We start from the raw sequence: 113,074 nt of genomic DNA, 5'->3' as shown, positions 1-113,074 counted from the left end.
TCATCTGGCAAACGCCAGCCATCGTCTTGCTTCAGCATGCCCATGATAGTTCTCCTGATCATGGGCTTAGACTCAAAAATGCGTCAGATGTCCCTCTGGATGAGCTCTACTGGGATACGCTCTTAGTCGATCTCGCGCAATATTCTTTTTCTACAAACATGAGGGACGCTCAACATGAGGAAATGCGGCATCGCCGTCACCGTATTCGCTGCTGTCATTGCAATATTAACCCTGCCCGCGCGGGCAGTGAACATTCCCGCTGGCATAGATTGCTCGGAGATTCCGGGTACAAGCGATTATTTGCACGGTCACCGGATTGTGATGTTTGGCGAAGGTCACGGCACCAAGGAGTCACCGGCCACTTTTTTGCGCATCGTGTGTGCAGCCCTCAAACAAGGCGCCAGCGTTGCGGTCGGCCTGGAAATGCCCGTCGACCTGAACGAGCCTCTCGCGACTTATCTGCAATCAAATGGTGACCCCGCCGCCCGTACCGCGCTGTTGCGCACTGATTTTTGGGCGCAAGGCCAAGATGGCAGGGCCAGCGTGGCGATGGCCGATATGATCGACGGTTTGCGTCGCTTGCGTCAGGCCGGCTATCCTCTGGCGGTGTTTGCCATGCAAGGCGCAGGCAGCGAGTGGCACGTTCGCAATGACGAGAAGATGGCAACACGGATACGCGAGGAGTTTAATGCCGGCCCGACTTCGCTCATTTTGACGTTGACCGGTAATGTTCACAGTATGAAAACCAGGCCTGAATGGCTCCCTGCTCAAGTGCCTTCGCCGATACCCTCTTACCTGAAGGACCTTGACCCAGTCACGTCCAACTTGACCTCGACTGGTGGAAGCGCCTGGAACTGCCGGCAGGATTGCGGTCCTCATTCCGAACCCGCTCGCTCCGGCCCTGACCGATTTGTCGTCACCGCATCGGGAATGGGTGACGCCTATACTGGCCAGATTAACATTGGCACAACAACAGCATCGCCGCCCGCCGCAGATGCTGAACGTCTTCATTGACAGTCGACTTCCCAGCGCCGTTGCGTGAGTGCGAGAAAACGGGCGCTACAGTCTCCCCGACCTGGGCAGCAATGTCTCAACGCGACAAAACCAATGCTGCCGGCCTTCAGGTCAGCCCTGAATCTGCTGATCGCGGAGGAATTTGGCAGGGGTGCTCCCATAGCGGCGCTGGAAGGCTTTTGCCAATTGCTGGGGATTCGGGTAGCCGCAGGTGTTGGCGATGATCTTTGCAGACAGCCCTGACGACAAAAGCCCGTGCGCGTGTTGCAGGCGCAAGGTTTCGACGAAACGCGCTGGTGGTTCGCCGAGGCAGGCATTGAACTTTCTTTGGAAATTCCGCGGCGACATCATCGCGCGCGCCGCGAGGGATTCGACGCTTATCGGCTGCGACAGGTGTGCCTTGATCCAGCTGATCAGCTCGGAGAAATCGTTATCCGCTTTTTTGAGAGCGGCAACCACGCCGCTGACCTGAGGCTGATAGCCGGGCCGCCGCGTCTCCAGCACGAGACGCCTTGCGATTTCATTGGCGACGCTCTCGCCGAGGTCGCGAGCGACCATCTGCAGGGTCATATCGATGCCGGCGCTGACGCCGGCGGAAGTCCAGAGTCGTCCATGCTCGATATAGATCGCATCGGCGACGACGCTGATGCTTGGTATGTCGTGGGCCAGGCTGGCGCATGCCGCCCAATGGGCGGTGACACGTGCCCCGGCCAGTACACCGAGCCGGCCCAAAGCAAGGGTTGCCGGCCCACTGCTCGATCCAAAACGCCGGCAGGCAGCGATCGCGCGGAGCGCCCAATTGCGCATGGCGTCTTGTTCAAGGGCGTCCGCTGCATCGCGCTCCCCGCTGCCCGTAAATAACACCGTGTCAACGCTGTCCGGGTCGAGGGTGGAAATCGACTCGGTTGAAATGGTAATTGCCGACATGCTCTTTATCGGCCCACCCTTCGGTGAAAGGATATGGATGTCGTAGACCGGGTCCCCTGCGACGTTGTTCGCCGCGGCAAACACTGCGGCGGAACCGGTTATGTTGAGTATCTGGGCGCCCTCGAAAACCAACAGGGCGATTGTTCTGGGTGACTGCTTGGATCGATTTGCTTGTTCCGGTGACATGGCGCAATTTGACCAGAATTTGTCGTATTTGACTATCGCAAATGAAGGTTAGACTTCAACGCTCAATAATTTCACGAAGCATGATGAAATCCATCGGCATTGCTCTAACCATTCTCGGTACGGCACTTTTCGTTGGCGCACCGGTAGGCGCAGCGGAGAGCTACGTCCTGCAGGAACCATTTGCCGTCTACGGTAATACCTATTACGTCAACCCGGGCGACCCACATGCGACAGTGGACGTTGAGGGAGCCAGCGCCGCGGTCGCGTCCCTCAAGTGTGGCGTACTCGCATCCGCCCAACCGGACCTTAGCGGTTTATGGGAGCGAAAGGCAAAACCGCCAGCGCTCGGCAGCGTCGCCTTTATCGATAACGACGCTTGCCGCAGCTACGCCGGCAGGGCCCGGGCCTGGCTTCCACAAACGCGCGCCGATGATGCCGCTGCTACGAAAACCAACGAGGTTGCACAGTGAAAGGCATGCGCGGCGAAGCGCCAGGGGCGGATCTGTCGGCGATAGCAGACTACATCATGCCTGACATTCCCGAGCAAAAAGCGGACCTTGGCTTTGTGTTCGGCACCCGTCAGGGAGTCGAGGAATTCTGTTTGACGGCACATTCGCTCTGGCAGCGGGAGATGTTCGACAGATTACTGATATCGGGCGGTGCGACGCGTGGACAAAGTGAAACCGAGGCCGAAGTGATCTCCGAGCGGCTGCTTCAGATGGGCGTTCCGCGGGACGTGATGATCCTGGAGAAGTCCGCGACGAATACCGGGGAGAACGTTACGTTCTCGCGCAAGAAGCTTGCCGAGACCATGGCTCTGGAAGACATCAAAAGCGTTCTCGTGATCGGCAAGATTTGTTCGCTACGGCGTTACCTGATGACCCTGGAACGCCATTGGCCTGGCCTTGTCCTGTCTGCCGCACCTGTTAATTTTTTTGGCGTCGGCAAAAAACAATGGCACACGCATCCAGACTTTCGTGCGCGGGTACTTGCCGAATTCGAAAAAATACCCGATTACCTGCGACGCGATTTCTTGCGCGAACTTGCATAACCTTTCGCGGGCCATCGGGGAGCATGGACCCCTGAGCAATGCGAGCATTTACTTTGAAAAGACACAATGAAAACTTTTGTATCGCGATTCCTCACCGGCTTGATCGCGGCTGTCTTGCTTGCGGCTTGCACCAGCGGTCCACATATCGACCGTTCGCTATCTACGCCCGACCAGCGCAGCCGTGTGAAATACCTGGTCCTGCATTACACCGTCACCGACACGCCGCAATCGATACGCATTTTTACCCACCAGGCCGGGGTGGAAGCCAGCATCCATTACCTGCTCAGCAACGATCCGGAGCCCGTCATTTATGGCATCGTGGATGAACGCCGGGCCGCCTACCACGCAGGATCGGACTCGGGATGGAAGCAAGACCGTAACCTGAACAATATTTCTATCGGCATCGAAATCGTGAACGCGGGCTGGGTTGACGGACCCACTGGGAGAACCTGGGCGCCTTTTCCGGAAAAACAGATCGAGACCCTGATTCCGCTCATTAAAGATATCATGTCGCGCCACCACATTGCACCGGAAAACGTTGTTGGACATGCTGACGTAGCGCCACAGCGCAAGCAGGATCCAGGAGCACTTTTCCCGTGGAAGCGTCTGGCGGCCGAAGGTATCGTGCCCTGGCCAGACGAGACCGTCGTCGCGGTGAAGCGCATCGAGTACCAGACTTCCTTGCCAGACATCGCCTGGTTCCAGCGCAAATTGTCTGACATAGGCTATGTCGTGCCACGAGACGGTAAGGTCAGTCAGGAGACGCGCAACGTGTTAATTGCCTTCCAGACCCGCTACCGGCCTTCGAAGATCGACGGCGAACCGGATGCCGAGACTGCTGCGCTGCTCGATAGCCCCATGCGTTTGGTCGTGCCGATGAAGAAAAACTGATCCATGTAGGGCAATCATTGAAATCGTCGTCGCCGCGCCCCGCGCTGCGGTCTGGAATACCACAGCGAGATCGCGTTCGAGCTGGCGGACGCGGACGGCGGCTGGTCGTGGAGCGGTGCGCGACGGAGACGATCTTGCGCCACCTCGACCTCGACTGGCGCGGCACCCAGTACGTGTTGAAGGCGTCCGTCGAACGGTCGAACCCGTTTCTGCCGCACGTGGGACCTATAATTCACCCATGAACGATAATCTGTGGGAACTGTTGCCGGCGCGCCGGCACGTCGGATTGCGCCGGCTGCTGGCGCCGGGCCCGGACGATGCCGCCCTCGACCGCATCCTGCGGGCGGCCGCGCAGGCGCCCGATCACGGCCTGCTGCGCCCGTGGCGCTTCGTGCTGGTGCCCCAGGACAGGCGCGCCGACCTGGGCGCCGCCTTCGAGGAAGCGCTGCTCGGGCGCGATCCCGGCGCCGACGACGCGGCCCGGGCCGCAGCCCGCGGCAAGGCCGGGCACGCGCCTTGCCTGCTGGTGGCCATCCTCGTCGACATGCCCGCCACGCCCATCCCGACGGCGGAAAAGCTGGTCTCCCTCGGCTGCGCCATCCAGAACATGTTGTTGGCCGCGCAAGCGCTGGATTTCGCCAGCGGCCTCGCGAGCGGCGGGGCGCTGGATGCGCCGGCCGTGCGGCGGCTGCTGCGCCTGGAAGGGCACGAACAGGCCGTTTGCTTCATCGGCCTGGGAACGGCCGCCGGCGCGAAACCGCCGCGCCAACGTCCGGCGCCGGAGCAGTTCTTTTCGAGCCTGTGAGTGCATGTTGTCATTCATGTGACATGCCCTCGGTCCTGAATACCGACAAAAAGTGTCTTCGTTACGACACTTCGCACCAAATTAAAGAACATTCCATACGGCAATGTTTTATAGTCTTGGGTGTACAGCTTGATTTCCATTAAGCGTTCGTCAAGTATTTTGGACAACCGCCATGACTGCAGCCAAATCTCAACACCCTGTGCTCTTGAGCCACGGTAGCGCATGCCGGCCGATCCGAGCCGGCGCGGCCGCCGTGCCGCCGTGTCCCGAGGACTATGTCGCGCTGGAGTGGCTCGAGCACGCGCCCGGCTTCGTTGCCTGCCTCGTGGGCCCCGATCTCGTGTTCGCCCATGCGAACGACGCGTACAAGCGCCTGGTCGGGCGCGAGGAACTCATCGGCCTGCCGCTCGAGGCCGCGCTGCCGGAGGTTGCCGACCAGGGCGTGTTGCCGCTGTTGCGGTCGGCGATGGCGACGGGCGAGCGGGTGGTGCAGTGCGCCCGGCCGGTGCGGCTGGTCGGGCCCGACGGCGCGCTGCAGCTGCGCTATGTCGACTTCGTCGCCCAGCCGATCCCGCACAGCGACGGCGTGGGCGGCGGCCTCCTGATCCTGGGCAGCGACGTGACGATGGAAACGGTATCCCAGCGCGATCTGCAGTTCAGCCTGACGCACGACGTGCTCACGGGCTTGCCGAACCATGCGCTGTTGCGCGACCGGCTCGAACGCGCGCTGCGCCGCGCCACGCGGGCCCAGAGTCCGTTGCAGGTGGCGGCCCTGCACCTCGACCTGTTCAAGCGGGTCTACGCGCTGGTCGGCCACGAGGGCGGCGAGCGGATCCTGTGCGAGATCGCCGGCCGCATCGAACGGGCGGCCGGGCCGGACGTGACGGTGGCCCGCGACAGCGGCGACAAATTCCTGTTGCTGATGGAAGGCGAGCAGCAACCGAACGCGGCGGCCCGGATCGCGGATATCGTGAAGGCCGTGGCGGCACCGTTCGAGCATGAGGGACACGCCGTCTACGTGACCTGCTGCGTGGGCGCGGCCGCGTTCCCCCTGAGTGGACAGACGGCGGACGGCCTGCTGCTGGCGGCCGACCGCGCCCTGGCGCGCGCGCAGGAGGCGGGCGCCGGGATGCAGCGCTGGGACGACACGGCGCCCGACGACGCCGGACTGGCCCGCCTTCAGCTGGGTTTCGCGCTGCGCGAGGCGCTGGCCGGCGAGGGCCTGTCCGTGTATTACCAGGCCCGCGTCGACCTCGTCACGGGCGAGATCTGCGCCGTGGAGGCGTCGGTGCGCCTGGACAAGCAAGGCGACGCGGTATCGCCCGCCACGCTGAACGGCGTCGCGGAAGAATGCGGCCTCGCCGCGCAACTGGGCGAATGGGTGCTGCGCGCCGCCGCCGCCCAGGCCGCGCACTGGCGGGCGCAGGGTTTCACGGGGCTGCGCGTGGCCGTCAACCTGTCGGCGCGCCAGTTCGCGATGTGCGACCTGGAGGGCGCCATCGTGCGTGCGCTGGCGGATGCGGGCATGCCGGCGACCTGCCTCGATCTCGGGCTGACCGAGAACCTGGTGGCGGAAGACATCGACCGTGTCGTCGAATCCCTCGTCGCGTTGCGCAATCTCGGCATCCGGCTGTGCCTCGACGATTTCGGCACGGGCGCCTCCAGCCTCGTCAACCTGCAGCGCCTGCCGGTCGACCTGCTCAAGATCGACGGCGCGTTCCTGCAGCGCGTGCCCGACGAGGACGGCGCCGCGGCGATCGTCGACGCGATCGTCACGATGGGGCACAGCCTGGGCATGCGCGTCGTCGCCGACGGCGTCGAGCGCGAGGGCCAGTGCGAATTCCTGGCGCGCCACATGTGCGACGAAGTGCAGGGCGCGTTCGTGTCGAAGCCGCTGCCGTCCGACGCCATGACCGGCCTGCTGCAGACCGGCCCCGGCCTCGCGCCGCGCCTGTTGCGCTTCAACCGCACGCAACCCACCTTGCTGCTGGTGGACGACGAGCCGAGCATCGTGTCGTCGCTCAAGCGCCTGCTGCGGGGCGACGGCTACCGCATCCTGACCGCCAACAGCGGCAGCGCGGGCCTGCAGATCCTCGCCGAGCACACCGTCGACGTGATCGTGTCCGACCAGCGCATGCCGGAGATGACGGGCGTCGAATTCCTGCGCACCGTGCGGCAGCTGTATCCGGACACCGTGCGCATCGTGCTGTCCGGCTTCACCGAGCTGCAGACGGTGACGGATGCCGTGAACGCCGGCGCGATCTACAAATTCCTGACCAAGCCCTGGGACGACGAACAGCTGCGCGTCCACATCCAGGAAGCTGTCGCCTACGGCGCGATGGCCAACGAAAACCGCCTGCTCACGCTGGAAGTGCGCACGGCCAACCAGAAGCTCGCCGCGGTGAACCGCCAGCTCGAGTCGGTGCTGGCGCGCCAGCAGAGCGAGATCGAGCGGGGCGAGATCAGCCTGGACATCGTGCACGAGGCCCTCGACAACGTGCCCGTGCCCGTGCTGGCGAGCGACGACCTGGACATGATCGTGCTGGCCAACCGGGCCGCGTCCGAGCTGTTCGCGGGGCGCGGGCAGGTGCTCGGTTGCGATCTGCGCCAGCTGTTCCCAGGCCTGCCGGACCCGGTGCCCGCCGGCCGGGTGTGCACGTTCGACTACGATGCGGGCGGCAAGCATTTTTCGGCCGAGCTGCGGCCGATGGGGAACGGCAGCCAGTCGCGCGGCTGGCTGATCGCCATCCATGGGGCGGAAACCGATTGACCACATGACAGAGAGCGTCACCCTCATGAAACGTATCCGTGAAGTTCCCAACGACGACATCCGCGCGGGCAACGACAAGACGGCGCAGGACGCGCAGTGCGCCGAGCGCCGCCGCGTGCAGGATCGGATCGCCTGGTTGTGCCGCCACGCGGGCGACGGCCCCGCGAACGGCTTGTTGCGCAGCGTCGTCGAGCAGTACCGGATGGCGGGATTGTCATGACGGCGGTGAACCTGGCGCCGGTGGTCCAGAGCCTGCGCGAGCTGCCGGCCCTGCCGTCCGTCGTCCTCGACCTGATCCATTCGCTCGGCCGCGAGGACGTCGACGTGACGGCGCTGGCGGAAAAGATGTCGCGCGACCAGGCCCTGGCCGCGAAGATCCTGCGCCTGGCGAATTCGTCGTTCTACGGCCTGGCGGGCAAGGTCAAGACCGTCAAGCAGGCGATCGTCGTGCTCGGGTTCGACAGCGCGCGGGCGCTGGCCGTGGCGAGCAACATGATCGGCAGCATCCAGGGCGCCGCCCGGCAGGTCGACGTGGCCGACTTCTGGCGCCATTCGATCGCGACGGCGCTGTGCGCGAAAAACCTCGCGCGCCTGGCCGGCATCGACCAGGAGGCCGCCTTCATCGCCGGCCTGCTGCACGACATCGGCCGGCTCGTGCTCGCGACCCGTTTTCCGGACGATTACGCGCGGGTGCTCCAGGATTGCGAGCGCAACGACACGCCCGTGGGCGTGGCCGAGGTGCGCGTGTTCGGCCTGGACCACCAGCGCGCGGGCGAGATGCTGGCCGAGGCGTGGAAGTTCCCGCCGCTGATCCAGCGCGCGATCGGCCAGCATCATGCGCCGGCCGGCGCCGACCTGGCCGACCTCCCGGGCGTGGTCCACGCGGCCAACGCGATGGTGCATGCGCTGGACCTGGGCGGCGGCCGCCATGGCGCCGTGCCGCGCCTGCTGGACGCGGCCTGGGACAGCCTGGGCCTTACGCCGGACCATCTGTTGGCCGTTTGCCGCGAGACCGAAGGGCAGTTCGAGGAAGCGTGCCGGCTTTTAATGTAGGACCTGATCATGAACGATAACGTCGACAAGGTGGCGCCGACTCGCGAATCGGTCGAGGCGGAACTGCTGCGCCGCAACCAGGAGCTCACGGAGCTGAACGAAAAGCTGTCGCTGGCGCAGGCGCAGCTGTTGCAATCGGAAAAGCTCGCGTCGATCGGACAGCTCGCGGCCGGCGTGGCGCACGAGATCAACAACCCGATCAGTTTCGTGTTTTCCAATTTCGGCACCCTGCAAACCTATGTCGACAGCCTGCTGCGCGTGCTGGTCCGCTACGAGGAGGCCGAGCGCTTCATCGCCGACCCGGACGTGCTGCGCAGCATCGCCGACCTGCGCGAACAGGTGGATCTCGCGTTCCTGCAGGACGACGTGCAGGTCCTGATGGCCGAGTCGCGCGAGGGCATCGAGCGCGTGCGCAGGATCGTCCAGGACCTGAAGGATTTTTCGCGCGTGGACGCGCACCAGGAATGGCAATGGGCCGATCTCCATCAAGGCATCGACTCGACGCTCAATATCGTCAATAATGAAGTCAAGTACAAGGCCGACATCGTCAGGGAATACGGGGACATTCCCGAAGTCGAGTGCCTGCCGTCCCAGATCAACCAGGTCATCATGAATATCGTCGTCAACGGCGCCCAGGCCATCTCCGGTCCGCGCGGGCGCATCACGGTCCGCACCGGCACCCGGGAAGACCACGTGTGGATCGAGATCGCCGACACCGGCTGCGGCATCCCGCCGGCGATCCGCTCGCGCATCTTCGACCCGTTCTTCACGACCAAGCCCGTCGGCACCGGCACGGGCCTCGGTCTCTCGCTGTCGTACGGCATCATCCAGAAGCACCGCGGCAGCATCGCCGTGCAAAGCGAGGAGGGCGCCGGCACCACGTTCCGGATCGAACTGCCCATCCGCCGCGCCGACGCGGACGATGCGCTGGAGACGCTGTCATGAACATGCTCGCCACCGAGCGTTCGGAGACGCCCGCGGGCACGATCCTGTGCGTCGACGACGAACCGAACATCCTGGCGTCGCTGCGGCGCCTGTTCCGCCGGGAAAACTACAAGGTCTTGTGCGCGGGCAGCGCCCAGGCCGGGTGGGCCGTGCTGGAAGACGAGCACGTCGACATCGTCATTTCCGACATGCAAATGCCGGAAGTGAACGGCACGGAATTCCTCGAGCGCGTGCGCCAGCGCTGGCCGCATACGCTGCGCCTGCTGCTGACGGGCCACGCCGACCACGAGGCCACGATCGGCGCCATCAATCGCGGCGAAGTGTACCGCTACATCACCAAGCCGTGGAACGAGGACGCGATGCTGCTCGTCGTGCGCGACGCGCTGGAACGCCAGGCGCTGCAGCGCGAAAAGGCCAGGCTGGAAGAGCTGACCCGGCAGCAGAACGACCAACTGCGCGAACTGAACGCGACGCTCGAGCAGCGCGTGCGCGACCGCACGGCGGAACTCGTGTCGGCCCAGAAATCGCTGCAGGCGTCGCACGAGCGCCTCAAGACGAACTTCCTCACCCTGATCAAGGTGCTGTCGGGCATGGTCGAGACCCGCGCGGGCGCCGTGGCCGGACACGGCCGCCGCGTCGCCGACCTCGGGCGCCGCATCGCCTTGCGCATGGGCCTGTCCGCGCGCGAGGCGCAGGACGTGTTCGTGGCCGGCCTGCTGCACGAGATCGGCAAGACGGGCTTCCCCGACACCCTGATCGGCATTCCGGAGTCCGTGCTGAAAGGGGACAACCTGGGGCTGTACCGCAAATATCCCCACCTCGGCGAGCAATTGCTCATGCCGCTCGAGGAATTGCGCGAAGCGGCGCGCATCATCCGCGACCACCGCGAACGGTTCGACGGCGCCGGCTTCCCGGAAGGCGTGGCCGGTTTCGACATTCCGCTCGGCGCCCGCATCCTGGCCGTGGCGCACGATTTCGAAGGGCTGCAGCACGGCCTGCTCGTACAGCGCCGCACGGATGCCGCGCAGGCGACGGAACTGGTGGCGGAAAGCCGCGGCAAGCGGTACGACCCGGCCGTCGTCGAAGCCTTCTACGACATCCGCACGGGCCGCAGCGTGGCCGAGGAAATCGCCGACGTCGCCATGGGCGTGGCGCAGCTCAAGCCGGGCATGGTGCTCAGCCGCGACCTGCTGTCCGCTGACGGCGCGCTGCTGCTGTCGGCCGACCATACCCTCTCGGACCGGCTGCTGAAGCAGCTCGTCGAATACGAGCGCCGTTCCGGCGGTCAATTGCAACTTTTCGTGAAATCAGGAACCGCCGATGCGCCGCATTCTCATTCTTGACGACGAACCGTCCGTGCTGAGCGCCCTGCGCCGCACGCTGCGTTCGGCGTTTCCGCAGGCTGACGTCGTGATCGAAGCCTTCGACGAGCCGGAAGCGGCCGTGTTGCGCGCCGGCGAGCAGGACTTCGACGTCGTCATCTCCGATTACCGCATGCCCGGCCTCAACGGGGCCGACGTGTTGCAGCTGGTCAAGGGCCTGCAGCCGGACGCGATCCGCATCGTCGTCAGCGCCACGACGGAAATGGTCGACATCCTCGCCGCCGTCAACCGGGCCGAGGTGTTCCGTTACCTGGCCAAGCCGTGGCAGCAGGACGAGCTGATCGCGACGGTCCAGGAAGCGTTCGCGCGCCGGGACGTGCTGCTCGGGGCCAGGCAGGCGAAACCCGCCGTGCCGCCGGCGGCCGGCGACCCCGACGACGTGCTGCGCCAGCTCGAGCAGGACGAGCCGGGCATCACCCGCGTCGATTGGGATGAGCACGGGAACATCCGCCTGTTCTGAGTTTCTATAGAGGAAATATTTCCTAGAGGCATTGGCGTAAGAATGTTTCAAGGGTAAGATTGGTTCTATCAATAATTTTCATGAACGCGGCGGAGACATCTCATGGGTTTCTTTTCTAAATTGGTGGGCTCGGATAGCGGCGCCAAGCAGGCCGCCGCGGCGGCGGCCACGGCCCAGGAGCAGGAACGGCAGGACGAGCGCATCAGCCGTGACATCGACGCCGCCTACTACCACTGGCTGACGGGTTCGTCCGGCTTCGACGCGCCCGCCGAGGTGGAGGCCGCCATCCTCGACCAGGTCCGCGCGCTGACCGCCCGTCCCGGCGACGCGGCCGGTCTGGTGCCGCGCGTGCCGGAAGTGATCCCCAGGCTGCTGCAAAGCCTGGCCGAGGAAGACGTGTCCACGTCGGAACTGTCGCGCCTGGTCGTGCAGGACGTCGTGCTCGTGGCGGAGGTGATCCGCGAAGCGAACAGCGCCTATTACCGCCCGATGACGCAGGTGAAAACCGTCGAGGCCGCGATCATGATGCTGGGGCAGAACGGCCTGCGCATGTTATTGGCCCGCATCGCGTTCCGGCCCGTCATCAAGATGGACGGCGAGGGCTTCTCGAAAAAGGTCGCGCCGCACGTGTGGGGCCAGTCCGAGCGCTGCGCGCTGGCCGCCAGCCTCGTCGCGCCCGGCCTCACCGCCGGCGTGTTCGAAGCCTATCTGGCCGGCCTGATGCAGAACGTCGGCCTGATCGTCGCGTTCCGGCTGGCCGACCGCCTGTGCCAGAACGGCAGCGTGCCGAAGTCGGCCGACTTCGGCATCGAACTGCTGGCCTGCGGCCGCCGCATGTCGGCCGGGATCGCGCGTCACTGGGACTTCCCGCAAGAGGTCACGGAGGCGATCGAACAGGCGGGCGACCCGGACGGCTCCCACCTGGCGCAGGCGCTGGAGCAGGGCGATCGCATCGCCAAGCTGCGCCTGCTGATCGACGCCGCCAAGATCGCCGAGGACGATGCTCTCGTCGTGGACGGCCTGGACAGCTTCCAGCGCCGCTGCCTGGGCAAGCTGACCCACGTGGAAGCTTGAGCCCATCCCAGCGCAAAGCACATCCGCAACCGGCAATGTCAACTTTGCGCAACGTTTTATCGATAACGCCTGTCGTTTAATTTACGACACGGACAGGGGTGGTCGAGACTTGTTCATGTTTCCATTTGCGATGTAAAGCTGGAAACTTCGTGAATTCAATGCATTAAGCGTCCGGGCGCAGCCAAGGGGGGACGACAGAGGGCGCGCACGCACCACGGCCCCGCTGTGACGGCGACGCCAAGGTGGGCTACGATCAGACTCATGTGACAAATGCCAGCGGTCGCCTGGTATCACATGGACAGGAGTGCACCATGATTTCCTCCGCTTTTGCGCCCGAAGCGGCGTTGCCGTCGCGACAACAGGATGTCGCCGCCGTGGACACGGCCGACGCATCCCCGGCAGGTTTGCAGGTCCTCGAATTCCTCTGCGGCGGACAGCGCTTCGCCGTGCCGCTGGCGTCCGTGCGGCGGGCCGTGCTCAGTGCCCGGCCGGTGCCGTTGCCCGGGGCGTCGGACATCGTCCTCGGTGTGCTCGACGTGGGCGGCGAGACGGTGACCGTCCTCGATTTCGCCCGCCGCGCCTGCGGCCGTCCGACGGCCATCACGCCCTCCCAGCAATTCCTCATCGTCGAATCGAACGGTTTCCCGTGCGCGCTCGTCGTCGACAGCATCGTCGGCCCGGGCATCGCGCCGCCCGCCGCCGCCTGGCCGGAGGAGGCGGGCGGGGCCGGATTCGTCGACGGCGCGCTGCACCTGCCCGACGGCTTGTGCCTCGTGGTCGAGCCGGCGCGCTTCCTGTTCGACCATGAACGGGAGCAATTGGCGCAGGCGCAGGCGGGAGTCGCGGGTGACCGCCACTGACCTCGCCGCACTCGCGCCGGACGTGCTGGACCTCGCGGCCCGGCGGGTCGAGGCCGAGACGGGGCTGACCTTCGCCGGCGCCCGGCGCAGGCGCTTCGACGCCGCCCTGGGCAAGATGGCCGACACGCTGGGCCTGCCCGGCGCGGCGGCGTGCGCGTCGTGGCTGCTGGCCGGCCCGTGGGACGCCGCCCGCAGCGCCCTGTGCGCGCGCTTCCTGACCGTCGGCGAAACGTATTTCTTCCGCGAGCCGCGCGCCCTCGACCTCGCGTGCGACGTGGCGCGGGCACACGCGGCGCGCGGCGCGAACCGGCTGCTGCGCATCTGGAGCGCCGGCTGCTGCACGGGCGAGGAACCGTATTCGATCGCGCTGAGCTTGCGCCGCCGCGTGCCCCAGTTGCCGCCCGACGGCGTGACGATCCTCGCCACGGACCTGAACGACGCCTTCCTCGACTTCGCCCGCGCCGGCATCTACCGGCGCTGGTCGTTCCGGCGCGCCGACCCGGCCGATCTCGACGACTTCTTCCGGCCGCTCGGCGACGGCCGCTTCGAGATCGATCCGCGGCTGCGCGCGCAGATCCGCTTCGCCAGCCTGAACCTCGCATCCGCCACGTATCCGTCCGCCGCGACGGGCACCGTGGCCATGGACATCATCTTCTGCCGCAACGTGCTCATGTATTTCGCGCCGGAGCAGGTCGGGCGCGTGATCGCCCGCCTGCGCGACTGCCTCGCGCCCGGCGGCTGGCTCGTGGTCAACGCGAGCGAAGCGTCGCCGCCGCTGTTCGCGGGCTTTACGCCCGTGTACCACGAGGATGCCGTGTTTTTCCGCAAGAGCGCGCCGGCGGACACGGTCGCGGTCCCCCAGGAGGCCACCGCCGTCGCGCCGCCCGCGCCTGCCCCGGCCAAGGCACCCGCGCCGGCTCCGGCACGGGCGGCCGCAGCCGCACTCGCACCGGCCCCCGCGCCGCCGGTGCCGCAGCCCGACGGCGCGATGGCGCGCGTGCACGCCCTGGCGGCCGCGGGCCGGCGCGAGGAAGCGCTGCAATGCCTGCGGCGCGCCGTCGAGGCCGACGTGTTGTCGGCCCCGCTGCAGCAGGACGCCGCGCTGTTCGCGCTCGAACACGGCGACCGTGCGCTGGCGCGCCACTGCGTCCGGCGCCTGCTGTACCTGGAACCCGACAGCGCGCTCGGGCATTACCTGTCCGCCCTGATCGAGGACGCCAGCGGCCGGCGGCCGCGCGCGCGCAGCCTGCTGCGCGAATTCGGCCGGCTCGCGGCCGGCGCCGACGCCGAGCTGCGCAGCGCGCTCAAGCAGTGGATGGAGCGTGCACCATGACGGCCTTCGACTGGGAAGCCTTGTCGCGCCGGCTCGAGGCCGCGGGCGCCGCGCTGGCCGCGCTCGACCGCGCCGATCCGGCCGCCCAGGAACGCCTGCTCGCCGAGCGCGCGGCCGCGCTGGCGGCCCGCGCCGCCGCGCCGGCCGACCGGCTGCCCGACGGCATGGAAGTGCTGGCGTTCCGCTGCGGGGGCGAGCGCTACGCGTTCGACAACGCCTGGGTGACGCGCGTGCTGCCGCTGCTGCCGCTGACGGTGCTACCGGGCGTACCGGCGCACGTGGCCGGCATCGCGATGTGGGAGGGCGAAGTGCTGGCCATCGTCGACCTGCGCGTGCTGCTCGCCCTGCCGCTGTCCGAACTGGCCGAACCCGGCGCGCTGATCGTGCTCGCGGGCGAGGACAACCGATTCGCCGTCCTGGCCGACGCCATCGACGGCACCCGCCGCTTCGCGGCCGCCGACATGGGGCACAGCCTGCCGATGCTGGCCGATCCCGACGCCAGCTACCTGCTGGGCGTCGCCCCGGACCGCACCGCGCTGCTCGACGCGCGGCGCCTGCTTGCCGACACCACGCTCGTCGTGAATGCGGACCACTGATAACGACAGGAGACTTCCATGCGCATCCTTGCCGACCTATCCACCCGCGGGAAACTGATGTTCGGTTTCGGCGTGATCGTCGTGGCGATGGTGCTGACCAGCCTCGCGTCGTGGGAGGGCCTCGCGCGCCAGCGGGCCTTGCAGGAAGAGCTGTACAACGACGACCTGGTGATCGTGTTCAAGATGCTGGAACTGCGCAATGCGATCAACCGCGAGCGGGTGGCCCTGTTGTCGTCGCTGGTCGCCGGCAGCGCCACGCAGGCGACCTTCGACCGCAACCTGACCGCCGAGGAAGCGACGATCCGCGGGCTGCTCGGCGACCTGGCCGCGCACAAACAGGCCGACGCGAGCTTCGCCGCCGATTATGCGCGGGTGGCGGGCGCCTACCAGGAATACAGCGCGGTGCGCGACAACGAGGTGCTCGCGTCGGCCCGGGCGGGCCAGCGCGCGAGCGCCGGCGATGCGGCGACCGGACGGCTGCAGAACAGCTACGAGCGGCTCAGGACCATCGCCGAGGAGATCGGCGCCAAGCAGCTCGCGGAGGCGCGCGCGCGCATGCGCGACGGCACGGCCCTCGTGGAGAGCGCCGGCGCGACGCTGATCCTGGTGAACCTGTTGGCCATCCTGCTGGCATGCGTGAAGACCTACTGGCTCAACCGCGCGATCGCCAGGCCGCTGCGCGAGGCGACGCTCGTCGCCGACCGCATCGCGAAGGGCGACCTGCGCGCCGACGTCGTGGCCGGCACGAGCCGCGACGAGGTCGGGCAACTGCTGCGGGCCCTGGACAGCATGGTGCAGTCGTGGCGCGTGCTGGCCACCGAGACCACGCGCGGCGTCGCCACGCTGACCGGCGCCGCCAGCGAAATCCTGTCCAGCAGCTCGCAGGCGGCGGCCAGCACGGCCGAGACGGCGGCCGCCGTCAGCGAGACGACGGCCACGGTCGAGGAAGTCAAGCAGACGTCGGTGCTGGCGTCGGAAAAGTCGCGCGCCGTGTCCGACGCGGCCCAGCAGGCCGCGCGCACCGCCGCCGACGGCCGCCGCGCGCTGGAAGAGAGCGTGAAGGGCATGGAGTCGATCCAGGAAAAGATGGAGGCGATCGCCAGCACGGTCGTGCGTCTGTCGGAACGCAGCCACGCGATCGGCGAAATCACCGCGACCGTCGCGAGCCTCGCCGAGCAGTCGAACCTGCTGGCCGTGAACGCGGCGATCGAGGCGGCCAAGGCGGGCGAACACGGCAAGGGCTTCGGCGTCGTGGCGCAGGAAGTCAAGAGCCTCGCGGAGCAGTCGCGCCAGGCCACGCGCCAGGTGCGCGAAATCCTCGGCGAGATCCAGAAGGGCGTCGGCGCGGCCGTGATGATCACGGAGCAGGGCGCGAAGACGGTGGCGCAGGGCGTCGAGCAGACGACCCAGGCCGGCCAGGCGATCAGCGCCCTCGCGGACACCATGACGGAGGCGGCGCAGGCGGCCGTGCAGATCGCCGTGTCGAGCCAGCAGCAGCTGGCCGGCATGGACCAGGTGGCGCTGGCGATGGAGAACATCCAGCAGGCCAGCACGGAGAACGCGGCCGGCTCGCGCCAGGCGGAGGCGTCGGCCCGCAACCTGCACGCGCTGGGGCAGTCGCTGCGCCAGACCATGGAACGGTTCCAGCTCTGACGGCCCAAGGTCCGCGATGACCGACGAGCAATTCCAGCAGAAGTTGCGCGGCATCTTCACGGAAGAGGCGCGCGAGCACCTGGCGCAGATCGACGTCGGCCTCGTCGCGCTCGAACAGGCGGGCGAGGCGCAGCGCGGCGCGCTGCTCGAACGTGTGCTGAAGGTGCTGCACACGCTCAAGGGCGCGGCGCGCACCGTCGACGAGCTCGAACTGGAGCGCCTGTGCCACGCGCTGGAAGGCGTGCTGGCCGCGGTGCGCGACACGGGCGTGCACGCGACGGCCGAACAATTCGACCTGCTGCACAAGGCCGCCGCCGGCGCGCGCCAGGTCGTGGACAGCCCGGGACCGCGCAGCCGCAAGGTGGCGGGCATGCTGGCCGCGCAGGCCGACGCCGTCGCGCGCGCGCTGCCCGCGCAGGCGGACGCGGCGCCCGCCGCGCCGGACTTTACGCCGGATGTCGCGCCGGATGTAGGGCCGGACCCTGAGCCGGCCGACTCCGACGGCGTGACCGGCGACGGCGGCGGCGAACGGATCCGCGTCGACCGCCGCTGCATCGATTCGATCCGCGCCCACGCGGAGGCGCTGCTGCCGGTCGAACTCAAGCTGCGCCACCACGTCGACGAGTTGCGCGCGCTGGCGGGGGTGATCGCGGCGCGCCGGCGCGAGGGACCGGCCGAGGGCGCGGACGACGGCGCCCGGATCGAGCTGGCCTGCACCCGGCTGGCCGCGTCGCTCGAACACACGGGCAAGGAGCTGCACGGCGTGCGCGGACGGCTGTTCGACGCCGCGCTGGAAACGGCGCTGGTGCCGTCCGCCGCCGCGCTGAACGAATTGCCGGCGCTCGTGCGCAACCTGGCGCGGGGCCACGGCAAGGAAGTCCGGCTCGACATGCGCGGCGTCGACGTGGACATCGACCGCCGCGTGTTGGGCATCGTGCGCGAAGCGCTGATCCATCTCGTCACCAATGCCGTCGACCATGGCATCGAGACGCCGGCGCAGCGCAGCGCGGCCGGCAAGGATCCCGTCGGACGCATCGCGATCGCGGTGACGCAGCGCGATGCGCGCATGGTGTCGGTGCGGGTCGACGACGACGGCGCGGGCATCGACACGGAGGCCGTCGCGCGCGCGGCCGCCGGCCACGCCGGCCTGACGGACGCCGACGTGGCGCAGATGAGCGAGCAGCAGCGCCTGCAGCTGGCGCTGCGCGCCGGCGTGTCGACCCGCGCCGAGGTCACGCCCGTGTCCGGACGGGGCATGGGCCTGTCCATCGTGGCCGACAAGGTGGAGGCCAGCGGCGGCCAGATCGTGGTCGCCACGACGCCGGGGGCGGGCAGCTCGTTCGAACTGCTGCTGCCGGTGGGCGTGGCGAGCCTGCGCGCGCTCGTCGTGGAAGTGGCCGGCGCGCGCTACGCCGTCCCGCTGGCGGGCCTGGAAGCCGTGCGCAGCGAAACGCAGGCCGACATCCGGACCGTCGAGGGCCGCGAAACCGTGCTGGCCGGCGCGCGCGTGCTGCCGCTCGTGCGCCTGGCCGCGTTGTTCGGCACCGCGCAACCCGGCCAGGAACAAGGGAGCGGCGTGGTGATCGTCGCGCAGGCGGCCGGCCAGGCGTTCGGCATGCTGGTCGACGCCATCGTCGCCGAGCAGGACCTGCTGCCCAAGAGCTTCGGCCCGCTGCTGCGCCGCGTGCGTTGGTTCAGCGGCGCGGCGCAGCTGGGCGACGGCACGCTGGCGCCCGTGCTGGCGCTGGAGGACGTGGCCGCGCGCGGCCTCGCGGGCGGGGCCGCCGCGCCCGAGGCCCCGGCGCCGGCGGCGGGGCCGCGGCGCGTGCTCGTCGTCGAGGATTCGGTCACGTCGCGCCTGCTCCTCAAGCACATCCTGGAAGGGGCCGGGTGCAGCGTCGACACGGCCGTCGACGGCCTGGATGCCCTGTCGCGGCTGCGCGCCGGCCGCTACGACGCGGTCGTCAGCGACGTCGAGATGCCGAACATGGACGGCCTCGCGCTCACCGCCGGCATCCGCGCGAATCCGGCCACGGCGGAGCTGCCGGTGATCCTGGTGACGTCGCTGCAGACGCCGGAACAGCGCGAGGCGGGACTGCGCGCCGGCGCCGACGCCTATTTCACCAAGGGCAGCTTCGACCAGGACCGCCTGCTGGCGACGGTGCGCCGCGTCGCCGGGATGGAGGCGCCATGATCCGGGTCCTCGTGGTGGACGACTCGAATTCGGTGCGCCAGCTGCTCGTGCACATCCTCGGCACGGCGCCGGGCCTGGAGGTCGTGGGCTGCGCCGCCGACGGCGAGGAAGCCCTGCGCCTCGCGCACGAGCTGCAGCCGGACGTGATCACGATGGACCTGCAGATGCCGCGCATGGACGGCTACGAGGCGATCCGCCGCATCATGCGGGCCTGCCCCACGCGCATCGTCGTCGTGTCCGGCTGCGAGGACCGGGCCGAGGTCGACGCGAGCTTCCGCGCGATCGAGGCGGGCGCGCTGGTGCTCGTGCGCCGCCCGTACGGCATCGGCAATCCGGCCCATGCGGAGAGCGCGCGCGACCTCGTGCGCACCGTGAAGGCGATGGCCGAGGTGCGCGTCGTGCGCCGCTGGAGCGATGCGCGGCGCGCGGCCCGTCCGCTGCAGGGGGCGCCGCGGCGCCTGATCGCGGTCGGCGCGTCGACGGGCGGACCGACCGTCCTGCGCGACATCCTGGCCGAGCTGCCGGCCGGCTTTCCGCTGCCGATGGTGATCGTCCAGCACCTCGCGCCCGGCTTCATGGACGGCCTGGCCGCGTGGCTGGCCGACGCCGGCGGCTACCCGGTCGAGGTCCTGCGCGACGGCGCGACGCTGACCGGGGGGCGGGCGTATCTCGTGCCGGAAGGCTGGCAGCCGGCGCTGGGTCCGGGGCTGACGGCCCGGCTGGCGCAGGCGCCGCCGGAGCACGGCATGTGCCCGTCCGTATCGTACCTGTTCCGCGCCATCGATCCCGAACTGCGCGCGGCCACGGCGGCCGTCCTCCTGACCGGCATGGGCAAGGACGGCGCCGCCGAACTGAAGCTGTTGCGCGAGCACGGCGCGCTGACGATCGCGCAGGACCGCGCCAGCGCCGTCGTGTACGGCATGCCGGGCGAAGCCCTGCGGCTCGACGCCGCGATGCTGGTGCTCGAGCCGGCGGAAATCGGCAAGGTGCTGGCGCGCCTGCCATCCGAGCCGTTCCCGTCCACCGTCTTTCCAACGAATGGAGACCTTCCATGACCATGTCTCCCCGCAACGAACACGAGAACGAGATCGAGATCCTGGTGGTGGAGGACAGCGCCACCCAGGCCCGCCAGCTGGCGCAACTCTTGGCCCAGGCGGGCTACGGCGTGCGCATCGCCGCCGACGGGCGCGCGGGCCTGGACGAGGCGCGCCAGCGCCCGCCGACCCTGATCGTCACCGACATCAACATGCCGCGCATGGACGGCTTCGAGATGTGCAAGGCGATCAAGCAGGACGAGCGGCTGCGCGACGTGCCGGTGATCCTGCTCACGTCCCTCTCCAGCCTGTACGACGTGATCAAGGGCCTCGACTGCGGCGCCGACAATTTCATCCGCAAGCCGTTCGAGGCCGACTACCTGCTCGGCCGCATCCGCTTCATCCTCGCCAACCGCGCGCTGCGCTCGAACGAGCGGGTGCAACTGGGGATGAAGATCAGCCTGGGCGGGCAGACCCATTTCATCACGGCCGAGCGCCAGCAGATCTTCGACCTCCTGATCTCGACGTACGAGGAAGCGATCCACATGACGGAGCAGCTGCGCGCCCAGCAGGAGCGCATCGCCCACTCGTACCAGTCGCTCGAAGGCCTGTACCGTGTCGCCGAGGCGATCAATCCCGTGCTGTCGGAGCAGGACGTGGCCGAGCGCGCGCTCGACCGCGTGCTGGACCTGCCGGGCGTGACCGGCGCGACGATCCGGCTCGTGGGCATCGACGGCAGGCCGGCGTTCGCCGTCGCGCGCGACGCCACCGGCGCCGACGTCGAGGCGTGCGACTGCGCCGTGGCGCCGGGGCAGCAGCCGGCCGTGTCGCAGGCCACGTGCCGCGGCCTGCCCAGCCTGCGCGTGCCGCTGACGACCGGCGTGCGCAGCCGCGGCATGATGTGCCTGACGATCGGCGACGGCCCGCTGGCCGACGACGACCGCCAGGTGCTCGAGACGGTCGGCAGCCAGATCGCCGTCGCCATCGAGCGCGCCCACCTGTACGGGAACATGGAGCGGCTGGTGGACGAACGCACGGCGGCGCTGGAGTCGGAGCGCGCGCTGCTGGCCGCCGTCGTCAACCTGTCCGGCGCGCTGGTCTGCGTGTTCGACGGCGAGGGCGATATCCGCCTGTTCAATCCGGCCTGCGAACAAAGCTCGGGCTGGCGCGCGGAGGAGGTGCTGGGCCGCCCGTTCCGCGACCTGTTCCGCCGCGCCGACAACGCGCCCGTGGAATTCAACGCGTCGCCGGCCGGCGAAGTCCCCGTGCAGCAGCGCGGCGAATGGCTTGCCCGCGACGGCAGCGTGCGTTCCGTGATCTGGTCGTCGACGATGCTGCGCCGCACCGACGGCAGCGTGCAATACGTGGTCACGACCGGGATGGACGTGACGGAGCTGCGCCGCGCCGAGGAACGGCTGCGCTACCTGTCCAACTTCGACCGCGAGACCGGCCTGCCGAACGAGTTGCTGCTGCGCGACCGCGTGCGCCAGATGCAGGCGCGGGTCGTCGACGGCAAGCCGCTGCTCGGCTACATGCTGCTGCGGATGACGCGCCTTCAGGTGATCCGGGCCAGCCTCGGGCTGGAGGCCGAACAGGCGCTGCTGCGCCAGGCGGCGTCGCGCCTGTCGGAACTGGGCGACGCCGACCTCACGGTCGCGCGCACCGGCGAGCGCACGTTCGCGCTCGTGGCGCTGCGCGCCAACGAGGCCGAGCTGGCCGCGCTGGCGCGCGACGTGCTGGAACGGATGGACCAGATCTACGCCTACGGGGACGAAGAGGTCCACCTGGACCCGTGCGTCGGCATTGCGCTGTTCCCGAACGACGCCGACGACTACGACGGCCTCACGCAGGATGCCGAGGCCGCGCTGCAGCGCGCGCTGGCCAGCAAGGACGAGCGCTACGCCTTCTACCGTCCGGAATTGAACGACGGCGTGTACGAACGCTTCCGCTTCGAGAACGCGTTGCGGCGCGCGCTCGAACGCGACGAGCTGACCGTCTACTACCAGCCGCAGGCCAGCGTCAAGACGGGGCAGATCATCGGCTTCGAGGCGCTGCTGCGCTGGCAGCACCCGGAGCAGGGCCTGATCCCGCCGGGCCGCTTCATCGCGCTGGCGGAAGAGACGGGCCTGATCCTGGCCATCGGCGAACAGGTGCTGCGGCGCGCGTGCGAGCAATCGTGCGCGTGGCAGCGCGAGGGCCTGCGCGGCGTGCCGGTGTCGGTCAACCTGTCGGCGCGCCAGTTCTCGGAACGGGTCGTGGACACGGTCGGCCGCATCCTGGCCGAGACGGGGCTCGACCCGAAGCTGCTGGAACTGGAGCTGACCGAAAGCGCGTCGATGGAAGATCCGCAGAAGACCGTCGACATCCTGTGCGAGCTGAAGGAGATGGGCGTGCGCCTCGCCATCGACGATTTCGGCACCGGCTACTCGAACCTGAACTACCTGAAGCGCTTTCCGGTCGACCGGCTCAAGCTCGACCAGTCGTTCGTGCGCGACCTGACGTCCGACCCGGACGACCTGGCGATCGCGCGCGCCGTCGTCGCGATGGGGCATGGCCTCAGGCTCGAGGTGATCGCGGAAGGCGTGGAGACGGAAGGGCAGCTGGCGCTGCTGGCGCAGAACGGCTGCGACGAGATCCAGGGCTATCTGTTCGGCCGTCCGGCGACGGCGGAGGACTGCGCGCGCATGCTGCGCGAGGAAAAAACGCTGGCCCTCGACAAGCTGCGGCCGCAGCCCTACCACCGCACGCTGCTGTACGTGGACGACGAAGTGAACCTGCTGGCGGCGATCCGGCGCGCCATGCGCCAGAGCGGCTACCGCGTGCTGGTGGCGTCCAGCGCGCGCGAGGCGTTCGAGATCCTCGCCACGACCGACGTCGGCGTCATCGTCTGCGACCAGCGCATGCGCGGGATGAGCGGCACGGAATTCCTCGCGCGCGTGAAGCAGATGTACCCGGCCGCGGTGCGCATGGTGCTGTCGGGGTACACGGACCTGCAGTCGGTGACGGACGCGGTGAACCGCGGCGCGATCTTCAAGTTCCTGACCAAGCCCTGGATCGACGAGGAGCTGGACGAGGCGGTGCGCGAGGCCTTCGCCGAGTTCGAGGCGAAAACGGGGATCGCGGTGCCCTGACGGCGGGCCAGCTATTGCGCTTTTGGATACCCGCCCGGCCAATTCGTATAGCTGGGTGCCGGAGGGCTGGCCCATACTTGAGGTTTCCGTTTCGATATCCCCGTGACCATGACGCTTCTTCCCCGTTCCCTCTCCACCATCGCGCTCGGCGTCGCCCTGCTGTGCGGCGCCGCCCATGCGGCCGACATGCCGGTCCGCGAACGCCTCTCGTTCGACGCCGGCTGGCGCTTCGCGAAGGGCGATCCCGCCGGCAGCGGCAAGATCGACGACGCCGCGCTCAAGAACCCGGCGACGGCCATCCCGGCCGCGCAACCGGGCTTCGACGACGGGGCGTGGCGCAAGCTCGACCTGCCGCACGACTGGGGTATCGAGGGACCGTTCAACCAGGCGTATCCGGGCGAGACGGGCAAGCTGCCGTGGTGGGGCGTGGGCTGGTACCGCAAGCACTTCACCCTGCCGGCGGCCGACGCGGGCCGGCGCGTCTACCTGGACATCGACGGCGCCATGTCGCACGCCGTCGTCTGGGTCAACGGGCATTATGTTGGGGGCTGGCCGTACGGCTACGCGTCGTGGCGCGTGGACCTGACGCCGTACGCGAAGCCGGGCGGCGACAACGTCGTGGCGATCCGGCTCGACAACCCGCCGGATTCGTCGCGCTGGTATCCGGGCGGCGGCATCTACCGCAACGTCTGGCTCGTCAAGACGGCGCCCGTGCACGTGGCCCAGTACGGCACGTTCGTGACGACGCCGCAGGTGTCGAAGGAGTCCGCGCTGGTCTCGGTGCAGACGACGGTGGAGGCCGACGGCCGCGACGCCCAGGTGCAGGTCGCGACCGAGATCTACCTGCTGGACGCGGCCGGCAAGCGCGGCGCGGCCCCGGTCGCGCACCTGGCGGCGACCGCGCCCCAGAAGGACGTGGCCGACCACGAGGTCCGGCTGACGCAGACCTTGACCGTGCCGAAGCCGCGCCTGTGGAGCATCGCGAGCCCGCAGCGCTACGTCGCCGTCACCACGGTCACCGACAACGGCAACGTGACCGACGTGGTCGAGACCCCGTTCGGCATCCGCACCGCCGTCTTCGATCCGGCGCGCGGCTTCCTGCTGAACGGCCAGCACGTGCCGCTGCAGGGCGTATGCATGCACCACGACCTGGGCGCGCTGGGCACCGCGATCAACGTGCACGCGCTGGAACGCCAACTGCGCCTGCTGCGCGAGATGGGCACCAACGCGATCCGCACGAGCCACAACCCGCCCGCGCCGGAACTGCTGGACCTGGCCGACCGCATGGGCTTCGTCGTGCTGGACGAGGCGTTCGACATGTGGCAGATCCCCAAGAAGCCGAACGACTACCACCTGCTGTTCGACGAATGGCACGAGAAGGACTTGCGCGCGCAGATCCGGCGCGACCGCAGCCACCCGAGCGTGATCGCCTGGAGCATCGGCAACGAGATCCCGGAGCAGGGCAAGCCGGAAGGCTGGAAGCTGGGCGAACACCTGGCCGAGATCGCGCGCAGCGAAGACCGCACGCGCCCCATCACGATGGCGGACAACCACACCGAGTCGGCCTACAACGGCTTCCAGAACCTCGTCGACATCTTCGGCTACAACTACAAGCCGACCTTGTACGGCAAGGTGCACGCGTCCGCGCCCTACCTGCCGCTGTTCGGCAGCGAGACGGCGTCGACGATCAGCTCGCGCGGCGAATACTTCTTCCCCGTCAGCGACGATAAATCGAAAGGCGCCGCCAACTTCCAGGTCAGCAGCTACGACCTGACGGCGCCGCCGTGGGCCACGACGCCCGACGCCGAATTCAAGGGCCAGGACGACTTCCCGTACGTGGCCGGCGAATTCGTCTGGACCGGCTTCGACTACCTGGGCGAGCCGACGCCGTACAACTCGGATTCGTCGAACCTGCTGAACTTCACCGACCCGGCGCAGCAGCAGCGCGCCGCGCAGGAACTGGCGTCGCTGAAGAAGATCGCGGTGCCGTCGCGCAGCTCCTACTTCGGCATCATCGACCTGGCCGGGTTCAAGAAGGACCGCTTCTACCTGTACCAGGCCCGCTGGCGTCCGGAGCTGCCGATGGCGCACCTGCTGCCGCACTGGAACTGGCCGGAGCGCGTGGGCCAGGTGACGCCGGTGCACCTGTACACGTCCGGCGACGAGGCGGAGCTGTTCCTGAACGGCAAATCGCTGGGCCGCAAGAAGCGCGGTCCGCGCGACTACCGCCTGCGCTGGGATAACGTGGTGTACCAGCCGGGCACCTTGCACGCCGTGGTCTACAAGCACGGCAAGCGCTGGGCCGAGGACACCGTCGTCACGACCGGCCAGCCCGCCAAGTTGCTGGTGTCGGCCGACCGCGCCAGGCTCGCGGCCGACGGCCAGGACCTGGCGTTCGTGACGGTGACCGTCGCCGACAAGGACGGCCACGAGGTGCCGCGCTCGCACGACCGCATCAAGTTCGCGCTGTCCGGGCCGGGCGAGATCGTCGCGACGGACAACGGCGACGCGACCAACCTGGAACCGTTCCAGTCGCACGAGCGCAATGCCTACAACGGCCTCGCGCTGGCCATCGTCAAGACCCGCGCCGGGGAGGGCGGCAAGCTGACCCTGACGGCCACCGCCGACGGCCTGGCGCCGGCGACCGTGACCCTCGACAGCCAGACGCGGTAATCCACCCCATCGTGCCGGACGCCCATGCATGCGGCGTCCGCGCACGGGGCCGGCCGCTGTCAAGTGTTGTAATCAGGCGATAGCGACCGAAACTCTGCATATAAGAGTTTCAATAAAGTCCCAATTCTCGGCGTTTCCTCCGGATAATAGAATTACCGATTTACGTCCGAGCCACCGCCATGGAATTTGAAGTTTTCGAATCGTTGACGTCGAGCCCAGCGCCTGCGCCGGCCGCCGCCACGTCGCCGCTGGTCCGGCTGCAATACCTGATCGACAACACGCCGGCCATCATCTACGCCATGGTGCCCAGCGGCGACTTCAAGATGACGTTCGTGAGCAACAACGCGTATAACGTCCTCGGCTATCGCCCCGAAGATATGGTGGCGGACCCGAATTTCTGGTTCGACCACATTCATCCCGAGGACGCGCCGAACATCTTTTCCAGCCTGGCCCAGCTGTTCGTGGAAGGCGAGAAGACGTACGAATACCGGTTCCGCGCCGCGAGCGGCGAATTCCTGTGGATGCACGACCGCCTGCGCCTGATCTGCGACGACCGCGGCACCCCGCTCGAGGTCATCGGCTCGCTGACCGACATCACCGTGCGCAAGCACATGGAACAGGAACAACAGCAGCTCATCGCGCGCCTCTCCGAGGCCCACGACCAGTTGCTGCAATCGGAAAAGATGGCATCGATCGGCCAGCTGGCGGCGGGCGTGGCGCACGAGATCAACAATCCGATCGGCTTCGTCAACTCGAACATGGGGACCTTGCGGCACTACGTCGGCACCCTGCTGTCCGTGGTGGACGCCTACGGCGCGGCGGTGAACGAGGCGGCGCCCGGCTCGGCGCTGGCCGCGCGGATCGAAGCGATCGGCCGCGAGGCGGACCTCGGCTATCTCAAGGAGGACATCGCGGACCTGGTCAGCGAGTCGATGGACGGCCTCAAGCGCGTGAAGGACATCGTCCAGGCCCTGAAGGATTTTTCCCACGTCGGCCTGACGGACTGGCAGTACGCGGACGTGCACGCGGGGCTCGACACCACCTTGAATATCGTCGCCAACGAAATCAAGTACAAGGCGACGGTCGAGAAGCACTACGGCAAGCTCCCCGAAATCAAGTGCCTCGCGTCGCAGCTGAACCAGGTGTTCATGAACCTGCTCGTCAACGCCGCCCAGGCCATCCAGAACCGCGGCGTGATCACGATCGCGACGGGCGCCCAGGACGGCTGGGTGTGGGTGAAGATCAGCGACAACGGCTGCGGCATCGCGCCCGACAACCTCAAGCGCGTGTTCGAACCGTTCTTCACGACGAAGCCGGTGGGCAGCGGGACGGGCCTCGGCCTGTCGCTGTCGTACAGCATCGTCAACAAGCACGGCGGGCGCATCGACGTCGCGTCCAAGCCCGGCGTCGGCACCGTCTTCACGGTCCGCCTGCCCGTCACGCCGCCGGCATCGTCGACGGCGCCGGAGCAGGGCTGACCGTTCATTCCTCGTGCAGGTCGATCGCGCGCTGTTCCTCCGCCGGCTTGTCCAGCCAGCGCCGGTGCAGCGCCCGTTCGACCGGCTTGCCGAACACGAACAGCACGAACACGAGGAACAGGGCGATGGCGGCGATCGGCCACGTGCCCATGCCGCACAGGATGCCGAGGATCGCCGTGATCCAGATCGACGCCGCCGTCGTCAGGCCGCGCACGCGGTCGCTGCCGTTGTCGCGGATGATCACGCCGGAGCCGAGGAAGCCGATGCCCGTGATGAGGCCCTGGATCACGCGGCTGGCGGCGGCCGGGTCCGATTGGCCATTGCCGTCCAGGAAGTCGGCGCAGGCCAGGGTCAGCGCGCAGGCGCCCAGGCTGACGAGTCCCAGGGTGCGGATGCCGGTCGGCTTGCCGTGCAGGTTGCGGTCCAGGCCGATCACGCCGCCGACGAGGACGGACGCGGTCAGGCGCAGCAGGATTTCGAGGTAGCCCATGGCTGGGGGTGCGTGGCGATGTTCATCGCGCCATCGTACCCACCCGGCGCGGAATATGGAACACCCGTGGACGACGATGACGCCACCGTAATGTTCGAAAGCATGTCGTACATATGCGACAAATTGCGACATTGTGATAGAATTTCCATGCGGCAACATGTAAGCTCGTCCCATGCCGCCAATCCGTGGCACGAAGAGGCTCACCATGTCCAACCGAATCCCCCGGTCCCGCGCGCGGGGCTTTACGCTGATCGAGCTGATGGTGGTCGTCGCCATCATCGGCATCCTGTCCGCCATCGCCTTCCCGGCGTACGGCGCGTATATCGTGCGCGGCAACCGCGCGGCGGCCCAGGCCTATCTGCTGTCGCTGGCGCAGGCGCAGACGCAGTATTTCGCCGACGCGCACAGCTATGCCGCCACGACGTCCGCCCTGAACATGCCGGTGCCGGACCAGGTGGCGTCCAACTATTCGATCACCATCGACGTGCCCGACGCCTTGCCGCCGTCGTTCACGGTCACGGCCCGACCGCAGGGGGCGCGCCAGGCGGGCGACAGCGTGCTCACCATCGACAACAGCGGCGCCCGCACGCCGTCCAGCCTATGGTGACCCGGCGCCCGGCCCACGGTTTCACGCTGATCGAGCTCCTGACCGTCGTGGCCATTACCGCGATCCTGGCTGGCATGGCCGCGCCCGCGTTCAAGAGCCTGGTGGCGACGCAGCGCGCGCGCGCCACGACGACGGACCTGTTCGCGGCCCTCCTGCTCGCGCGCAGCGAAGCGATCAAGCGCGACACCCAGGTCACCCTGCAGCCGGTCACGGGCGGCTGGCAGGCCGGCTGGACCATTCCGAACCCGTCCGACACGGGCCACCCCGTCGCCAACCACGGCCCCGTGACGGGCGGCACGATCACGGGCCCGGACTCGGTCGTGTACCTGCCCAACGGCCGGGTGGCCACCGATACGGCGCCGTCGTTCGACATCGCCGTCGACGGCGCGTCCAGCCACCGCTGCGTGCAGGTCGACCTGAGCGGCCGCCCGCGCATGCAGGCGTCGGGGTGCTGACATGAAGCGCCAGCCGCGACCCCATGCCAGCGCGGGCCTCAGCCTCGTCGAGGTCCTCGTGACCGTCGTCATCCTCGCCTTCGGCCTGCTCGGCATCGCCGCGCTGCAGGCCAAGATGCAGGTCGGTTCGATCGAAGCGTACCAGCGGGCCCAGGCCGTCGTGCTGCTGGACGACCTGCGCGCGCGCCTGCTCGGCAACCCGGCCAATGCGGCCGACTACGTGACGACAGCCCCGCTGGGCACGGGCGACAGCCCGGCGGCCGACTGCACGACGCTGACCATCGGCGCCGCGCGCGACCTGTGCGAATGGAGCCACGAACTCCAGGGCGCCGCCGAACAGACGTCGACCGGCACGAACAGCGGCGCGATGAACGGGGCGCGCGGCTGCGTCGAACAAGTGCAGGCGCCCGACACGACCGCCGGCGTCTGCCAGCCCGGCGTCTACCGGATCACCGTCGCGTGGCAGGGCATGCACGAGACCCGGGCGTCGTCGCTTACTTGCGGCGCCAAGCTGTACGGCCCGGATGCCAACCGGCGCGCGATCGCCGTGCAGGTGACGATCGGCCTGCCCAGCTGCAGCTAGGAACCATGATGGCCGCCAAACTTCCGCCCCTCCGCCGCGCCGCCGGCTTTTCGCTGCCCGAACTGCTCGTGTCCGTCACGATGGGCCTGTTCATCGTGCTCGCGATGGTGACGCTGTTCTACCACAACAGCCGCGCCCAGGCCGAGATCGAGCGCGCCAACCAGCAGATCGAAAGCGGCCGCTACGCCGTCGACCTGCTCGCCGGCGACTTGCGCAACGCCGGCTTCTACGGCGAATTCGACCCGACCCAGTTGCCCGACCCGGCCGCCGTGCCCGACCCGTGCGCCGCGACGCTGGCCGCCCTCAAGGCCATGCTGCCGCTGCACGTGCAGGGCTTCGACGTCGGCGACGCGCTGCCGTCCTGCGTGTCCGACGTGCGCACGGGCACCGCGCTGATCGTCGTGCGCCACACGCGCGCCTGCGTCACCGGCGACCCGAACTGCAGCGCCAACGATCCGGCGGGGCCGCTGTTCCAGGCGTCGCTGTGCAATAACGCGAGCGAGCTGGGGTCGGCGAATCCGGCCGACTGGTATGCGCTCGACGTCGACCCGGCCCAGTTGACGCGCCACCAGCGCGACTGCAGCGCGACGGCCGGCAGCGGCACGCCGGCGGTGACGCGCCGCTTCCAGACCCACATCTATTTCGTCGCCAACAACGACAAGCCGGGCGACAAGATCCCCACGCTGAAACGGGCCGAGCTGCGCTACGTGGACGGCGAGCTGACCTTCCAGACGATCGTGCCGCTGGTCGAGGGCGTCGAGAACGTGCAGTTCGAATACGGCATCGACACGACCGGCGACGGCACCGTCGGCCTGTACACGACCGCCCCGGGCAGCGCCAACGGCTGCGCCCTCCCGGCCTGTGCCGCGTCCAACTGGCGCAACGTGGTCGCCGTGCGCCTGCACGTGCTGGCGCGCAGCCCCAGCCCGACGCCGGGCTTCGTCGACACCAAGACGTACCGGCTGGGCACGGGGGCCGACGGCAACGCGCGCACGGCGGGCCCGTTCAAGGACGGCTTCAAGCGCCACGTGTTCCAGACGTTCGTGACCCTGGCGAATCCGGTCGGGAGGAAACAGGAATGACTTATCCACGCCGCCAGCAGGGCATCACGCTGGTGACCGCCCTCATCATGCTGCTCCTGCTCACGATGCTGGCGCTGGCCAGCGTCAACCTGGGCAACTCGAACATGCAGGTGGTGGGCAATATGCAGCGGCGCGACCAGACGCTGTCCGCCGCCCACGCCGTGCTGGAAGAGACGATCAGTTCGCCGAAATTCACGACGACGCCGTCCGCCGCGCTGAGCAATCCGTGCGACGGTCCGAACACGCGCTGCGTCGACACGGACGGCGACGGCAAGACCGACATCAAGGTCGCGCTCAGCCCGGCGCCGAGCTGCGTGAAGGTGCAGGCCATCAAGAATTCCGACCTCGACCTGAAGGATGCCGAAGACGCCGGCTGCGCGGTTGGCGCCGGCCAGAACTTCGGCGTGGCCGGCGCGGCCGACGGCAATTCCGATTGCGACAACAGCGTCTGGGACGTCAGCGCCGTCGCCACCGACACCGCGACGCAGGCCTCCGTCAAGGTCGTCCAGGGCGTCGCCGTGCGCATCGCCAGGGACGACGTCGCCACCAACTGTCCGCAACCCGGAGCAAGCCCATGACCCGTTCCCGTCCCGCCGCCGCCGTCGCGCTGGCGCTGTCCGCGAGCCTTGCCGGCCTGCCGATCCGCGCGGCCGCCGACGACATCGACATCTTCACCGGCGCGTCCGCCGGCAGCGCCGTCAATCCGCGCATCCTGATCGTGCTCGACAACACGTCGAACTGGTCGCGCCACAGCCAGCAATGGCCGGGCGGCCTGCAGCAGGGCCAGTCGGAGGCGCACGCGATCAGCACGCTGCTGCCGACGCTGGACAGCACGGTCAGCATGGGCCTGATGGAATTCGTCACCGGCGGCAATGCCAACGACGACGGCGGCTTCATCCGCTCCGCCATCCGGCCGCTGGACAGCACGGCCAAGGCCAACTTCACGAGCCAGCTGGGCACCATCTACAGCAACGTCACGTCGCCGGACGAGAAGCGCAACTCGAACACGCCGTACGGCGACCTGATGTACGACGTGTACAACTACTTCGCCGGCGCCGATGCCTATTCGCCGAACGCCGTCATCGCCAGCATCGCCGACAGCGGCGGCTACACGACCCCGTACTCCAAGTTCCTGTCGCCGCTGACGGCCGCGAACACGTGCGGCAAGAGCTTCGTCATCTTCATCGGCAATCCGAACGCCAGCGGGCCGTCCAGCGACAGCGCGGCCAACACGGCGGCGCTGAACGCCCTGAACGGCAGCACGATCAGCCAGCTGGGCCTGCCGAACTTCTCGACCCAGAACACGACCACGAGCACGAACGTGGGCGTGACGGGCGCGTGCTACGCCAATCCGGCCGACGCGACGGGGGAAATCGGCGCGTTCTCGACCCAGTGCGACGCCTACACGGAAGGCTGCTCGATCGGTTCCGCGACGGCCAACACCCAGCCCATTGCCTGCCCGGCCGGCAGCCTGTCGTACACCGTGACCCAATCCGTCTACCACCCGGCCACGACGACCCCCGGCCAGCCCGTGCAGGGCACGATCACGACGTCGACCGGCACGACGTCCGGCTATTATGCGTCGGCCGCCGACGTGTCGGACACCGACCACGGCAACCTGAGCTGCCCGTCGACGGCGACGACGAGCAGCGGCAGCACGACGACGACCACGACCTACAGCTGCACCTATTCGATCGGCGCGGCGGTCGGCACGGCGGCGACGACGACGAGCAGCGCCACCGCCAGCGAGGATCCGAACGGGAAGGGCGCGGGCTGCTACACGGGCGTCGGCACGGCGACGGGCAACTGGAATCCGGCGACGACGACCGACTTCGGCGGCCAGTCCTGCCCGGCCAACAGCACCTGCACGTATTCGGGCGCCTTGTCCGACAATGCCGGCGGCTGCAAGGGCTCCGGCTATCGCCAGGTGACCGTGACGCAGGCGGCGACGGCCAAGCGCCAGTACACGGTCACGCAGACCGTGACGCCGACGACCGTCAGCAACGCCACCACGCCGGCGTACACGTCGACGACGAACCTCGGGATGACGTCGCAATGCTATTCGAGCCCGCCGGCGTCGACGTCCGATTACGCGTCGTCGTGCACGGGCGCCAACATCACCTGCACGTACAACAATACGCCGACCAGCACCACGCTGGCATCCTGCCCGGCCGGCACGAGCGCGTACAACGTCGTCGGCACGAACACCGTGCTGACCGACGTCCCGACCGGCACCACGACGCCGGACACCGGCCCGCGCAACGCCGACGAATGGGCGCGCCTGCTGCACGACCGCGGCGTGCCCGTCACCGGGACGACCGTGCGCTCGCCGGTGACGACGTACACGATCGACGTCTACAACGCCCAGCCGAACGCCACCCAGACGGCCCTGTTGATGAGCATGGCGAAGGCCGGCGGCGGCAAGTATTTCGCGGCCAAGAACGAGCAGGCGATCCTCGACGCGCTGCGCCAGATCATCATCGAGATCCAGGCCGTGAACACGACGTTCGCCTCGACCAGCCTGCCGGTCAACGCGACCAACCGCTCGCAGAACGAGAACCAGGTCTTCATCGGCATGTTCCGCCCCGACCCGGACGCGCACCCGCGCTGGTTCGGCAACCTCAAGCGCTACCAGCTGATCAACAGCGGCGCCGATATCGAACTGGGCGACGTGAACGGCAAGATCGCCGTCAACACGCTGACGGGCTTCGTCACGCCGTGCGCGGCCAGTTACTGGACGTCGGACTCGGGCAGCTACTGGAGCGGGCTGGGGATCAATCCCGACCCGGCCGGCGCCTGCGCCTCGGCCGGCGCCAGCCCGTATTCGGACTTGCCGGACGGCCCGCAGGTGGAAAAGGGCGGCGCCGCCGAGATCCTGCGCCAGGGTAACGTCGCCGGCGCGTGGAGCGGGGCCCAAGCCGTCAACCGCAACATGCTGACCCTGGCGGGCGCGAGCCTGGCCACGTTCAACACGACGAACTCGGGCCTGTCCGACCACCTCGTCGACTTCATCCGGGGCGCGGACGTCAACAACGAAAAGGGCACCGGCAGCACGGCGACGACGCGGCCGTCGATCCACGGCGACGTGATCCACTCGCGCCCGCTCCCCGTCAACTACGGCGGCACGACGGGCGTGCGCGTGTTCTACGGCGCCAACGACGGCGCGCTCCATTCCGTCGACGCCGCGAGCGGCGTCGAGAGCTGGTCGTTCGTCGCGCCCGAATTCTTCGGCCGCCTGCAGCGCCTGATGGACAACTCGCCGCTCGTGAGCTATCCGAACCTGACGGCCACGGTGACCCCGACGCCGACACCCAAGGATTATTTCTTCGACGGCTCGATCGGCCTGTACCAGAACGCCAACAACTCCAAGGTCTGGATCTTCCCGACCATGCGCCGCGGCGGCCGCATGCTGTACGCCCTGGACGTCACCAATCCGGACCATCCGGCATTCAAGTGGAAGGCCGGCTGCCCCCACCTGGGCGACGACACCGGCTGCACGGCCGGCATGTCCGGCGTCGGGCAGACGTGGTCGACGCCGAACGTCGCTTTCCTCAAGGGCTATTCGCTGTCGACGCCCGTGCTGGTCGTGGGCGGCGGCTACGATGCCTGCGAAGACGCCGACACGGCGTCGCCCGCGTGCGGCACGGGCAAGGGCGGTTTCGTGTACGTGCTGAACGCTGACACGGGCAGCGTGCTGAACGCGTTCCAGACCGACCGCGCGGTGGCGGCCGACGTGGCCCTCGTCGACGTCGACAACGACGGCTATCCCGACTACGCCTACGCGGCCGACACGGGCGGCAACATCTACCGCATCGACTTCGTGACCAGCTACGCGGGCAAGACGCCCGCCGCGCCGGACGCGTGGACGTCGCGCAAGGTCGCGTACACGGCGGGCGGCGGGCGCAAATTCCTGTTTGCCCCGGCCTTGCTGGCGACCCAGGGCAAGGTCTACGCCGCGCTGGGCAGCGGCGACCGCGAACATCCGCTGCAATCGCAATACCCGTACGACGACGTGTTGAACCGCTTCTACGTCTACGTGGACGACCTGACGGCGCCCACCGGCACGGCGGCCACGAACCTGGACGCGATGACGGACTACAGCACGACGACGGACTGCGCGACGGCGAAGATCCTGCCGAATTCGACCTCGAAGGGCTGGTACATGAACCTGAACCAGTACGGCAAGGGCGAGCAGGTGGTCACGTCCGCGCTGATCGCCAGCGGCATGGTCACGTTCAGCACCAACCGCCCGATCCCGCCCGACGGCGCCAGCTGCTCGACGTCGCTGGGCGAGGCGCGCGGCTACTGGGTCAACCTGCTGAACGCGTCCGGCGCCATCAACGTGCCGGGCCTGTGCGGCGGGACGCGCTCGTCGCTCTTCGTGGGCGGCGGCCTGCCGCCGTCGCCCGTCAAGGCCAGCAGCGTGCCGATCGGCGGCAAGGCGGTGTCGGTCGTGCTGGGCGCCGTGCAGAAGGGCGGCAACGGCGCCGCCGGGGCCAGCGTGGCGATCTCGCCGCAGCGCATCCGGCCGGCGATCGCGTCCAAGCGCAAGCGCGTCTATACCTATACCGCGGGGGATTGAGCGGAAGGCGTCCCGGGGGGCCGGGCGCCGACGGGCGGCGCCGGCGTCAGCCCGTCTTTTCGACCGCCTTGACCATGCATTTCGACAGCTTGTCGAAATGCGCCAGGGCCGCCTGCGTGAGCGTGACCTGCTTGCGCCGCGTGTCTTCGGTGTCGGTCAGCATGATCCAGCCTTTTTCGCGCATCGACGTCAGGCGGTTGTGCACCGTCGCGGGCGCGCCGAGCTCCTTCTTGGCCATCATGTCGCGCACGCACAGGCGCTGGCCGTCCTGCATCGCGCGCGCGACGGTGCCGAGGATGCGTTCTTCCAGCGGGTCGAGGGAGGGGAGCGAGGGCAGCCCGCGCAACGCTTCGGCGAGTTGCAGGAAGCGCAGATAGATGTCGGCGGGCCGGGTCGTTTTGCTCATGCGCAGATTATAATGCGAGTGCCTGCCGAACTCCATCCGTCCATACGCCAACGGTCCCCGCCATGCCGCCCCTCCAACCACCATGCGACGACAGCGGCCGCGCCGCCGCCGCGCGGGCCGCTCTCGCGTGCGCCGGCGTCGTCGGCTCCATGGCATTCTACCTCGGCCTGGCGCGGCTGCAGGACTGGCTCTTTCCCAACGTCGAATTCAGCCGCGGGATCGGCTGGATCTACCTGCCGGCCGGTGCCCGGCTGCTGTGCCCATTGCTGCTGGGCCTCCCCGGCGCCGTCGGGGTGCTGCTGGCGTCGTGGTGGGAGGGCGTCTACCACGTGTATCCGGGCGAACCCCTGCGCGCGCTCGCGGGCGGCATCAGCTCGGCCCTCGCGCCCTACCTCGTGTACCTGTTCGCGCTGCGCGTGCTGGGCATGCAGGCGTCGCTCGCGAACCTGACGTCGCGCCGGCTGCTGCTGCTCGTGCCGCTGTTCGGCGTGGCCAGTCCCCTGATGCACCACCTGTGGTTCTGGCTCCACGACGGCCGCGTCGACCTGGCGCGCGGCTTCGCCGTGATGGCCGCCGGCGACATGCTCGGCGCCCTGGCCGTGCTGTATGCGCTCAAGGCCCTGCTGGCCCTGCTGCCGGCCAAGGGATGACGGCAGGCGATTTCTACGGAGATTTTGCGCGCTTACCATAGCTCGGAAGAGGGTGGCGCACGGTTGAATCGCATATCTGAACGGATGGTCCGGATGATCTAGAATGGGTCGCCAGCGCTGCCTGTCGCAAGCCGCATGGAGGACCGCATGGACCTGCTCGAGGCAATCAACGATCCCGCCGCATTGCGCGCGCTGCCGCGTGCGCAGTTGCCGCCGCTGGCGCGGCAGTTGCGCCGCTTCCTCATCGACACGGTGGCGCGCACGGGCGGCCATCTCGCGTCGAACCTGGGAACGGTGGAACTGACGATCGCGCTGCACTACGTGTTCGACACGCCGCGCGACCGCATCGTGTGGGACGTCGGTCACCAGAGTTATGGCCACAAGGTATTGACCGGACGCCGCGCGCAGATGCACACCTTGCGCCAGGCGGGCGGCCTGTCCGGCTTTCCGCGCCGCTGCGAAAGCGTGCACGACACGTTCGGCACCGCGCACTCGTCGACGGCGCTGTCCGCCGCCCTCGGCATGGCGCTGGCCGCGCAACTGCGGGGCGACGGCCGCCACGCGGTGGCCGTCTGCGGCGACGGCGCGCTGTCCGCAGGAATGGCGTTCGAGGCGCTGAACAACGCGGGCGCCGCCCCCGGCCTGCGCCTGCTCGTCGTCGTCAACGACAACGGCATGTCGATCTCGCCCGCCGTCGGCGCCCTCGACCGCCACCTGGCCGACCTGGTGGCCGGGCGCGTCGCGCCGGGAGCGTCGCTGTTCGAGGCGTTCGGCCTGGGCTATGCGGGGCCTGTCGACGGCCACGATCTCGACGCGCTGATCCCCGCGCTGGACGCGGCGCGGCGCCGCACCGGAGTGCAGGTGCTGCACGTCGTCACGCGCAAGGGCAAAGGCTATGCGCGCGCGGAGGCCGCGCCCACGCAGTATCACGGCACGGGCCGTTTCGACCCGGCCCAGGGCCTGCCCGACGCGCCGCGCGGCCGGCCCGCCTACACGGACGTCTTCGGCGACTGGCTGTGCGACATGGCGGCGCACGACGCGCGCCTCGTCGGCATCACGCCCGCCATGCGCGAAGGCTCCGGGCTCGTGCGCTTCGCCCAGCGCTTCCCCGACCGCTACGTGGACGTGGGCATCGCCGAGCAGCACGCGCTGACGTTCGCGGGAGGACTCGCCGCAGAGGGCATGAAGCCGGTCGTCGCGATCTATTCCACGTTCCTGCAGCGGGCCTACGACCAATTGATCCACGACGTGGCGCTGCAGAACCTGGACGTGACGTTCGCGCTCGACCGCGCCGGCCTCGTCGGCGCGGACGGCGCCACGCACGCGGGCAACTACGACATCGCCTACCTGCGCTGCGTGCCGAACATGGTGTTGATGGCGGCGTCCGACGAGGCCGAGTGCCGGCGCATGCTGACGACGGCCTACCGCCATCCGGGCCCCGCGGCCGTGCGCTATCCGCGCGGGCCCGGACCCGGCGCGGTCCCGGCGCCCGAGCTCGACGCGCTGCCGTTCGGCCGGGGCGAGGTGCGCCGGCGCGGGTCCGGCATCGCCATCCTCGCGTTCGGCACGATGCTGGCGCCCAGCCTGGAAGCGGGCGCGGAACTCGGGGCCACCGTCGCCAACATGCGGTTCGTGAAGCCGCTGGACGCGGAACTCGTGGCGGCGCTGGGGCGCGACCACGCGCGGCTCGTGACGGTGGAAGAGGGCGCCGTGATGGGCGGCGCCGGGGCGGCCGTCGCGGAGACGCTGGCCGCGGCCGGCATCCACCGGCCCCTGCTGATGCTGGGACTGCCCGACCTGTTCATCGAGCATGGCGACCCGGCCGCCCTGCTGGGCGCGGCGGGGCTGGACGCGGCCGGCATCGCGGGCGCCATCCGCCAGCGCTTCCACGCGGCCGACCGCCTGCTCGTCGCCAACGGCAACTGACGCGAGGACCACCATGCCCGACGTCACTCAGCTCCCGGGCGTGGCGGCCCGCGCGCCCGCCAGCTCGTTCGGCATCGCCATGCGCTTCCTGCCGGCCGACCGGCGCGCGGCGATGTTCGCGCTCCACGCGTTCTGCCGCGCCGTCGACGACATCGCCGACGGACCCGCACCGCCCCCGGAGCGCCGCGCCGCGCTGCAGCGGTGGCGGGCCGACGTCGACGCGGCCTACGATGGCGCGTGCCCGCCGCGGCTGCGCGCGCTGGCGCCGCACATCGCGGCCTACGGCCTGGCCCGCGCCGACTTCCGCGCCGTCATCGACGGCATGCTGATGGACGCGCAGGACCGGCCCCTCTGCGCGCCGCCGGCGGACACGCTCGACCTGTACTGCGACCGGGTGGCCGCGGCCGTGGGCCGGCTGTCCGTGCGGGTGTTCGGCCTGCCGCGCGACGACGGGCTGCTGCTCGCCCACCACCTGGGCCGCGCGCTGCAACTGACGAACATTCTGCGCGACGTCGACGAGGACGCCGCTGTCGGCCGCGCCTACGTGCCGCGCGAACTCCTGCTGGCGGCCGGCGTCGAACCCCGTGTGTGCGCGGCGGGCGCGGGCGAGATCGCCGCGCATCCGGCGCTGCCCCGCGCCTGCGTCGACCTGGCCGCCCAGGCGCGGCGGCACTACGCGGCCGCCGATTTCGTCCTGCGCGGCCACGTTGGTGCCGCCGGCCGCGCGCCGCGGCTGATGGGCGCCGTGTACGGGGCGCTGCTGGCCCGGCTGGCGGCGCGCGGCTGGGCCGGTCCGCGCGCCGCCGTCAAGCTGGGACGGCTGGAACGCGCCGGCATCGTGCTGCGGCATCTGTTCCTGTAGCCACGGGAGGTGGAGCATGCGTTACGAGACATTCCGTGCCACGGCCCAGGCCGGCGCCATCGAGGCGGAGCGGACGCGGACGGCGCGCGCCCGCCTGCAGGGCGCCATCGACGGGGCGCTCGCGGCCCTGCTGGCCGACCAGCGTCCGGACGGCCACTGGGTCTACGAACTGGAAGCGGACGTCACCATCCCGGCCGAATACGTGCTGATGGTGCACTATCTGGGCGAAACGCCCGATGCCGCACTGGAACGCAAGATCGCCCGCTACCTGCGCCGCCGCCAGGGCGAGCACGGCGGCTGGCCGCTGTTCCACGGCGGCGCGTTCGATCCGAGCGCCAGCGTGAAGGCGTATTTCGCCCTCAAGATGATCGGCGATCCACCGGACGCCCCGCACATGGCGCGGGCCCGGGACGCGATCCGGGCCCACGGCGGCGCCGAGAAGAGCAATGTCTTCACGCGCATGCTGCTCGCGCTGTTCGGCGAGATGCCGTGGACGGCCGTGCCCGTGATGCCGGTGGAAATCGCGCTGCTGCCCCGCTGGTCGCCGTTCCACCTGGCCAAGGTGTCGTACTGGACGCGCACCGTGCTCACGCCGCTGCTCGTGCTGGGCGCGTTGCGGCCGCGCGCGAAAAATCCGCGCGACATGGGTGTTCGCGAGCTGTTCCTCGCGCCGCCGGAGGGACTGGGCCTCGCGCCGCGCGCGCCGCACCAGGACCGCCTGTGGTTCGGGTTGTTCCGCGCCGTCGAGGCGCAGCTGCGGCTGCTCGCGCCGCGCGTGCCCGCGCGCGTGCGCCGGCGCGCGCTCGAGCAGGCGGCCGCGTTCGTGCGGGCGCGCCTGAACGGCGAACACGGCCTGGGCGGCATCTTCCCAGCCATGGTCAATGCCGTGCAGATGCTCGACGTGCTCGGCGCACCGGAGGCCGGCGTCGCCCGGCGCGCCGTCGACCGCCTGCTCGTCGACCGCGGCGACGAAGCGTATTGCCAGCCCTGCCTGTCGCCCGTGTGGGACACGGCGCTGATGTGCCATGCGCTGCTGGAAACGGGCGTGCCCGCGGCCGTCGACGCGGCGCGCCGCGGCCTCGACTGGCTGCTGCCGCTGCAGATCCTCGACACGCCCGGCGACTGGGCGGCGCGCCGGCCCGGCGTGCGCCCCGGCGGCTGGGCGTTCCAGTACGAAAACGCCTGCTATCCCGACGTCGACGACACGGCCGTCGTGGCGATGGCGATGCACCGCGCGTCGCACCTCGAACCGCAGCCCGTGCCGGACCGGTACGACGCCGCCGTCGCCCGCGCCCGCGAATGGATCGTCGGCATGCAGAGCCGCGGCGGCGGCTGGGGCGCGTTCGAGGCCGACAACACGCACCATTACCTGAACCACATCCCGTTCGCCGACCACGGCGCGCTGCTCGATCCGCCGACGGCGGACGTGTCGGCCCGCTGCCTGTCCATGCTCGCCCAGCTGGAGCCGGGCGCCTGCGCGCGGCGCCGCGCGCCGGCCGCGCGGGCGCTGGGCTGGCTGCTGCGCCGGCAGGAAAGGAACGGCAGCTGGTATGGGCGGTGGGGCGTCAATTATGTCTACGGCACCTGGTGCGCCCTGTGCGCGCTGGCCGCCGCCGGGCTGCCGCCCTCGGCGCCGCCCGTCGCGCGGGCCGCCCGCTGGCTCGCCTACGTCCAGAATCCGGACGGCGGCTGGGGCGAGGGCGGCGACAGCTACCGGCTCGACTACGCCGGCCACGCGTGGGCGCCGTCGACGGCATCGCAGACGGCGTGGGCGCTGCTGGGCCTGATGGCGGCCGGCGCCGTCGACTCTCCGGCCGTCGCGCGCGGCATCGCCTGGCTCGTCGACCGCCAGCGCGCGGACGGCCTGTGGGACGAACCGCAGCACACGGCCACCGGATTTCCCCGCGTGTTCTACCTGCGCTACCACGGCTACGCCCGCTATTTCCCGCTGTGGGCGCTGGCCCGCTACCGCAATCTGCGCGCGGGCGGAAGCGGCCGCGTGGCGTTCGGGATGTGAGCCGTGGACGGCGCGCCGGCCCCGCGCGTGCTGGCCGTGTGCGGGATGCCGTTCGAGGCGGCGATCGCGGCCGGGCCCGGCGTCGCGACCGTGTGCGGGCCGGGGCCGTGGCGGGTCGCGCACCGGCTCCACGCCGTCCTCGCCGACCCGGCCGGGCCGCGCTGGGCCGGCATCATCAGCTTCGGCTGCGCCGGCGGCCTGGACCCGCAGCTTGCCGGCGGCACCTGCGTCGTCGCCATGGGCGTGCTGACGCCGGACGGGCCCGTCGCGGCCGATCCGGACTGGGCCGGCGCGCTGCTGGGCCGCCTGCCGGGTGCGCACGCGGCGGCGCTGGCCGGGGTCGACGCGCCGCTCGCGAGCCCCGCCGCCAAGGCGCGGCTGTGGCGTGCGTCCGGCGCCGTCGCCGCCGACATGGAATCGCATGCGGCCGCGCTGGCGGCGCGGCGCCACGGCCTGCCGTTCGCGGCCTGCCGCGTCGTGCTCGACCCCGCCTGGCGCACCGTGCCCGCCTGTGCGCTGGCCGGCCTGGAGACCGGCGGCGCCGGCGCGCTGTGGCCCGTGCTGCGCGCGCTCGCCGGGGAGCCGGGGCAGATCGCCGCCCTGTGCGCGCTGGCGCGCGACGCGTGGGTGGCGCGGCGGGCGTTGCGGCTTGCCCGCGCCCGGCTCGGCGTGGACTTGGCCCTGTCCATGCCGGCCCTGTGACGAGACGCCGTCATTTGCCCGGACCGGCCTCCTCGTTGCCGTAGTTCGGCAGCGGCGCTTCCTTGCCCTGTTCCAGGAGGGCGCGGCGCCGTCCCAGGTAGGCGTCGCGCACGAACAGGTAGCGGTCGAGGGCGGCCTGCTCCAGCAGATTCGTCGCGTTCAGGTAACGGGCCCGCGTGCTGACGAAGTCGACGCCCCACAAGGTGTTGCGCACGGCGGGCCGCGTCCAGCTGGCCGGGGCGGCGTATTGGTCGACGCCGAAGCCGGCCGCGTCGCGGAACGTGCTGGGGCCGAACAGCGGCAGCACGAGGTACGGACCGGCGGGCACGCCGTAGTGGCCCAGGGTCAGGCCGAAGTCCTGGTCGCGCTTGGCGATGCCGGCCGGCGTCGCGATGTCGAGCACGCCCAGCAGGCCAAGCGTGGAATTGACGGCAACGCGCATCAGGTCGTTCATGCCGTCCATCAGGCGCAGCTGGGCGAAGTCGTTGAGCATCACCGTCACGTCGCCCAGGTTCGAGAAGACATTGTCGACGGCCGTGCGCACAGGATGCGGCACGACCCGGTTGTACCCGCGCGCGACCGGCTGCGCGATGTGGCGGTCGAGCGTGTCGTTCAACTGGAACGTGGCGCGGTTCAGGGGCTCCAGCGGATCGTCCGGATCGCGTTGCGGGCCCGTCGCGCAGCCGCACAGGATCATGAGCGGCAGCGCGGCCAGGGCGCGTCGGCAGGCTTGGCATCGTGGCATGGCGGTCCTCGTTCAGGAAGAGGGGGGCGGCGGGCGGGGCTGGCCCAGCAGCACGGGCTGGAAGAACACGGCGCCGACCAGCGTGCAGGCGAGCGCCAGCACGAGCAGCTTGCCCATGCTGGCCGTGCCGGGATGGTGCGACAGCCACAGGCTGCCGAACGCGGTGCCGGTGGTGGCCGCGCTGAGGACGATGGCTTGCGTGAGCGGATGTTCCAGCCGGGCCGGCTGGCCCGCGCGCCAGGCCATGATGTAATAAATCTTGAAGGCGACGCCGACGCCGAGCAGCAGCGGCAAGGCGATGATGTTGGCGAAATTCAGGTGGATGCCCAGGAGGACGCAGGCCTCGAGCGTGGCGAGGCTCGACACGAGCAGCGGCACCATCGTCAGCAGCACGTCGCCGAAGCGCCGGAACGCGATCCACAGCAGCAGCGCGATCGTCGCGACGGCGAGCAGCGCGGCCTGCACGAAGGCGCGGACGATCAGGTCCGCCGCGTGGCGCACGGAGATCGGGCCGCCGGCAGCCTGAGGCGCGATGCGCAGCACGGCGTCGGCGAAGCGTCCCAGCCGGCCGTCGCCGCCGAGGTCCGTGCCCGCCGGCCGCCGGGGGCTGACGTCGACGAGCGCGCGGCCGTCCGGCGCGATCCAGTCGCGGCGCAGCGCGGCGGGGAGCGCCGCGAGCGTCACGGGTTGCGGCCGCAGCGCCAGGCGCAAGCCGTCCAGCGCGAGCCGCAGCGGACCGGCCAGTGCATGGTCGGCGCGGTCGCGCACGCCTGGCCCGGCGCGCGCCAGCGCGGCCAGGGCCCGCGCGAGCCGCGCCGCGTCGGCCGCGCCCGGTCCCGGATGGTCGAGCGCCGCATCGTGCAGCGACAGCGCGGCCGTGCGCAGGGCCGCCACGCGTTGCGGGTCCGCGGCCGGCGCGGCGGGCGGCCGGTCGAGCAGCGGCAGCAGGCGCGCGGCGGCGGCGCCGATGGCGGCCAGTTTTTCCGGCTGATGGTCGGGCACGAGACTCGCCGCCGTCAGCGCATGCGCCACGTCGGGCAGCCGTTCCAGCCGCGCGGCGAGCGCGGCCGCCTGCGCGAGCGACGGCGCGAGCACCTGCACGTTGTCGAGGCCGATGTCGGTGCCCCGGGCGAGGGACGCCAGGGTCGCCATCGACTCGCTGCCGGGATTTTTAAGGTGCAGCGGATCGAAGTCGAACTCGAGGCGCCACAGCAGGGGGATGCCGCCGATGACGAGCGCCAGGGTGACGGCGAGCACGGCCTTGCGGTGGGCCTGCAGCGCGCGGTCGACACGCGCCAGCCACGGGTAGCCGGGCGCCAGCGCGCCGGCCGGCGGATCGGCGAGGCGGATCAGCGCCGGCAACACCGTCAGGCAGGCGGGCAGGGCGACGCACAGGATGCCGACGCCCGCGATCTGCCCCAGCTCGGCGACGCCGCGGTACGCGGTCGGCAGGAACGCGAGGAAGCCGAACGCGGTGGCCGCCGCCGCGAGCGTGAGCGGCAGCGCGAGCGCGCGGGCCGTCGCCAGCAGCGCCGTGGCGGTGCCGGGCCGGATGCGCCGCAGTTCGCGGAAGCGCATGCCGAACTGGATGCCGAAGTCGATGCCCAGGCCCACGAACAGGATCGCGAACGCGATCGAGATCAGGTTCAGCGCACCCACCATCATGAGGCCCAGCGCGGCCGTCAGCGCGAGCCCGCCCAGCATCGTCGCGCACAGCGCGAGCACGAGCGGCACCGAGCGCAGCGCGCGCCACAGCAGCACGAGCACGATCGCGACGGGGATCGCGCCGACAAGCGGCGACCCTTCCTGCAGCGAAGCGAATTCGTCGTCGGACAGCGGCACCGGCCCCGTCAGCGCGACGTGCGCCCCGTAGCGGTCGGCGAGGCGCAGGTCGGCGGCGGCGGCGCGGATCGCGGCGCTCGACGCGGCGCCCGGCAGCAGGGCGCGGTAGTCGAGCACGGGCCTGACTTCCACGAGGCCGGCTTCGGTGGCGGGCGCCGCCGTGTCGGCCAGGCGTTGCCAGGACAGGGCGGCGGGCCGCCCGGCGAGGGCGGCTTCCACCGTGGCGGCGCTGCGCGCCAGCAGCGGCGCCAGCCGCGCGAGCGTCACCTGGCCCGTCAGCAGCGGCGTGCCCAGCGTGACCGACAGCAGGTTCGCGAGGCCGCGCAGCGACGGGCCGCGCGCGAGGGCGTCGAGCAGCGGGCGCGCGTCGACGAGCCGGGCCGTCAGCGCGTTCACATCCGGCACGTCGAGGTAGAGCAGGCCCGCGCGGCGGAAGAAATCCGACCCGGGGCCGAGGCTGACCGAACGGAACAGGGCGGGCTCGCGCCGCAGCCGGCCGGCCAGCTCGCGCGCGGCCTGCGCCGCGAACTCGGGCGCCGGGGCGCGCACGACGGCGAGCGTCGTGTCGCCCCGGTTCGGGAACGCGGCGGCGATGGCGGCGTCGCGCCGGGCCCACGGCGCATCCGCGTCGATCAACTGCCCGACGTCCGTATTGATGGCGAAATGGCGCGCGACATAAAGGCCGGAGGCAAGCACCAGCAGCGCGAACATCCCGACGACCGCCCACGGATGGCGGCACGACAGATGGACGAGCCTGGCGATCTGGTTGGTCATGGCGGGCACCGGATTCCGTCCATTAGACCGGAGAACGTCCGCCTGCACACTTGGATGGACGCGCCTCGCCCTCTTTCTTGCCGGCGGCGTCTCGCGAAAGGAACAAGGGCGGCGGGAACACTTCGGGCAGGCCGACGGTCATACGCTTGTGCCGAACGGGAATCCCCATGAAACCGACCATTGCCTTGCTGACGCTCGCCCTGTCCATCGCGCCCGCGGCCCATGCCCAGCAGATCGACACGCGCGCGCCGGAACAAATGCTCAAGGGCACCATCGACAAGGTCATGAACGCAATCCGCAACGACCCCGCCGCGCGCGCCGGCGATCCCGAACGCACGTTGCAGATCGTGCGCCGCGACTTCCTGCCGTCCACCGACTTCATGCTGACGACGCAGTACGCCGTCGGCGCCGCGTGGGAGAAGGCGACGCCGGCCCAGCGAGACGCCCTGTACCGCGAATTCCAGACCCTGCTGGCGCGCACTTACGCCATCCAGCTGACGCAGCTCCAGCAGGACGGCACGCAATTCCGCTACGCGCCCGCCGCCCGTCCCGCCGCGAATGCCGACGACGCCGTCGTCAGGACCACCGTGGTCACGGGCGGCGACACGATGCCGATCGACTACCGCATGCGCCGCACGGCCGCCGGCTGGAAGATCTACGACATCAACATGATGGGCGCGTGGATGATCCAGGTGTATCGCCGGCAATTCGCGGCCCGGCTGGCGCTTGACGGTATCGATGGCTTGATCAGATACCTGGCGGCTCATAATCGCGGACCTTGAGGGGGCGGCGCGGACGTCGCAGTTCGACCCAGTGCCACGAGACGAGGGCCGGCACGCCCGTGACGATCTCGCGCATCCGCTTGACGAGCGCCAGCGCCAGCGCCACGTCGCCGCCCACGCCGGCCAGCTGGCCGAACAGCAGCACGGCCGCTTCCTGCACACCCAGGCCGGCGGGCACCATGAAGCCGGCGTGGCGCACGGCCTGGGTCAGCGCCTCGATGGCCAGCGCCGCCCGCACGCCGACCGGGTGGCCGAGCAGGGTCAGCGCAAACCACGTCTCGAACGTGCCCAGCACGTAGGCCAGCAGCGACCACAGCGCCGCCCGCGCGAGCCGGCCGTGCTCGCCGAACAGCCGCTTGACGCCGGCGTCGATGTGCACGCCGTCCAGGTGCAGCGCCATCAGGTTTTGCGACCCGAGCAGCCCCCGCATCCATCGTTCGAGCCGCGCGAACGGTGTCCCGCGCGCCAGCCACCACCCCGCGAGCAGCGGCAGCGGCAGCGACAACGCCAGCGCCGCCGCGACGACGCCCACCTGTCCCGCCTTCCCGGCGAGCCCCAGCATCAGCACGGCGCCCAGCCCGCAGAACACGTAGAGCACGGCGATCGTCATCAGCACTTCGACGACGACGCTGGCCGCCACGGCAGCCGTGTCCGGAATCCGCCGGCACGCGAGCCTCACGCCGACCACTTCGCCGCCGATGCCCGCCACCGGCAGCAGCCGATTGACGGCCTCGCGCACGAACGCGACCCACAGCAGGAACCCCGGCCCGGCCGCGCCGCCGGGATCGAACGGCTCGAGCAGCAGCCGCCACGCGCGCACGTCGAGTGCCTGCGTGACGACGCGGGCCGGCACGACCAGCAGCAACGCCCATCCCGCGCGCCGGAGCGCCTCCACGATGCCCGGCCCGCCCTCGGCGACGATGAGCGCGGCGAACAGCGCGAGGCCGGCGGCGGACGTTGCCCACGCCAGCCGGCCCATTCCGCGGTTGCGGCTCATGGCGGCGCGCGGCCGATGGCGGCGGCGGACGCGCCGGACGCAGCGGGCGCACCGGCGCGCGGGGCGGCGGGCGTTGCGGCGAAGTCGGCAAACCCGCCGAAGCGCCAGCCTTGCGCGCGCAACGCGTCGCACGCGGCCCGCACGCGCGGCGAAACGAGGGCGGCGAATTCGTCCAGGTGCCGGTAGCCTCGCATGGACGGCGCAATCGCCGCACCCGAGTCGAGCGCGGGGTGCAGATAGAGCTCGCCGACGCCCGTTGCCGGCAGGCGGCGCAGCGCGGCCAGCAGGGCCGGTTCGTCGAAGCGGCCCGACTGGCGGATGCCGGCCACGTAATCGTTGTGGGCGATGCCTGCGGCGTCCAGCCGCGCGGCGAGCAGCGCCAGCCACGGACGCAGCCATGGCGGCGCCGGCGGCCCCGTCTCGCGCGGCAGCCGCACGGCGCGCAGGCCGAACGCGCGGCCGATACGGAGGATGAACGACAGGATCGTCGGATGCAAGTGGAAATGCTTGTGCGCGTTGACGTGGTCGAGCGCCAGGCCGCTGGCGGCGAATGCTTCGAACTGCGCGCGGATCTCCAGCGCGAGCTGCCGGCGCACGCGCGGCAGGCAAAAGAAGCGCACGCCGGCGCGCGCCATGCGGTTGCCGAAGTGTCCGCGTTCGTCGACGAGGTCGGGGATCGCCCGCGGCGGCAGCACGGCAGGGCCGTCGGCCAGGACGAGGTGCAGCCCGACGCGCAGTCGCGGCAGCGCGCGTGCGCGCGCGATCGCGTCGCGGGCGGCGGGTGCGCCGACCATCAGGCTGGCGGCCGTCAGGATGCCGTCCGTGTGCGCCCGTTCGACGGCCTCGTTCACGGTCGGGTGCAGGCCGAAGTCGTCGGCGGTCACGACGAGGCCCGGCCCCGGCGCCATGCGCATGCGCGGCGTGCCGGCGTTCATGACTGCGAGGCGCCGTGGGCGCGCAGGAAGTGAAAGAACTCGACCCCTTCGCGCAGGCGGCGCCGGGTCATGTCCCGGCTGCGCAGCATCTCGCTGACGATTTCCCAGATCTTGGATGGGCGGAAGTAAAAGCTCCGGTAAAACTGCTCCACGCCATGGTAGATCTCGTCGCGCGACAGGTGCGGATAGCTGAGGGCGGCCAGCTGCACGCCGCTGCCGTCGACGAGGGGGATCGTCTTGTGCGCCGGAATCCAGTCGTTTTGCAGCGCCTGTTCGTACAGCCGGGTGCCCGGGTACGGCGCGGCCAGCGAGACCTGGATCGTGTGCGGGTTGATTTCCTTCGCGAACGCGATCGACTTCGCAATCGTCTCCCGCGTCTCGCCGGGCAGGCCGAGGATGAAGGTGCCGTGCACCGTGATGCCGAGCGCCCGGCAGTCGGCGGCGAAGCGGCGCGCGATGTCCGTCCGCAAGCCCTTCTTGATGTTCAGGAGGATCTGGTCGTCGCCGGACTCGTAGCCCACCAGCAGCAGCCGCAGTCCATTTTCCTTCATCACCTTGAGCGTCGAGTAAGGCACGTTCGCTTTCGCATTGCACGACCACGTCACGCCCAATTTCCCCAGGCCGCGCGCGATCTCCTCGGCGCGGGGACGGAAATCCGTGAACGTGTCGTCGTCGAACATGATTTCCTTCACTTCGGGCATGTTGTCCTTGATCCAGCGGACCTCGGCCAGCACGTTGTCGGCCGACCGGGTGCGGTAGCGGTGCCCGCCGACGGTCTGCGGCCACAGGCAGAACGTGCAGCGCGAGCGGCAGCCGCGTCCCGTGTACAGCGACACGTAGGGGTAGTTCAGGTAGCCGATGAAATAATTGCGGAGGTTCAGGTCGCGGCGGTAGACGGGAGCGACGAACGGCAGCGCGTCCATGTCCTCAATGATGGCGCGCGGCGGGTTGTGGCGGATCGCACCGTCGGCAGTGCGCCAGCTGACGCCGTCGACGTCCGCCAGCGGCCGGCCCTGGGCGATGTCGCGGCAGGTGAAATCGAATTCCTCGCGCGCGACGAAGTCGATGGCGGGGCCCGCCCGCAGCGAGCCGCCCGGGTCGACCGCGACTTTCGCCCCCACCATGCCGACGCGTATGCCGGGATGCGCATCCTTGAGCAGCCCGGCGAACCGCACGTCGCCGGGAAACGACGGCGTGCTCGTGTGGACGATCACGAGTTCGTAATGCCGCGCGATGTCGAGCGTCTGCGCGACGGTGAGGCCGTCCGCGGGCGCGTCGAGCAGGCGGCTGCCGGGCACGAGGGCGGCCGGCTGGGCCAGCCAGGTCGGATACCAGAACGACCGGATTTCGCGCCGCGCCTGGTAGCGCGAGCCGGCGCCGCCGTCGAAGCCGTCGAACGAGGGCGCCTGCAGGAACAGGGTCTTTTGCATCGGTGTCGACGTCGTCGGTGTGTTCATCGTCGTGGCGTCCATGACCGTTGTCGCAAGGATGGCCGCGCCGCCGCGACGGACCTGTCGGCGACGGATGCGGACCGCGTATCGATGGGCAGGCGGTGCCCGCGCCAGCGCGCCGTCGTGCCGGCGAAGGCGCTCAGCCACTCGGCCAGCAGCAGGCAATCGCGGAGCGGCGCGTACCGGGCGTGCCCGGGCGGCGGCACGCCGGGCGCGGGCTGCCGGAAGTGGAGGCCGAGGCGTGCGGCGCCGCCGGCGACGGCCAGCGTTGCGTTCCACGCAGTGGGCGCCAGTGCGACGCCGAGCGCCAGCATCGGCAAGGTGAACGTGACGAAGGAGCAGGCGTAGCCGAGCGGGTTCAGGGAACGGATCGTCTGCATCCAGCGCCGCTCGCGCGCCCACAGCGCGCGGAGGCTGTCTTCGGTCACGTCGGTGCCGACGCAGACGTCGGACAGGACGGTCCGCAGACCCAGGTTCCGGGTGAGTTCGCCGAGGCGGTAGTCGTCGGCGAGGCGGTTCTTCAGCACCTCGACGCCGCCGACGGCGCGCAGCGTGGACGCGCGGACGGCGATGGTCGCGCCGAATGCGAACGCACAGCTGCCGCCGCTGCTCGCCACCCGCACGGACGGGGCGAACCACGTGTCGACGAAGAGCGCGCCGATGCGGGACCAGACGTTGTCCAGCGGACGTCCATGGTACAGGCACGTGACGATGCCGACGTCGGGCGCGGCCAGCGGCGCCGTCACGCGGGCCAGGTAATCGGGTTCGACGGCGATGTCGCTGTCGGCCAGCACGAGCCAGGGATGGCGCGCGGCATCCATCATGTTGATCAGGTTGCTCACTTTGAGGTTGCTGCCGTGCACGCGCGGATCGACGACGAGGCGTATGTCGACGGCGGGATAGCGGCGTGCGAGCCGCTCGACGACGGCGATGGCCGGGTCGTCCGGCGCGCGGACGCCGAACACGAGCTGGTAGCACGGATGGGTTTGCGTACACAGGCCGGCGAGGTTGTCTTCCAGCCGCGGCTCGGCGCCGCACAGGGGCTTGAGCACGGTGACGGGTGCCCAGGCGGTTTGGCCGCGCGCGCGGTCCGTACTGCCCGCGTGCCCCGGGTGCAGGCCGAGGCGGCCGCGGCACAGCAGGGCGGCCAGCGCGTACAGTGCCGCCAGCAGCGTGAGGGCCGTGCCGGCAATGGCCGCGAAGGATGGAGCAGCCGGCATCACGGTGCCCCCCTGCTCGTCCCGGTCCTGCGGCCGCGGATTTCATCCAGCCGGACGGCCACCTGCTGCCCATGCACGTACTGCGCGGGCCGCTGGTCGCGCAGCGGGATGTCGGGCGCCATCGGTCCGCGCGTCGCCACGCCGCGCAGCGCGACCCTGGCGGCGGCCAGCGGATGGGCGAGGGTGTCGCGGACGGCGCTCGCCTCGTAGCCGCTGTGCACCATGCAGTCGGCGCATTTTTCGTAGCGGCCCGTGCCGTAGGCATCCCAGTCGGTCTCGTCCATCAGTTCGCGGAACGTGCGGGCATAGCCTTCGCCGAGCAGATAGCACGGGCGTTGCCAGCCGAATACGGTACGGGTCGGATTGCCCCAGGGCGTGCAGCGGTAGGTCCGGTTCCCGGCGAGGAAGTCGAGGAACAGGCTGGACTGGCTGAACCCCCAGCGCCGCCCGCCCTGGCCGCGTGCGAATATGTCCCGGAACAATTGCCTCGTCCGACTGCGCGTGAGGAAATGCTGCTGCTCCGGGGCGCGCTCGTAGGCATAGCCCGGCGACACGGTGATGCCGTCCACCTCCATGTCGTTCAATGCGTCGAAGAAGTCGGCCACCCGGTCCGGTTGCGCGTCGTTGAACAGCGTGCAGTTGACGTTGACGCGGAAGCCCGCCGCCTTGGCCCGCTCGATCGCCGCGACGGCGCGTCGGTACACGCCCGCACGACAGACGGAGCGGTCGTGCATGGCTTCGTCGCCGTCGAGGTGGACGGACCACGTGAAGAACGGGCTCGGCCGGTACTCGCCGAGTTTTCTTTCCATCAGCAGGGCGTTCGTGCACAGGTAGACGAATTTGCGGCGGGCGACGATGCCGGCGGCGATCGCGGCCATGTCCTTGTGCAGCAGCGGCTCGCCGCCCGCGATGGACACGACGGGGGCCCCGCATTCGTCGACGGCGTCCAGGCAGTCGTCCACGGACAGGCGCTGGTCGAGGATCTCGCCCGGATAATCGATCTTGCCGCATCCCGCGCACGCCAGGTTGCAGCGGAACAGCGGCTCGAGCATCAGCGCGAGCGGATAGCGGTGCACCCCGGCCAGGTGCTGGCGCAGCACGTAGGCGCCGACGAGGGTTTTCTGCAGGAGCGGGATCGCCATTCTCGTCTCCTCGTCACGGCCCGGCGCCGTGCCGCATGTCCGCGAGGGCGCGCGGCAGCCGGAATTCGATGTGTTCCTCGATGCCGTCCATCGTCGACACGTCGACGGGCCCGAGCGCGCGCAGGGCGTCGATCACGTGCTCGACCATGGCTTCGGGCGCGGAGGCGCCGGCCGTGATCCCGACCACGGCCGCGCCCGCGACCCAGGCGGGATCGAGCTCGCCGCCGTCCGCCAGCAGCCACGTCGGCGTGCCGGTCTCGGCGCCGATCTCGCGCAGGCGGTTCGAGTTCGAGCTGTTCAGGGCGCCGACGACGAGCAGCACGTCGACCCGGCGGCACAGGTCGCGCACGGCGCGCTGGCGATTTTGCGTGGCATAGCAGATGTCGCGCACGTCGGGGCCGACGATGTCCGTGAAGCGCCGCCGCAGCGCCGCGATGACGCCGCGCGTGTCGTCCACGCTGAGCGTCGTCTGGGTGACGTAGGCGACCGGCGTGTCGGCCGGCAGGTCGAGCGCCTCCGCTTCGCGCGCGTCGCGCACGAGCACGACGCGGCCGTCGATCTGCCCCATGGTCCCCTCGACCTCCGGATGGCCGGGATGGCCGATCAGGATCACCGTCCGCCCGCTGGCCGCGTATTGCCGACCCTGGATGTGGACCTTGGCGACGAGCGGGCACGTGGCGTCCAGCACGTGCAGGGCGCGCGCATCCGCGTCGGCCTCGACCGCGCGCGCCACGCCGTGCGCGCTGAAGACGGCCACCGCCTGCCGCGGAACTTCGTCCAGGTCTTCGACGAACACGGCCCCCTTGTCGCGCAGGCCGTTCACGACGGCCTGGTTGTGGACGATTTCGTGACGCACGTAAACAGGCGCGCCGTGCCGCTCGAGCGCGCGCTCGACGATCTCGATGGCTCGGACGACGCCCGCGCAAAATCCGCGCGGCTGGGCAAGGATGACGTGCATGACGGCTCTCTGCGGTGTGTTCGTTCGGTGCAGGTTGGAGTCGGCGCGGGCGCGCAAGTTCGTGCGACCTGTTTGATCTAAATGGTTATGCCGGTCGCATACGACCCCTAGAATGCGACGCAGATGGATGCCGGAGGGGGCAGCGGTGACGGGAAGGGACCTCGTGCTGGTCACGGGCGCGGCCGGGTTCGTCGGCGCCGCGGTGGCGCGCGCCGCGCTGGCGGAGGGCTACGCCGTCCGTGCCCTGGTGCGCGCCGGCAGCCCGCGTCGCAACCTCGTCGGACTGGACGCGGAACTGGCGGAAGGCGACATGCGCGACGCGGCGGCCGTCGGGCGCGCGCTGGCCGGCGCGCGTTTCCTGCTGCATGTCGCGGCGGATTACCGGCTGTGGGCGCGCGATCCCGGCGAGATCGTGCGCAACAACGTCGACGGCACGCAGGCCGTGATGCGTGCCGCGCTGGCGGCCGGGGTCGAGCGCGTCGTCGTCACCAGCAGCGTGGCCACGCTGCGGGTGGGGCCGGCCACCGTGGCGGCCACGGAGGACGCGCCGCTGGCCGAGCACGACGCCATCGGCGCGTACAAGCGCAGCAAGGTGGCGGCCGAGCGGCTGGTCGAGCGCATGGTCGCGCAGGACGGTTTGCCGGCCGTGATCGTCAACCCGTCGACGCCGGTCGGCGCGCGCGACGTGCGGCCGACGCCGACGGGCCGCATCATCGTCGAGGCCGCGCGAGGGCGGATGCCGGCTTTCGTGGAGACGGGGCTGAACGTCGTCGACGTCGAGGACGTGGCGCATGGGCATTTGCTCGCGCTGGCGCACGGGCGGCTGGGCGAGCGCTACATTCTCGGCGGGCAGAACGTCATGCTGCGCGATCTGCTGGGCGGGATCGCGCAGCTCGTCGGGCGTGCGCCGCCGCGGTTGCGGCTGCCGGCGGCGCCGCTCATGCCGCTGGCGCACGCGGCCGAGGCAGTCGCGCGCCTGAGCGGCCGGGAACCGTTCCTGACGGTGGATGGCTTGAAGATGGCGCGCAACCGGATGTTCTTTTCGTCGGCCAAGGCGGAGCGGGAACTTGGCTATCGGCCTGGGCCGTACATGGCCGGCGTGCGGGCAGCGGTCGCGTGGTTCGGGCAGGAAGGGTATCTCGATTGATGGTTGCCGAGGCGGGTGCAGCCGGGCGCACGCGCATACAGCTCGACGAAACGCACCCCTCGGCTCAGCGCTTCCGTCCGAACAGCCCGGCCAGGCGCAGCGCGAGCCTGGCCAGCCGTGGCATCGTCGCCGGGCGCTGCAGCCGTTCGTCGTAGCCGGCGAAGCGGCGGTCGTTTTCGGCAAGGCAGAGCGCGAGCAGGCCGCGGAGTTCGACGCCGCCGTCCGCCACCGATTGCGCGCCGTGCAGTGTGAAATTGTTGTCCTGTGCGTGCGCGCTGCCCGGCGCGTCGACGGCGCGCGCCAGGCCGATGCGTTCCCACGCGAGGAAGCACCAGACGGCGGCGACCCTCGCTTCGAAACGCAGGCGGCGCCACGGCGAAAGACGGGCGCGGTGCCAGGCGGCCCAGTTGGCGAACAGGAGGATGTGGCGGCACTCTTCCTGCATCACGGGTTCGAACGTGTCGACGAGTTCCGGCGGAAACAGGCCGGACTGCCGCGCCAGGGCGAACAGGCCGAATGCGAAAAAGCTGTCGATGCACTCGCTGTAGCCGGTGACGAGATATGCCCATTCACGGTCCCGGGGAAGCGGGGGCGGCGGCTCGGGCGCGAGGTCGATGCCGTACGCCGCGACCAGGCGCGCCAGGACCTCCTTGTGGCGCTGCTCTTCCCACGCGTTCAACGCGAGGGCGGTGCGCATGCCGGGGTCGCGCAGCGTGCCGGCATAGGCCGCCATGCGCAGCCGCGCCTTGCCTTCGGTCCGGACGGCGATGTCCCAGATGGGCAGCGCGACGATGCGCTCGCGTACGGCCGGGACCAGCTCGGGCCAGTCCAGCACGGCGGGGCGATAGGGGTTGAATGTCTCGAGAAACATCCGGCAGGTGGCGTCCGCATGCCTGGCGGAGCCGGGCACGAGCGGACCGCCGGCGGGATCGCGCCAGTGGCGCATGCGCGCGTCAGCGGCGGCCGCTGCCGCCGCCGTTTCCTCCGTCAGCGGGGGAGGCCGGAAGCCGGGCACCAGGCGCGCGACGTCGAACGGATCGGTCCCGTCCACGTCCCAGTCCGGACCGGTTCCGGTCGATCGCAATTTGCGGGTGTCGTCCATCCTTCTCTCGACCGCTGGCGCCGCGGAAGGTTCGCGTCAACGCCCGCCAGGCCGTGTTCGAGGGATTGCGGCGCCTGCCACCCTGCTGGGACAGGTTCCTAATGCGCGGGCTCGGCGGCGCCGTCGAGCATCCCCTGGATCTCTTCCAGCCGCCGCCCGCGCGTATCGATTCCGCTCCTGGCCAGCAGGAACGCCGCGGCCGCCATCGGCGCGGCGATCACGAGCGCCGCCAGCGACACGTTGTCGAATAGTCCGACCACGCCGAAGCCGGCGCCGAGGATGCCGCCCAGCTTGGAGCCGGCCGCGATGACGCCGGAGCCGGTGGCGCGCAGGTGCACGGGGTAGATCTCGGACGCGTACGGGATCAGGGTGGCGATGACGCCGCTGGCCGAGACCAGCAGCGCGACCGTCGCCACGACCATCGCGGCCGTCGAACCGATGTCAAAATAGCCGAGCAGGAAGAAGCCCAGCAGGCTCGCGCACGACAGGCCGATGAAGGTCACGAGCGTCATGATCGTGCTCCAGCGGTGGTACAGCCGGATCACGATGAGCGTGCCGGGCAGCGCGACGAACGCGGACTTCGCCAGCAGGCTCGTTGCCGTGGCGGCGTCCATGCCCATCGCACGCAAATTCGTCGGCAGCCACAGCAGGAAGCCGAAATTGGCCAGGCCCCAGGCGATGCCGGCGACGCCCATGCCGATCGTCAGCGGGGCATAGCCCCCCTGCAGCAAGGCGCGCATGCCGGTGGCGCGCCGGTCGGACTGCGCCGCGGCGGCGCCATCGTCGGCATCGATCTCGCCGGCGAATTTGGCCAGCACGGCGCGCGCTTCGGCATGCAGGCCGTTGGTCGCGAGGAAGCGTGGCGATTCCGGCAACAGGCGGCTGAGCAGGATGATGATGGCGCCCGTCGGCAGGCCCAGCAGCCACAGCACGCGCCAGCCGTAGTGCGGCTCGAGCAGGCTCGCGGCCCAGGCGGCGACCAGGTAGCCGGCCGAGTTGCCGAGCCCGCCCAGCGCGACGAGCAGCCAGCCGCGGTGCGCGGCCGGGATCATCTCGGCCATCAGCGTGAACGTGATGGGCAGCAGGCCGCCGGCCGACGCGCCCATCAGGAAGCACATGGCGAGGTTCCACGCAAACGACGGCATCGCGCCGCAGATCGAGGTGCCGATGAACATCAGCGCGGACAGCAGGATCGTCGCGCGCCGGCCGAAGCGGTCGGCGATGACGCCCCATACGACGGAGCCGACGGTCGTCCCCGTCAGCGCCACGAGGGCCAGCAGGCCGGCCGACTGCTTGGCCAGGCCGTATTCGCGGGTCATGCCCGGCATGACGAAGCCGAGGGTTGCCGGTTTCATCACGTCGATCGTCAGCGCGACCACGAGCACGGCGACGAGATACCAGTGCTGGCGGTTCAGCGGGATGCCGTCCGCGACGTGGAAGTGCAGGCCGCCGCGCGCCGCCGTGGCCTGGCGCAGCTGTGCCATGCGCGGCATCAGGCCGTACGCCGCCAACAGCAGCCCGAGCGGGATCAGCCCCATCCCGACCAGCATCGTGGCGTCCATCTTCATGCCCACCATCCGGTAGCCCATGTGCGACGCGCACACGAACATCGGAATGTGCGCCAGCACCCCGGCCACGATGGCGGCCGTACCGGCCCAGAACGCGAAAGGATGATGGAGGGAGAGGCCGTTCGATTTCATGCTGTCGTCCATAAAGGCGTTGCGGCGCCCCGGCCCGGATCGTCGTCGACAAGCGGGGCGGCGCAGTGTATAACCCGCATAGTATAAGGCTCCCGCGGCATTCCTCGAGCCAATTTTTTCGTGATGACATAGCCGGGCCAGCCGCGCACGACGCCCATCGGCGGCGCGGGTCACGAGCGCGCGGCGGCCCGGATCATGTCGAACGGCGAGAGGGCGCGCACGGCCGAGCGCGAATTCAGGAGGCTGCTGTCGAAGTGGCCGAACCCGTCCTGGACACCTTGCCGGCCCTGCCAGTGGCGCAGGGGCGCGTCGTCGACGTCCGATTGAGCTTCCCGTTCCAGCTGCTTCACGCGGGCCGTCAGCGTGGCGATCGTGCTGTGCAGTTCCGCCAGTTCGCGGTCGCGTTCGCGCAACGCCTCGTCGTGCGCGGCGCGGAGCTGGCGCACGCGTTCGTCGAAGTCGGCGTGCAGGCGGTCGGCCAGTTCGTCGACGAGGGCGTGCAGGGCGCGGCCCGTGTCCTCGCGCCGGATGCCGGGCGCGAGGTCCGCGTCTCCCTCTTCGGTCCGCAGCGCCTTGAGGTATTTGTGGATGGTCGACTTGGATCCGCAATCGCCCAGCGCGTGGCGCACGGCGTCGACGGACGGGTGGCGGCCTTCCGCCAGCAGGCGGTCGCGGGCCTCCTTGACCTGTGATTTCGTAAGTCCGCTGCGTGCCATGTCGTCTCCGTCTTGCTTGCTCCGGTGCCATTGTACTGCCGACCGCCATCCCTGCGGCGTGTCGCTCTGCCAAGTCCCGTCGTCCGTCCCGCATTGCCGGTATCATATGTTGCGCTGTCACGGCGCGACAGTGTGCGCGCAAACGTAAAAAAATCCGCCCGGGCCTCCCGCCCGGCGCATGTCTATGCTCTACAATAGGTGATCGGTCGCGCGGCGAGTCGGCGTTCGTGCCACGTACGCGCAAGCATCAGGAACACGGATCAATGCATCAGTTGCACAACTCGTGGCGTCGCAAGGCGTTGGGGATCGCCTGCCTGGCCCTCATCGCCCCCCTGCACGCATGGGCGGCTCCGGCCGCCGGCGTGTACCTCGAAGACATGACGTCGCCGGAACTGCGCGATCGCATCGCGGCCGGCACCACGACGGCCCTCGTGCCCATCGGCGGCACCGAGCAGAGCGGCCCGCACATTGTCCTCGGCAAGCACAACGTCCGTGCCCGCGTGCTGGCGGGCCGGATCGCGGCCCGGCTCGGCGATGCCGTCGTCGCGCCCGTCGTCGCCTACGTGCCGGAAGGGTCGATTACGCCGCCGGCCGCGCACATGCGGTTCGCGGGCACGATCTCGATCCCCGACGCCGCATTCGAATCCCTGCTCGAATCCACCGCGCTGAGCCTGTGCCGGCACGGCATCCGCGACGTGTTCTTCCTGGGCGACCACGGCGGTTACCAGAAAAACGAGGAACGCGCCGCGGCGCGCGTGAATCGTGGCGGCGCTTGCCGCGCGCATGCGTTGACCGATTATTACGATGCCGCCACGACGGCATTCAATGCGGACCTGAAGGGGCGCGGCTTTGCCGATGCCGAGATCGGCACGCACGCGGGCCTGGCGGACACGGCGTTGTCGCTGGCCGTCGATCCGGCGCTCGTGCGGCCCGCCCAGGTGGCGGCCGCGGCGCATGGCGGCGTGGCCGCGGGCGTGCACGGCGATCCGACCCGCGCGACGGCCGAACTGGGCCGCATCGGCGTGGCGCGCATCGTCGACGCTTCCGTGGCCGCGATCCGCGCCGCTCTCCGAGCCAGGACCGAACCGAATCCGAATCCTTCCCATCGAAAGTAGATAGCCATCGTGTCATCCAAAACTACCGTTGGTGCCGTACTGGCACTGTCCGTCCTGGCCGGCGGCATCGCCGTGTCGCGCATGGTCGAGGCGTCCGGCGCGGCGCAGGTGCAGGCGCCGGTCGCGGCCCCGGCCCCGGCCGCGAGGCCCGCCCCCGTCGTGACCGTCCCGGGCATGCCGCCCGTCTTCGATCCGACCAATGTGTACAGCGAGATCGGCCCGACGCACTTGAGCCCCGTCGTGAAAGGCGACCTGGAGCGCGTGTACGTGCCGAACCTGCGCTCGAACGACGTCAGCGTCATCGATCCGGCGACGATGAAGGTCGTCGACACCTTCAAGGTGGGCCGCAGCCCGCAGCACGTGATCCCGTCGTGGGACCTGCGCACCCTGTGGGTGGCGAACAATGCCGAGCGCCACGGCGACGGCAGCCTCACGCCCATCGATCCGCGCACGGGCAAGCCGGGGCCGAACGTCGCCGTCGACGACCCGTACAATATGTATTTCACGCCGGACGGCAGGTCGGCGATCGTCGTGGCCGAGGCGCGCCACCGCCTCGACTTCCGCGATCCGCACACGATGGCGATGCAGTACGCGATCGAAGTGCCCCAGTGCGGCGGCATCAACCACGCGGACTTTTCGATGGACGGCCGCTACGCGCTGTTCACGTGCGAATTCGACGGCAGCCTCGCGAAGATCGACCTGGTGAGCCGCAAGGTGCTCGGCTACCTCAAGCTGTCGATGCCGTCGACGCGCTTCCGCGAAGGCTCTGATCCCACGGCGCCGGGCGCCAGCGAGATCTGCACGGCCAAGAAGGGCATGCCGCAGGACATCCGCATCTCGCCGGACGGCAAGCGCTACTACGTGGCGGACATGGACGCGGACGGCGTCCACGTCGTCGACGGCGACAACTTCAAGCAGATCGGCTTCATCGCCGCCGGCATCGGCACCCACGGCCTGTATCCCAGCCGCGACGGCAAATACCTGTACATCGCGAGCCGCGGCACGCACCGCATCCATGGCAAGCGCAACGGGCCGGGCAGCGTGGCCGTGCTCGATTTCGCGACCGGCAAGATCGTCGCCAACTGGCCCGTGCCGGGCGGCGGCAGCCCGGACATGGGCAATGTCAGCGCGGACGGCAAGTGGCTGTGGCTGTCGGGCCGCTTCGACGACGTCGTCTACCGCATCGACACGAAGACGGGCGCGATGCAGAAGGTCAAGGTCGGCGGCGAGCCGCACGGCCTGACGGTCTGGCCGCAGCCGGGTCGGTATTCGCTGGGCCACACGGGCAATCTGCGCTGATCCGGCGGGCCCGCGCGCGGGCTGGTAGGGTGGGCACCAAACGCATGGTGGGCGGAGGGCCGCCCACCCTACCGGGATACGCGCTCAGTGCAGCGATTCCGCGGCGCGCATGGAGCGTGTTCGCGGCGCGCCCACCTGCGACGTTTGCGGCGCCGCGGCGTCCAGGTCGGAGCCGGCATCCCACGGCACCGACAGCACGGCGCCCAGCGCGTCCGCGACCTGGCGGCCCAGGACGATGTCGCCGCCCTCGATCTGCGGCAGCGTGCGGTGCAGCGCGCACAGCACGACGGCGTAATCGGCGCGGCGCGGGTGCAGGCAGACGTCGCCCAGGCGCTCGAGCAGCGCCTCCACGCGCCGGAAGTCCGCTTCGACCGCCGCCACGACGGCGGGAAAATCTTGTATGAATACGGCGTCCGGTTGTGTCTGCAGGGCGGCGATGCGGGCGCAAAGGCGTTCGCGCCCGTGGCGCACGGCCGCACAGGTCGTGACCGGATCTGCGTCGGAATGGTGGTGGTGCATGATCTGCCTCAATCTCGTCGATGTGAGGAGCAGTGTCTTTGCCGCGCGCGATTTGTTATTTGATCTACCTCAAACGCAGCGGATTCCGACGGTCAGTGCGCCAATAAAAGGGGCACCGGGGCCCGTTCCAGCAGTTCGCGCGTGACGCCGCCCAGCATCCATTCGCGGTAGCGGCCATGACCGTATGCACCCGTCACCATCAGCCCGGCGCCGCAGTCGCGCGCCAGTCCCGTCAGGGCGGCGCCGACCGTGGCGCGCGTGCGTTCGACGACGACGTCCACGCGCACGCCGTGGCGGGCCAGGTACAGCGCCATGTCGGCGCCGGGCTGCTCGCCGTGGAGGTCCCCGGACGGCTCCGGATTGACGAGCGCCAGCCGCACGCCGTCCGCGCGCACCAGCAGAGGCAAGGCGGCGGCGATGGCGGCGATGGCCTGCATGCTGCCGTCCCATCCGACGACGGCAGTGCCGGGCAGCGGCCGGCCGGCGTAATCCGGCGGCACGACGAGCACGGGACGGGCCCCGTGCAGCGCCAGGTGGTCCGGCAGGGCGCGTGCGCGCAGGGGCTGCACGGGGTCCGCCTCGGCGCCCCGGCTCAGCACCACGAGGTCGGCATAGCGCGATTGCAGCAGCAGCGCGTAGCGGGTCTCGTCCTCGACCAGGCGCGATTCGAACGACGCCACGCCGGCGCGGCGGGCCGCCTCCTCGAACATGTCCAGGCGCGTGCGGGCGGCGCCGCGCAGGATCTCGAAGTCGGGGCCGGCCGTCGTCACGGCCACGGCGCCCGTCAGCAGTGCGTAGTCGAGCCAGCCGATGCCGGTGTCCGCGCTGCCGACGACGTGGGCAGCGTAGGCGTCGGCGAGATGAAAGACGGCGCGCAAGCGGCTGTCCTGCTCGGCCCCGCCGTCCACATGCGTGAGAATGGTCTTGATCATGGAATTCTCCGGTAAATAGATAAAACTGTATTCCCGGGCTGTGCGAATGTCGTTAATTCGTTTGATCGATATCAATTTGAATGAATATATTTACCTGGAAGGTTATTGCTGAAAACATTTGGTGTTCATTGATTTGCTTACCAATGTATTTGGCGAAATGTTTTTGCTTATAAATAAATGCATGAGGGCCTTCATGTAATAATCGCTGGGATTGTCATGTAAGCCATTGAATTCATGGGCAAATATATCCAGCCGGATTGAGCGGCGCTGGATTTTTCAATAAATTTTTCAATACGATAAGATTTTGAATGAAATCGTTGTCGGGGCGCGACTGATTACGAACAAATCACGCACAACGTTGGATTTCTTGTAGGCAATGTCCTACACTTCGGAGGCTCCGATTACCCTCCTGGAATCCACGTGAACCGTATTTATCGCATCGTCTGGAATGCCTCGAAAAACATTTGGCAAGCTGTCTCGGAACTGGGTTCCAAGCGGACCAAGTCGTCGACGGGGCGTTCGCGCCGGCGCCGGCAACTGGCGCTGATGGCGCTGGCGGCGGCGAGCGCGGGCGCACATGCCGCCGATCCGCTGCCGACGGGCGGCCGCGTCACGGCCGGCCAGGCGACATTGCATTACGCCGGCAAGACGCTGACGATCGACCAGGGCAGCAACAAGGCGGCGCTCGACTGGACCGGCTTTTCGATCGGCCAGGGCGCGACCGTGAATTTCGTGCAGCCGTCGGCGGGGGCCGTCGCGCTGAACCGCGTGCTCGGCGCCGATCCGTCGCTGATCCAGGGCGCGCTGAACGCCAACGGCCATGTGTTCCTGCTGAATCCGAACGGCGTGCTGTTCAGCCCGACGGCCCGGGTCGACGTGGGCGGCCTGCTCGCGTCGACCCTGGCGATGACCAATGACGACTTCCTCGCCGGCCGCTACCACCTGCAGGGCACGAGCGCGAACGGCGTCGAGAACCGCGGCGCGATCAAGGCGGCGGCGGGCGGCAACGTCGCGCTGGTCGCGGCGCGCGTCGTGAACTCGGGCGACATCGCGGCCGACCGGGGCAATGCGCTGCTCGGCGCCGGCAGCGACGTCGTCGTCGACTTCGGCGGCCCCGTCAAACTGCAGGTGCGCAAAGGCGCGCTGGACGCGCTCGTGGACAACGGCGGCGCCATCCGCGCGGACGGCGGCACGGTGCTGATGACGGCGAAATCCGCCGGCGAATTGTCCGGTTCCGTGATCAACAATGGCGGCATCGTCCAGGCGCGCACGCTCGCGACGGGCGCGCAGGGCCAGATCCTGCTGCTGGGCGACATGCAGTCCGGCACGGCCAACGTGGGCGGTACGCTGGACGCGAGCGCGCCGTCCGGCGGCAACGGCGGCGCCATCGAGACGTCGGCCGCGCGCGTGAACACGCTGCCCGGTCTCGCGGTGAACGCGGGCAAGGGCGGCGCCTGGCTCGTCGACCCGTACGACTACACGATCGACGCGGCCGGCGCCACGACGATCTCCAACGCCCTGAACCAGGGCACGAGCGTCACGGTGACGACCCAGTCCGCCAACGCGGGTTACGGCACGGTGAGCGCGGGCAGCGGCGACATCACGGTGGCCAGCCCCATCGCCAAGACGGGCGGCGCCGATGCCGGCCTCACGCTGCGCGCGGACCGCAACATTATCGTCAACAGCCCGATCACGTCGACGAGCGGCCGGCTGAACCTGACGCTGTCGTCCGCGAACGCGGCCGGGGCGACGACGGGCGGCGTGGACGTGGGCGCCAACCTGCTGTCGAACGGCGGCACGATTCTGATCGGTGGCGCCAGCGGCAGCGCGTCCGGCGGCATCAATTTCGCGCGCAACGCCGGCACGGCCGCGCCCGCCGTCGCGGTGGAACAGAACGTCAAGGTCCTCTCGAGCGGGGGCAACATCACGATCAACGGCAAGACGAACCTGGGGTCGAACAGCGGCAGCGTGGACGGCACCAAGGGCGGCATCTACATCAAGTCGGGCGCGACGATCCTCGCCGGCAGCGGCAACCTGATGATGACCGGCCAGAGCGAAGGCGGTGTCAAGGAATTCGGCATCGGCTTCGAGGCCAACTCGAACACCCTGACGACCGTCGGCAGCTCGCCCGGCGCCGGCACGGTCTTGATCAACGCCGTCAACACCAGCACCGGCAACAACATCACGAGCGACGACCGCGACGCCGGCGCGATGGGCATGGTCAACTACGGCAGCCGCGCGCAGATCACGTTCCAGGGACCGTCGGTCGCGTCCTGGCTCGTCTACATCAACGGCGCGCCCAAGCCGTCCGCGTACACGCAGGCACCGCAGCTGTCCGGTTGCCTGAACCCGTATCCGAACTGCGGCTACCTCGTCGTCAGCGGCACGAACAACAGTTATCTGTACGCCAGCTACCAGGCCGTGGACATGTCGACGCAGCCGATCTACGTGCTCGGCGCCAGCGGCGGCACCAAGGTCTATGACGGCACCACGGCGGCGACGGGCATGACCTACACGGCGGTCGGCGGCCCCGCCGGCTTCACGGCGGCCAGCCTGACGCCGGCGCCCGTGTTCAACACGAGCAGCAAGAACGTCGGCACGTACGGCACGCTGACGCCGGGCGCGACGAATCCGCGCGACGTCGCGTCGGGCGGCACGACCTATGCCGTCGGTTATTTCTACAACGGGAACTACGCGATCACGCCCAAGTCCCTGGCGCCCAGCGCGGCGGACAAGGTCTACGACGGCACGACCACGGCGGCGGTGGCGATGGGCGGCGCCATCGCCGGCGACAACGTGACGGCCAGCGGCACCGGCAGCTTCGGCTCGAAGGACGTCGGCACGTACGCGGTCAGCATCAGCAACATCTCGCTGGGCGGCAGCGACGCCGGCAACTACACGCTGGCGGGGAACACGGCCAGCGCCACGGCCAGCATCACGCCGCGCACCGTCACCCTGAACGCGAGCAAGACCTACGACGGCTCGGCGAATTTCAGCGGCGTCGCCCTCGGCAACCTCGTCGCCGGCGAAGACCTCGCCGCGAGCGGCATTGCGGCCAACAGCGCCAACGTCGCGGACGCGCGGTACTTCAGCGCGGTCACGCTGGCCGACGGCGCCGTCGGCCGGGCGAGCAACTACCAGCTGCCGGGCCTGGGCGCGGCCGGCGCCGCCAACACGGCGGCCATCACCCCCAAGGCCCTGACGCTGACGGGCCTGGCGGCGGCCGACAAGGTCTACGACGGCACGACGGCCGCCGCGCTGTCGGGCGGCACGCTGTCCGGCCTCGTGGGCGGCGACACGCTCACGTTCTCGGGCCTGACGGGCAGCTTCGCGGACAAGTCGGTCGGCGCCGGCAAGGCCGTGACGCTGTCCGGCGGCGTGCTGGCCGACGGCACCGGCTACGCATCGAACTACACGCTCGCGGCGCCGGCGGGCCTGGCGGCAAGCATCACGCAGAAAGCGCTGACCGTGTCCGGCATCGCCGCCGCCGACAAGACCTACGACGGCACGACCGCCGCGACGGTGTCGACGGCCGGCGCCGCGCTGCAGGGCCTCGTCGCCGGCGACACGGTCACTGTGAGCGCGACGGGCACGTTCGCGGACGCCGATGCCGCAGCCGGCAAGACCGTCACGCTGGCCAGCACGCACGGCGGCGCGGACGCCGGCAACTACGCGTTCACGGACCAGGCGACGGCCAGCGCCGCGATCACGCCCAGGGCGCTGACGCTCACCGGCCTGGGCGCCGCGAACAAGACCTACGACGGCACGACGGCGGCCACCCTCGCGGGCGGCACACTGGCCGGCCTCGTGGGCGGCGAAACGCTGAACGTGACGGGCCTTGCGGGCGTCTTCGCGGACAAGAACGTGGGCATCGGCAAGACCGTGTCCGTGTCCGGCGGGGCGCTGGCCGACGGCACGGGCCGCGCGGCCAACTACAGCCTCGCCGTCCCGGCCACCGTGGCCGGTGCGATCACGCCCAGGACGGTGATCGTGTCCGGCATCACGGCGGCGGACAAGGTCTACGACGGCACCACGGCGGCGCAGCTCGCGGGTACCGGCGCCGCGCTGATCGGCGCCATCGCGGGCGACGACGTCGGCCTGGCGGCGAGCGGCGCGTTCGCGGACAAGAACGCCGGCAACGGCAAGACCGTCGCGCTCAGCACGAGCCTGAACGGCCACGACGCGGCCAATTACCTGCTCGCGGGCCAGAACGCCACGACGGCCAGCATCACGTCGAAGGTCCTGACGGTGTCCGGCATCACGGCCGCCGACAAGACCTACGACGGCACCACGGCGGCGACGGTGTCGGCGGCGAACGTCCGGCTGGCGGGCCTGGTGGCGGGCGATACCGTCACCATCGGCGCAACCGGCACGTTCGCCGGCGCCGACGCGGGCGCCGGCAAGACCGTCGCGCTGGCGAGCATCCACGGCGGCGCCGATGCCGGCAATTACGCCATCACGGACCAGACGGCCGCCACCGCGTCGATCACGCCCAAGGCACTGACCCTGACGGGCCTGGCCGCGGCCGACAAGGTCTACGACGGCACGACGGCGGCCGTGCTGACGGGCGGCACGCTGTCCGGCATGGTCGGCAACGAGACGCTGGACCTGGGCGGCTTGCGCGGCGCGTTCGCCGACAAGAACGCCGGTACCAACAAGGCGGTGACCGTGTCCGGCGCCATCGCCGACGGCACGGGCCGCGCGGCCAACTACACGCTCGCGACGCCGGCGGGCCTGAGTGCGACCATCGCGCCGAAAGCGCTCGCGGTGTCCGGCATCACGGCGGCGGACAAGGTCTACGACGGCACGACGGCGGCCACGGTGTCGACGGGCGGCGCGGTCCTGCAAGGCCTCGCCGCCGGCGACGACGTGCGCGTGGACGCCACCGGCACGTTCGCGGACAAGAACGCGGGCGGCGGCAAGACCGTGACGCTGGCGAACACGTTCGGCGGCGCCGACGCCGGCAACTACACGATCGCGGGACAGGCCACGACGGTTGCCGCCATTACGCCGAAGGCGCTGACGGTGTCGGGCATCACGGCGGCGAACAAGGAATACGACGGCACGACGGCGGCCGCGGTCGACGGCACCGGCGCGCAACTGGCCGGCCTCGTGGGCGGCGACGCCGTGACCGTCGCGGCGAGCGGCGCGTTCGCCGACAAGAACGTGGGCCGCGGCAAGACGGTCGATCTCGTCACCAGCCTGGGTGGCGCGGACGCCGGCAACTACGCGCTCGAGGGCCAGTCCTCGGCCACGGCGGACATTGCGCAAAAGACGGTGACCGTCGCCGGCGCGGCCGTGGCCGACAAGACGGCCGACGGCACGACGGTGGCCACGCTGACGGCGCCGGGCACGGTGGTCGGCGCCATCGCCGGCGACACCGTGGGCGTCAGCGGCGCGGCGGCCAGCGCGCGGTTCGCGCAGGCCACGGCCGGTACCGGCATCGCGGTCGACGTCGACGGGCTGGCGCTGACCGGCGCCGACGCCGCCAACTATGCGTTCGCGGGCCGGACGACGGCGAGCGGCACCATCGTCGCCGCGCCGGCACCGGTCGTCACGCCGACGCCGACCCCGACGCCGACGCCGCCCCCGACGCCGACGCCGGCCCCGGTCGTGACGCCGACCCCGGCGCCAGTCGTGACACCGACGCCGGCCCCGACCCCGACCCCGACGCCCGTCGTGACCCCGAACCCGGCGCCCGTCGTCGTGACGCCGGCCCCGGCCCCGGCCCCGGCAACCGCCTCGGTGGTGGCCGCCACCATCGCGCCGCAGTCGCTGGGCCTCGCGCCCGTGCTGCCGGCGCCCGCCGTCGGCGGCCTGGCCTACCTGGCCGTCCCCGACACCGCGGGCGCGGGCGGCGGCGGGGCGAGTGCGGCAGGTGCGGCGCCGTCTGTGGACGGGCAGGGCGGCGAGGTCGGCGACGGCGCGTCGACGGTCGCCGCGACCAAGCGCCGCCAGTCGTCCAGCCAGGCGCTGGCCGCGGGCCGCGACGTCAAATTCCTGAACGTGCTCGTGGTGTCCGGCGGCATCCGCATGCCGGCGGCCGGCAACAAGGAAGCGGGCGGCACGGAAGCGCCGAACCCGTAACAATACGAATCCTCGGAACCAATACTCACGAGCATGAACCACAACTTGAAACGCTTGCCGCTGGCCCTCCTGGTCGCGGCATCGCTGCCGGCGCTTGCCCAGCAGTTGCCCTTGCAGGAAAACGCGCGGCCGCTGCCGCAACCCCGAACCGGCACCGCGCCCGCCGTGCAGGCGCCGCCGGCCGCCGCGCCCGTCCAGGCGGGCGGGCAGCAGGTGCTGCTGCGCCGCGTCGTCGTCGAAGGCAACACGCTCATCCCGGGCGACGCGTTGCTGGCCGCCCTTGGCCCGGTGGCGGGCAAGTCGTTCGACTTCGCGGGCCTCGCGGCCCTGGCGGCGCGCATCACCGCGTATTACCAGCAGGCCGGCTACCCGTTCGCCCGCGCCTACCTGCCGCAGCAGGACCTGTCGGGCGGCGAACTGCACGTGCAGGTGCTGGAAGGCCGCTACGGCAAGGTCGCCGCGCACGGCGAACCCGCCTTCGTGTCGGGTGCGCAGGGCTTCCTGTCCGCGCTGCCGCACGGCGCCGTCATCGAGAGCGGCAGGCTGGAACGCGTGACCCTGCTGCTGGACGACCAGCCGGGCGTGCGCACCGTGCCGCTCGTGCGGCCGGGCGAGGAAGTGGGCACGGGCGACCTGCTCGTCGAGGTGCGGCGCGACCACCGCTACAAGGGCGAGGCGGGCCTGGACAACTACGGCACCCGCGCGACCGGCCGCACGCGCGCGCACGCGAGCCTGGACGTGGACAGTCCGTTCATGCTGGGCGACCAGATTGCCGCGCAGGCGCTGTACACGGAAGAGGGCATGTGGTTCGGTTCGCTCGCGTACGCGGCGCCGCTGGGCTACAGCGGCTTGCGCGGCCGTGCCAGCTACACGCATTCGTACTACGACCTGGCCGGCAGCTTCGCGGCGCTGGGCGCGCGCGGCACGGCGGACGTGGCGAGCGTCGGCCTGTCCTACCCGATCGTGCGCTCGCAGGTGCGCAACCTGACGCTGTCGGCCAGCGTCGACCACAAGCGCCTGCACGACCGCCAGGACGCCACGGCGACGGAAACGCAGAAGTCCAGCACCGTCGTTCCGGTCACCCTGTCGTTCGACGTGCGCGACCAGTTCCTCCACGCCGGCATCACGTTCGGCGCGCTGAGTTGGACGCGCGGCCGCCTGGGGCTGAACGGCGACACGCAGGCGCTCGACGCGGCCAGCGCGCGCTCGGCCGGCAGCTTCGACCGCTTCAACCTGGACCTGGCGCGCATCCAGTCGCTGAGCGACCGCCTGGACCTGTACGGCCGCGTGTCGGCGCAGTGGACGGGCCACAATCTCGACGCGTCGGAAAAACTGGGCCTGGGCGGCGTGAACGGCGTGCGCGCCTATCCGAACGGCGAGGGCTACGGCGACACGGGATGGGTGGCGCAGACGGAAGTGCGCTACGCCGTCGGACCGGTGCTGCCCTACCTGTTCTACGACGCGGGCCGCGTCACGTTGAACAAGACGCCATGGACGACGCAGGACAACCACCGCGCGCTGGCCGGCGGCGGCATCGGCCTGCGTTACGTGCGCGACGCCTGGAGCGCCGGCGTGACGGTGGCGTGGCGTTCGCACGGCGGGGCCTCGCTGACGGACGACACGGCCCATTCGCCGTCCGTGCTGGTGAACGTGGCATACCGCTTCTGATCGGTCTTTTGATCGGCGTTTTGATCGGCGCTTTGATCGGAGTACGCAACCTTTCAGTCTAGTCTGGACGGGCGGAACGGCAAATTGATTCTATTAATCTCGTACCGCCGCGCGATCTAAAAAATCATCGGCAGAGCATGCTGCACAGGCATATGCTTTAAACGTATATACATATACGGAGACAACGATGAAATTCGGAATCGCGCCTGCCCGCATGAAGGCCCATCTGCATCTGTCGCACGTCCACCGGCCGCACATCCATCTGCCCCACGTCCACCGCGACTGGCACGCGTTCGAACCGGTCCTGCGCGTCGGCCAGATCATCCTGCTGATCGTGCTGGCCCTGCCGTTCGCGCAATTCGTGGCCAAGACCCTCGTGTGGGCGTTCGAATCGTTGTTCGGTTGAATCGATCAGCGGATTGATCCGCGCCGGCGGCGCCGGTGCTTTAGCATGATCCGGATTGCGACTTCCGATCCGGACCCCCATGACCGCGCCTTGTTCCGCCCGCCGCCGTTTCACGCTGTCCCTGCTGTCCCTCCCGCTCTGGCGCCATGCGGCCCATGCCGCGGATGCCGCGTCCGCACGCAAGCGTCTCTCCATTCTCGACTCCGGCGCCGTCGCCGACGGCAGCACCGTCAATACGCGCGCCATCCAGGCCGCCATCGACCGTCTGGCCGGGCAGGGCGGCGGCACGGTAGTCGTGCCGGCGGGCGTGTTCGTCAGCGGCGCGCTGTTCCTCAAGCCGGGCGTCCACCTGCACCTCGACAAGGGCGCCGTCCTGCGCTGTTCGACCGATATGCGGCATTTCCCCGTCCAGCGCACGCGCATCGAGGGCCATATCGAGGCGCGCTTCAATCCGGGCCTGATCAACGCTACGGGCTGCGACGGCCTGTCGATCACGGGCGCGGGCACGCTGGACGGCGCCGGGCGGCCGATCTGGGACCGGTTCTGGCAACTGCGTAACGCGGCGAAGGACAAGGGCGGTTTCCGCAACCTGGACGTCGCGCGCGCCCGCCTGGCCGTCATCGAAGCGTCGCGCGGCGTGACGATAGACGGCATCACGTTCAAGGATTCGCAGTTCTGGAACCTGCACCTGTACCGCTGCCGCGACGTCGTCGTGCGCAACGCCGGCTTCGAGGTGCCGGACGATTACGTGCAGGCGCCCAGCACGGACGGCATCGACATCGACAGCTGCCAGGACGTCCTTGTGGACGGCTGCCGCTTCTCCGTCACCGACGATTGTATCGCGGCCAAGGGCTCGAAGGGGCCGCATGCGCCGGACGACAAGGACAGCCCGCCCGTGGAGCGCATCCGCGTGCGCAACTGCCTGTTCCGGCGCGGTCACGCGATGTTCACGTGCGGGAGCGAGGCGACCGTCGTGCGCGACGTCGTCGTCGAGCATTGCCGAGTCGAGAACGTGGGCGCGGTCGCCCACCTGAAACTGCGGCCGGACACGCCGCAGCGCTACGAGGACATCCATTTCCGCGACCTGGTGCTGGCGTCGGACAAGGGCGAGATCGTGGCGGTGCGGCCGTGGAGCCAGTACTTCGACCTGAAGGGCGAGGCGCCGCCGCATTCGGTCGTGCGCAACGTCACGCTGGAGGGGATCCGCGGACGGTTCGGCGCCTTCGGCACGATCGCGTCGAATCCGGGCCAGACCGACGTCGGCGCCCTCGTGCTGCGCGATATAAATGTGCAACTAACCGACGAGCGGCTGCACGTGAAAGGCGCGGCCATGCCGGTGGTGGAACACGTCGTCGTCAACGGCAAGCCCTGGGCGGCTACCGTCCAGGGCTGAGCGCGGCGCCGTTCAGCGCACGAGGCAGGGGCGCTTGTTGTCGAACTGCCAGTTGGGCACGAGGAATTGCATGGCGACGGCGTCGTCGCGCGCGCCCAGCCCCATGTTCTTGTAGGCCTGGTGCGCCTTTTCCAGCTCCACCTCGTCCAGCTCGATGCCGAGGCCCGGCTTGGGCCGCACGTGCACGAGACCCCCTTCGATCCTGAGCGGCTCCTTCGTCAGGCGCTGGCCGTCCTGCCAGATCCAGTGCGTGTCGATCGCGGTGACCTTGCCCGGCGCCGCCGCCCCGACGTGGGTGAACATGGCGAGCGAGATGTCGAAATGGTTGTTCGAGTGCGAGCCCCACGTCAGGCCGAACATCCGGCACAGCTGGGCCACGCGCACTGAGCCCTGCATCGTCCAGAAGTGCGGGTCGGCCAGCGGGATGTCGACGGACTGCAGCTGGATCGAATGGGCCAGCTGGCGCCAGTCGGTGGCGATCATGTTCGTTGCCGTCGGCAGACCGGTGGTGCGGCGGAATTCGGCCATCACTTCGCGGCCGGAGAAGCCGTTTTCGGCGCCGCACGGGTCTTCCGCGTACGCGAGGATGCCGTGCTTGTCGCGGCAGACGCGGATCGCCTCGTCCAGCGACCAGGCGCCGTTCGGGTCCAGCGTGATGCGCGCGTCCGGAAAGCGCTCGTGCATCGCGACGACCGCCTCCATCTCCGCGTCGGCGGACAGCACGCCGCCCTTCAATTTGAAATCGTTGAAGCCGTAGCGCGCACGCGCGGCCTCGCACAGGCGCAGGACGGCGTCCGTCGTCAACGCCTCTTCGTTACGCAGGCGGAACCAGGCGTCGTCCGCGTCCGTCTCTGCGCGGTAGGCGAGGTTCGTCTTGTTGCGGTCGCCGATATAGAACAGATACCCCAGCATCTCGACGGCATCGCGCTGCATGCCTTCGCCCAGCAGGGCGGCGACGGGGACGCCCATGAACTGGCCCAGCAGGTCGAGCAGCGCGGATTCGACGGCGGTGACGGCGTGGATCGTCGTGCGCAGGTCGAACGTTTGCTGGCCGCGCCCGCCCGCGTCGCGGTCGGCGAACGCCGTGCGCATCGCGTTCAGGACCGTGTTGTACTCGCCCAGCGTCCTGCCGACGACGAGGGGTCTGGCGTCCTCGATGGTCCGGCGGATGGTCTCGCCGCCCGGCACCTCGCCCAGGCCGACGTTGCCGGCGCTGTCCTTGAGGATGACGATGTTGCGGGTGAACCAGGGGCCGTGCGCGCCGGACAGGTTCAGCAGCATGCTGTCCTGGCCGGCGACGGGAACGACGCGCAGGTCGGTGACGACGGGGGCGCTGGAAACGATGGTGGTCATGTGTGCTTTATCGGTTGAAGACGGAATCGCGCCCATGCTACCCGCATCGACCGGACGAAGGGCATGGGCTGGCAAAGCGATCATATGTCTTGATCGATTCAGGAGCAAACCAAATTATGATGGGAAGTATTCATAAATTGAATTCATCCCGCCTGGAACGTCGGCAGGACTTCGTCCAGGAACAGTTGCAGCACCGGGTTGTCGTGATTGCGGCGGTAGGTGCAGACCATTTCGACGGGCTCCGTCGCCATCGTGCGCAGGACGACGCCGTCGAACTTGAGCGTTCCGGCACCTTCCGCGATGAGGGCGGCGCCCACGCCGGCGCGGACCAGCGCCAGCATGGTATGGACTTGCCCCACCTGTTCGACGACGTCCGGCACGACGCCGGCGCGGGCGAAACGTTCGCTGAGCATCTGGTGGAAGGGCCGTGCCTCGTACGGCGAATACATGACGAACGGCCGGCCGTGCAGGTCGGCGAGGGTGGGCGCGGCGGGCCACCGGCCGGCGTCGCGCTCGTGGATGGCCAGCATCAGGGCTTCCGTCGCGATCAGCTGGCTGTCGAGCTCTCCGTTGACGGGGTGGGGCCGCATCAGGCCCAGATCCAGCTCGCCCGCGTTCAGCGCTTCCACCTGCGCCGTGCTGACCAGTTCCTTGAGGTTGAGCGAGATGCCGGGCGCGCGCTCGCGCAGGCGCCGCACGACTTCCGGCAACAGGCTGTAGCCGGACGCCGACGTGAAGCCGATGGCCAGCGTCCCTTGCTCGCCCTTCGCGGCGCGGCGGGCGACGAAGGTCGCTTCCTCCGCGATACGGAGGATGCGCGCCGCTTCCGGAAAAAAGGCCTTGCCGGCCGCCGTCAGCCGCACCGCGCGGCTGTTGCGTTCCAGTAGCTGGGCGCCCACATGGTGTTCCAGCAGGCGGATCTGCCGGCTCAGCGGAGGCTGGGTCATGTTCAGGCGCTCCGCCGCGCGGCTGAAATGCAATTCCTCGGCGACGGCCACGAAGCAGCGGAGCTGGCTGATCTCGAACATAGGTTTTCCTGGAACGATGCGATTGCGACGACCGCGATTATGACCCATGCGCCGGTCAGCGGGCCTCCCGTGGTATCGTCGTGCCGGTCATGGACATGCACAGGAGGGATCATGGAGTTCGACCAGCGCATCGCCATCGTCACCGGCGCGTCCGGCGGCATCGGCCAGGCCATCGTGCGGCGCTTGCTGCAGGGGGGCGCCAGCGTCATGCTGGCCGACTTGCACCAGGACCGGCTCGACGCCGTCCGCGCCGGCCTGGGTCGGGAATTCGATCCGGCGCGCAGCGCCACCGTCGTGTGCGACGTCGCGCGCGAAGACCGGGTGATCGCCGCCGTGGACGCGACGATCAAGCAGTTCGGCGCCCTGGACTTCGTCGTCAACAATGCGGGCACGATGCTGTTCAAGCCCATCGAGCAACAGACGGAGCAGGATTGGCGCGGCATCCTCGACGTCGACCTGCTGGGCGCCTTCTTCTTCACCAAGCAGGCGTTCCTGCGCATGCGCCGCGGCGGGGCCATCGTCAACGTCTCCAGCGTGCACGCCGTCGAGACGGAGCCGCTCGTCGCGCCGTATGCGGCCGCGAAGGCGGCGCTGCTGTCGCTCACGCGCTCCGCGGCGCTGGAGGGCAAGGCGAAGGGCCTGCGTGTCAACGCCGTGCTGCCGGGCGCCGTCGACACGCCCATGTTGTGGGGTAATCCGAACGTGCAGGCCGGCGTCGAAGTCATCGACAAGGCCGACGTGGGCGCCGCCGCCGACATCGCGGCCGCCATCGCCTTCCTGCTCGCGGACGAGGCCCGCTTCGTCGACGGCACGTCGCTGCGCGTGGACGGCGCGCGGCTGGCGCGGTTGTAGGCGTCAGACGGCGTCGCCCGCGCGGCCGCGCCGGTCAACCCTTAATGCCAGCGCACCGGCATGAGCATTTTCGAGCGGAACCAGCGCGCCAGCAGGTTGCCGCACATCCGCACCGGTCCGAGATGGCCCATCACGTGGCGCTGGTACGTGAGGCCGTACATCGCGAGCGCGAACGGGCCCCTGACGTGCAGGTGGCGGTTGCCGATCGCCCGGCGCAGGATGCCGACGGCGCCCGCCCGGCCCAGCGACACGAGCGTGCCGTAGTCGCGGTACTGGAAGCCGGCCAGCCCATCCGGCGCCTTGTGCGTCAGCACCTTCGCCAGGTAGATCGCCTGCTGGCGCGCGGCCTGGGCGCTGGGCGGCGCCATCGCCGTCTTGTCCGGATTGAGCAAGGTGCAGCAATCGCCCATTGCGTGGATGTCCGGGTCCGTCACGCTGCGCAACCTGCCGTCGACGACGACCTGGTCGTTGCGGTTCAGGGCCACGTTCAGTCCCGTGCTGAACGCCGGGCCTTTCACGCCGGCCGCCCACACGGTGATCGCGGCGGGGAACACGCGGCCGTCCGTCGTCGTCAGTTCGTCGTCTCGCACTTCGGCGATCGCCGTGTCGGTGCAGATCTCGATGCCCATCGCGCGCAGCTTGCGCACGGCCAGGCTCGACGCCTCCGCGTCCAGCGACGGCAGCACCTGCGGTCCCCGCTCGACGATCCGGATGTGCACCTGGTGCGGCGATTCCAGGCCCGCGAGGCCGTAGTGGGCGAGCGTGTCGACCGTGTGGCGCAGGTCGGCCGCCAGCTCGATGCCGGTCGGGCCGGCGCCCACGATGACGATGTCGATCAGGGGCGCGCCGGCGTCCGTGCGGGCGTTGCGGCGCCGTCCCGCCTGGGCGCACAGGCCGAGGAAGCGCTGGCGGAAGGTTTCCGCGCCCTTGACGCTGTCGAGCGCCAGGCAGTGTTCACTCGCCCCCGGGATGCCGAAGAAGTTCGTCACGGAGCCGTAGGCCAGCACGAGCCGGTCGTAGTCGATCGTCGTGTGCGCGTCCGGCGCGTCGTCGAAACGGCTGCGGACCGTCAGGGTGCGGCGCGCGCGGTCGACGTGGACGACTTCGCCGCACACGAACGTGAAGTGATTGTCGATGGCCTGGCGCGCGTAGTCGATCATGTGGTCGGCCGGGTCGATGGTGCCGGCGGCGACCGCGTGCAGCAGGGGTTTCCAGAAGTGGGTGGGCGCGCTGTCGACGAGGATCACGCGATCCTTGTGGCTGCTGCCCAAGCGGCGGCCGAGCCGGGTGGCGAGTTCGAGGCCGGCGACGCCGCCTCCGACGATGACGATGGACTGCATGGTGTGCTCCCTTCTTTTTCGAATCGATGCGGCGGAGGCGGGGTCCGCCGGCGCCGCGCTGCATTCGCGCATCCGGCGGAGCAGCGCCCGCGGATGCCGGGAAGACTGCTCAGTGTGTCGCGGTGTGCATGGCCACCTTGCGTACGGACTTGCGCATGACGACCGTCTTCGGCGTCCGTACGCCGATGTGGGCGACGCGGGCGGCGGCGATGGCGCGCGGCGAGGTGGTCACGGCCAGCGCGTCGTCGGCCGGTACGCCCAGCTGGTCCAGCACGACGGAATACGGGGCCTTGTGGCCGCGCGCTTCGAAGTCGGCGCCCGTCAGCACGACGGAAAAGATGTGGTGGGCGGTGTCGCCGAAGCGGCGGCGCAGCTGCTCGCCGGCCTGTTCGTACGGCAGTTCGGAGATCAGGGCGCACGGCAGGCCGTTTTCCAGGGCCTGGTCGAGCAGGCGCTGCGCCTCGGCGGGCGCCTCGGCCGTACGGAATGCGGATAAGTCGAAGATGAACGCTTGTGCCGTCATGATGATCTCCTTTTGTGAGCCGTTGTCGCTGAATTGACTTTACTATACGGTCGAGCGGGATAAAATAAAAATAAATCTTTTTTAAAAACTGATAAGGAATCACTTATGTATCCAGCCAGCTTCAAACAGCTGCACGCGCTGATGCTGGTGGCGCGCCACCAGAGCGTGTCGCGCGCGGCCGAGGCGATGCACGTGACGCAGCCCGCGGTGTCGCTGCACCTGAAACTGCTGGAGGAGGCGGCCGGCGTGCCGCTCACGCGCCGCCAGGGCCGCAACATCCAGATGACGGCGGCGGGGGAACTGTTGGTGGGGTATGCGGAGCGCATCCTCGGCCTGTGGGAAGAGGCGGGCGACGAGATCGCCGCGCTGAAGGGCGTGACGTCCGGCACGCTGCGGATCGGCGCCGTGATGACGGCGGAGCACCTGCTGCCGCCGATGCTCGTGCGCTTCACGACGGGCCGCCCGCACGTGCGCATCAAGCTGCAGGTGGGCTCGCGCCCGGAGGTGATCGGCATGCTGTCGCGCGACGAGATCGACCTCGCCATCATGGGCACGCCGCCGCGCGAATTCCCGACCAGCGCCAGCCGCTTCGCGCGCCACCCGATGGCCTTCTTCGTCGCGCCCGGCCACCCGCTGCTGGAGCAGGAGGCGGTGACGCTGGCCGACATCGGCGCCCACAACCTGCTCGTGCGCGAGCGCGGCTCGGGCACGCGCGCCGCGATCGAGCGCCGCTACGAGGAAGAAGGCGTGGCGCTCGCGATCGGCTCCGAGTTGTCCAGCAACGAGGCGATCAAGCAGATGACGGCGGCGGGCCTGGGCGTCGCGTTCCTGTCCGTGCACGCCTGCACGCTGGAAGTGCGCAACCGGCTGCTGTGCGTGCTGCCGGTGCCGGGCGTCGTCGTGCAGGGCCAGTGGCACGTGATGCACAAGGCGGCGCGCGCGATTCCCACCGTGGCCGCGTCGTTCCACGAATTCATGGTGGAGTACGGGCAGCAGGTCATTTCCGATGAACTGGAGAGCATCGCCTGGAAGTGAGCTTGCCTTGGCGTACGATTCGCATATAATCCATATACGTTCTGTATATGGAGAATATGATGGGCATCGTGAACATCGAAGACGAACTGCACGACCAGATCCGCAAGGCCAGCACCGTGTCGTGCCGCTCGATCAATGCGCAGGCCGCGTTCTGGGTTCGCATCGGCATGCTGTGCGAACTGCATCCCACGCAGAGCTTCAACGAGATCATGGCGCGCGAACTGCGGGCGGCGGGCGTCGTCCCGCAGGCCCTCAAGGTCGCGTCATGACCAAGCGTCCGGAAGAAATCGCGTTGATGGCGGCGGCCGGCAAGCTGCTGGCGGACGTGTTCGGCCATCTCGACCGGCAGAACCTGATCGGCATGTCGACCCTGCAGGTGAACGACCTGGTCGACGACTTCATCGTGAACACGCTGGAGGCGCGCCCGGCCAGCAAGGGCCAGTACGGCTTCGCCTACGCCATGAACACGTCGCGCAACGACGTCGTGTGCCACGGCGTGCCGTCGGCGGCGGAGATCCTGCAAAGCGGGGACATCGTCAACTTCGACATCACCCTGGAAAAGAACGGCTACATCGCCGACTCCAGCAAGACCTATCTCGTCGGGGACGTGGCGCCGGAAGCGAAGCGGCTCGTGCGGGTGACGTACGAGGCGATGTGGAAGGGCATCCGCGCCGTGCGACCCGGCGCGCGGCTGGGCGACGTGGGGCACGCGATCGAACGGCATGCGCGGCGCCACGGGTATGCCGTGGTGCGCGAATACTGCGGCCACGGCATCGGACGCGAGATGCACGAGCCGCCGCAGGTGCTGCACTGGGGCCGGCCCCGTACGGGCCTCGTGCTGCGCGAAGGGATGGTGTTCACCATCGAGCCGATGCTCAACGCGGGCCGCCACGCCGTGCGGACGGAGGACGACGGCTGGACCGTCGTCACGTGCGACGGCGCGCTGTCCGCGCAGTTCGAGCACACCGTCGCCGTCACGCGCGGCGGTGTGCGCGTGCTGACCTTGCGGGCCGGCGAAACGATGCCGGCCTAGCGCGGCCTGACCCGGCCAGGTCAGGCGACGGCGAGGCGGCGCTGGCCCTGGCCCTGGCGCTGGCCTTGGCGCGCCGGCGCGGCGTTTTCGACCTGGAAGATGTTCACGACCGCGCTGAGCTCGACCGCCTGGACCCGCAGCGATTCCGCCGCCGCGGCAGCTTCCTCGACCAGGGACGCGTTCTGCATCGTCATCTCGTCCAGGTGCGAGATCGCGCTGTCCACGCGGCCGATGTCGGCCTGCTGCGACTGCGTCGCGTTGCTGATGTGGTCCATGATCCCGCTCACGCGCTGCACGCCTTCGACCACCTTGCGGATGGTCTCGCCCGCGTGGCCCACGAGCGTGGTGCCGGCGCCGACCTTCGCCACCGAGTCCTCGATCAGGGCCTTGATCTCCTTGGCCGCGGCGGCCGAGCGGTGCGCCAGGTTGCGCACTTCGCCGGCGACGACGGCAAAGCCGCGGCCTTGTTCGCCGGCCCTGGCGGCTTCCACCGCCGCGTTCAAGGCGAGGATGTTGGTCTGGAACGCGATGCCGTCGATGACGGAAATGATGTCGACGATCTTGCGCGACGACTCGTGGATCAGCTGCATCGTGGCGATGACTTCGTCGACGGCGGCGCCGCCTTCCACGGACACGGTCGACGCCGAGGTGGCCAGCGTACTGGCCTGCCGCGCGTAATCCGCGTTCTGGTGAACGGAGTCGACGAGCTGCGTCATCGAATCCTTGACCTGCGCGAGCGTGGCCGCCTGCGTCTCCGTGCGGCTCGACAGGTCGTTGTTGCCGGTCGCGATCTGGGAGGAGGCCGACGCGATCGTCTCCGTCCCCGTGCGCACCCGCGTGACGATGTCCGACAGGCCGTGGCGCATCGCGTTCATCGCATGGATCATGCTCGATGGTCCCGCGCGCGAGACGTCCACCGCGCACGCCAGCTGGCCGCTGGCGATCGCTTGCGCCACGCGTGTGGCGTCGGCCGGCTCGCCGCCCAGCTGGCCGACGAGACTGCGCACGATCACCATCCCGACGACGGCGCACAGGATGGCCGACACGGCGCTCAGGCCGGAAATCCAGTACCGCGCTTCCTTCGCCTGCAGGCTCGCCGCGGCGCTCGTCGCCGCGTTGTCGCGCTGGATGCGCGCGATCAGTTTGCCCATGTCGGCGACGATCTGGCGGCGCAGCGGGCTGCAATCCTCCACGAGGAACCGGCCGAAACCTTCCATGTCGCCGGCCGAGCGGTGGGCGCGGGGCTGGTCCAGCTCTTTTGCCATCTTGACCATGGACACCTTGAGCTGCGCGTATTCCGCGTCGTCGCCCATCACGGCGTCGAGCTGGGCGAGCGCCGCGAGGTACTCGGTCCGGTAGCCGTCGAGGAGAGCGAGTTCGCGGTTCGCCGCCGCGTCGTCCTTGAACACGTAGGCGTTGCGCGCCGCGATGCCCGTCTGGTCGAGCGCTTCGCGCGCCGCGTACAACGGCTCCAGTTCGCTGTTGCGCACGCGATTCTCGGCCTGGAGCGCGCCGTCGATACTGTTGACCCGGGAGACCGAGAGAATGGACACGACGAGCGTGATGGACAGGATGAGGGCGAATGCGACATACAGTTGCGTCGCGATCCTGATGCGATGTAGGAAATTCATCATTTCTCCGGATGATCTTATGGCAGACGAGGTGCTGGGGCCACAGTGTAAACATGTTCGGCGCATTAAAATTTCCAAGTGGCACTTTAAATTTGAGTAAATCGCGTGTTCTGTTGCGTTTATGTTTTGCCACTCGGTAAGTTTTGGCATGCTTCTTCCGGTTCCCACTGTTTCAGCCCTGGAGCGGCGATGCCCTGCGCCGAAACGACACGTTACATATTGATTTGTGGAATTTCACGTTTCCTGATGTTACTATTTAGGTCTACGTAACGGAGGAAGCATGGTTGTGCGCCGGATCCTGTTGGGCCTGCTGCTCGTCTGCCAGGCGGCCGCGGCCCATGCCGGCGATCCGCACGAAGACTTCACCCGCGACCTGGCGGTCGTCCGGGAACAATCCTATGTCACGCCCAGGGAGGCGCTGCGCCGGCTCGATGTGTTGAAGCAGGGCCGCACGGGCGCGGAACTTGGTTACGTGCTGGTCGAAACGAGCCGCGCGTATTATTGGCTGCGTGACAAGGATCGCGCCATCGCGGCCGCCGTCCAGGCCGAACGCATCGGGCGCGATACCCATGACGACGTCCTGCTGGCCGAGGCGATGCTGGGTCATGCCAATCCGCTGTCCAAGTACGTGCACGACCAGCAGGCGGCGCGCCGGCTGATCGACGCCGCCGGCCGGCTGGCGGACGGCACGCACGACGCGTACCTGCGCACGCAGGCGCTGGTCACCCAGGGCCTGCTGGCGGAAGACGACGGCGACACGGCCGGCGCCATCGAGCTCACGACGCAGGCGGTGGCGCTGGCCCGCGAGGGCGACGATCCGGACGCGCTGTCGCTGGCCCTGCGCCAGCAGACGCGCATGCTGGCGAGCGTGGGCAGCGATCGCGAAGCGCTGGCCCTCACCGATGAATTGATCCGGCTCGCGCGCGACCGCAAGATCCCGGCGCAGCTCGCGCACGCGCGCCTGGCGGAATACGCCGTGGCCGCGCGGGCCGGCCAGCCCCGGCGCGCGGAGAAAGCCTTGCAGGCCGCCGTGGACCTGCTCGACAAACTGGACGCGAAGGCGCGGCTGGCCGTGCCGCTGGCGAATCTCGCCGAGATCTACATCCAGTCGCGCCGCTATGGCGAGGCGGAACGGGTGGCGACCCGGGCGCTGCGCATCGCGCGCCAGGTCGGCGACGAGAGCGGCATCCACCTCGCGTCCTTCCGGCTCGGGATCGTCGAAATCTGCCTGCGCAATATCGCGCAGGGCCGGGCCATGGTCGACCAGGCGCTCCTTGCCCTGCAAAGCGACGACCAGTACGTGCGCATGCTGCTGGATTACGCCCACGCGCTGAACCAGGTGGGCGAAGGCGACGGCGCGATGCAGGTGGTCGAGAAGGCGGGATCGGTGTCGCTGGCCGCGTGGCGCAAGGAAAAGCAGCTGTCGTACGAAGCGGTGCAGCGCGCCCGGGCCGACCAGAAGAAGCAGAACGAGCTGGCCGCGCTCCAGCACGAAAGCGCGCTGCGCGCGGCGGCGCTGCACAACGAACGGCGCCTGCGCACGCTGTGGGCGCTGCTCGCCGCGATCACGCTCGGCGCCGTCGTCGTGATCGCCCTGCTGTACGGGCGTGTGGCCAAGGCGAACAAGGCGCTGCAGCAGAAGAACGACCAGCTGTTCACGCAAAGCACGCGCGATTCGCTGACGGGCCTATTCAACCGCCATTACTTCTACGAGCAGGTCGTGCCGCGCCATCACCGCAAGGGCGACGACGCCGACCGCCGCGCCGGCGCGGAAGGCCGCACTAGCGGCGTGTTCCTGCTGATGGACATCGACCGCTTCAAGTCGATCAACGACACGCTGGGGCATGGCGCCGGCGACGTCGTCCTGAAAAACGTGGCCGCGCGGCTGGCCGGCGCGCTGCGCGAGCAGGACGTGTTGATCCGCTGGGGCGGCGAGGAATTCCTGGCCTACCTGCCCGGCATCGGCACGGACGAGGCGCGCCAGGTCTGCGCCCGCGTGCTGGCGGCCGTGGGCGGCACGCCGATCGCCCTCGACGACCGCGAACTCACCGCGACGATTTCCATCGGCTTCTGTCCCAAGGCCCTGAACCCGGGCGCCGTCGATCCGGACTGGCAGCAGCTCGTGCATCTCGCCGACCTGTGCCTGTACGCGGCCAAGACCGGCGGCCGCAACCAGGCCGTCGGCATCCGCGACGCGGCCGTGCTGACGCCGGACGCGATCGCCGCGGCCGACGCGGACCTGCAGCGGGCCGCGGCCGCCGGCAAGGTCGCGCTGTCGAACGTCAAGGGCCCCGGCGCGGCGCCCGACCGCGTGGCCGCCTGACGGCCGTCAACCGACACCGAGCTGCCGTTCCCAATAGCCCGGCGTGTTGTACACCGCCTTCAGGTGATCGATGAAGTGCCGGATCTTCGCGGGCAGGTAGCGCTGCTGCGGGAACACGGCCTGGATCGGGTAATTGCCGACCGCGTAGTCGTCCAGCACCGTCACGAGTTCGCCCCGTTTCAACTCGGCCTGGATCTCCCACGTCGAGCGCCAGCCGATGCCCAACCCTTGCCTGACCCAGTCGAACAGCAGCTCGCCGTCGTTGCAGGCGAGGTCGCCGTCCACGCGCACCGCGAACAGCTTGCCGTCGCGCTGGAACGTCCAGCCGCGCTGCTGGCCGCCCTGCAGGTTGAAGGCGAGGCAGTTGTGGCGGGCGAGATCTTCCGGCGCGCGCGGCACGCCGTTGCGTTCGAAGTACTCGGGCGTGCCGCACACGACGCGCCGGTTCGGGAACAGCGTGATCGCGACATAGTTCGGGTCCGTGACTTCGCCGATGCGGATCGCCATGTCGTAGCCTTCGCGCACCAGGTCGACGACGCTGTCGGTGAAGTTGAACGACATCTTGAGTTCCGTGTGGATCGCACGAAAAGCCGGCGCGTGCGGCGCCACGTGTTTGCGGCCGAACGCGGCCGGCGCGGAGACGACGAGGTGGCCCCGCACCGTGCTGCGGCCCGCGCTGATGCTGTTTTCCGTGATGTCGAAATCGCGCAGCAGCTGGCGGCACGGTTCGATGAATTGTTCGCCCAGCGCCGTCAGCGTGAGACCCCGCGTGGAGCGGTGCATCAGGCGCACGCCGAGGCGCTTCTCGAGCGCGTCCAGGCGCCGGCCCATGACGACGGGCGTCACGCCTTCCGTGAGCGCCGCGCCGGCGAAACTGCCTTTTTCCGTGATGAGGACGAAACTGCGGATTTCCGTGTACCGGTCCATGCTTCCCTTCCATTCAATACTTAAAGTATCGACAGAGCCGATGATAGCAGCAATTCATCTTGCGGTGGGTTATCGATACGATGGGTCGTCAGTCAAAACCAACCCTACCAACGGAGGAGAACATGGCCCGAATGAGAGCGATCGACGCCGCGGCGGAAGTGCTGCGCAAGGAAGGTGTGAGCACGGTGTTCGGCGTGCCCGGCGCCGCGATCAACCCGTTTTACTCGGCAATGAAGAAGAACGGCGGCTTCGAGCACGTGCTCGCCCGCCACGTCGAAGGCGCCTCGCACATGGCCGAGGGCTATACCCGCGCCAAGGCCGGCAACATCGGCGTGTGCATCGGCACGTCCGGCCCGGCCGGCACCGACATGATCACGGGCCTGTATGCCGCCTCCGCCGATTCGATACCTATCCTATGCATCACGGGCCAGGCGCCCCGCGCCCGCCTGTACAAGGAAGACTTCCAGGCCGTCGACATCGAGACCATTGCCAAGCCGGTCACCAAGTGGGCCGTCACGGTGCGCGAGCCGGACCTGGTGCCGCGCGTGTTCCAGCAAGCCTTCCACATCATGCGCTCGGGCCGTCCGGGTCCGGTGCTGATCGACCTGCCGTTCGACGTGCAGGTGGCGGAGATCGAATTCGACATCGACACCTACGAGCCGCTGCCGGTTTACAAGCCCGCCGCGACCCGCGCCCAGGCCGAGAAGGCCCTGGCCATGCTGAACGCGGCCGAGCGCCCGCTGATCGTCTGCGGCGGCGGCGTGATCAACGCGGATGCCGCGGCCCGCCTGCAGGAATTCGCCGAGATCGTCGGCGTGCCCGTGATCCCCACGTTGATGGGCTGGGGCGCGATCCCCGACGACCACCCGCTGATGGCCGGCATGGTCGGCCTGCAGACGTCGCACCGCTACGGCAACGCGACGATGCTGGAATCCGATTTCGTCATCGGCATCGGCAACCGCTGGGCGAACCGCCACACCGGCTCCGTCGACGTGTACAAGAAGGGCCGCAAATTCGTCCACATCGACATCGAGCCCACGCAGATCGGCCGCGTGTTCGGCCCGGACTACGGCATCGTCTCCGACGCCGGCGCCGCGCTGGACCTGCTGATCGACGTGGCCCGCGGCATGCAATCCATCGGCGGCCTGCCGGACCGGAGCGCCTGGGTGGCGCAGTGCCAGGGACGCAAGCGCACCTTGCTGCGCAAGACCCACTTCGAGACCACGCCGATCAAGCCGCAGCGCGTGTACGAGGAAATGAACCGCGCGTTCGGCAAGGACACGACCTACGTCAGCACGATCGGCCTGTCGCAGATCGCGGCCGCACAGTTCCTGCACGTGTACAAGCCGCGCAACTGGATCAACTGCGGTCAGGCGGGCCCGCTGGGCTGGACCGTGCCGGCGGCGCTCGGCGTCGTCGCGTCCGGAGCCAAGACGGACGTCGTCGCGGTCTCGGGCGACTACGACTTCCAGTTCATGATCGAGGAACTGGCCGTCGGCGCGCAGTTCAAGCTGCCTTACCTGCACGTCGTCGTGAACAACGCCTACCTCGGCCTGATCCGCCAGGCCCAGCGCGGCTTCGACATGGATTACTGCGTCCAGCTCTCGTTCGAGAACATCAACGCCCCGCAGCTCGGCGCGTACGGCGTGGACCATGTGGCGATCGCGGAAGGCCTGGGCTGCAAGGCGATCCGGGTGCGCGACGTCGACGACATCCAGCCGGCGTTCGCCGAAGCGAAGGCCCTGATGGCGGCGCACCGCGTGCCGGTGATCGTCGAGATCATCCTGGAACGCGTGACCAACGTCTCGATGGGCACGGAGATCGACGCCGTCAACGAATTCGAAGCGCTGGCCGAGCATCCGGGCGACGCACCGACCGCAATTTGCGCCTGAAGGAGGGAAGAACCATGCCACGATTTGCTGCCAACCTGACGATGCTGTTCAACGAACTGCCGTTCCTCGACCGCTTCGAGGCGGCCCGTGACGCGGGCTTCGCCGGCGTCGAATACCTGTTCCCGTACGGCTTCGAGAAGGAAGCGCTGGCGGAACGCCTGCAGGAATTCGGCCTTACCCAGGTCCTGCACAACCTGCCGGCCGGCGACTGGGACAAGGGCGAGCGCGGCATCGCCGTGCTGCCCGGCCGCGAGGCCGAGTTCCGCGAGGGCGTCGCCCGCGCCATCGACTATGCGCAGGTGCTGGGCTGCCGCCAGGTGAACTGCCTCGTCGGCATCGCCCCGGCGGGCGTCGACGAAGGCACCTTGCGCCGCACCGTCGTCGAGAACCTGCGCTACGCGGCGACGCAACTGAAACAGGCCGGCATCAAGCTGCTGATCGAGCCGATCAACACCTACGACATCACGGGCTTCTACCTGAACACGACGCTGCAGGCCCTGGACCTGATCGAATCGGTGGGCGCGGACAACCTGTTCGTCCAGTACGACGTCTACCACGCCCAGCGCACGGAAGGGGAGCTGGCGCAGACGATCGAGCGCAACCTGGCGCGCATCGCCCACATCCAGGTCGCGGACAACCCGGGCCGCAACGAGCCGGGAACGGGCGAGATCAACTATCCGTTCTTGTTCAAGCACCTGGACCGCATCGGCTACGACGGCTGGATCGGCTGCGAATACAAGCCGGCGTCCGACACCCGCGCGGGCCTGGGCTGGATCGCCGCGCTGACCGCTTAATCAAACATCGAAGGAGACACATCATGGCAAACATCGGATTCATCGGCCTGGGCATCATGGGTGCCCCGATGGCGCAACACCTCATCGAGGACGGCCACACGCTGTTCACGAACACCGTCGGCCCGACCCCGTCGGCCCTCGTCGAGGCGGGCGCGCGCGTGTGCCTGAACGGCGCCGAAGTGGCGGCGCAGGCCGATATCATCTTCATCATGGTCCCGGACACGCCGCAGGTCGACGAGGTCCTGTTCGGCAAGGACGGCGTCGCCTCGAGTCTCTCCGCCGGCAAGATCGTCGTCGACATGAGCTCGATCTCCCCGGTCGCCACCAAGGACTTCGCGCGCCGCATCAACGCTCTGGGCTGCGAATACCTCGACGCGCCGGTGTCGGGCGGCGAAGTGGGCGCGAAGGCCGCGAGCCTGACCATCATGGTCGGCGGCAGCGAGGCGGCGTTCGAGAAGGTCAAGCCGCTGTTCCAGAAAATGGGCAAGAACATCACGCTCGTCGGCGGCAACGGCGACGGCCAGATCACCAAGGTCGCCAACCAGATCATCGTCGCGCTGACCATCGAAGCCGTGGGCGAGGCCCTGCTGCTGGCCGCCAAGGCCGGCGCCGACCCGGCCCGCGTGCGCGAGGCGCTGATGGGCGGTTTCGCGGCGTCGCGCATCCTGGAAGTGCATGGCGAGCGCATGGTCAAGCGCACGTTCGCGCCGGGCTTCCGCATCGACCTGCACCGCAAGGACCTGAACCTGGCGCTGACCACGGGCCGCCAGCTGGGCGTCGCGCTGCCGAACACGGCGACGGCGCAAGAGTTGTTCAACACCTGCGCCGCGCACGGCGGCGGCGGCTGGGACCATTCCGCGATGGTGCGCGCGCTCGAGATCATGGCCAATTTCGAGATCGGTTCGTAGGGTGGGCACCCCGTGCCCACCATGCGTCGCCGGGATACATGCGTTTGGTGGGCACGGGGGTGCCCACCCTACCACGACAATGACGACAAAAAATACGATGAATCCGCGCGAACTGCTGTCCAACATGTTCACCGCCGCCGTCGACGCGGCCCAGCCCGCGCTCTGCATCCCGCGCAACCTGCCGGCGCCGCCGAAGGGCCGCACGGTGGTGATCGGCGCCGGCAAGGCGTCGGCCGCGATGGCCCGGGCGCTGGAGCGCAGCTGGCCCGGTCCGCTGTCGGGCCTCGTCGTCACGCGCTACGGCTATGCGGTGCCGTGCGAGCGCATCGAGATCGTCGAAGCCGCCCACCCGGTGCCCGACGCGGCCGGCCGCGAAGCCGCCCAGCGCATGCTGCGCACGGTGCGCGGCCTGTCGGCGGACGACCTCGTGATCTGCCTGATCTCCGGCGGCGGCTCCGCGCTGCTGCCGCTGCCGGGCGAGGGCGTCACCCTGGAAGACAAGCAGGCGATCAACCGCGCGCTGCTCGCGTCCGGCGCCAGCATCACGGAAATGAATTGCGTGCGCCGCCACCTGTCCTCCATCAAAGGCGGCCGGCTGGCCGCGGCCTGCCACCCGGCGCGCGTGGTCAACCTCCTGATTTCCGACGTCCCGGGCGACAACCCGATGGACATCGCGTCCGGCCCCACCGTGGCCGACCCAACGACGTGCGCGGATGCGCTGGAGGTCGTGCGCCGCTACGGCATCGACCTGCCGGCGGGTGCGCGGCGCCTGCTGGAGTCCGGGGCCGGCGAGACCGTCAAGCCGGGCGCGCGCCGCCTGGAAAACGTGACCACGCACATCGTCGCGTCGCCGCAGATGGCGCTCGAGGCGGCGGCGGACGTCGCGCGCAAGGCCGGGGTCACGCCGCTGATCCTCGGCGACAGCATCGAAGGCGAGGCGCGCGACGTGGCCAAGGTCATGGCCGGCATCGCCCTGCAGGCGCGCCGCCACGGCCAGCCGGTTGCGGGGCCGTGCGTGCTGCTGTCCGGCGGCGAGACGACGGTCACCATTCGCGGCGACGGCCGCGGCGGGCGCAACGTGGAATTCTTGCTGGCGCTGGCCGTCGCGCTGGACGGCGCGCCCGGCATCCATGCGCTGGCGGGGGACACGGACGGCGTCGACGGCGCCGAGGAAATCGCCGGCGCCTTCGTCGCGCCGGATACGCTGGCGCGCGGCTGGGCACACGGCATGCCGCCGCGCGCGAGCCTCGAGAACAATGACGCGCACACGTTCTTTCGCGCGCTGGGCGATTCGCTGGTCACGGGGCCGACGCTGACCAACGTGAACGATTTTCGCGCGATCTACGTCGAGGCGTAGTCAGTCGTAAAGTCAGTCGGGGTCAGAGCGCAAGCGTGAAATTCGCGCTCTGACCCCGAATCAATAGTCAGTCGGGGTCAGAGCGCACCCCCGAAATTCGCGCTCTGACCCCGAGTTAAAAGGATCGACCATGCCACGCCAACGCCGCGCCCGCATCCTGGCCACCCTCGGCCCCTCCAGTTCCACCCCCGATCAGATCCACGCGCTGGCGCTGGCCGGCGCCGATGTCTTCCGCCTCAACTTCAGCCACGGCAGCCACGCCGACCACGCCGCGCGCCACGACGCCATCCGCGGCGTCGAGCGCGACGTCGGCCGCCCCATCGGCATCCTGATGGACCTGCAGGGCCCCAAGCTGCGCGTCGGCCGCATGGCCGGCGGCGGGGCGAAGCTGGAGGCGGGCGGCCGCTTCCGCCTCGACCTCGACCTGAAGGACGGCGACGCGACGCGCGCCGGCATGTCGCATCCGGAGATCTTCGCGGCGCTGCGGCCCGGCACGGACTTGCTGCTGGACGACGGCAAGCTGCGCCTGCGCGTGGACGCCTGCGGCCCCGACTTCGCCGAGACCACCATCATGGCGGGCGGCCTCCTGTCCGACCGCAAGGGCGTCAACGTGCCCGGCGTCGTGCTGCCGATTTCGCCGCTCACGCCCAAGGACCGCGCGGACCTGGCGTTCGGCCTCGAACTGGGCGTGGACTGGGTCGCGCTGTCGTTCGTGCAGCGGCCCGGCGACATCGTCGAGGCGCGACACCTGATCGGCGAGAACGCCTGGATCATGGCGAAGCTGGAAAAGCCGGCCGCCATCGATGCGCTGGAGGACATCGTCGCGCTTGCCGACGGCATCATGGTGGCGCGCGGCGACCTCGGCGTGGAACTCGCGCCGCAGCAGGTGCCCGTGCTGCAGCGCCGGATCGTGCACGCCGCGCGCGCGGCCGGGCGTCCGGTCGTCGTCGCCACGCAGATGCTGGAGTCGATGACGGCCGCGCCGGTGCCCACGCGCGCCGAGGTGTCCGACGTGGCCACCGCGATCTACGAAGGCGCCGATGCCGTCATGCTGTCGGCGGAATCCGCGTCCGGCCAGTACCCGGTGCAGTCGGTGACCGTGATGGACAACGTGATCCGCGAAGTGGAGCAGGACCCGCGCTGGCGCGATGGCCTGGACGCGAGCCACCATCCGGCCGACAAGACCAATGCGGACGCCATCTGCTGCGCGCTGCGCCGCGTGACGAACCTGCTGGCCCCGGCCGCCACGGTCACGTACACGGCCAGCGGCGCGACGTGCCTGCGCGCGAGCCGCGAGCGTCCGACCGCGCCCATCGTCGCGCTGACGCCGCGCACGAGCATCGCGCGCCGCCTGGCGCTCGTGTGGGGCGTGCATCCGGTGCCGTTCGAGGAAGCGCAAGGGTTCGAGCGCATGGTGGCGGACGGCGTCGCGGCCGCGCAGCGCTGCGGCCTGGCCGATGCCGGCGACGACGTCGTGGTGGTGGCCGGCTTCCCGTCCGGCCGTCCGGGCACGACGAACCTGCTGCACGTCGTGCGCGTGGGCGAAGAGCCGGCGCCGTGAGTTTGTGCGCATCTTCGCACGGCCAGGGATGGTAACGTGGTGGTCCCCCACCGACAGGAGATGCCCATGAAGACCCAAGCGGAAAAATCGCAAGCGTTCGTCGAACTGCACCGGCGCGGCAACTGCTTCGTCATCCCGAACCCGTGGGATGCCGGTTCGGCGAAGCTGCTGCAGCACCTGGGCTTTGCGGCGCTCGCGGGCTCCAGTGCCGGCTTCGCATTCTCGAAAGCGAAAACGGATCCGACCATCGCGGTGCGCGACATGCTGCCGCACCTGGCCGAAGTGGCGGCGGCGACGGACCTGCCCTTGAGCGCCGACCTGCAGTCCGGCTTCGGTGCGTCCGCCGACGATGCCGCCCGCACGATCATCGAGGCGGCGGCGACGGGCATCGTGGGCGGGTCCATCGAGGACGCGACCGGGGATCCGCACGATCCGCTGTTCGACATCGGCCTGGCCGCCGACCGCATCCGTGCGGCGGCCGAGGCGGCGCGTGCGCTGGACGTCAAGTTCATGCTCACCGCGCGCGCGGAAAACTTCCTCGTCGGCCGTCCGGATCTCGACGACACCATCCGCCGCCTGCAGGCCTACCAGGAGGCGGGTGCGGACGTGCTGTTCGCGCCGGGCCTGCGCGCGCCGCAAGACATCGCGGCCGTCGTGCGCGCGGTCGACCGGCCCGTCAACGTCATGATGGGCATGGCCGGCATGCGGTTCACGGTGGCCGAGCTGGCGCAGCTCGGCGTCACGCGCGTGAGCGTGGGCGCGTCGCTCGCGCGCGCCGCGTACGGGGCGCTTGTGCGCGGCGCGCGCGAGATCCTGGAGCAGGGCACGTTCGCGTATGCGGACGATGCGCTGTCCGGCGCGGACCTGAACCGGATCTTCGCGCCGGACTGAGTTGTACCGGAACGGAACACCCGGTGATCCGGATTGGCGCAGTCGGGTGCCCGCTGCCTGCCGGTTTGCGTGCGGACGCGTGCTGGAATGGTTCGTGCAGTGATGGTCTTCAGACCGGCGGGACACGCCGGCATCGACAATCACGGAGACAGGGACACCATCCACCATGGCCTATCGCACGCACTTGCGGCGGACCGTATTCGCCGTTGCCGCGGCCTGGCACGGCAGCGCCGCGGCCGACCCGCCGATCGCCGTCGTCGAAGTCGTCGGCACGACGCCGCTGCCGGGCCTGGACGTCGCGCGCGAACGGATTCCGGCCAACGTGCAGACCCTGGACGATGCGGCCGTCAACGGCCCGGACGGCGCCACCTTGCCGGACGCGCTGAACCGGCGCCTGGGCAGCGTGGTCGTCAACGACATCCAGGGCAATCCGTTCCAGCCGGACGTCAGCTACCGTGGCTTCACCGCGTCGCCGCTGCTCGGCACGCCGCAAGGTCTGTCCGTCTACGTGGACGGCGTGCGCATGAACCAGCCGTTCGGCGACGTCGTCAGCTGGGACCTGATCCCGCGCGCCGCCATCGCGTCGCTGGCCTTGATGCCCGGCTCGAATCCGTTGTTCGGATTGAACACGCTGGGCGGCGCGCTGGCCGTGCGCACGAAGGATGGCCGGCACGACCCCGGCACCGTCGTGTCGGCGCGGGCGGGCAGCCATGGCCGCTTCGAGACCGGATTCGAGCACGGCGGACACGATGAACGCGGCCTGCACTGGTACGTCACGGGCACGGCGTTTCGCGACGGCGGCTGGCGCGCCGACTCGCCCACGCGCCTCGGCCAGTTGTTCGGCAAGGCGGGCTGGCACGATGGCGCGACCGACGCCGCAGCCACCATCGCGCTGTCGTCCGGCCGCCTGACGGGCAACGGCCTGCAGGAGCAGCGCCTGCTGGCGCGCGATTACGCGAGCGTCTACACGACGCCGGACGTCACGCACGATCGTGCCGTCATGCTGAATCTCACCGGCAGCCACGCCGTCGCGGACGACGTCCTGCTGGCGGCGAACGCGTACTGGCGCCGCATCCGCGCGTCCACTGTCAACGGCGACTTGAACGACGACGCGCTTTCGGGTGCACCCCATCCCGGCCTGCTCAACCGCACGGCCAGCTTGCAGACGAACGCCGGGGCGGGCGCGCAGGCGGCGTTTTCCGGCCGGCTCGCGGGCCATGCGAACGAGCTGACGGCCGGCGCGGCCATCGACGCGAGCCGCGTGGACTTCCGCCAGGGCGCGCAATTCGGCGACCTCACGCCGGACCGCGGCGTCGTCCCGGTCGACGTGTTCGACGACACGCTGGCGGTCGACCTCACGGGCCGCACGCGCACGTGGAGCGTGTATGCGACGGACACGTTCGGCGTGCGCGATGGCCTGCACATGACGCTGTCCGGACGCTACAACGCGACGACGGTGCACAACCGCGACCACATCACGCCGGGCGGGGGCGGCGGTTCGCTCGATGGCGACGATCGCTACGGCCGCTTCAACCCGGCGGCCGGCGTCACGTGGTCGCCGTCGCGCAGCGTCAATGCCTATGCGGGCTACAACGAGGGCAGCCGCACGCCGACGGCCGTGGAACTGGGTTGCGCCGATCCGGCGCATCCGTGCAAGCTGCCGAATGCGATGGCGGGCGATCCGCCGCTGAGGCAAGTCGTCACGCGCACATGGGAGGCGGGCGTGCGCGGCCTGCTGCACGGCGTCCACTGGAACGCCGGCGTGTTCCGCGCGACGAACGTCGACGACATCCTGTTCGTCGCGGACAGTACGGCGGGCTTCGGCTATTTCCGCAACTTCGGCAGGACGCGGCGCCAGGGCGTGGAGCTGGGCGCCGACGGCCGCGCCGGGACGTGGACGCTGTCGGCGCACTACACGTTCCTGCGCGCGACGTACGAAAGCGGCGAGACGATAGGCGCCGCCGGCAACAGCAGCGCCGACGCCGACGGCCGCATCGCGATCCGGCCCGGCGACCGGCTGCCTTCGATGCCGCGCCACGTGTTCAAGGCGCATGCCGGCTGGCGGATGTCGCCGGCGTGGTCGGCGGAGTTGGGGATGCTCGCGGTGTCCGACGCGACGGCGCGCGGCAACGAGAACGGCCTGCACCGCCCGGACGGCATGGGGTTCCTGGGCAGCGGCAGGACCGCGGGCCACGCCGTGTTCGACCTCGGCACGACGTTCCGGCCGACGCCGCGCCTGCGCCTGTTCGCCCGGGTGGACAATCTGTTCGGCCGCCGTTACGCGACGGCGGCGCAATTGGGCGTGACGGGCTTCACGGCAGCCGGCGCGTTCATGGGACGGGTGCCGGACGATCGTCTCGTGCACTCCACCTTTTTCGCGCCCGGCGCGCCGCGCACGGTCCGCTTCGGACTGCGCGGCACGTTCGAGTAAAGCTTCACACCCACAGGCGGTACATCCAGAACGACTCGTCCTCGACGAAGCGGCGCGCGAATTCGGCCGGCGCGAAGCCCGTGATGCGGCGCACGGCCCGCGTCATGTGGGCCTGGTCGGCAAAGCCTTCGTCCAGCGCCATGGCGGCCCAGTCGACCGGCTGGCCCGCCTCGTGGCGGTCGCGCGCGGCGAAGAACAGGCCTTCGGTGCGTACGATGGCCTGCCACTCGCGCAGCGAGCGGCCGCTGAACGATTTGATGCGGCGCTCGACGTGGCGCGGACTGTGTTCGCGCCGCCATTCGTGCGCCTGCCATGCGAGCCGGTCGACCCAGTACCGGCCGAGCTGGCGCAGCGAGGGCTGGTCCGAATCGCGGCCGCGCAGCGCCTGCCAGCGGCGCGCGAGGTGATGCTCCAGCACGCCCATCAAGTCGGCGTCCGCGCTCGCGCGCAGCGCGTTCCAGAGCGGCGCCCACGTGGCGTCCATGACGTCGGCCGCGGGCACGAAGCGGTCCTGGATCCGTCCGAGATCGAGCCCGAACAAGGCCTGCGCGGCGTCGGCACGGAAGAACGCCATGCAGCCGTGTCCCGTCGTCGGCGCCCAGCTCGTGCAGGGATGCGCCTGCGTGCCGGAGACGACGCACTGGGCGCCGAACGATTGCCATTCCGGCCCATGGGGGCCGTGGCCGATGCAGCCGACGTCGGCGTCGCGAAACCATGACAGGGTGACCAGCGGCGACGATGGGAAGTGCGACAGGCGCTGGGCCGCGTCGAGATCCAGGGCGCGCGTGTCGCGCCCGGCCAGCGCGACGAGCGCACCCTGCAGCGAAGGCGGCGCCAGGCGCAGCCAGTCGGTGGTTCGTCCGGACGGCGCGGCGATGCGCGGCGCGCGCGCAAGGGGATCGGGGCAGGAGAGGGACTGGATCGGCATCATCGCGCAAGTATAGCAACCATGCAACCATGCAACCATGTCTGTCCATGTCGTTTCCGTTCAATACCGCGCCGCACCGCGGATCTAGAATGGATGCCATGAAAACGACCACGCCCCCATCCTGCCCCTTCCACGCCGGCGCGGCGAGCACCGCGGCGGTTTCTCATCCACCCGGCACATGGCCGCCCGGACCGCCGGCCGGCCTGACGGGCTGGCGCTTCCTGCTCCAGATGTCGAGCGACCTGCTCGGCGCCTGGTCCGGCTGGCAGCGCGACTACGGCGACCTGGTGCACCTGCCCATCTGGCCCGAGCACCAGGTCATCGTCTCCGATCCGCAACTGGTGCGCGAGCTGCTCGTCGACCATCACGACGCCCTGATCCGCTGGGAACGCGGCATCGCCGTGTTCGCGCAACTGCACGGGCACAGCACATTGACCTCCGAGGGCGCCGCGTGGCGCACGAAGCGCCAGGCGCTGCAGCCCGCGTTCACGCCCAAGGCCGTCCAGGCCTTCGTGCCCGCGATGGCCGCCGCCGCCGATGCCGCGTTCGCGCAGTGGCCGACGACTGATGCGGCGTGGCCGATCGAGAGCGCGTTCACGTCGCTGGGCATGGACGTGATCATGCGGATGACGTTCTCCAGCGGGATCGCGGCCGACGCGCGCGCGGCCGAGCAGGCCGTGCACGACGTGACCGTCGCGGGGAACGCCGAACTGTATTGGCCCGCCAGCTGGCCGGACTGGATGCCGTGGAAACGCAGGAAGCGCCGGGCGCTCGCCACGCTGAACCGCCTGATCGACGGCCAGATGCAGGCCCGCATGCGGATGGCGCCGTCGGACTGGCCCCAGGACCTGCTCACGCGCCTCCTGGTGCTGCACCGGGAGGATCCGGCGGCGTGGCCGCTCGAGGCCGTGCGCGACGAGTGCATGACGGCGTTCCTGGCCGGCCACGAGACGACGGCCGCGACGCTCACGTGGTGGTCGTGGTGCATGGCGGCGCACCCGGATGCGCAAGCGGCCGCGCGCGCCGAGGTCGACGCCGTGCTGCAGGGCAGGGCGCCCACGGCGGCGGACCTGCCGGCGCTGGACTACCTGGGACGCACCCTGCAGGAGACGCTGCGCCTGTACCCGGCCGTGCCGGCGCTGCTCTCGCGGCGCGCGCTGCGCCCGATCACACTGGGCGGCTGGCAGCTGCCGGCCCGCACGATCTTCGCGATTCCCGTGCACCTGATGCACCACGACGCGCGCTGGTTCCCGGAACCGCAGGCGTTCCGGCCGGAGCGGTTCGCGCACGGCGCGCCGCCGATCCCGCGCGGCGCCTTCATGCCGTTCGGGACCGGACCGCGCGTGTGCCTGGGGCAGCATCTGGCGTTGGCCGAAATGACGCTGCTCGCCGCGATGTTCCTGCAGCGGTACACCGTCGAGGTGCCGGCGGGGATGGCGCCGCCACGGCCCGTCTTCAACATCACCCTGCGGCCGGCCACGCCGCTGGCGTTGCGGCTGACGGCGCGCACGCGATGAATGCGCCGCGCAGGCTGCACCGGGCCGCGGCCGGTGTGCTGGCCGTGTTCCTGGCGGTGCACATCGCGAACCACCTGGCGGCGTTGGGCGGCGTCGAGGCGCATGTGCAGTTCATGGAGCGGGCGCGGCGTGTGTACCGGCAGCCGGTCGTGGAAACCGTGCTGCTGCTCGGCGTCGTGCTGCAGGCGCTGAGCGGCCTGCGCATGGTGTGGACGGGGCGGCACCGGCGGCGGGGCGCGCTCGCCTGGCTGCAGGCGGGATCGGGCGCGTATCTGGCACTGTTCCTGGTCATCCATGTGACGGCCATGCTGGCGGGCCGCGCCATCGGCGGGCTCGATACGAATTTCTATTTCGCGGCGGCAGGGCTGCACGTGTGGCCGTTCGTGCTGTTCTTCGCGCCCTATTATTTTCTCGCCGTCGCCGCGCTGTTCGTCCACGTCGGTTGCGCGCTGCGGCGGGGGCAGGCCCTCGTCGCGTGGATGTCCGGGGCCGGCATCGTCGTCGCGGCGCTGATCGTGGCCGTGCTGATGGGGGCGATGGTTCCGGTCGCGATTCCCGCCACCTATCTGCGGACCTTCGGCGTAGTGGCATCCAGCTGAACCGTGGGGTGGACGGCGCCGCGCCCACCCCGCGACCGCTCAGTCGAGCAGGTCGAACAGCGTGCGCGCGACGACCTTGGTGGCGCGGCGCAGGTCGTCCAGATCGATGTGCTCGTCGGCGCGCTTGGCATTGCTTTCGCCGACGGTGCGCGGGCCGCAGCCGTACAGCACGGCCGGCACGCCCGCTTCGCCGAACAGGCGCGCGTCCGTGTACAGCGGCGTGCCGGCGGCGCCGATCTCCTCGCCAAAGACGTTGGTGGCGTGGCGCGACAGGGCGTCGACGAGGGGCTTGTTGCCGGGCAGCGGCTGCAGCGCGTTGGCCAGCAGCAGGCGCTTGATCTCGACGGTGATGCCCGGGCAGTCGGCCACGGCGTCCTGGATCACCTTGCGGATCGTCGCTTCCACTTCGGCCGGATTCTCTTCCGGGATCATGCGGCGGTCGAGCTTCAGCACGACCTTGCCCGGCACGACGTTCGTGTTGGTGCCGCCCTCGATCAGGCCCACGTTGAGGTACGGGTGGTTGATGCCCTTGACCTGGCTCTTCACCTGTTTGTACTGCGTGTTCTGGTCGTACAGCGCGACGAGGATGCGGGTCGCGGCCTGCAGCGCGTCGACGCCGGTCTCCGGCACGGCGGCGTGGCCCATCTTGCCGTTGACCGTCACTTCCATCTGCAGGCAGCCGTTGTGCGCCGTGACGACCTGGTAGCTGAAGCCCGCCGCGATCAGGAGGTCCGGCTTGACGAGGCCTTGCTGCAGCAGCCAGCCCGGACCCAGTTCGCCGCCGAATTCCTCGTCGTACGTGAAATACAGTTCGATGCCGCCCTTGAGCGGGGCGCCCAGCGCTTCCAGCGCGCGCGTGGCGAACGTGAAGGTGGCGAAATCGCATTTGCTGACGGCGGAGGCGCGGCCGAACAACTGGCCGCCCTCGACTTCGCCGCCGTACGGATCGTGCGTCCAGCCGTCGCCCGGCGGCACCACGTCGCCGTGCGCGTTCATCGCGACGGTGCGGCCCGGACCGTATTTGCGGCGCACGATCAGGTTCGTGATCGTCTCCAGGCCGGCGGCGTGCACGGTCGGCGCCGGCACCGCGTGTTGTTCAGCGTCGAAGCCGAAGGCGCGCAGCAGGTCGGCCGTGCGTTCGGCGTGCGGCGCGTTGTTGCCGGGCGGGGTGTCGGTCGGTACGCGCACGAGCTCCTGCAGGAAGCGCACCTCCTCGTCGAAGTGGGCGTCGATCCAGGCGTCCAGCGCGTCGTAGGGCGTGGTCGCGGTGTTGTCGTTCGTCGTGGTCATGTCAGAGGTCCGTGGCAAGTTGGTCGAGAAGGGCCTGGAAGGCCTGGACGCACAGGTCGGCGTCGTCGTTGGTGATGGATTCGAGCGGGTTGTGGCTGATGCCCGCGTTCAGCCCGCGCAGGAACAGCATGGCCTGCGGCAGGATGTCGTGGAGTTTCATGGCGTCGTGGCCGGCGCCGCTGGGCATGCGGAACACCGGGAGACCCAGCGACTCGACGGCCCGTTCCCAGCGCTGGCGCCAGGCGTCGGCGCAGGGCGCGGCGGCGGCGCGCATCGTTTCTTCGAGCGTGTACTGTAGGCCGCGGCGCGCGCAGATCGCGGCCAGTTCGGCCTGGATGTCGGCGGCCGCGGCGTCGCGCACGGCGTTCGTCGTCGCGCGCACGTCCAGTGAGAAGCGGCAGCGGCCCGGCACGACGTTGATGGAACCGTTGGGCACTTCCAGCATGCCGACGGTGGCGACGAGGTCGGCCACCGCGCCGCCCCGCTTTTCCGCGAACAGCACCAGTTCGGCGGCGGCCGCCGCCGCGTCGCGGCGCATCGTCATGGGCGTCGTGCCGGCGTGGCTGGCGACGCCGACGATCTCGCCCACGAATCGCACGCTGCCGTTGATCGACGACACCACGCCCAGCGGCAGGTCGAGGTCGTTCAGGACCGGACCTTGTTCGATGTGCGTCTCGACGAAGCCGAGATACCTGGCCGGATCGCGTTTCAACGCCGCGATGTCGGCGACGTCCAGGCCGGCGTGCTGGATGGCGTCGCGCATCGTGATGCCGTCCGCGTCCGTCTGGGCGAGCCAGGCCGGATCGAACGCGCCGCACAGCGCGCCCGAGCCGAGGAACACGGCTTTATAACGCTGGCCTTCCTCTTCCGCGAAGCCGACCACTTCGATGCCGTAGGCCAGGCGCTTGCCCTGGCGGTGCAGTTCGCGCACGCATGCCATCGGCACGAGGATGCCCAGGCGGCCGTCGTACTTGCCGCCGTTGCGCACGGTGTCGTAGTGCGATCCGGTCAACAGGCGCCGCGCGGCCGGCTCGGCGCCGTGATAGACGCCGACGACGTTGCCGACGGCGTCGATGGTGACCTCGTCGAAGCCGCAGTCCGCGCGCATCCACTGCGCCAGTTGAAAGGCCGTGGCGCGGTGCGCGTCAGTCAGGTACGTCACGCACAACTCGCCGCGTTCGGCGTAACCCGGTTCGCTGTGGACGGCGAGCTGTTCGTGCCAGTCCCACACGAGGTTGCCGAGGACGGGCTCCTGGCCGAACTTGTCGTCCAGGCGGATCTCGGCGATGCGGTGGATGTTGCGCAGGGCCTCGGCGAATTCGAAGTCCGGCCCGTTCGCGAGGCGTCTCGCGAACGTGGCGATGATCTCGGCCTTTGGAAGGCCCAGGCCGCGCGGGCCGCGCACGGCGAGGATGAACGGGAAGCCGAACTTGGCGTTGTAGTCCGCGTTCAGCCGCTGGATCGTCGCGAATTCCGCCGGCGTGCAATTCGTCAGGCCGGCCTTGTTCTGTTCATTCGTCGATTCCGCCGTCAGCGACTTCGCCACCATCGCCTTGCCCGCCAGTTCCGGGTGGGCGCGGATCAGGCCCAGTCGTTCGTCGCGCGAAGAGTCGCGCACGGCTTCCACGAGGCCGCGCTTGAGTTGCGCCAGGGTCGCGAACGGGCGCTTGGCCCAGGCGCGGCTTGCGATCCACGGCGAGTGTTCGTACACGCCGTCGAGCAGCGCAGTGAACTGCGCCTCGTCGGCGCCGTTGAGTGTCTCCAAGGTCAGCATTTGTCGTCTTACTCCCACGCGAATGCGGTGTCGGGGTTGTAGGGATGCGCGCTCTTCCAGTGGCGCGCGATATCGATGCGGCGCGTGACCCACACGCGGTCGTGCTGTTCGATGTAGTCGAGGAAGCGCTGCAGCGCACGGAAGCGCCCCGGGCGTCCCAGCAGGCGGCAGTGCATGCCGATGCTCATGACCGACGGGCGCTCGCCGCCTTCCTGGTAGTGGACGTCGAATGCGTCGCGCAGGTAGGCGAGGAACGGGTCGCCGTGCGAGAAGCCCTGGGGCAGGGCGAAGCGCATGTCGTTCGCGTCCAGCGTGTAGGGCACGACCAGTTGCGGCGCCTGCGTGCCGTCCGTCTTGCGCACCTTGAGCCAGAACGGCAGGTCGTCGCCGTAGTAGTCGCTGTCGTATTCGAAGCCGCCGTAGTCGGCGACGAGGCGGCGCGTGTTGGGGCTGTCGCGGCCCGTGTACCAGCCCAGCGCCCGTTCGCCCGTCAGGCGTTCGATGGCGTCCATGCCGCGCGCCATGTCGGCGCGTTCCGTCGCTTCGTCGACGTTCTGGTAGCTGATCCAGCGCCAGCCGTGGCAGGCGATCTCGTGCCCCAGTTCCTTGAACGCGGCCGTCACGTCGGGGCTGCGCTCGAGGGCCATGCCGACGCCGAAGATCGTCAGCGGCAGGCCGCGCTTCTCGAATTCGCGCAGGATGCGCCAGACGCCCACGCGCGAGCCGTATTCGTAGATGCTCTCCATTGACAGGTGGCGGGCGGGGAAGGACGCCGGGTTGAACATCTCGGACAGGAATTGCTCGCTGCCGGCGTCGCCGTGCAGCACGCTGTTCTCGCCGCCTTCTTCGTAGTTCAGGACGAATTGCACGGCGACGCGGGCCCGGCCCGGCCAGTCGGCGTACGGTTGCTCGCGGCCGTAGCCGGCGAGGTCGCGTGGATAGGGTGTGGTCATGGTTGCTCGTTCGGGTTCACGGGTGAAGGATGTCGGCCAGGTCGACGCGCTGCGGATCGAGGTGCAGGTTGTGCTGGACGTTGGCCAGGTGTTTCGAGACGAGCCGCACGGCCGCCTTGACGTCGCGCTTCTCGAACGCGTCGACGATGGCCACGTGCTCGTCCAGCGATTCTTCCGCCGACTGCGACGACTGGCGCATCAGCGCGATCAGCGAGGAGCGCGTCAACAGTTCCGACAGCATCTGCACGAGCACCTGGTTGCCGAGCATCTGCGCCAGCACGAGGTGGAAGTCGCCCAGCAGTCGCGTGCGGCCCGGCACCTCGGCGTTGTTGACGGCCGCGCGTTCCAGCTCCAGGTGCTCGCGCAGCTGCCGGATCTGGGCGTCGGTGATCGTCGCGCACAGCTGTTTCGTCACGGCCGTCTCCAGGATCGCGCGCACCTCGAACACGTCGTTCGCTTCCTCGGCCGTGGGCGTGGCGACGAAGGCGCCGCGCGCCGGCTCCAGCACGACGAGGCGGTCGCGCGACAACTGGTTGAACGCCTGGCGCACGACGGTGCGCGACACCTCGAAGATGTCGCCGATCTTCTGCTCCGACAGCTTGGTGCCCGGCATCAGGCGCCGTTCGGCGATCGCGGTGGTGATGGCGTCGACGATGCGCTGCGTGGCGCTGCCGGATGGCGCGGCCGCGGGCGTATCATCGGCTTCGCGGGTCAGGGGGACGATCTTCAGGGGTTGGCGGGCTCGGCTCATGGTGGCCTCAGTGTGGATAAGAACAATAAGTGATTGACATCGTGTTTGAAGTGTATACACTTTTCCAAAAAAAGAAAACACAAAGTGTATGCAATTTTTCTCAACTCCAAGAAAGGAAAACAGATGGGACACCTCAGCACCCACGTGCTCGACACCATGAACGGCTGCCCGGCCGCCGGCATGCGCGTGACTCTGGAAGCGATCGACGCCGGCGGCGCCGCGCGCACGATCAAGACGCTGACCCTTAATAGCGACGGCCGCAACGACGGCGGTCCGCTGCTCAACGCGGAGGCGATGGCCGCCGGCCGCTACCGCCTGACGTTCGCCGTGGCCGCGTACTTCCGCGAGAAGGGCGTCAGCCTGCCGGAACCGGCGTTCCTCGACGTGGTGCCGCTGGAATTCGGCATCGCCGACGCGGCCGGCCACTACCACGTGCCGCTGCTCGTCAGCCCGTGGTCGTATTCGACCTACCGCGGCTCGTAAGCGCGCACCGTTGTTTTTCTCATAAAGTCATACCTTTTTTCGAAAAGATCGTATACAGTTGTCGTGTCGCCGCGGAGCGCACCGGCATCGGGCTTCGGCCCTGGCCCGGTGGTTGCGATGATTTGCCCCTCACAGAGCCCGCTGTGGTGATGGGACAGCCTGGTGCGTCGCCTGCGCCATGCTTCCTTTGTTTTAGAGGCTCTCATGGAATCCTATCTGCTCGACTGGGTGAATCTGCTATTGCGCTGGACCCACGTCATCACCGCGATCGCCTGGATCGGCGCATCGTTCTACTTCGTCTTCCTCGACAACTCGCTGACCAGGCCGACCGCGCCCGACCTGGTGGAGAAGGGCGTCGACGGCGAGCTGTGGGCCGTGCACGGCGGCGGCTTCTACCACCCGCAAAAATATCTCGTGGCGCCGAAATCCATGCCCGAGGGCCTGCACTGGTTCTATTGGGAGAGCTACGCCACGTGGCTGTCCGGCTTCGGCCTGTTCACCGTGCTCTACCTGTTCAATGCCGGCACCTTCATGGTCGACAAGCAGGTGCACGACTGGACGCCGGGCGCCGCCGTCGCCACCGCGCTGGGCTTCCTCGTCGCGTTCTGGCTCGTGTACGACACTATCTGCCGCACGTTCGGCCGCAGGAAGAACGGCGACGCCATCGTCGGTGGCTTCGTGTTCGTGTCCGTCGTGTTCGCCGCCTGGCTCGCGTGCCAGCTGTACGCCGGCCGCGCCGCCTTCCTGCTGGTCGGCGCCATGCTGGCCACGTCGATGAGCGCCAACGTGTTCTTCTGGATCATCCCGGGCCAGCGCAAGGTCGTCGCCCAGCTCAAGGCCGGCCAGCCGGTCGACCCGATCTACGGCTGGCGCGCCAAGCAGCGCAGCGTCCACAACACGTATTTCACCTTGCCGGTGTTGTTCGCGATGCTGTCCAACCACTACGGCTGGCTGTACGCGAGCGACAACAACTGGGTCGTGCTGGTCCTCATGATGCTGACGGGCGCCCTGATCCGCCAGAGCTTCGTCGCCCGCCACAAGGCGCTGGTGCACGGCAAGCGCGTCCCGTGGGAATACGCCGGCTTCGGCGTGGCCGCGCTGCTGGGCCTCGTCGTCTACCTGGTCCCGAAACCCGAGATCGACGCGTCGGCCATCGCCTCGGCCGCGCCGGTGAACGCGGCTGCCGGCGGCGCCACCGCGCAGAACGTCAGCTTCCAGCAAGTGAAGGGCGTCGTCGCCCAGCGCTGCTCGATGTGCCACTCGGCCGTCATGGCCAGCAAGGGCATCTCGTTCGACTCGGCCGAGTCGATCAAGCGCCACGCCCAGCAGATGTACCAGCAGGCCGTCGTGCTCAAGCTGATGCCGCTGAATAACGCCACCCGGATCACGCCGGACGAGCGCAATCTCATCAAGCGCTGGTACGAAGAGGGCGCCCCTGTCAACTGACCCGTTGTACCCTGTCCGCGGCCCGCTCGGGGCCTCCCGGACACGCCCGGGCGCCCGGCCCAAGCAGCCGGCGCGCGGCGGGCGGCATGCTTCTTTTGGTTTCGAACGCAGTACCGCAGTACACGCAGTTCATAAAACATATTAGGAGACTAGCATGACCCAGCCGTCCCGCCACCCGGTGGACGAACGGCTGCCCCTCGCACGCCTCGGCGCGCTCGGGTTGCAGCACGTCCTCGTCATGTACGCCGGCGCCATCGCCGTCCCGCTCATCGTGGGACGCGCGCTCAAACTTCCCCCCGAACAGGTCAGCATGCTGATCTCGGCCGACTTGTTCTGCTGCGGGATCGTCACGTTGATCCAATCCCTCGGCCTGACATCGTGGTTCGGCATCCGCCTGCCCGTGATGATGGGCGTGACCTTCGCGGCCGTCGGCCCCATGGTCGCCATCGCGCACGCCGTCCCCGGCGTCGACGGGGCGCGCGCGATCTTCGGCGCCGGCATCGGCGCCGGTGCCGTCGCGCTGCTCATCGCCCCGCTGATGAGCCGTTTGCTGCGCTTCTTCCCGCCCGTCGTCACGGGCACGATCATCCTGATCATCGGCGTCACCCTGATGCGCGTCGGCGTGGGCTGGGCCATGGGTGGTCCGGACGGCGCGGCGCAAAGCGTCGACACGGTGAAACTGGCCGCGATGGTCGACGCGGCGCGCGCGAGCGCGGCGCAGGCGGCCGCCACGCTGCCGCCGGGCGCCGCGGTCCCCGCGCTGAAGCTGGCCGGCCCCGTGCCGATGACGCCGAACCCGAACTACGGTGCGCTCGACCACCTCGGCATCGCCGCCTTCGTACTGGCCGTCGTGCTGTGCCTCGTCCGGTATTGTCGCGGCTTCCTGGCCAATATCTCGGTCCTGCTGGGCATCGTCGCCGGCTGCGTCGTCACGTTCGCGGCCGGCGAGATGAACTTCGACAAGGTCGGCAAGGCTGCCTGGTTCCAGGTCGTAACGCCGCTGGCGTTCGGCGCGCCGACGTTCGACGTCGTCATGATCGTCACGTTCGCCGTCGTCATGATCGTCGTGATGATCGAGTCGACCGGCATGTTCCTCGCGCTGTCCGAACTGACGGGCAAGGACCTCGACCGCAAGCAGCTGGCGGCCGGCCTGCGCACGGACGGCCTGGGCACGCTGATCGGCGGCTTGCTGAACACCTTCCCGCACACGAGCTTCTCGCAGAACGTGGGCCTCGTGGCCGTCACGGGCGTCAAGAGCCGTTGGGTGTGCGTGGCGGGCGGCTGCATCATGATCGTGCTGGGCATGCTGCCGAAAATGGCGGCGCTCGTGGAGGCCATCCCGCAGTTCGTGCTGGGCGGCGCCGGCCTTGTCATGTTTGGTATGGTTGCCGCAGCGGGCATCCGCATCCTGACCCGTGTCGACTTCCGGAGCAACCGCTTCAACCTGTATATTGTCGCGCTATCGATCGGCTTCGGCCTGATCCCGCTGGTGGCACCGCGCTGGGCCCAGCAGATGGCCCACAGCCTGCATCCGTTGCTGGAGTCGGGCATCGTGCTGACCGCCGTCGCCGCGGTCGCACTGAACCTCTTCTTCAACGGCACCCGCGACATCCCGGCCGAGAGCCATACGGATGCCGGCGCCACCAACAACCACCCAACTATCGTCCAAGGGAGCAAAGCATGAAAAAGACCGTCCTGACCATGGCGCTGTGCGCGTGCGCGGCAACGTCCGTCCAGGCCGCCGAGTGGAGCGACACCTCGATCGGCTACCGCACCGGCAGCCGTTTCCGCGAGCCGTTCAACGGCGCCGACATCCACAAGGACATCCTCGACGTCAACCACGCGAGCGGTTACGCGTACGGCACGAACTTCTTCAACCTCGACGTCCTGCTGTCGAACAAGACCGACCCGTCGGCGCCGGGCGCAAGCGCGGGCGCGCAGGAGTTCTATCTGCTGTACCGCAACACGGTGTCGCTGTCCAAGGTGACCGGCAACCCGTTCGCCTACGGCCCCGTGAGCGACGTCGGCATGACGTTCGGCTTCGACGTCAATACGAAGGACGACGCCGGCTACAACTCGAAGAAGCGCATGCTGGTCGTCGGCCCGACGTTCTCCTTCAAGGCGCCGGGCCTGCTGAACGTGGGCATCTACGGCCTGTGGGAAAGCAATGCCCCGACCAACGAGTTCACCGGCGTCTCCACCCCGCGCTACCGCTACGACACGCACCCGATGCTGGGTGCGGTGTGGGCGTTCCCGGTGGGCGGCTCGGGCTGGTCGTGGGAGGGCTTCGCGAACTGGATCGCCTCCAAGGGCAAGGACGAATTCGGCAACCAGACGGCGCCGGAAACGAACATCGACATGCAACTGCTGTACGACGTCGGCCCGCTGCTGGGCGCCAAGCCCAAGACCTTCCGCGCCGGTTTCGAGTACCAGTACTGGCACAACAAGTTCGGCAACGACAGCAAGCATGTGCCGGGTGCGTCGGCCAGCACGCCGATGGTCAAGGCTGAATACCATTTCTGATTTCTGACTTCTGATTTGCGAGCAGGGCGGGGCGGCACGGCGGTGCCGGCCTGTCGTTACCGGCGGCGCGCTTGCCTTGGGGCGGCGCGCCGTTTTTCGCGTTGCCGTCGCCGGAGGCGGCTGCCATGCCCGCTGAACTTGTTTGGATCGGCTTTTGACGCGTATCTACATTGTAGAATGCTCTTTTCGGACCAATTGTTTGAGGATACAATGTATCTACACTGTAGGAGCGACTATGGAACTTGCGATTCAAAAATGGGGCAACAGCGCAGCCGTTCGGCTGCCGTCAACTTTATTAAGTCAACTTGGTGTCGCACTCGGGGACAAACTGAGTGCTGATATGCGACCGGATGGCCTGGTATTGCGGCCCGCACGCAAAACTTATTCGCTCGCCGACCTGATGGCGCAATGTGACCTGAAGGCGGCGCCTCCCGTAGACGCGGCGAGCTGGGAAGGGGCGAAACCGGTGGGCCAGGAAGTATGGTGAGGCGTACCGCGTTCAATCGTGGGGATATCGTTCGCGTGAACCTCAATCCGACTGTCGGACGCGAGCAGCCAGGCGATTTCCGTCCCGCGCTTGTGCTCTCGCCGGCTGCGTTCAATCTCATGGGTGTGGCGCTGGTTGCTCCGATTACGCAGGGCGGCGATTTCGCTCGCTATGCGGGCTTCGCGGTACCTCTGAGTGGATCGGGCACCGAGACACAAGGCGTGGTGTTGGTGAACATGATTCGTATGATGGACTTGGCCGCCCGCGGCGCCAAGAAAGTGGAAACTGCACCGGATGTCGTGGTCGAAGACGCTCTGGCCCGAATACGGGCGATTCTCGAATAAGCAGAATCCGCAATGTCCGATATTCAGATATTCAAAAGACGAGTGCGCCAACCGTACGGGCTTGCCTGTGTAGCGGTTTGGTCATTGAACTGCCGGTGAAAAATCGGATTGGGACAGTGTACGCAAAACGCGCCGAGCCTTGAAGACCGGCCAACTATGGATGGGAATATGATCCCACCGGTCTGTGCACCTATACATCTTCCTGCATAGCCTCTTCCTCCTTACCGCCCGTTTCTCCCAAAACGTTCGCTTCTGCGCTTTGGTATTCGGATTTCTTGCCGGTTTGAGCCTTATTTTTACGTTTGGCATATACAAATGCACCGATATTCCCGCTTAAATATGATTTCAACATCTCGATCTTCAGATAGGTCCTGGCCTCGTACAACTCATGATCGCTATACAACAAGTCGTTTGCGGATGCAAATGTTACATCTTTTGCAAGTATGCCGATTTTCGCAAAATCCAGTCGTTCTGCATAGATGCTACTGATCCGATTAAAAAGGAAACGAAATGCTGAGTAACATACAGCCAAGATTGAGCCGCATATTGTTAAATAGGGCAGTCGTGTAACAAATACTGTAAGCAGGTCAAGATTAGGTTGCTTGACATATTTTACGGAGAGATCAACTGCACCCATCAAAAGCTGCGTTGTTAGGATAATAATAATAGCTAGCGGCACAATACTAAGTCCGATGAATACCTTACTTTGTTTGGCTCCGTGATCAGAGAACGAGGAAAATTCTTCAGAGAACAAATTGACGTTGCTGCTTAGTTCTCTAAGTCTAGTCTCCTTTTCTGATGTTTCGACAGCTAGTTCTGTTAGGCGTTGCTTGCCTTTTGTGATCTCGCCCTCTATGTTGCGTACCGTCGTTTCGCCTCCACTTATTTGATCAATAAGGCCCTGTTTCTTACTCTCAGAACGGCCGATATCGTCTTTGAGCTTCCTCAGTGTCTCGTTAGACTCAAGGATGGCCTGCTGGCACTCGTTTAGTTGGTCTTGCAGTGTTTCAAGCTCAGCGTTCTTCCGGCTTTCTAGTTCATCAACTGCCGTTTCTCGGTCAATGAGTTCCTGTTGTAGCCTCAACAGTTGATTTCTCTCGCGAGAAAGCTCATCCGCAGCTGATTTTTTTAAGCCGACTATTTTTTCTAATGAATGCGTAAGGACTTCGAAGTCGTCAATATTAAAACCGCAAATCTTGATTCTGTTTATTTCCAAGGTGCGCTTGGAAAATAGCTCGAAAAAGCTCGGCTGAAGGTAAATGGAAATGCCAGACGTAACGCAGCTTACGGGAAATGCGGCTATTGCGGAGAGAGTCTGGTGATTCAGTTTCTTTCGAACGTTGCGGTTATGAATGGCTTCATATACAACTAGTTCGATTTCGGCCCCGGCAATGGGTTTTGAGAATTCAATCTCAACGTTATCCACATAAGCTGGTTCAATGAAGGTGATCTCATGGGGATTGCCGGACTTGATCGAGAATGGCTTAGCATTAGTGCCTAAAGTTCTAGTGATCCCGCCGTTAAGCTTGCTGACGAATTCTGTCGGAAAAACAGATAGATCAGGTACTTCGATCTCGGCTAATTCCTTCAGCGTTTTCTCGGTCGTTTCAAGATTCATGGTAATTTCTGTCCTGGCTAAAGCAATGATATCGTTAAATTCTAAATTTAATTTCTTTTGCTAAAAGTTCGCCTAGCTGATCGCTTTAACCGAAATTTTAAAAACCCGGTGCAACTTACATAAGACTTGGATTGATCAACGAAGAATGCAGGGCAAATTAGGGGGGAGTTATGTTTCCGATTGGGTCGCGCGAAGATCGGCGGCTCAGATGGCGATCTAGCATTTTGAGCGCCACCGTTTTTTTCAGTGTTCGCTGATTATGGAAAACCGAATAACTTTCTTGCCTGTGTCGACTTGCCTTCTACCAGTCTTGCTAATGTAACCAACTGCGTGAAATCAATGCTAAATTCGTCTAAGGTCGCCACTAGAACACCGTTTTGGATAAATACGATTTCTACCTTGTATTTTTCGATCGCAAAATCCCAGTCAGGATCTGGATACTTCTTCTCCACAAGAAGTATTTCGTAAAAATCAGACGCGTCTCGTGAGTAGTCGGTCTTAAAAATTCGATAGACTGCTGAAGGTTGGAAAATTAAACTTGACGCATATTGATTGCCGACAATAGACCAAGACAATTGATTATTCTGGGTTCTTTGTAAAATATCGTCAAAAACAAGTTGTTCGTTACTCATGGCGTTACCTCTGCGTGTAGAGTCCTTAGATTGATGAGTAAACCTTGGAGTACTTTTATGTCTGGAGATGGGGCTTCTGCTTGCTTTTTAGCCTCAACGTACGCTTTGTTAACTCGTGAAGAAAATCTTAAGTCAAACCAGCTATAGCTGGTCTCAAACGCGTGGACCAACACTTTTATCTCGGCAGTAAGCTGCTTTATATTTGCTTTCATTTCCGCTTCTCTCATTGCTGAAACTAGCGAGGCAAGGCGTTGTTGAAAACGCGATGCGATCACTGCGTCACGTACAGACTTTGCCAATAGAAGGGTGGCAACGGTTAAAGGAATGCTAATTAACGAAGCCCAGGATCCCCAATACCCGACTGCCTCTAAATAGGTCATGCTCAATCCTTATAGAAGTGCTTTATGGTAATTCTTTCGAAGTAGTATTGAACCAACGAAGGCATTTATAATAAGTCGCGAAAAAATCGACATGTATGTTCCTCTGGCTTACATATACCAATAGTGGCATATCTAGTGAGTATAAGCAACGTTGTTAGATAGCTAGCATCGGCGAGCGCGCTTAAAGACGGTTTGAGAGCTCACCGGAAACGCTTCCTGTGTAAAAGCGACGAGCCGAGCGCAACGTACATATTCGCTTGACACGTCGAGCCGTTGCTCGTGATCGCGGACCACGCGGCGATAGCGCATCAGCGATTACGAATGTGCGCTCGCCGACTCAGCGCCACGATCGGACTTAGAAGTCGTCCTGGCTCAGCAGGCCACGTACGGCTTCGATGGTAAAATTGAGATTGGTCGCCTTGTCCAGCAAGGTGCGCTGATCATAGGCGGCATCGCCGAACAAATGCTTCACCCATGGCCAGCGATGTGGGCCCTGACGCTGCGGAAGCGAGCCATCTCGTAGCGGTGCGGCGGCAGCGGCGGCAAGGCCGGCGCGTCGATCTCGGCGAAGGTGCTGGCGCGGCGACTTGGCAGTTTCTGGAATGGATTGTCGTTCAGCCTTGCGAGCAAGTCGCATTGCCACATTGACCTCGTGCACGCTGGCGAACTGCTGTTGGCGGAGTCGCGCGTTAATCCAGCGCTCGACGATTTGCTCTGCCGATTCGGCCTTGGCCCTGTCTCGCGGATGGTAAGGACGTGCCGACAGGATCGAGGTGCCGCAATAGTGCGCGAGGTCGAGCACGGTGTCGCCGCCGCGCAACTCGCAGCAGTTGGCGTCCGAGATCATTGCCTTCGGATTGTCGGGGGACAATTAACCGCGTCGCGCCGCCGCAGAAGCTCAGCGCGCGCGTCGTGGGCTCATGCCAGTCGGCCATCGTCCGCCAGTGCGGTGCTCGGCCCGGCATAGTCGATGAACATTTTCTCGCCGGTGCGGTGAACCTGACGCATGGAACGCTTGAACTGCGTGGCGAAGCGCCGGTGGTTGTCGCAGAACTGCGAGGATGCGTAGGTCTGGGCCGTCGGCGTAGTCCGTCTGATGCTCCTCCCGCAGCAGCATCAACGTGATGTCCTTGCGCAGCAGTTCCCGATGCAAGCGCCCGTAGTCGGGCTGTACGAAATCCCGCGCCTTCCGGGAACTGGCCATCAGGCGCCGCTGAAGAGCAGTCTCGTCCATGGTTTGGACTACGGGGCAGTCGAGACCGGCGGCAGCGATCAGGCCCACCTATTTCGTGACAACGCCTTTCGACAGGTCCAGTGCATCGGCAATCTGCTGATGCGACAGTTTGGCGTCGAGCTTGAGTCGTAATACATCCTTGATCCTATGCATTTTAATCCTTGTTGCGGCCACGCTTTACCATTCGAAAAGCTGCGAGCGCACGCGTTTGGTCGCACAATGCGCAACAGCATTATTGCGAAATACGATGCCGTTCCGGCATCGCGACCGCTGATTCCGGAAGATGCCCGAATCGGACACGTTCGCCCGGAATGGGCGGTGACGTTGCGCTGGAATGATTGGCTACGATGCCGGAATCACTGGCCACGTCCGTCTGGAATTCCCATTTTTTAAGCAGGCTTTGTACAACGGAAGGTTGAGCGACTCCGACGACGAGTTACGCCACAAGATCGCACTCGCGGTCAAGCATAATCCAGGTACGGACTTGGCCTTCTCGACCTACGAGTCTGACGGAAGCTCGCCCCAGTAGTTCGCGTATGCTGGTGTGATGCCCGTTGTTTGATGACCCGGAAAACGCGGGCGCCGCAACATGGAGGACATGCGTTTGCAAACCATCGACCATGACGTCATCATCGTCGGCGCCGGCCCCACGGGCCTGATGCTGGCTGCCGAACTGGCCCTGGCCGGCGTCGACGCCGCCATCGTCGAGCGCAAGCCGACGCAGGCGCGTGTGGGCGGCCGGGCGGGCGGTTTGCACGCGCGCACGCTCGAACTGCTCGACCAGCGCGGCATCGTGGACCGCTTCCTCGCCCAGGGCAAGACGCACCCGCGGGTCAGTTTCCACGCGGCCCTCGACATCCGCGATTTCCCGACCCGGCACAATTATCTGCTCGCGCTGCCGCAGGAACGGACCGAACGCCTGCTCGCAGCGTGGGCCGATGAATTGCACGTGCCGGTCTACCGCGACCTGGAGGTGGGCGCCATCGCGTGCTACGCGGACGGCGTCGACGTCGCGACGGCGCAGGGCAAGGCCTTGTGCGCCCGCTGGCTGGTGGGCTGCGACGGCGGGCGCAGCGTGGTGCGCAAGCTGGCGGGCATCGGCTTTCCGGGCTGGGAGGCTTCCACGAGCTGGCTCATCGCCGAAGTCAGGATGACGGAGAAGCCGGTGCTGGGCTTTCGCGAGGATGCCGCCGGTCGCCACGCGATGTCGATGCTGGAGGATGGCGAGACGGTCGGCGTCGTCCTCGCGGGCCGCGCGCCGGATGCGACCGGCGAGCCGTCGCTGGACGAACTCGCGGCCGGTTTGAAGGCGGTCTACGGGACGGACTTCGGCGTCCACTCGCCGGCGTGGTTGTCGCGCTTTTCCGATGCGACGCGCCAGGCGGACGCCTACCGCAAGGGCCGCATCCTGCTGGCCGGCGACGCCGCGCACATCCACCCGCCGCTGGGCGGGCAGGGCCTGAATCTCGGCATCCAGGACGCGGTCAACCTCGGCTGGAAGCTGGCGCAGGTCGTGAAGGGCATGTCGCCCGACGCGCTGCTGGACACCTACCAGGCCGAGCGCCACCCGGCCGCGGAGCGCGTCCTGCGCAACACCATCGCGCAGGGCGTTCTGCGGCGCCCGGACGCGCGCACCGCGGTGCTGGGCGAATTCGTCGCGGAGATGCTGGCGATGGACGAACCGCGCAAGCGCTTCGGTGGCATGATATCGGGCCTCGATATCCGCTATGACCTCGGCTACGACCTCGGCGACGGCCATCCGCTGCTGGGCCGGCGCATGCCCGACCTGGACATCGCGACGGCCGACGGGCCGGCCCGCGTGTTCGCGCTGCTGCACGATGCGCGGCAGGTGCTGCTCAACTTCGAACGGCCGGGTGCCTTCGCCCTCGAGGACGGCGGCGAGCGCATCGCGCTGATCGACGCGACGTTCGACGGCGTGTGCGAGCTGCCCGTCATCGGGGTGGTGCCGTTGCCCGCCGCCGTGTTGATTCGCCCGGACGGCTACGTGGCCTGGGCCGGCGACGCGGACGACGCCGGCCTGCCCACTGCGCTGCAGGCCTGGTGCGGCGTACGGTCACTCGGGATTCGGTAGCGCCTCCATGCCAGTTTGCCCGAAGTCTGCGGCCCTGCACGGGCAGGCCGGATCCAGCCGCACGGGGCGGCATTCCCCGCCGATGCCGTAGCACGCCGTTGCGAAGATCTGGGCCCTGTTGTTGATGTCCTCCGCCGTCACCAATTGCCACCCGGAGGGCACCGCCGTCAGCTGGTTCAGGTCGAGCATCTTGTGGCCAAGGTACAGGAAGGCCGTGCGCGTTTCGTCGGGGCGGCTCGCTTCTCCCACGATCAATCCGCCGTTGTTGATCGCGATCGCGCGGCCGGAGCTGCCGCCGAGCGTGCCGAGGTCGATCATCCTGCCGTGCTGGATCAGGAACGGGTGCTCGGCGTCGCCGGCGTCGTCGGGCGCGATCCGGGACGCGCCGACGATCTGCCAGCGGTCGTTGATGTCCAATGCCTGGCTGCGCTGGCCGCTCGCCAGCGTGCCCAGGTCGTGCGTCTTGCCGTCCTTGAAGAAGATGGCGTGGTATTGCGGATCGCTGGCCGAGCCGCCGCCCGTGCTTGCCCAGCCCACGACGCCGTCCCTGTTGTTGAGTCCCGCGACGAAGCTGAATTCGCCGCCCAGCGTCGGGACGAGTTCGGCGTGGCCGTGGCGGTAGAGGAAGCCGCGCACGGCTTCGTCCGCAAACGGATCGGCGATGCCGGCCACCGCGCCGTGGTTGTTGATGAACTCGGCATCGGACGTGTAGTAGAACGTGGGCAGCGCGGCGTGGACGTCGATCAGTCTGCCGCCGATGATGGCGAAGGCGGTCGCCGAGCCGGTGAGGACCCCGCTCACGTCCGAGCGGTCGTTGATGCCGCGGCCGAAGCTGGGCGGCGCATTGACCGGGTGGATGCCGCCGCGGTCGAAGATCGCGACCCGGCCCTGGTAGGTGCCGACGATGCGGCCGGCGTCGTTCAACGGGTGGAACGGTCCGGCCTCGAATCCGTTCGGCACGAACGTCAGCGTGTAGCGCGGCGCCGCGGCATTGGCCAGCGGCATGGATGCGAGCAGCACGCACGCTGCTGCGCAAAGTAGTTTACGAAAGAACATGCTCGGCTCCTCGGGCTGGATGCGTCATTACCCATATTGCATACGAACGGTGTGTCGGGTGCTGCGCAAAGTCATGCTTGTGTGCCGACAGGGCGGCCGCCGTCGCTTTTTCAAGGGGTGCACGCAAACGGGGCATTCCGGCCCCCGGGCATGGCGTAGCGCGCGGCCGTCGTGCTTCATTTGCGGGCGCGCGTGTGCCGGCAGCGGCGGAAACAGTGCGCCGGCGCACCAGGAGACGGCGCCGGCAAGTGAGAATTCGGCGGTCCGCAGCCGGGCCCGCTTCTTG

92 protein-coding genes and 1 pseudogene are annotated in these 113,074 nt (G+C 68.6%); 61 read left to right on the top strand and 32 right to left on the bottom strand.

The window, feature by feature from the left end:
* The first annotated feature begins 174 nt into the window (after nt 1-174).
* Entirely contained in the window at nt 175-1,014 is an 840-nt protein-coding gene (locus ISF28_RS23795) for a TraB/GumN family protein (RefSeq protein ID WP_198119645.1), read from the top strand.
* Between the two features lie 111 nt (nt 1,015-1,125).
* On the opposite strand, the gene ISF28_RS23790 is transcribed toward ISF28_RS23795, so the two are convergent.
* Nucleotides 1,126-2,127: a GlxA family transcriptional regulator gene (locus ISF28_RS23790; RefSeq protein ID WP_198119644.1), complete on the bottom strand. Its 1,002-nt coding sequence runs from the start codon at nt 2,125-2,127 to the stop codon at nt 1,126-1,128.
* Between the two features lie 80 nt (nt 2,128-2,207).
* Here ISF28_RS23790 and ISF28_RS23785 point away from each other — a divergent pair, with 80 nt between their 5' ends.
* The 20 genes from ISF28_RS23785 to ISF28_RS23690 all read left to right on the top strand — a co-directional run bounded on the left by ISF28_RS23785 (nt 2,208) and on the right by ISF28_RS23690 (nt 27,510).
* A complete protein-coding gene (locus ISF28_RS23785) occupies nt 2,208-2,597 on the top strand; it encodes an MBL fold metallo-hydrolase (protein ID WP_198119643.1) in 390 nt (129 codons plus the stop codon).
* Nucleotides 2,598-2,602: 5 nt separating this feature from the next.
* The gene (locus tag ISF28_RS23780; RefSeq protein WP_198119662.1) at nt 2,603-3,178 is read left to right on the top strand and encodes a YdcF family protein; all 576 of its coding nucleotides are present in this window, start codon (nt 2,603-2,605) and stop codon (nt 3,176-3,178) included.
* A 66-nt stretch (nt 3,179-3,244) separates the two neighbouring features.
* Nucleotides 3,245-4,069, top strand: coding sequence for an N-acetylmuramoyl-L-alanine amidase (locus tag ISF28_RS23775; RefSeq protein ID WP_198119642.1), 825 nt, complete (start codon nt 3,245-3,247; stop codon nt 4,067-4,069).
* Between the two features lie 238 nt (nt 4,070-4,307).
* Nucleotides 4,308-4,874 (top strand): nitroreductase family protein, encoded by a 567-nt coding sequence (locus tag ISF28_RS23770; RefSeq protein ID WP_198119641.1) that lies wholly within the window; start codon nt 4,308-4,310, stop codon nt 4,872-4,874.
* 172 nt (nt 4,875-5,046) lie between these two features.
* Entirely contained in the window at nt 5,047-7,644 is a 2,598-nt protein-coding gene (locus tag ISF28_RS23765) for an EAL domain-containing protein (protein ID WP_198119640.1), read from the top strand.
* Nucleotides 7,645-7,669: 25 nt separating this feature from the next.
* Nucleotides 7,670-7,864 (top strand): hypothetical protein, encoded by a 195-nt coding sequence (locus ISF28_RS23760; RefSeq protein ID WP_198119639.1) that lies wholly within the window; start codon nt 7,670-7,672, stop codon nt 7,862-7,864.
* Nucleotides 7,861-8,697 carry an HDOD domain-containing protein gene (locus ISF28_RS23755; RefSeq protein ID WP_198119638.1) on the top strand — a complete coding sequence of 279 codons (837 nt, stop codon included), beginning with the start codon at nt 7,861-7,863 and terminating at the stop codon, nt 8,695-8,697. Before ISF28_RS23760 ends, ISF28_RS23755 begins: the two co-directional genes overlap by 4 nt.
* 9 nt (nt 8,698-8,706) lie before the next feature.
* Entirely contained in the window at nt 8,707-9,642 is a 936-nt protein-coding gene (locus ISF28_RS31095) for an ATP-binding protein (protein ID WP_198119637.1), read from the top strand.
* A complete protein-coding gene (gene nosR, locus ISF28_RS23745) occupies nt 9,639-10,985 on the top strand; it encodes a response regulator c-di-GMP phosphodiesterase, NosR family (RefSeq protein WP_229519333.1) in 1,347 nt (448 codons plus the stop codon). The genes ISF28_RS31095 and nosR overlap by 4 nt, the downstream gene beginning before the upstream one ends.
* A complete protein-coding gene (locus ISF28_RS23740) occupies nt 10,963-11,484 on the top strand; it encodes a response regulator (RefSeq protein ID WP_198119636.1) in 522 nt (173 codons plus the stop codon). The genes nosR and ISF28_RS23740 overlap by 23 nt, the downstream gene beginning before the upstream one ends.
* A gap of 102 nt (nt 11,485-11,586) precedes the next feature.
* A complete protein-coding gene (locus tag ISF28_RS23735) occupies nt 11,587-12,558 on the top strand; it encodes an HDOD domain-containing protein (protein WP_198119635.1) in 972 nt (323 codons plus the stop codon).
* A 311-nt stretch (nt 12,559-12,869) separates the two neighbouring features.
* Complete coding sequence (locus ISF28_RS23730; RefSeq protein WP_198119634.1) at nt 12,870-13,418, top strand: chemotaxis protein CheW; 549 nt, start codon at nt 12,870-12,872, stop codon at nt 13,416-13,418.
* A complete protein-coding gene (locus ISF28_RS23725; protein WP_198119633.1) occupies nt 13,405-14,751 on the top strand; it encodes a CheR family methyltransferase in 1,347 nt (448 codons plus the stop codon). Before ISF28_RS23730 ends, ISF28_RS23725 begins: the two co-directional genes overlap by 14 nt.
* A complete protein-coding gene (locus ISF28_RS23720) occupies nt 14,748-15,347 on the top strand; it encodes a chemotaxis protein CheW (protein ID WP_198119632.1) in 600 nt (199 codons plus the stop codon). Before ISF28_RS23725 ends, ISF28_RS23720 begins: the two co-directional genes overlap by 4 nt.
* Before the next feature lie 18 nt (nt 15,348-15,365).
* The gene (locus tag ISF28_RS23715; protein ID WP_198119631.1) at nt 15,366-17,000 is read left to right on the top strand and encodes a methyl-accepting chemotaxis protein; all 1,635 of its coding nucleotides are present in this window, start codon (nt 15,366-15,368) and stop codon (nt 16,998-17,000) included.
* Between the two features lie 16 nt (nt 17,001-17,016).
* Entirely contained in the window at nt 17,017-19,194 is a 2,178-nt protein-coding gene (locus tag ISF28_RS23710; protein WP_198119630.1) for a hybrid sensor histidine kinase/response regulator, read from the top strand.
* Nucleotides 19,191-20,249, top strand: coding sequence for a chemotaxis protein CheB (locus tag ISF28_RS23705; RefSeq protein ID WP_198119629.1), 1,059 nt, complete (start codon nt 19,191-19,193; stop codon nt 20,247-20,249). Before ISF28_RS23710 ends, ISF28_RS23705 begins: the two co-directional genes overlap by 4 nt.
* Nucleotides 20,246-23,359, top strand: a complete 3,114-nt coding sequence (locus tag ISF28_RS23700) for an EAL domain-containing protein (RefSeq protein WP_198119628.1) — start codon at nt 20,246-20,248, stop codon at nt 23,357-23,359. Before ISF28_RS23705 ends, ISF28_RS23700 begins: the two co-directional genes overlap by 4 nt.
* Nucleotides 23,360-23,467: 108 nt before the next feature.
* A complete protein-coding gene (gene galB / locus ISF28_RS23695; protein ID WP_229519343.1) occupies nt 23,468-26,032 on the top strand; it encodes a beta-galactosidase GalB in 2,565 nt (854 codons plus the stop codon).
* Nucleotides 26,033-26,211: 179 nt separating this feature from the next.
* Nucleotides 26,212-27,510, top strand: a complete 1,299-nt coding sequence (locus tag ISF28_RS23690; RefSeq protein WP_198119626.1) for an ATP-binding protein — start codon at nt 26,212-26,214, stop codon at nt 27,508-27,510.
* Between the two features lie 4 nt (nt 27,511-27,514).
* Here the strand turns inward: ISF28_RS23690 and ISF28_RS23685 are convergent, their stop codons facing one another.
* Nucleotides 27,515-28,000: an MgtC/SapB family protein gene (locus ISF28_RS23685; protein WP_198119625.1), complete on the bottom strand. Its 486-nt coding sequence runs from the start codon at nt 27,998-28,000 to the stop codon at nt 27,515-27,517.
* A gap of 205 nt (nt 28,001-28,205) precedes the next feature.
* On the opposite strand from ISF28_RS23685, the gene ISF28_RS23680 reads away from it, so the two are divergent.
* The 6 genes from ISF28_RS23680 to ISF28_RS30940 are packed head-to-tail and all read left to right on the top strand — an operon-like array spanning nt 28,206 to nt 35,309.
* Entirely contained in the window at nt 28,206-28,607 is a 402-nt protein-coding gene (locus tag ISF28_RS23680) for a type IV pilin protein (protein ID WP_198119624.1), read from the top strand.
* A complete protein-coding gene (locus ISF28_RS23675) occupies nt 28,601-29,062 on the top strand; it encodes a GspH/FimT family pseudopilin (protein WP_198119623.1) in 462 nt (153 codons plus the stop codon). Before ISF28_RS23680 ends, ISF28_RS23675 begins: the two co-directional genes overlap by 7 nt.
* Nucleotide 29,063: 1 nt before the next feature.
* Nucleotides 29,064-29,645 (top strand): type IV pilus modification PilV family protein, encoded by a 582-nt coding sequence (locus tag ISF28_RS23670; RefSeq protein ID WP_198119622.1) that lies wholly within the window; start codon nt 29,064-29,066, stop codon nt 29,643-29,645.
* A gap of 8 nt (nt 29,646-29,653) precedes the next feature.
* Complete coding sequence (locus ISF28_RS23665; RefSeq protein ID WP_198119621.1) at nt 29,654-30,727, top strand: PilW family protein; 1,074 nt, start codon at nt 29,654-29,656, stop codon at nt 30,725-30,727.
* The gene (locus tag ISF28_RS23660; protein ID WP_198119620.1) at nt 30,724-31,305 is read left to right on the top strand and encodes a PilX N-terminal domain-containing pilus assembly protein; all 582 of its coding nucleotides are present in this window, start codon (nt 30,724-30,726) and stop codon (nt 31,303-31,305) included. Before ISF28_RS23665 ends, ISF28_RS23660 begins: the two co-directional genes overlap by 4 nt.
* Nucleotides 31,302-35,309, top strand: a complete 4,008-nt coding sequence (locus ISF28_RS30940) for a pilus assembly protein (protein WP_198119619.1) — start codon at nt 31,302-31,304, stop codon at nt 35,307-35,309. Before ISF28_RS23660 ends, ISF28_RS30940 begins: the two co-directional genes overlap by 4 nt.
* A gap of 46 nt (nt 35,310-35,355) precedes the next feature.
* Here the strand turns inward: ISF28_RS30940 and ISF28_RS23650 are convergent, their stop codons facing one another.
* Nucleotides 35,356-35,715, bottom strand: coding sequence for a winged helix-turn-helix domain-containing protein (locus ISF28_RS23650; protein ID WP_198119618.1), 360 nt, complete (start codon nt 35,713-35,715; stop codon nt 35,356-35,358).
* A 62-nt stretch (nt 35,716-35,777) separates the two neighbouring features.
* Between ISF28_RS23650 and ISF28_RS23645 the strand changes: the two genes are divergently transcribed.
* The 5 genes from ISF28_RS23645 (at nt 35,778) to ISF28_RS30700 (ending at nt 41,872) form a co-directional block, all read left to right on the top strand.
* Nucleotides 35,778-36,365 carry a hypothetical protein gene (locus tag ISF28_RS23645; RefSeq protein WP_229519332.1) on the top strand — a complete coding sequence of 196 codons (588 nt, stop codon included), beginning with the start codon at nt 35,778-35,780 and terminating at the stop codon, nt 36,363-36,365.
* Nucleotides 36,366-36,512: 147 nt separating this feature from the next.
* Entirely contained in the window at nt 36,513-38,291 is a 1,779-nt protein-coding gene (gene dxs, locus ISF28_RS23640; RefSeq protein ID WP_198119617.1) for a 1-deoxy-D-xylulose-5-phosphate synthase, read from the top strand.
* A gap of 13 nt (nt 38,292-38,304) precedes the next feature.
* On the top strand, nt 38,305-39,153 hold the full coding sequence (hpnD, locus tag ISF28_RS23635) for a presqualene diphosphate synthase HpnD (RefSeq protein WP_198119616.1): 849 nt from the start codon (nt 38,305-38,307) through the stop codon (nt 39,151-39,153).
* A gap of 16 nt (nt 39,154-39,169) precedes the next feature.
* Nucleotides 39,170-41,170 (top strand): squalene--hopene cyclase, encoded by a 2,001-nt coding sequence (gene shc / locus ISF28_RS23630; RefSeq protein ID WP_198119615.1) that lies wholly within the window; start codon nt 39,170-39,172, stop codon nt 41,168-41,170.
* 3 nt (nt 41,171-41,173) lie between these two features.
* Entirely contained in the window at nt 41,174-41,872 is a 699-nt protein-coding gene (locus tag ISF28_RS30700; protein ID WP_370663489.1) for a phosphorylase family protein, read from the top strand.
* Nucleotides 41,873-41,882: 10 nt separating this feature from the next.
* On the opposite strand, the gene ISF28_RS30695 is transcribed toward ISF28_RS30700, so the two are convergent.
* A complete protein-coding gene (locus tag ISF28_RS30695; RefSeq protein ID WP_229519331.1) occupies nt 41,883-42,617 on the bottom strand; it encodes an MlaA family lipoprotein in 735 nt (244 codons plus the stop codon).
* A gap of 12 nt (nt 42,618-42,629) precedes the next feature.
* Entirely contained in the window at nt 42,630-45,233 is a 2,604-nt protein-coding gene (gene hpnN, locus ISF28_RS23620; RefSeq protein ID WP_198119614.1) for a hopanoid transporter HpnN, read from the bottom strand.
* 167 nt (nt 45,234-45,400) lie between these two features.
* On the opposite strand from hpnN, the gene ISF28_RS23615 reads away from it, so the two are divergent.
* Nucleotides 45,401-46,015: an MlaC/ttg2D family ABC transporter substrate-binding protein gene (locus ISF28_RS23615; RefSeq protein ID WP_198119613.1), complete on the top strand. Its 615-nt coding sequence runs from the start codon at nt 45,401-45,403 to the stop codon at nt 46,013-46,015.
* On the opposite strand, the gene ISF28_RS23610 is transcribed toward ISF28_RS23615, so the two are convergent.
* The 6 genes from ISF28_RS23610 to ispH are packed head-to-tail and all read right to left on the bottom strand — an operon-like array spanning nt 45,981 to nt 52,718.
* Nucleotides 45,981-47,012 carry a lysylphosphatidylglycerol synthase domain-containing protein gene (locus ISF28_RS23610; protein WP_229519330.1) on the bottom strand — a complete coding sequence of 344 codons (1,032 nt, stop codon included), beginning with the start codon at nt 47,010-47,012 and terminating at the stop codon, nt 45,981-45,983. The genes ISF28_RS23615 and ISF28_RS23610 overlap by 35 nt on opposite strands.
* Nucleotides 47,009-47,920, bottom strand: coding sequence for a hopanoid biosynthesis-associated protein HpnK (gene hpnK, locus ISF28_RS23605; protein WP_370663491.1), 912 nt, complete (start codon nt 47,918-47,920; stop codon nt 47,009-47,011). The genes ISF28_RS23610 and hpnK overlap by 4 nt, the downstream gene beginning before the upstream one ends.
* A gap of 23 nt (nt 47,921-47,943) precedes the next feature.
* A complete protein-coding gene (gene hpnJ / locus ISF28_RS23600) occupies nt 47,944-49,377 on the bottom strand; it encodes a hopanoid biosynthesis associated radical SAM protein HpnJ (RefSeq protein WP_198119657.1) in 1,434 nt (477 codons plus the stop codon).
* A 23-nt stretch (nt 49,378-49,400) separates the two neighbouring features.
* Nucleotides 49,401-50,618, bottom strand: a complete 1,218-nt coding sequence (gene hpnI, locus ISF28_RS23595) for a bacteriohopanetetrol glucosamine biosynthesis glycosyltransferase HpnI (protein WP_198119612.1) — start codon at nt 50,616-50,618, stop codon at nt 49,401-49,403.
* Nucleotides 50,618-51,760: an adenosyl-hopene transferase HpnH gene (hpnH, locus tag ISF28_RS23590; protein ID WP_198119611.1), complete on the bottom strand. Its 1,143-nt coding sequence runs from the start codon at nt 51,758-51,760 to the stop codon at nt 50,618-50,620. Before hpnH ends, hpnI begins: the two co-directional genes overlap by 1 nt.
* Nucleotides 51,761-51,773: 13 nt before the next feature.
* The gene (gene ispH, locus ISF28_RS23585; RefSeq protein WP_198119610.1) at nt 51,774-52,718 is read right to left on the bottom strand and encodes a 4-hydroxy-3-methylbut-2-enyl diphosphate reductase; all 945 of its coding nucleotides are present in this window, start codon (nt 52,716-52,718) and stop codon (nt 51,774-51,776) included.
* A gap of 112 nt (nt 52,719-52,830) precedes the next feature.
* Between ispH and hpnA the strand changes: the two genes are divergently transcribed.
* Nucleotides 52,831-53,865 carry a hopanoid-associated sugar epimerase gene (gene hpnA, locus ISF28_RS23580; protein ID WP_229519328.1) on the top strand — a complete coding sequence of 345 codons (1,035 nt, stop codon included), beginning with the start codon at nt 52,831-52,833 and terminating at the stop codon, nt 53,863-53,865.
* 64 nt (nt 53,866-53,929) lie between these two features.
* On the opposite strand, the gene ISF28_RS23575 is transcribed toward hpnA, so the two are convergent.
* The 3 genes from ISF28_RS23575 to ISF28_RS23565 form a co-directional block, all read right to left on the bottom strand.
* Entirely contained in the window at nt 53,930-54,967 is a 1,038-nt protein-coding gene (locus tag ISF28_RS23575; RefSeq protein ID WP_229519327.1) for a ferritin-like domain-containing protein, read from the bottom strand.
* Nucleotides 54,968-55,065: 98 nt separating this feature from the next.
* Nucleotides 55,066-56,667: an MFS transporter gene (locus ISF28_RS23570; protein WP_198119609.1), complete on the bottom strand. Its 1,602-nt coding sequence runs from the start codon at nt 56,665-56,667 to the stop codon at nt 55,066-55,068.
* 170 nt (nt 56,668-56,837) lie between these two features.
* Complete coding sequence (locus tag ISF28_RS23565) at nt 56,838-57,383, bottom strand: DNA-binding protein (RefSeq protein ID WP_198119608.1); 546 nt, start codon at nt 57,381-57,383, stop codon at nt 56,838-56,840.
* Nucleotides 57,384-57,646: 263 nt separating this feature from the next.
* Here ISF28_RS23565 and ISF28_RS23560 point away from each other — a divergent pair, with 263 nt between their 5' ends.
* Complete coding sequence (locus ISF28_RS23560; RefSeq protein ID WP_198119607.1) at nt 57,647-58,498, top strand: creatininase family protein; 852 nt, start codon at nt 57,647-57,649, stop codon at nt 58,496-58,498.
* Between the two features lie 81 nt (nt 58,499-58,579).
* Entirely contained in the window at nt 58,580-59,797 is a 1,218-nt protein-coding gene (locus tag ISF28_RS23555) for a YVTN family beta-propeller repeat protein (protein ID WP_198119654.1), read from the top strand.
* A gap of 84 nt (nt 59,798-59,881) precedes the next feature.
* Here the strand turns inward: ISF28_RS23555 and ISF28_RS23550 are convergent, their stop codons facing one another.
* Together ISF28_RS23550 and ISF28_RS23545 are read right to left on the bottom strand one after the other, a co-directional pair.
* On the bottom strand, nt 59,882-60,316 hold the full coding sequence (locus ISF28_RS23550; protein WP_198119606.1) for a hypothetical protein: 435 nt from the start codon (nt 60,314-60,316) through the stop codon (nt 59,882-59,884).
* A gap of 92 nt (nt 60,317-60,408) precedes the next feature.
* Nucleotides 60,409-61,248 (bottom strand): universal stress protein, encoded by an 840-nt coding sequence (locus ISF28_RS23545; RefSeq protein ID WP_198119605.1) that lies wholly within the window; start codon nt 61,246-61,248, stop codon nt 60,409-60,411.
* A 420-nt stretch (nt 61,249-61,668) separates the two neighbouring features.
* Between ISF28_RS23545 and ISF28_RS23540 the strand changes: the two genes are divergently transcribed.
* The 4 genes from ISF28_RS23540 to ISF28_RS23525 all read left to right on the top strand — a co-directional run bounded on the left by ISF28_RS23540 (nt 61,669) and on the right by ISF28_RS23525 (nt 70,802).
* Nucleotides 61,669-67,335 (top strand): YDG domain-containing protein, encoded by a 5,667-nt coding sequence (locus ISF28_RS23540; RefSeq protein ID WP_198119604.1) that lies wholly within the window; start codon nt 61,669-61,671, stop codon nt 67,333-67,335.
* Nucleotides 67,336-67,368: 33 nt separating this feature from the next.
* A complete protein-coding gene (locus ISF28_RS23535; RefSeq protein WP_198119603.1) occupies nt 67,369-69,003 on the top strand; it encodes a ShlB/FhaC/HecB family hemolysin secretion/activation protein in 1,635 nt (544 codons plus the stop codon).
* A 187-nt stretch (nt 69,004-69,190) separates the two neighbouring features.
* Entirely contained in the window at nt 69,191-69,409 is a 219-nt protein-coding gene (locus ISF28_RS23530) for a hypothetical protein (RefSeq protein WP_198119602.1), read from the top strand.
* 79 nt (nt 69,410-69,488) lie between these two features.
* Nucleotides 69,489-70,802, top strand: coding sequence for a glycoside hydrolase family 28 protein (locus ISF28_RS23525; protein WP_198119601.1), 1,314 nt, complete (start codon nt 69,489-69,491; stop codon nt 70,800-70,802).
* Between the two features lie 12 nt (nt 70,803-70,814).
* Here ISF28_RS23525 and gudD read toward each other — a convergent pair whose 3' ends face one another.
* Both gudD and ISF28_RS23515 read right to left on the bottom strand, forming a co-directional pair.
* Entirely contained in the window at nt 70,815-72,155 is a 1,341-nt protein-coding gene (gene gudD, locus ISF28_RS23520; protein WP_198119600.1) for a glucarate dehydratase, read from the bottom strand.
* A gap of 143 nt (nt 72,156-72,298) precedes the next feature.
* The gene (locus tag ISF28_RS23515; RefSeq protein ID WP_198119599.1) at nt 72,299-73,183 is read right to left on the bottom strand and encodes a LysR family transcriptional regulator; all 885 of its coding nucleotides are present in this window, start codon (nt 73,181-73,183) and stop codon (nt 72,299-72,301) included.
* Between the two features lie 111 nt (nt 73,184-73,294).
* Between ISF28_RS23515 and ISF28_RS23510 the strand changes: the two genes are divergently transcribed.
* A complete protein-coding gene (locus ISF28_RS23510; protein ID WP_198119598.1) occupies nt 73,295-74,035 on the top strand; it encodes an SDR family NAD(P)-dependent oxidoreductase in 741 nt (246 codons plus the stop codon).
* A 41-nt stretch (nt 74,036-74,076) separates the two neighbouring features.
* On the opposite strand, the gene ISF28_RS23505 is transcribed toward ISF28_RS23510, so the two are convergent.
* Together ISF28_RS23505 and ISF28_RS23500 are read right to left on the bottom strand one after the other, a co-directional pair.
* Nucleotides 74,077-75,375: an NAD(P)/FAD-dependent oxidoreductase gene (locus ISF28_RS23505; protein WP_198119597.1), complete on the bottom strand. Its 1,299-nt coding sequence runs from the start codon at nt 75,373-75,375 to the stop codon at nt 74,077-74,079.
* Nucleotides 75,376-75,484: 109 nt separating this feature from the next.
* Nucleotides 75,485-75,898 (bottom strand): HAD family hydrolase, encoded by a 414-nt coding sequence (locus ISF28_RS23500; RefSeq protein WP_198119596.1) that lies wholly within the window; start codon nt 75,896-75,898, stop codon nt 75,485-75,487.
* Nucleotides 75,899-76,003: 105 nt separating this feature from the next.
* On the opposite strand from ISF28_RS23500, the gene ISF28_RS23495 reads away from it, so the two are divergent.
* The 3 genes from ISF28_RS23495 to map are packed head-to-tail and all read left to right on the top strand — an operon-like array spanning nt 76,004 to nt 77,966.
* Entirely contained in the window at nt 76,004-76,933 is a 930-nt protein-coding gene (locus ISF28_RS23495; RefSeq protein ID WP_198119595.1) for a LysR family transcriptional regulator, read from the top strand.
* Between the two features lie 59 nt (nt 76,934-76,992).
* The gene (locus ISF28_RS23490; protein ID WP_105376928.1) at nt 76,993-77,202 is read left to right on the top strand and encodes a ParD-like family protein; all 210 of its coding nucleotides are present in this window, start codon (nt 76,993-76,995) and stop codon (nt 77,200-77,202) included.
* Nucleotides 77,199-77,966, top strand: a complete 768-nt coding sequence (gene map / locus ISF28_RS23485; protein WP_198119594.1) for a type I methionyl aminopeptidase — start codon at nt 77,199-77,201, stop codon at nt 77,964-77,966. The genes ISF28_RS23490 and map overlap by 4 nt, the downstream gene beginning before the upstream one ends.
* A gap of 20 nt (nt 77,967-77,986) precedes the next feature.
* Here map and ISF28_RS23480 read toward each other — a convergent pair whose 3' ends face one another.
* The gene (locus ISF28_RS23480) at nt 77,987-79,597 is read right to left on the bottom strand and encodes a methyl-accepting chemotaxis protein (RefSeq protein ID WP_229519326.1); all 1,611 of its coding nucleotides are present in this window, start codon (nt 79,595-79,597) and stop codon (nt 77,987-77,989) included.
* A gap of 280 nt (nt 79,598-79,877) precedes the next feature.
* Here ISF28_RS23480 and ISF28_RS23475 point away from each other — a divergent pair, with 280 nt between their 5' ends.
* Nucleotides 79,878-81,920 carry a diguanylate cyclase gene (locus tag ISF28_RS23475; RefSeq protein ID WP_198119592.1) on the top strand — a complete coding sequence of 681 codons (2,043 nt, stop codon included), beginning with the start codon at nt 79,878-79,880 and terminating at the stop codon, nt 81,918-81,920.
* Between the two features lie 6 nt (nt 81,921-81,926).
* Here ISF28_RS23475 and ISF28_RS23470 read toward each other — a convergent pair whose 3' ends face one another.
* Nucleotides 81,927-82,847 carry a LysR family transcriptional regulator gene (locus tag ISF28_RS23470; protein ID WP_198119591.1) on the bottom strand — a complete coding sequence of 307 codons (921 nt, stop codon included), beginning with the start codon at nt 82,845-82,847 and terminating at the stop codon, nt 81,927-81,929.
* Between the two features lie 122 nt (nt 82,848-82,969).
* On the opposite strand from ISF28_RS23470, the gene gcl reads away from it, so the two are divergent.
* The 7 genes from gcl to ISF28_RS23435 all read left to right on the top strand — a co-directional run bounded on the left by gcl (nt 82,970) and on the right by ISF28_RS23435 (nt 92,681).
* Complete coding sequence (gcl, locus tag ISF28_RS23465) at nt 82,970-84,739, top strand: glyoxylate carboligase (RefSeq protein WP_198119590.1); 1,770 nt, start codon at nt 82,970-82,972, stop codon at nt 84,737-84,739.
* A gap of 14 nt (nt 84,740-84,753) precedes the next feature.
* Nucleotides 84,754-85,533, top strand: a complete 780-nt coding sequence (gene hyi, locus ISF28_RS23460; protein WP_198119589.1) for a hydroxypyruvate isomerase — start codon at nt 84,754-84,756, stop codon at nt 85,531-85,533.
* A 23-nt stretch (nt 85,534-85,556) separates the two neighbouring features.
* Entirely contained in the window at nt 85,557-86,441 is an 885-nt protein-coding gene (locus ISF28_RS23455) for a 2-hydroxy-3-oxopropionate reductase (protein ID WP_198119588.1), read from the top strand.
* 97 nt (nt 86,442-86,538) lie between these two features.
* Nucleotides 86,539-87,798, top strand: coding sequence for a glycerate kinase type-2 family protein (locus tag ISF28_RS23450; protein WP_229519325.1), 1,260 nt, complete (start codon nt 86,539-86,541; stop codon nt 87,796-87,798).
* Nucleotides 87,799-87,928: 130 nt separating this feature from the next.
* Nucleotides 87,929-89,359, top strand: a complete 1,431-nt coding sequence (gene pyk / locus ISF28_RS23445) for a pyruvate kinase (protein ID WP_198119586.1) — start codon at nt 87,929-87,931, stop codon at nt 89,357-89,359.
* Nucleotides 89,360-89,425: 66 nt separating this feature from the next.
* Entirely contained in the window at nt 89,426-90,250 is an 825-nt protein-coding gene (locus ISF28_RS23440) for an isocitrate lyase/PEP mutase family protein (protein WP_198119585.1), read from the top strand.
* Nucleotides 90,251-90,416: 166 nt separating this feature from the next.
* Nucleotides 90,417-92,681 (top strand): TonB-dependent receptor, encoded by a 2,265-nt coding sequence (locus ISF28_RS23435; RefSeq protein ID WP_198119584.1) that lies wholly within the window; start codon nt 90,417-90,419, stop codon nt 92,679-92,681.
* 4 nt (nt 92,682-92,685) lie between these two features.
* On the opposite strand, the gene ISF28_RS23430 is transcribed toward ISF28_RS23435, so the two are convergent.
* A complete protein-coding gene (locus tag ISF28_RS23430; protein ID WP_307727467.1) occupies nt 92,686-93,609 on the bottom strand; it encodes an AraC family transcriptional regulator in 924 nt (307 codons plus the stop codon).
* Between the two features lie 98 nt (nt 93,610-93,707).
* Here ISF28_RS23430 and ISF28_RS23425 point away from each other — a divergent pair, with 98 nt between their 5' ends.
* Nucleotides 93,708-95,126 (top strand): cytochrome P450, encoded by a 1,419-nt coding sequence (locus tag ISF28_RS23425; RefSeq protein ID WP_198119582.1) that lies wholly within the window; start codon nt 93,708-93,710, stop codon nt 95,124-95,126.
* Complete coding sequence (locus ISF28_RS23420) at nt 95,123-95,725, top strand: hypothetical protein (RefSeq protein WP_198119581.1); 603 nt, start codon at nt 95,123-95,125, stop codon at nt 95,723-95,725. The genes ISF28_RS23425 and ISF28_RS23420 overlap by 4 nt, the downstream gene beginning before the upstream one ends.
* Nucleotides 95,726-95,764: 39 nt before the next feature.
* Here the strand turns inward: ISF28_RS23420 and ISF28_RS23415 are convergent, their stop codons facing one another.
* From ISF28_RS23415 to ISF28_RS23400, 4 genes are read right to left on the bottom strand one after another with little or no spacing between them, the layout of a single operon-like run.
* Entirely contained in the window at nt 95,765-97,015 is a 1,251-nt protein-coding gene (locus ISF28_RS23415; protein WP_198119580.1) for a M20 family metallopeptidase, read from the bottom strand.
* Nucleotide 97,016: 1 nt separating this feature from the next.
* A complete protein-coding gene (gene uraD, locus ISF28_RS23410; protein WP_198119579.1) occupies nt 97,017-98,789 on the bottom strand; it encodes a 2-oxo-4-hydroxy-4-carboxy-5-ureidoimidazoline decarboxylase in 1,773 nt (590 codons plus the stop codon).
* A gap of 8 nt (nt 98,790-98,797) precedes the next feature.
* The gene (puuE, locus tag ISF28_RS23405) at nt 98,798-99,742 is read right to left on the bottom strand and encodes an allantoinase PuuE (protein WP_198119578.1); all 945 of its coding nucleotides are present in this window, start codon (nt 99,740-99,742) and stop codon (nt 98,798-98,800) included.
* A gap of 16 nt (nt 99,743-99,758) precedes the next feature.
* Nucleotides 99,759-100,493, bottom strand: a complete 735-nt coding sequence (locus ISF28_RS23400) for a GntR family transcriptional regulator (protein WP_198119577.1) — start codon at nt 100,491-100,493, stop codon at nt 99,759-99,761.
* A gap of 123 nt (nt 100,494-100,616) precedes the next feature.
* On the opposite strand from ISF28_RS23400, the gene uraH reads away from it, so the two are divergent.
* The 6 genes from uraH (at nt 100,617) to ISF28_RS23370 (ending at nt 105,776) form a co-directional block, all read left to right on the top strand.
* Entirely contained in the window at nt 100,617-100,976 is a 360-nt protein-coding gene (gene uraH / locus ISF28_RS23395) for a hydroxyisourate hydrolase (RefSeq protein ID WP_198119576.1), read from the top strand.
* 204 nt (nt 100,977-101,180) lie between these two features.
* The gene (locus ISF28_RS23390; protein ID WP_198119575.1) at nt 101,181-102,422 is read left to right on the top strand and encodes a urate hydroxylase PuuD; all 1,242 of its coding nucleotides are present in this window, start codon (nt 101,181-101,183) and stop codon (nt 102,420-102,422) included.
* 154 nt (nt 102,423-102,576) lie between these two features.
* Nucleotides 102,577-104,106 (top strand): nucleobase:cation symporter-2 family protein, encoded by a 1,530-nt coding sequence (locus ISF28_RS23385; protein WP_198119574.1) that lies wholly within the window; start codon nt 102,577-102,579, stop codon nt 104,104-104,106.
* Entirely contained in the window at nt 104,103-104,945 is an 843-nt protein-coding gene (locus ISF28_RS23380) for an outer envelope protein (protein ID WP_198119573.1), read from the top strand. Before ISF28_RS23385 ends, ISF28_RS23380 begins: the two co-directional genes overlap by 4 nt.
* 235 nt (nt 104,946-105,180) lie before the next feature.
* Nucleotides 105,181-105,432, top strand: a complete 252-nt coding sequence (locus ISF28_RS23375; RefSeq protein ID WP_198119572.1) for an AbrB/MazE/SpoVT family DNA-binding domain-containing protein — start codon at nt 105,181-105,183, stop codon at nt 105,430-105,432.
* Nucleotides 105,426-105,776, top strand: coding sequence for a type II toxin-antitoxin system ChpB family toxin (locus ISF28_RS23370; protein ID WP_198119571.1), 351 nt, complete (start codon nt 105,426-105,428; stop codon nt 105,774-105,776). The genes ISF28_RS23375 and ISF28_RS23370 overlap by 7 nt, the downstream gene beginning before the upstream one ends.
* A 190-nt stretch (nt 105,777-105,966) precedes the next feature.
* Here the strand turns inward: ISF28_RS23370 and ISF28_RS23365 are convergent, their stop codons facing one another.
* The 4 genes and pseudogenes from ISF28_RS23365 to ISF28_RS30690 form a co-directional block, all read right to left on the bottom strand.
* A complete protein-coding gene (locus tag ISF28_RS23365; RefSeq protein WP_198119570.1) occupies nt 105,967-107,394 on the bottom strand; it encodes a hypothetical protein in 1,428 nt (475 codons plus the stop codon).
* 257 nt (nt 107,395-107,651) lie between these two features.
* Nucleotides 107,652-108,026 carry a hypothetical protein gene (locus ISF28_RS23360; protein WP_198119569.1) on the bottom strand — a complete coding sequence of 125 codons (375 nt, stop codon included), beginning with the start codon at nt 108,024-108,026 and terminating at the stop codon, nt 107,652-107,654.
* On the bottom strand, nt 108,023-108,406 hold the full coding sequence (locus ISF28_RS23355) for a hypothetical protein (protein ID WP_198119568.1): 384 nt from the start codon (nt 108,404-108,406) through the stop codon (nt 108,023-108,025). Before ISF28_RS23355 ends, ISF28_RS23360 begins: the two co-directional genes overlap by 4 nt.
* 474 nt (nt 108,407-108,880) lie before the next feature.
* Nucleotides 108,881-109,814: pseudogene (locus ISF28_RS30690) on the bottom strand (IS21 family transposase); the annotation flags it as partial.
* A 424-nt stretch (nt 109,815-110,238) separates the two neighbouring features.
* On the opposite strand from ISF28_RS30690, the gene ISF28_RS23340 reads away from it, so the two are divergent.
* Nucleotides 110,239-111,732 carry an FAD-dependent monooxygenase gene (locus tag ISF28_RS23340; RefSeq protein WP_198119565.1) on the top strand — a complete coding sequence of 498 codons (1,494 nt, stop codon included), beginning with the start codon at nt 110,239-110,241 and terminating at the stop codon, nt 111,730-111,732.
* On the opposite strand, the gene ISF28_RS23335 is transcribed toward ISF28_RS23340, so the two are convergent.
* Nucleotides 111,715-112,788, bottom strand: a complete 1,074-nt coding sequence (locus tag ISF28_RS23335; protein ID WP_198119564.1) for a hypothetical protein — start codon at nt 112,786-112,788, stop codon at nt 111,715-111,717. The two genes, ISF28_RS23340 and ISF28_RS23335, sit on opposite strands and share 18 nt — an antisense overlap.
* Between the last annotated feature and the right edge of the window lie 286 nt (nt 112,789-113,074).

It is taken from the genome of Massilia rhizosphaerae, assembly GCF_016093545.1.
GTDB lineage: Bacteria > Pseudomonadota > Gammaproteobacteria > Burkholderiales > Burkholderiaceae_D > Telluria > Telluria rhizosphaerae.
The sequence above is the reverse complement of the archived record's forward strand: the minus strand, read 5'-3'. Positions and strand labels throughout refer to the sequence as shown.

Excerpts from the sequence above, each read along its gene's own strand:
- ISF28_RS23795 (WP_198119645.1), top strand. The coding sequence starts at position 175 with ATGAGGAAATGCGGCATCGCCGTCACCGTATTCGCTGCTGTCATTGCA.
- ISF28_RS23790 (WP_198119644.1), bottom strand. The coding sequence starts at position 2,127 with ATGTCACCGGAACAAGCAAATCGATCCAAGCAGTCACCCAGAACAATC.
- ISF28_RS23785 (WP_198119643.1), top strand. The coding sequence starts at position 2,208 with ATGATGAAATCCATCGGCATTGCTCTAACCATTCTCGGTACGGCACTT.
- ISF28_RS23780 (WP_198119662.1), top strand. The coding sequence starts at position 2,603 with ATGCGCGGCGAAGCGCCAGGGGCGGATCTGTCGGCGATAGCAGACTAC.
- ISF28_RS23775 (WP_198119642.1), top strand. The coding sequence starts at position 3,245 with ATGAAAACTTTTGTATCGCGATTCCTCACCGGCTTGATCGCGGCTGTC.
- ISF28_RS23770 (WP_198119641.1), top strand. The coding sequence starts at position 4,308 with ATGAACGATAATCTGTGGGAACTGTTGCCGGCGCGCCGGCACGTCGGA.
- ISF28_RS23765 (WP_198119640.1), top strand. The coding sequence starts at position 5,047 with ATGACTGCAGCCAAATCTCAACACCCTGTGCTCTTGAGCCACGGTAGC.
- ISF28_RS23760 (WP_198119639.1), top strand. The coding sequence starts at position 7,670 with ATGAAACGTATCCGTGAAGTTCCCAACGACGACATCCGCGCGGGCAAC.
- ISF28_RS23755 (WP_198119638.1), top strand. The coding sequence starts at position 7,861 with ATGACGGCGGTGAACCTGGCGCCGGTGGTCCAGAGCCTGCGCGAGCTG.
- ISF28_RS31095 (WP_198119637.1), top strand. The coding sequence starts at position 8,707 with ATGAACGATAACGTCGACAAGGTGGCGCCGACTCGCGAATCGGTCGAG.
- nosR (WP_229519333.1), top strand. The coding sequence starts at position 9,639 with ATGAACATGCTCGCCACCGAGCGTTCGGAGACGCCCGCGGGCACGATC.
- ISF28_RS23740 (WP_198119636.1), top strand. The coding sequence starts at position 10,963 with ATGCGCCGCATTCTCATTCTTGACGACGAACCGTCCGTGCTGAGCGCC.
- ISF28_RS23735 (WP_198119635.1), top strand. The coding sequence starts at position 11,587 with ATGGGTTTCTTTTCTAAATTGGTGGGCTCGGATAGCGGCGCCAAGCAG.
- ISF28_RS23730 (WP_198119634.1), top strand. The coding sequence starts at position 12,870 with ATGATTTCCTCCGCTTTTGCGCCCGAAGCGGCGTTGCCGTCGCGACAA.
- ISF28_RS23720 (WP_198119632.1), top strand. The coding sequence starts at position 14,748 with ATGACGGCCTTCGACTGGGAAGCCTTGTCGCGCCGGCTCGAGGCCGCG.
- ISF28_RS23715 (WP_198119631.1), top strand. The coding sequence starts at position 15,366 with ATGCGCATCCTTGCCGACCTATCCACCCGCGGGAAACTGATGTTCGGT.
- ISF28_RS23710 (WP_198119630.1), top strand. The coding sequence starts at position 17,017 with ATGACCGACGAGCAATTCCAGCAGAAGTTGCGCGGCATCTTCACGGAA.
- ISF28_RS23705 (WP_198119629.1), top strand. The coding sequence starts at position 19,191 with ATGATCCGGGTCCTCGTGGTGGACGACTCGAATTCGGTGCGCCAGCTG.
- ISF28_RS23700 (WP_198119628.1), top strand. The coding sequence starts at position 20,246 with ATGACCATGTCTCCCCGCAACGAACACGAGAACGAGATCGAGATCCTG.
- galB (WP_229519343.1), top strand. The coding sequence starts at position 23,468 with ATGACGCTTCTTCCCCGTTCCCTCTCCACCATCGCGCTCGGCGTCGCC.
- ISF28_RS23690 (WP_198119626.1), top strand. The coding sequence starts at position 26,212 with ATGGAATTTGAAGTTTTCGAATCGTTGACGTCGAGCCCAGCGCCTGCG.
- ISF28_RS23685 (WP_198119625.1), bottom strand. The coding sequence starts at position 28,000 with ATGGGCTACCTCGAAATCCTGCTGCGCCTGACCGCGTCCGTCCTCGTC.
- ISF28_RS23680 (WP_198119624.1), top strand. The coding sequence starts at position 28,206 with ATGTCCAACCGAATCCCCCGGTCCCGCGCGCGGGGCTTTACGCTGATC.
- ISF28_RS23675 (WP_198119623.1), top strand. The coding sequence starts at position 28,601 with ATGGTGACCCGGCGCCCGGCCCACGGTTTCACGCTGATCGAGCTCCTG.
- ISF28_RS23670 (WP_198119622.1), top strand. The coding sequence starts at position 29,064 with ATGAAGCGCCAGCCGCGACCCCATGCCAGCGCGGGCCTCAGCCTCGTC.
- ISF28_RS23665 (WP_198119621.1), top strand. The coding sequence starts at position 29,654 with ATGGCCGCCAAACTTCCGCCCCTCCGCCGCGCCGCCGGCTTTTCGCTG.
- ISF28_RS23660 (WP_198119620.1), top strand. The coding sequence starts at position 30,724 with ATGACTTATCCACGCCGCCAGCAGGGCATCACGCTGGTGACCGCCCTC.
- ISF28_RS30940 (WP_198119619.1), top strand. The coding sequence starts at position 31,302 with ATGACCCGTTCCCGTCCCGCCGCCGCCGTCGCGCTGGCGCTGTCCGCG.
- ISF28_RS23650 (WP_198119618.1), bottom strand. The coding sequence starts at position 35,715 with ATGAGCAAAACGACCCGGCCCGCCGACATCTATCTGCGCTTCCTGCAA.
- ISF28_RS23645 (WP_229519332.1), top strand. The coding sequence starts at position 35,778 with ATGCCGCCCCTCCAACCACCATGCGACGACAGCGGCCGCGCCGCCGCC.
- dxs (WP_198119617.1), top strand. The coding sequence starts at position 36,513 with ATGGACCTGCTCGAGGCAATCAACGATCCCGCCGCATTGCGCGCGCTG.
- hpnD (WP_198119616.1), top strand. The coding sequence starts at position 38,305 with ATGCCCGACGTCACTCAGCTCCCGGGCGTGGCGGCCCGCGCGCCCGCC.
- shc (WP_198119615.1), top strand. The coding sequence starts at position 39,170 with ATGCGTTACGAGACATTCCGTGCCACGGCCCAGGCCGGCGCCATCGAG.
- ISF28_RS30695 (WP_229519331.1), bottom strand. The coding sequence starts at position 42,617 with ATGCCACGATGCCAAGCCTGCCGACGCGCCCTGGCCGCGCTGCCGCTC.
- hpnN (WP_198119614.1), bottom strand. The coding sequence starts at position 45,233 with ATGACCAACCAGATCGCCAGGCTCGTCCATCTGTCGTGCCGCCATCCG.
- ISF28_RS23615 (WP_198119613.1), top strand. The coding sequence starts at position 45,401 with ATGAAACCGACCATTGCCTTGCTGACGCTCGCCCTGTCCATCGCGCCC.
- ISF28_RS23610 (WP_229519330.1), bottom strand. The coding sequence starts at position 47,012 with ATGAGCCGCAACCGCGGAATGGGCCGGCTGGCGTGGGCAACGTCCGCC.
- hpnK (WP_370663491.1), bottom strand. The coding sequence starts at position 47,920 with ATGGCGCCGGGGCCGGGCCTCGTCGTGACCGCCGACGACTTCGGCCTG.
- hpnJ (WP_198119657.1), bottom strand. The coding sequence starts at position 49,377 with ATGCAAAAGACCCTGTTCCTGCAGGCGCCCTCGTTCGACGGCTTCGAC.
- hpnI (WP_198119612.1), bottom strand. The coding sequence starts at position 50,618 with ATGCCGGCTGCTCCATCCTTCGCGGCCATTGCCGGCACGGCCCTCACG.
- hpnH (WP_198119611.1), bottom strand. The coding sequence starts at position 51,760 with ATGGCGATCCCGCTCCTGCAGAAAACCCTCGTCGGCGCCTACGTGCTG.
- ispH (WP_198119610.1), bottom strand. The coding sequence starts at position 52,718 with ATGCACGTCATCCTTGCCCAGCCGCGCGGATTTTGCGCGGGCGTCGTC.
- hpnA (WP_229519328.1), top strand. The coding sequence starts at position 52,831 with ATGCGACGCAGATGGATGCCGGAGGGGGCAGCGGTGACGGGAAGGGAC.
- ISF28_RS23575 (WP_229519327.1), bottom strand. The coding sequence starts at position 54,967 with ATGGACGACACCCGCAAATTGCGATCGACCGGAACCGGTCCGGACTGG.
- ISF28_RS23570 (WP_198119609.1), bottom strand. The coding sequence starts at position 56,667 with ATGAAATCGAACGGCCTCTCCCTCCATCATCCTTTCGCGTTCTGGGCC.
- ISF28_RS23565 (WP_198119608.1), bottom strand. The coding sequence starts at position 57,383 with ATGGCACGCAGCGGACTTACGAAATCACAGGTCAAGGAGGCCCGCGAC.
- ISF28_RS23560 (WP_198119607.1), top strand. The coding sequence starts at position 57,647 with ATGCATCAGTTGCACAACTCGTGGCGTCGCAAGGCGTTGGGGATCGCC.
- ISF28_RS23555 (WP_198119654.1), top strand. The coding sequence starts at position 58,580 with ATGGTCGAGGCGTCCGGCGCGGCGCAGGTGCAGGCGCCGGTCGCGGCC.
- ISF28_RS23550 (WP_198119606.1), bottom strand. The coding sequence starts at position 60,316 with ATGCACCACCACCATTCCGACGCAGATCCGGTCACGACCTGTGCGGCC.
- ISF28_RS23545 (WP_198119605.1), bottom strand. The coding sequence starts at position 61,248 with ATGATCAAGACCATTCTCACGCATGTGGACGGCGGGGCCGAGCAGGAC.
- ISF28_RS23535 (WP_198119603.1), top strand. The coding sequence starts at position 67,369 with ATGAACCACAACTTGAAACGCTTGCCGCTGGCCCTCCTGGTCGCGGCA.
- ISF28_RS23530 (WP_198119602.1), top strand. The coding sequence starts at position 69,191 with ATGAAATTCGGAATCGCGCCTGCCCGCATGAAGGCCCATCTGCATCTG.
- ISF28_RS23525 (WP_198119601.1), top strand. The coding sequence starts at position 69,489 with ATGACCGCGCCTTGTTCCGCCCGCCGCCGTTTCACGCTGTCCCTGCTG.
- gudD (WP_198119600.1), bottom strand. The coding sequence starts at position 72,155 with ATGACCACCATCGTTTCCAGCGCCCCCGTCGTCACCGACCTGCGCGTC.
- ISF28_RS23515 (WP_198119599.1), bottom strand. The coding sequence starts at position 73,183 with ATGTTCGAGATCAGCCAGCTCCGCTGCTTCGTGGCCGTCGCCGAGGAA.
- ISF28_RS23510 (WP_198119598.1), top strand. The coding sequence starts at position 73,295 with ATGGAGTTCGACCAGCGCATCGCCATCGTCACCGGCGCGTCCGGCGGC.
- ISF28_RS23505 (WP_198119597.1), bottom strand. The coding sequence starts at position 75,375 with ATGCAGTCCATCGTCATCGTCGGAGGCGGCGTCGCCGGCCTCGAACTC.
- ISF28_RS23500 (WP_198119596.1), bottom strand. The coding sequence starts at position 75,898 with ATGACGGCACAAGCGTTCATCTTCGACTTATCCGCATTCCGTACGGCC.
- ISF28_RS23495 (WP_198119595.1), top strand. The coding sequence starts at position 76,004 with ATGTATCCAGCCAGCTTCAAACAGCTGCACGCGCTGATGCTGGTGGCG.
- ISF28_RS23490 (WP_105376928.1), top strand. The coding sequence starts at position 76,993 with ATGGGCATCGTGAACATCGAAGACGAACTGCACGACCAGATCCGCAAG.
- map (WP_198119594.1), top strand. The coding sequence starts at position 77,199 with ATGACCAAGCGTCCGGAAGAAATCGCGTTGATGGCGGCGGCCGGCAAG.
- ISF28_RS23480 (WP_229519326.1), bottom strand. The coding sequence starts at position 79,597 with ATGAATTTCCTACATCGCATCAGGATCGCGACGCAACTGTATGTCGCA.
- ISF28_RS23475 (WP_198119592.1), top strand. The coding sequence starts at position 79,878 with ATGGTTGTGCGCCGGATCCTGTTGGGCCTGCTGCTCGTCTGCCAGGCG.
- ISF28_RS23470 (WP_198119591.1), bottom strand. The coding sequence starts at position 82,847 with ATGGACCGGTACACGGAAATCCGCAGTTTCGTCCTCATCACGGAAAAA.
- gcl (WP_198119590.1), top strand. The coding sequence starts at position 82,970 with ATGGCCCGAATGAGAGCGATCGACGCCGCGGCGGAAGTGCTGCGCAAG.
- hyi (WP_198119589.1), top strand. The coding sequence starts at position 84,754 with ATGCCACGATTTGCTGCCAACCTGACGATGCTGTTCAACGAACTGCCG.
- ISF28_RS23455 (WP_198119588.1), top strand. The coding sequence starts at position 85,557 with ATGGCAAACATCGGATTCATCGGCCTGGGCATCATGGGTGCCCCGATG.
- ISF28_RS23450 (WP_229519325.1), top strand. The coding sequence starts at position 86,539 with ATGAATCCGCGCGAACTGCTGTCCAACATGTTCACCGCCGCCGTCGAC.
- pyk (WP_198119586.1), top strand. The coding sequence starts at position 87,929 with ATGCCACGCCAACGCCGCGCCCGCATCCTGGCCACCCTCGGCCCCTCC.
- ISF28_RS23440 (WP_198119585.1), top strand. The coding sequence starts at position 89,426 with ATGAAGACCCAAGCGGAAAAATCGCAAGCGTTCGTCGAACTGCACCGG.
- ISF28_RS23435 (WP_198119584.1), top strand. The coding sequence starts at position 90,417 with ATGGCCTATCGCACGCACTTGCGGCGGACCGTATTCGCCGTTGCCGCG.
- ISF28_RS23430 (WP_307727467.1), bottom strand. The coding sequence starts at position 93,609 with ATGCCGATCCAGTCCCTCTCCTGCCCCGATCCCCTTGCGCGCGCGCCG.
- ISF28_RS23425 (WP_198119582.1), top strand. The coding sequence starts at position 93,708 with ATGAAAACGACCACGCCCCCATCCTGCCCCTTCCACGCCGGCGCGGCG.
- ISF28_RS23420 (WP_198119581.1), top strand. The coding sequence starts at position 95,123 with ATGAATGCGCCGCGCAGGCTGCACCGGGCCGCGGCCGGTGTGCTGGCC.
- ISF28_RS23415 (WP_198119580.1), bottom strand. The coding sequence starts at position 97,015 with ATGACCACGACGAACGACAACACCGCGACCACGCCCTACGACGCGCTG.
- uraD (WP_198119579.1), bottom strand. The coding sequence starts at position 98,789 with ATGCTGACCTTGGAGACACTCAACGGCGCCGACGAGGCGCAGTTCACT.
- puuE (WP_198119578.1), bottom strand. The coding sequence starts at position 99,742 with ATGACCACACCCTATCCACGCGACCTCGCCGGCTACGGCCGCGAGCAA.
- ISF28_RS23400 (WP_198119577.1), bottom strand. The coding sequence starts at position 100,493 with ATGAGCCGAGCCCGCCAACCCCTGAAGATCGTCCCCCTGACCCGCGAA.
- uraH (WP_198119576.1), top strand. The coding sequence starts at position 100,617 with ATGGGACACCTCAGCACCCACGTGCTCGACACCATGAACGGCTGCCCG.
- ISF28_RS23390 (WP_198119575.1), top strand. The coding sequence starts at position 101,181 with ATGGAATCCTATCTGCTCGACTGGGTGAATCTGCTATTGCGCTGGACC.
- ISF28_RS23385 (WP_198119574.1), top strand. The coding sequence starts at position 102,577 with ATGACCCAGCCGTCCCGCCACCCGGTGGACGAACGGCTGCCCCTCGCA.
- ISF28_RS23380 (WP_198119573.1), top strand. The coding sequence starts at position 104,103 with ATGAAAAAGACCGTCCTGACCATGGCGCTGTGCGCGTGCGCGGCAACG.
- ISF28_RS23375 (WP_198119572.1), top strand. The coding sequence starts at position 105,181 with ATGGAACTTGCGATTCAAAAATGGGGCAACAGCGCAGCCGTTCGGCTG.
- ISF28_RS23370 (WP_198119571.1), top strand. The coding sequence starts at position 105,426 with ATGGTGAGGCGTACCGCGTTCAATCGTGGGGATATCGTTCGCGTGAAC.
- ISF28_RS23365 (WP_198119570.1), bottom strand. The coding sequence starts at position 107,394 with ATGAATCTTGAAACGACCGAGAAAACGCTGAAGGAATTAGCCGAGATC.
- ISF28_RS23360 (WP_198119569.1), bottom strand. The coding sequence starts at position 108,026 with ATGAGTAACGAACAACTTGTTTTTGACGATATTTTACAAAGAACCCAG.
- ISF28_RS23355 (WP_198119568.1), bottom strand. The coding sequence starts at position 108,406 with ATGACCTATTTAGAGGCAGTCGGGTATTGGGGATCCTGGGCTTCGTTA.
- ISF28_RS23340 (WP_198119565.1), top strand. The coding sequence starts at position 110,239 with ATGCGTTTGCAAACCATCGACCATGACGTCATCATCGTCGGCGCCGGC.
- ISF28_RS23335 (WP_198119564.1), bottom strand. The coding sequence starts at position 112,788 with ATGTTCTTTCGTAAACTACTTTGCGCAGCAGCGTGCGTGCTGCTCGCA.